We start from the raw sequence: 113,148 nt of genomic DNA, 5'->3' as shown, positions 1-113,148 counted from the left end.
ACGAGATACCTGTTTCGGCCCGGTTCAAGAAGAAGAGGATCCAGCAGTGACACATCTGGTCGTCATAGGGGCGGACAAGTTCGCGTTGGAAGTGGCGCGTTACGCGGAGGATTCCGGTTTCCGCATCGAGCTTTTCCTCGCTGTCGAGGGCGAGGACATCCACGCACCGGACGGGAAGTGGTCGAAGCTCGCCGAGTACGAGCCGGTCGAGCGGACGAAGGTCGTACTCGCCGTGTCCGACATGGAGTTGCGGGACGAGGTGATCGAAAAACACATCCGGCCCCGGGAGTTGGAGGCGGTCAACATCGTCCACCCCTCTTCGCGTGTCGATCCCGGCGCGGTCGAGGGCGAGGGAAACGTCATCGGACCGGACAACTATGTCGGCGTGAACACCGTCCTCGGCAGCTACAACGTCGTCAATTACCGGTGTACGTTCGGGCATCACTCCCGGATCGGGTCGGGCAATTTCTTCGCCCCGAACTTCCACAGCGGAAACAGCGTGGAGATCGGGGACGGGAACTTCTTCGGCCTCGGCTGCACGGTCGCCCCGGAGGTCGCCATCGGCGACGAATGCCGATTCCAGGCGGGGATCACCCTGTTCGAGGACGCCGCGAGCGGCTTCTCCTACCTCTCCCCGAGCCGCATCAAATCCATTAAATCCACCAACTCCGTCAACTCCGCCCAGTCGTAAAGGAAATGCCCATGGACCGATCGACCGTCGCCATCATCGGGGCAGGCCCCGCCGGCTGCACCGCGGCGCTCACACTCAACAAGCTCGGCCATGAACCGGTCGTCTTCGAGCGCGACAGCTTTCCCCGCTACCGGGTCGGGGAGTCCTTCCTCCCCGGTTCGCTGTCCATCTTCAACCGGCTCGGTCTGCAGGACAGGATCGATGCCGCCGGTTTCGTCAAGAAGCCCTCGGCGACTTTCCTGTGGGGCCAGGACGAGGCTCCCTGGACCTTCTCCTTCGCCACCCCGCAGACCTCGCCGTGGGTCTTCGACCACGCCATCCAGGTCAAGCGCGAGGAGTTCGACAAGCTCCTCCTCGACGAGGTCAAGGAACGCGGAATCGAGGTGCACGAGAGCACACCGGTCTCCCAAGTCGACATAGCGGATCCCGCCAGGGTGTTGCTCACCGCGGGCCAGGGCGATGACGCGGGGCACTTCGAGTTCGACTTCGTGATCGACGCCGGCGGTGCCAACGGGCCCCTGGCCCGGAAGCTCAAAGTGCGGCGCTACGACGAGTTCTACAAGAGCTTCGCCATCTGGTCGTACTTCCGCTGCCCCGATCCCTTCGAGGGCGATCTCAAGGGGACGACCTATTCCATCACCTTCGAAGACGGCTGGGTGTGGATGATTCCGCTCAAGGACGATCTCTACAGTGTCGGACTGGTCGTCGACCGCTCGAAGTCGAGCGAGGTGAAGAAGCTGGGCCCCGACCGCTTCTACCGGGAGACCCTCGCCAAGGCCGTCCGCGCCAGGGAGATTCTCGGCGACGCCGAGATGGTCGACGAGGTCCGGGTGGTGCACGACTGGTCGTACGACTCCGAGGTGTACTCCGGCGGACGTTACTTCCTCTCCGGCGACTCGGCCTGCTTCACCGACCCGCTGTTCTCGCAGGGCGTGCACCTGGCCACGCAGTCGGCCGTCTCCGCTGCCGCAGCGATCGACCGCATCAGCAGGCAGGAAGGGGAGTCGGAGGAGGTCCACGCCTGGTACAACCGCGCCTATCGCGAGACCTACGAGCAGTACCACGAGTTCCTCGCCTCCTTCTACACCCTGGCCTCGTTCACCGAACCGGAGTCCGAGTTCTGGGTCAGGCGGCGTATCAGCGAGTCCGACGACGGACGGCTGAACCGCAAGCGCTGGTTCGAGCGGCTGGCCGCGGCCGGCAAGGACGGCACCTGGTCGCCGGCCGACTTCCGCGACCGCGCGACGACCATGATGAGCATCGGACGCCACCAACGCACGGAGCTGAGCGACGAGTTCACCGACCAGGAACTCAACCCCGCGCGCGTGCGCTGGATCAGCCAGTTGACCAAACGGCTCAACCGCATCAAGCGCCTTCAGTGGAACGGCACAGAGGTGGCCCTCAAGCCGTACTACAAGGTCGATCCCGAGACGTTCGGCCTGGAGTTCAAGCAGGTGCTCGCCAACGAGGAGGGCCGCGACATGATCAAGTGGCCCCTGGAGGAGAGGCACCGGCAGATCTTCAGCCGCCTCCTCAAGGAAGAGGTCGGCTACAAGGAGCTGATCCGCGAACTGAGCGACGCCGACCAGCCGGAACTCAGCTCCCAGATCGTCATTCGCCTCATGGAGGCCGGTCTCCTGACCGGCTACGACAAGAACGGCGAAGAGGTCTTCATCCAGGACCGCCTCCGCTTCGACGGAGTGGGAACCGAGTACGAGGTCTGATCCCGCTGTCTGCCGTCGACGCCCTGCCCGCCGCCGGAGAATGCCACCTCTGGTCGGTGCCCGTCCGTGCGCGACCCGACTGGGAGGTACTCCTGGCGCCCGACGAGGCGGCCCGTGCCGAGGCGATTCCCGGGGGCGGGCGGCGGAATCTGTTCGTCACCTCGCGCGCGGCGCAGCGTCTGATCGCCTGCCAGTACACCGGCCGGCCGGCCCGCCGGGTGCGCGTCGAACGTACCTGTGACCGCTGCGGAGCCGACCATGGCCGGCCGCGCATCGTCGGAGCCGGGTACGACTACTCGGTCGCGCACACCCGCCGCCGGGTGCTGATCGGGGTGGTGGCGCGGGGGCTCGTGGGCGTCGACCTGGACACGGTTCCGGAGCCCGGTGTCCCGGAGAGACTCGTCGCACGCACCGCGACACCGGACGAACGTACGGCCCTGTCCCAACTGCCTCCGCATGAACTGCCGGAGGCCTTCACCAGGCTCTGGTCGAGGAAGGAGGCCGCCGTCAAGCTCACGGGACACGGCCTGGCGGCCCGGCTGGACCGGATCGGCGTACGGGGTGAACTGGCCCTGCCCCAGGGGGATCCCGCCGAGGACTGGCCCTTGTCCCAGGTCCATCTGATGGACGTACGCGTGGAGGGGCATGTCGCCGCGATCGCCAGCACGCAGCGGATCACCGAGCTGACCGCGCGGTCGCTGCCCGCCCCGGCCACCGCTGCCACCACCACCGACTGACGCTCTGATGCGCCTGACGCGAAGGGAACAACGATGACCGCCTCACTGTCGGAGAAGACCGGCACCGCCGTCCGCTACCGCACGCCCACCCCGCAGGACGCCGTCACCATCTGGCGGATGGTCGTCGACGAGCCGATGCTGGACGACAACAGCTCCTACCACTACACGCTCTGGTTCCGGGACTTCGCCGAGACCTCCATGGTGGCCACCGTGGGCGAGGAGATCGTGGGATTCCTGACCGGCTACCGTCGGCCCGACGAACCGGACACGTTCTTCATCTGGCAGGCGGCGGTCAAGCCCGGCAACGGCATCTCGGGCCTCGGGATCGACCTCCTCGTGAACGCGATCGACCTCCAACTGGCCGCAGGGGCAAAGTACGTGGAGACGAGCGTCTCCGAGCAGAACAAGGCGATAACCATGCTGCTGCACATGGTCGCCAGGAAGTACGACGCCCACACCCACACCGAGTTGCTGTTCCACGGGGAGGAACTCCCGGGCAGCGATCACGACGAAGTCCTGTACCGCATCGGCCCGTTGAGCCCTCGTAGCTGAATCTGTGTGACGGGCCGGCTCAGGCGCCCACCGTCCCGTCGACGCCCTCACGCAGGAAGTCCGCGTGCCCGTTGTGGCGGCCGTACTCCAGGAGCACATGGACCATCACCATGCGCAGCGACACCTCCTCCTCCCATCTCGGCTGGTATCCGGCCAGGTCCAGGGAGTCGGCCTCCCGCTCGATGCGGCGGGAGTTCGCCACCTCGGCCTCCCAGGCCGTGAACGCCTCGTGCCTGGTCGAGGCGCTCGCGTCGTACGCCGCCTGGAAGTCGATCCGGTCGGACCAGACCATGGGCGCGTCGTTGTCCTCGAACACCCGGCGGAACCACGCACGTTCCACCTCCGCCATGTGCCGCACCAGACCGAGCAGCGACAGGGTGGACGGGGGCATCGAGCGCTGCTTCAACTCCTCGTCGGTGAGCCCTTCGCACTTCATGGCGAGGGTCGCGCGGTGGTAGTCGAGGAAGGCCCGCAGCATGTCGCGTTCGCTGCCGAAACTGGGCGGTCCTGTGCGGGTGTCGCTGGTCACCGGTTCTGCTCCTCGTCCGTGCCTGTAGGAAGATTTTGCGAGTGTACGGGGATCACATGAACCACGTCCCACCTGCGTGAAGTCCACTTTGTCCGCCGATTCGGACGGCAGGTGACTCCGCGTTCACCCAGTTCCTCTTCCTCGGCGTTCTACGCGCGTGGTGTCATGCACGCGCCCACCATCCCCCCAGGTGGGCGTCAACCTGACCAGGAGTCACGCATGTTGTGGAAGACCTTCGGCCGTGCGGGCGTCGCACTGGCCGCCGGCGCCGCCGTGTTCGCCACCGCCGTCCCCGCGAACGCCGCGAGCTACTCGGCGTTCGCCTTCTCGCGGAGCGACAGCCAGCCCACCATCTACGACTTCATCGACTCGGCCACCACGTCCCTCGACATGACCATGTACGAGCTGGAGGACACCACGGCCGTCGACGACCTCATCGCCCTGGAGAACAAGGGCGTAGCCGTACGGGTGGTCCTGGACAACGCGCACCAGTCCGCCAACCAGTCGGCGTACGACGCCCTGACGGGTGCGGGCGTGGGCGTGGTCTGGTCCTCGTCCACCTTCGTCTACACCCACCAGAAGACCATCACGGTGGACGGCGCCAAGTCGCTGATCCTCACCGGCAACCTCACCTCGCAGTACTACGCGACCGGCCGCGACTACGGCGTGTTCGACGACGACAGCCGTGATGTCGCCGCGATCGAGAAGGTCTTCGCCGCGGACTACGCCCACACCGCGATCACCCCGACCGACGGAGACCATCTGCTCTGGTCCCCCACCGACTCCCGCAACCGCCTGCTGTCCCTGATCAACGGCGCCACCACGACGCTCGACATCGAGGAACTGGAGTTCAGCGACAGCACGGTGGTCAACGCGGTCGTGGCCAGAGCGAAGGCGGGCGTCGCCGTACGGGTGGTCCTGGAAAGCCCGGGCAGCTACTCCAGCCAGGTGTCCGCCGTCGAGGCGGCCGGCGGCACCGTCGTCGGCTACTCCGACCCCGACGGCTTCTACATCCACGCCAAGGCGATGGTCGCCGACTACGGCCTGTCCACCCAGTCGGTGGAGGCGGGCTCCATGAACATCAGCAGCAACTCGCTCGCCAACAACCGGGAGTTGGGCATCATCCTCACGGGCACCGGGGTGGCCCAGGCCGTGGCCGCCACCGTCGAGAACACCTTCGACAGCGACTATGCGGGTGGCACTGCCGCCTGACCCGTTGCCAAGGAGGCCGCAGAGTCCGGTTTCACGGGCGAAGTCCCAGGTCGCGCCGCTGGTGATCCTGGTCCGCTGAGCGGAACAGGGCGCGACAGGGGACTTCCCGCGTGCCACGCTGTCGACCGGAAATTCGACATCGTCGAACATTCTTCCTTCTCCCTTCCCGAACCACATATGTCAATCGCGGGGGCGAACGTGACATCGGAGACAGGTGTACTGGAATTACGTGTGCTCGGACCGTTGGAGACCGTCGTCGACAGCAGGTCCGTGGACCTCGGAGGTCCCCAACTACGGTGCGTTCTCGCCCGGTTGGCGGTCGTACCCGGTCGGACCGTGAGCGTGGGGGCGCTGGCGGCGGAGTTGTGGGGTGCGTTTCCGCCCGCGGACGCGCACCGGACCGTACGCACCTACGTGTCGAGGCTGCGCACCGCTCTGCGCTGCGCAGCCGGTGCGGAGGGGCTGCTGGTCACCCGGCCGCCGGGCTATCAGCTGCGCATCGATCCGACGGCGGTCGACGCCGTGCGGTTCGAACGGCTGGCGGCGTCGGGCCGGCAGGCGCTGGCGGCGCAGCAGCCGCAGCTCGCCGTTCAGCGTCTGACGAGCGCGCTGGGTCTGTGGCGTGGCGACGCCTTCGCCGAGTTCGACCACCATCCGGCGATCGCGGCGGAGGCGACCCGGCTGGAGCGGTCACGGATGTCGGCGATCGAGGCACGGACCGAGGCCGCGCTGGTCATGGGGCTCGACGCCCAGGTCGCCGTCGAGCTGGAAGGGCTGGTCCGGGCCCATCCCACGCGGGAGGTGCTGTGGGGGCAGTTGATGACCGCGCTGTACCGCTCGGGCAGGCAGGCCGAGGCGTTGTCCGCGTTCCAGCTCGCGCGTGCCGTGCTGATCGAGGATCACGGGGTCGAGCCGTCACCGGGACTTGTCGAGATCCATCGGCAGATCCTTCAGCACGACACCGCGCTGGGTCATGCCGGGCGCCCGTCGTCCGGTGGGAGACCACCCTCCGTCGCCGTCGTCCGGAGTGGTGACCAAGGGGTCGGTGCGGGCGCGCCGGACCACGGTTCGCCCTTCGTGCCGTCGGGTGCGACTGTCTGACGTCACGTCAGGGTCGCGCGGAGGGACCCCGGTCGGTGGTTCCTGGCCTCGCCGCCAGGAACCGCCGGCCGGTTTCTCATTTGCCGGTCGCCGCCTTGCGGGCGGCTTCGATCGCGCCGTACAGGGGATCCGACCGCCCGGCGACCCGCAGCGGTATGTGGGCGGGCGTCGAATCGTGCGGCACGGCGATGCCCTGGTCGTCGTAGTGGACCTTGTCGGGACCGATCCGGGCGACATGGGGTCGGCTGCCGCTCGCGAACGCCCGTGTGCCGGGGCCCGGGACGTCGATGCGGATGATGCTGCCGTCCTTGAACGCCCAGGTGAGCGTCACGGCGCCGGTGACGTCCGTACGAGGGGCGTGCGGCTGCCTGGCACCTTGCGGCAGCTCGATCCTGGGCGGCTTCCCGATGCCTGCGACGATCTCGCTGTACGTCCGGTTGGCCAGGGCGCCAGGCAGGACGGTGGCGGCAGTCGGCAGGTCGGCCCTGCTGCCTGCCACCGTGGCGTGGAGGTTGTTCTCGCCGAGCAGGCGGCGCCGTGCTCGCGCGAGCGACTCGATGTCGAAGAGCAGGGTTTCCTCGCCCGGTGCGTGGCGTGCCGCGCGCTGCTCCAGCCCGATCAGTCCGTCGCGGACCGCGTCGCGTTGTGCGAGGGCGGTCGCGTCGCCCTTCACGACACGTGCCTGGAGGTCGCGCAGCTCGGCGAGTTCCCGGACGTAACGGTCGATCACCTTCTGCTGGGCGGCGGTCGGGAACGGCACCGGCGTCATCTGCAGTTCCAGCCTCCGTACCTGGTTCGTGGCGCCGTACAGCTTCCGGTCGACCCAGGCGATGGCCTCGCGCACCTCCGCGTCCATCGCGGGCTCCGTCCACTGCTTCCGGTAGCCGGACAGACCGACCGTGAGGCGTTCGTCGTACGAGTGGAGGCGCTCGGCCAGGGCGTCGGCCCGCCTGAGCAGTACCTCCTTGCGCCCGCCGTCGGCGAATCGTTCAAAGCCAGCGCCGGCCTTCTTAGTGCGCTCGACCAGCTGCTGGATGACCGCCCGCAGTCGTGCCTCGGCGGCGGCGGTCGCCGGTGACAGCCGGGACATGGCTCCGAGCGAGCCGAATCCCGGCCGGGCGGTTCCAGGTCGCGGTGTTGCGGCGGTCGGGACGGCCGGGCCCGCCGGTGCGGGGAGCGCCCGTGGGTCAGGCCGGACGACGGCGCTCCTGGCCGTGGGCGCCGCAGCGGAACCGGCGGCGTCCGCGGTGGACAGCGGCCAGTGCCCGGTCTGTTCGACGACCCCGTTGGCCCTGCGGTACCGGGTGAGGCCGGTGGCGTCGAGGTGGAGGACCTCGTCGGGGAAGTCCGGGTGCCAGATGGCCACCCGGCCGGGACCGGCCTCGGCGAACCGGGTCCCTGGCAGGAATCCCCAGGGGCGCCCCTGACGCGCGGCGCCCGCCGACAACAGCTCGCCGGCCTTCGCCGACAGCAGCCGGGTTTCACGCGGGACGAGGGCCCGGGGAGCGCCGGGGAGCACTCCGCCGATCGAGGTGAACAGCGCGAACAGCTCCCACCTGTGTCCCCTGGGGGCGGGAGTGTCGGCGAGGGGCGTGCCCGCGTGGGACTGCGCCCGCTGCCGGTGCTCCTCCCCGTCCAGTTTCCCCGCGTCGTAGATCTGCACCCCGAGGATGACCGCGCGCGCCGCGTAGCCCACCGCCGCCAGCGGTCCCCCGGCGAAGCTGAGGACGAGCAGCAACAGGTCGACCGCCGCCCGTACGGGGCTTCGCGGCACGGCCCGCTGATCCCGGATGACCAGTGCCTGTACGGAGTTCGCGGGCAGCCCCAGCTGGTCCAGTGCCTCGTCGATGATGTGGTCGAGGCCGAAGACCTCTTCGCGGTCCTCCCCCAGCGTGGCCCGCACACCGTCGATGTTGCCGAGCTGTGCCTGGGCGTTCTGCCTCAGCAGGTCGCCGAGGAGGTCCGGCACCCGGACCCCCAACGCACCCCGCAGCGCCACCGGGTCGCGCAGGATCGGATAGTCGCCGAGCAGCCTCAGCACGGCGTCCGCGGACGGCGCGGGCAGGCGGCGCATCGCCGCGAGTTCGTCGGCCAGTGTCGCGAGCACCCGGGGCTCCCGGTAGCGGTGGAGTTCCGCCCGGAGCACCCGCTCGCTCTCCTTCATGGTGGCGAGCGCGATGCTGACCGCGCGTTCCCGCACGACCTCGCGCAGCGCGCGGACGGCGTCGTCGAAGTCGCTGAGGGTGGCGAAGTTGGCCGCGCGCAGGGCTCGCAGCATGTCGTCCTTCGCGTCCTGCTTCCTTGTCGTGTCGAAACCTTCCCTGGAAGGGCGGTCGTTCGGGAGGCCTTCGTAGAACTTGATGGTCGCGTAGAGCTTCTCCAGGCCGCTGAGCCGTCCGATGGCCCGCGCCTCCCGGGCCGGACTGACCCGCTTGTGCGACGCGTCGATCGCCGCGTCCCGCGCTGCGGCGTCGCGTACGGCCCGGGCTCGCTCGTCGCTCTTAAGGAATTCGTCGAGCCGGGCGCCGGCCCGCTCCCAGTCCCCGGGCGGGGCTTCGGGGCCGCTCTGCTGTTCCAACAGGGTCCAGTCAAGCTCGGAGAGCTGCTGGAGCTGGCCGTACACGCGCATCAGCACGGCGAGTTGGTGCAACCGCAGCGGGGCGAAGTCCGGCAGCCGATGACGCGGATGGAGCCGCAGGTAGTGGTCCCGCAGGCCGAAGTACCGGCGCATCTCGGGTGAGTGCCGGATCTCCTCGACGTCCGGGTTCCCGCGCAGCTCGTCGTCGGTCTCGAAGGCCCCCGGGCCGGGGTCGTCGGCCGCGCTCGGGGAGCTCGCCACCTGCGGGTGCAGTGTGACGGCCACGTCGCGGCCGTTGTCTTCGTAGCTGGGTACGGCGTATCGCGCGCCGGGCCTGCCGAACGGCTCCCGGGCCGGCCCCCTAGCGGGGCCGACGACCCCGGCCGCCTCCTCGGGGACCGCCGTGCGCACACCTCGCGCGACACCCGCCAGCACCGTCGCGACGAGCTGCCGTCCTGTCTGCCGGGACATGCTGTCGGACAGGGCATGGGCCCCGTCGACGACGTCGGGGAGGTGGTACTGCCGCTTCATCACGCTCTCCATCTCCGTTGCTCCGCTGCTCCGTTCCGTCCGCCGGTCCGGTCATTCGACCGGGTTGTGGGACAGATCGCTCAGGCCGGGCGTACGGATGTTCCGCACCGGGACGACGACCCGTCCGGACGCGGTCGTCGCCCAGACCTCGATCTCGTACGGCGCCACCTCACGCCCACGGAACTTGGGGCGCACCCCGAAGCGGACGTTGTGCCCCGCACGGAGCGCCTTGATGACCGGGTTCTCGAAGGCGGTCTTGTACGAGGAGTTGTTGACCAGTACGTGCATCCAGGCGAGGTTCCCGAGGTCGCGCCCCGAGCCGCCCATCACGTTGGCGAGGAGATGCCCCTTGCGGGCGCCGTACCTGGCCACGGCTTCGGGCTGCTGGCCCACGGGGTTGACGTCGTGCGCCGACGAGGTGCCGGTGTTCAGGTCGGCCGGGGTGAGTTCGCCCATCGTGCCGGTGGGCAGACCGTTCTCCAGGTCACCGACGTGGACCCGGTCCGAGAACGCCACGGCTGCCTGTCGCGACGAGGACGAGGAAGCAGAAGAGGAGGAGGAGTCGGAGGCCTCTCGTCGGCCGGCGTCGGACCGGCTCGGCATGCTCTCCACGTGCATCCCGCGCTCCCCCATCACCTGCGCCTCCATGGAGGTTCCACGGCCCGTCACGACCCGGGCCGCCTCCTCGCGGGCCTTGAATCCCGGCGCGGTGCCGGGGGTGGCGGGAGTGGCGGCGCCTCCGGTGGTCCGGCGTACGCCTGTCCGGTCGACCGTGGTCACGGCGACGACGCGGGCCACGGCGCGGCCGGTCTGGGCGTCGGTCCCGGCGCGTGTGCCGGCCGCCCCCGGAGTGGTCGCGCCGGGCGAAGCGGTACGGGGAGAGGCAGCGGCCGGCGCCCGAGGCGTGGCGGCCGGCGCCGGGCTGCTGCCCTGCCGGGACACGGACGTGGTCGCGTCACCTCCGGACGCGGCGGTCCGGGGCGGCGCCGACGACGGGGCCCGCGGAACGGCAGCGGCCGGAGATCCCCGAGGCGGAACCGGGACGCTCGCGGACGACGTCCCGCGCGCGGTGAGCGCCACCACGGGCCGCCCTGCACCGATTCCCGGCACTCCCATCCCGGCCTCGGTGCCCTCCATAACGGCGCCCAGCGGCCGGCCGAGTCGGCGCGTGGTCAGGCGCAGCGCGAGCAGTGCGTTCCGGACGTACGCGCTGCTCACGCCGGATGCCAGGAGCCGTGCGCCGCCCCGCAACGCCAGGCTCCCGAGCTTGACGGCGGCCCTGCCCATGAGGAGGTACTCGATCGGTCCGAGCCCCTCGTTGATCAGCGCCGCCTCGCTGATCCAGAAGTCGGCCACGTCCCCGTTCGCATCGTGGATCCGGTGCTCACGGCGGCCACTGCCGCCGGACACGGTGTAGTAGCCGACGATGTGCGGGCCGTCGAACTGCGGGACCGGCTTCACCTCGTTCCAGTTCGCCACCAGGTACTCCTCGAACGGCGTCAGCTGCCCGCCGACCATCCCGACGAGAAAGGCGTGCAGCGCCTGAGGGGTCATCTCCCAGCTGTGCTCGTGGACGACGAAACGGGTGCTGGCCTGATCTCCCCGGCCCTCGATCACCTCGGTCCGGTCACGCACCGTCAAGTGCGTCCGGTCGCCGACGGTGATGGGGGCTCGCCGCTCCTCGAAGGTGAGCGACCTCCAGTGGTCGGGGTCCTCCGGGGTGGGGCCGTAGAGCAGCCGGATGGTGTCGGCGCTCAGGGTGGTCGACGGGGCCGGCCTGGGCGTCCCGGTCGGCCGTGCCTGCATGCCGAGGAAGAAGGATTCGAGTCCGTCACGCCGCAAGGCCTCGGTGAACGCCTGGTAGTTGACGGTGTCGGCGTACCAGTCCACGACTCGCCGGAGCCGGGCCAGGTCACGGCGGCTGCCGATCTTGAGGAACACGCTCACTTCCAGCAGGAGCCGGTCCTCGAATCGCGGTCCGGCAGTCGCGCGCTGCGTGCCCGCCGGTGCTGCCTGCGCCCGCCCCACGGGCACGGTGACGGGGCGACCGCCGTCGTCGTAGCTGGGCACCTGCGTGCCGCCCCGGTCGTTCGCCGCGTCCCGGCCCGGCTCGTACCGCTCCCGGACCGGTGCGGGAGCGCCTGTCTCGAAGCGGTGCCGCTCGGCCAGTACCCGCTCCACCTGTGCCACTCGCGCCGCCACGGTACGGGCCAGGGCCCGGCCGAGCTGCTCCAGCTGCGCCGGTGTCGGCTCCCCCACCATCCGCACGGCGACCGGGACGTGGCATTCGATCTGCATGTCACCACCTCAGGAACTGACGGACGGGTGCGGGCTACAGGTGCAGGTTCACGGATCCGGACGCCGTGCCGGTGTGTCCCAGGGAGTCGGTTGCGGTGATGGTGATGGCGAACGTACCGGTGGTGGGTAACGGGATCTGCGCCCGCCAGGTCGACCAGTCACCACCGGGTCCGGTGTTGACCGCAGGACCGGACGGCCCGTTCGTGACGGCGTATCGCACGCTGGTGATCCCCGACATAGCCCCGAATGTCGTTCCGGTCAGGGCGAGTTGGACGGGCAGTGAGGTCACGGCCACGTCCTCGTCGAAGGGATCGAGCGTAACGGTGACCGGCGTCAGCACGTTGACGCTCACTGTGGCGGAGGCGGTGCGCCCGAGGAAGTCGGTGGCGGTGACGGTAACGGCGAACGTACCGGTGGTGGGTAACGGGATCTGCGCCCGCCAGGTCGTCCAGTCACCGCCAGGCCCGGTGTTGACCACGGATTCGGGCACACCGCCCATGACCGTGTAGTACACGTTTCTGACCCCCACCTGTGTCCCGTTCGTCCCGCCGGTCAGGACGAATTCAACAGGCAACGGGGCCCCGGCCACGTTCGCGTCGAAGGGATCGATGATCAACGAGGGCGGCGCCACCGCCATGGGGCTCACCGTGACACTGTCGGCATCGTCGGCCGTGTCCGGGGCGGTCACGGCCGGCTCGTCCACCCTGACCCGCAGGGTGGCGTCCACCGAGAAGTCATGGCCCTCGCCCGAGCCGTCGTCGAAGCTCACGACGCCCTCACAGGTGGCGGTCACGGTCACCAGATCGCCGGCCCGGGTACCGGCGGGCAGCGAACCGGCGACCGTCCACCCGGTACCGGAACGGGTGGCCTGCTTCTTGGCGCCGGCACCGATCGTGACCGTCACGACTGCAATGGCGATCTGGCCGTTCGGCGGATCCCCGCCCATGGGCAGTCCGTCGTCGAAGGCAAAACCGGTCACGGTGAAGTTCTGGCCGACCCGTGCTCCGGCTGCCGGGCTGTTGAATCCCAGCTGAACGGTCATGAGAAACACGCTCCTGAGCGATGACTGGACGGGGACCGGTCAGTCACTCGGTCCCCGTCCGGCTACAGATGCAGGGTGATCGACGCCGGCGCCGACGCGGATTCACCGCGGGAGTCCGTGGCAGTGATCATGATGTCGAAGGTTCCGGTGGTGGGCAGCGAGACCGGCGCCTGCCAGGTCGACCAGTCGCCGGCGGCCGCGGTGTTCTCCGCGTCCCCTTCCGGCCCGTCGACGATCGCGTACCGCACCCCCGTGACCCCCGACGACACCCCGGGGGTCGTCCCGGTCAGGGTCAGCACGCAGGGCAGCGAAGTGACGGCCACGTCGGTGTCGTACGCGTCGAGCGTGACCGTCGGCGGTGCACCGTCGTGTCCCACGACCGAGCGGGTCTGGCTCGACTCGCCGCCGTCCGGGTCGGTGCACTTCACGGTGATCGACCGGGTTCCCAGCGGGGTCGGAGCGAGACTGATCGTCTTGCGGTACTCGGTCCCGCTGTGCTGCTGAGTCGTGGTCAGACCGTCCTGGGTGATGTCGACCGACAGGGGATAGAACTGGTCGTCCGAGGTGGTCAGCACCACCTCCACCGAGGCACCGTCGACGGCCAGGTCGACCACGGCCCCGTCGGCGGGCGCCACCCAGGTGAAGACGGGCGGACCCGCCGCGGACACGTGGATGTTCACCGGTGCCGCCTCGACCCGCGTCCCGCCGGAGGTGAGTCCCGCCGCCGAGACCGTGTAGCCGCCCGGCCTCGGGAAGACGACGGAGTACGTCCCGCCGCCTCCCGTCTGGTCCCTGATCGTCTCGACGTCCGGGATGTCCACCAGGGTCTCCGTGTAGGTGACGGCGTCCTCGTCCTCCCAGCTCTTGTCGGCGGGGTTCCACTTCCAGCGGACGCCCGGATCGGCTTTCAGCTTGATCGGGACGGGAGTTCGGGCGGTCACCGTCCCGGTCGGCGGCTCGATGGTCACCGAGGGCGGCCTGTTCTTCGGGGCGACGGCGGCCTTGGGAGTCTTGGTCGGCATGGGGGATCCCTCAGGGGTTGGTGTAGGTGATCTGGAACGCCACCAAGGTGACCGGGTCAGGGGCAGTGCCCACTCCGCTGTTCGCCGAGATCACATAGCGGTAGTTCGCCAGATCGACGACGTTGACCTCGGCCGGGGTCAAGGGCACCTCGGTGTCGAGCGGAACCGTGCCGGTGTCGAAGGACACGACCTTCTGGACGGCCCCGTCGGTCACCGACACCCGGTTGAGGAAGAAGACCGTGTTCTGTCCACTGGGCGCCGCGCCCCGGCCACGGACCCGCACCGAGGTCATGGTCACCCGGTCGGGCAGCGCCAGGACCAGCGCCCCGGCGGGCGGGCCGGACGTCGGTGCCACGGCGTTCCCCGAGCTCTGCAGTGCCCACGGCCCCGAGCCCTGCACGGGTTGCAGTGTCGGGGCGAACGAGGCGATGGCCGTACGCGGCACGGTCGGCACCCGGGCGTTGAGCCGGTCGAGTTCGGTGCCGATCTGCGCGACGACCGTGGACACGCCCTGGAGGTCGTTCTCGATGGTCTCGAACCGGATGTTGAAGCCGTTCGTGCCGCCGGCCTCGCACCGGTCGATGTTGTCGACCCAGGCGAAGTGGTGGAATTTCGGCGTGTAACTGAAGTCAGCCACGAGTGTTGTCCCTTCGTAGCGGTGGCAGCACGTTGCGGATGCGGAACTTGGGAAAGGTGAAGTCGGGGTTGACCTCGGCGAGATTGCCGCGGACCTCGACGGTGTGGTCACGGATCAGCTGGGTGTTGACCTCGATGCCCACCGGGTGCAGGGCGTTGAGGATGTTGAGGATCAGGTCGTACTGGTCCTTGGAGATCACCGTGTCCGGGTTGTCCAGCTCGGGTCGCAGCCCGACCCGGAAGGTGTACGGGGCGGGCAGGTCGCCGAGCAGATAGCCGGCCTGCACCCAGGCCTCCCCCGCCGAGTCTCCGCGCAGGACCGTGGCCGTCTGCTTGGGGTTGCCCAGGGTGGCGTGGGCGGTGTCGAAGGTGCCCGTCGCCCAGCCGAGCCGGACCTGACCGGCGCCGGTCGGGCCGGGTGATTCGTCGCTCACCAGCGCCGGTCGCACCGACACCCCGACCGACTCGCCCTCGTCCACCTCGATGACCGGCTCGATGACCGGGCCGCCGTCCGTGCCGTCCGGGCCGTGCACGACGACAAGCTCCCCGGGAGCCTGCCGTACGACCACGGTGGCACCGGTGTGCTCGACATGGCCGAACCCGACGGCATGCGCGAGTGCGGCGAGTGCGCCCGGCGGGACGGTGGTGTGCCGCAGGACCAGCGTCCGGCCATGGGCGCCGAACTCGTCACCGGCGGGCTGGTACGCCGACTCCACGATGAGCCGGCCCTCGGCTGACCGCCGGTCCAGTTCGGCGAGGAGCGCGTCGAGCGTCCGCCCCACGGCCGGTTGCATGAGGCGGTTGTTGTCACTGTCGCCGTAGTCCACCCGTGGGTCGTCGTGGCGTATCAGGAACTCCCGGTCGAAGAACTCGTCGGGGTCGCCGACCACTTCGGGCGGCGCTCCGAGAGTGCCGTCGGACGCGATCGTCCCGCCGTCCGGGAGGTCGGGCACGCCGAGGCGCAGTGCCCGGCTGGCGGAGACGGTGTGCCTGCCCCGGGTCACCTCCGCCTTCACGATCAACGCGCCGGGCGCGGTAGCCCGTACTTCCGTGGTCGATGTCGGGCGGCCCAGCGGGCCGGTCGTGGTCAGCGTGGCGCGTCCGGGACCGGCCGGTACGGTCAGCCAGCGCAGCACCGAGTCGGCGGGCGGTGCCGGCCGCAGCGACAACGTCGCCGACTGCCCGACGTCCAGGTCGGTCGGGCCGGCCGGGTCCGGGGCGAGACCGACAGTGAAGTAGTCGCCCGGGGCACTCGCCGCGTAGACCGACGCCCCGTCGCCCTTGTCGTCGGTGCGGAAGTGCACGAAGTCGAAACCGGCGCGGTGTGCCAGCGCGGCCAGTCGGCCCGGCGCGATCGTGCCGTGTCCGAGCAGCACCGCCCGTCCGGTGGCCCGCAGGTCGGCCGCGCGGGGATCGAACGCGACGCTGATCCGCAGTCGGCCCGGGACACCGGGCTCGTCGGTCACCAGGGTGACCAGCCTGTCCAGGGCGCCCGTCAGGCCGACCTGCACGAGGTGGGGATCGGGCGGGAGTTCGCCGGGGTCGAGGTCACGCGGCGGCGGCACGGTGAAGTCGACCGCCGGATTGTCGTAGCGCAGCAGGAAGACCGGGTCGAACCGCTCCTCCTGCTGGGCGGTGCCCACGGTCTCCGCTTCGCCGACCTCGCGCCGGCCCGCCGCGTCGATGTGTTCGCCCTCCCGCAACGCGACCGGCCGGATGCGTACCGGACGGGTGCCACGGACCAGGGTGGCGTTGGCATCCTCCACGACCAGCGGGTCGGGCAACCCGCCGATGGTGCCGACCAGTTCGTTGAGCATCGACGCCAGGTTGGCCGGGGTCGGCAGGGCCCAGCGCCGGAACAGCCTGAGCCGTCTGCGGTAGTGCTCGTCCGCCTCGCCGAGCACGGGCGCGAAGTCGGTCCGGGCCACGGCGGAGATCCGTACCTCGTCGATCACCCCTCGGAACGCGCTGCCGTCCGGGCCGATCCGCAGCGGCGCGGTGTTCGCCACGGCGCCGAGCGGGCCGAGCGGACCCCTGGCCCTCAGTACGCCGTCGACGTGGAGCCGGAGTTCTCCGGCGGGCCGGTCCAGCACTCCGGCCAGGTGGGTGAAGGTGTCCGTCGGCAGGCTCAGATCGGCGAAGAGTGTGACGGGCGGCCTGGTCCCGTCGCTGACGAGCAACCGTGGGTTACGGGCAACGCCACGGCCGAACTCGCCGACGGAGAGCAGCCAGCCGGCCCCCGCGCCGCCCGGAGCCGGGTGCCGGGACAGCACCTGTCCGTCGCCGCTGTCGGCGTCGGGCCTGACGAAGCACTCCACGGTGGCGCTGCCGTTCGCAACGATGTCGAACGCGGTGTCGGCCGTCACGTCGACCACCGCGTCCGGCGAGCGGAAGCCGAACGCGGCGCCGTACCGGCCGGCCGCGCCGCGCTGCACCGGGGCCGCGGGGGAACCGGGATGGCCGGCGCGGCCCGGGTACTGGCCGGTGACGTCCTGGGCCACCGTGCTCCCGGGGACGTCGTCGAGGTGGTAGAGCGCGACGGTGCCGGCGTCGAACCCGTAGGGCAGCGGCGGGAATCTCGGCACGCCGAGGTCGGCGCCGATCAGGTCGAGGCTGCGGCCGGTCGCCGTGGGCAGATGGCGTTGGGCGACCGTACGGGCCAACTGGCCGCGCAGTTGGTCGCGTTCAGCGCCGAGCACCCACAGCACCTTGGCCGTGTTGCCCAGCAGCGCGGTCAACCGCCATGCCCGGTCCGGGCGTTCGTCCGCCGGGGCCGGTGTCGTCCGCAGGCCGGTGATCCGGATCTGCGCGGAGACGGGTATCGCGAGCGCGACGGAGGCGCCGGCCACGGTCCCGGCCGGGAAGGCCGCCCGTACCGTCTCCGGCGGACCGCCCGGCCGGGCGTAGGACACCGTCACAGTGGTGTCGGCCGCCAGGTCCCGTGCCGTGGCCAGCACATGGCTGGGCTCCGGCGGCCGGTCGAACCGGCTCTGGTGCTCGGTGAAGTCGTACGGCGCCACCTCGGCGGCCGACGGATCGGCGCCCGGCAGCAGCCGCAGGTCCAGGGAGTCCGCGCCGCGTGCGAACGGTGTCGTCAGCCGCCCGCTCATCCGGACCGCGGCGAGCCCCGGCGCCGTCATGACGTCACCAACGCGATGTCCAGGGCGTCCCCGCCGGGCGAGAAGATCGCCAGCTCCGTCGGGCCCATGACCAGGTTCTCCCCCACCTCGGCCTCCACCGTCACGCTCTGCCGGGTCACCGCGCCGAAGGCGGTCGGACCGGACGTCACCGGGCTGCGACGCAGGTGCAGTTGCTGTACGTCGGCCACCCCGGGCTGTTCCACGAACGCCCGCACGACCTGCGAGTACAGGACGTCGCCGCCGAGCCGCAGGCTGCCGATGTCGGTGGCGAGCCGCTGCCGGATCGAGGCCAGCAGGGCGGCCCCGTCCGATCCCGGCTGGACGACCACCTTCGCCCGTACCCCGACCTCGACATGGATGGCCTCCACGATGTTCGGATGGACGCCGACCGGCCGTACCGTGTCGACGGCGGCGGTGACCCGCTCGAAGATCCCCTGCACGGGGCCTACAGTCCGCCAGGGCGCCCGGAAGTCGTGCGCCACCAGGACGTTGAAGAAGTACGGTTCGCCGATCCGCCTGGCCTCCGAGCTGAAGGCGCGCTGGTCGAAGGCGAACGTGCCGAAGTAGCTCTGCGAGACGTCCACCCCGCCGAGCGGATCGGACAGCACCACGTCCAGGACGCCGCTCACGCCGAGCGCCGCCTGGGCCACGGACTCCACGGTCCACAGGTTGCGGGCCAGTCCGGCCAGCCGGGCGCGGTAGGTGTCGTCGGGGACGGTCCTGTCGCCACCGCCGGTCGCCTTCGGGTTCGTCACGGTCAGCGTGGCGGTGCCCAGGTCGGCCAGGAAGATCGAGCGGTACGTGGGGTCGATGGCGGTGATCGCACCGGCGGCGACGTTCCCGTCGGGCCCCGGTTCGAAGGCGACCACGTCCACCGTGGCGTTCTGCTGTGCCGCGTCCAGGGTCACCGGGGCGGTCGTGCCGAAGGCCCGCACCGGAGCCGCGGTGACCAGGATGGTGCCCTCGGGCACGACATAGCGCCGGCCGGGTGCACCGCCGCCCAGGGTGATCCGTACCGTGCCCGTGCCGGGCAGGTGCGGCCTGGCCAGTCCCATGTCCTCGCCGAGCAGGTCCAGGTTGTCGCCGAAGGCGGTGGAGATGAAGTTGCCGTAGTACAGGTCCTCCATCCGCTTCCACAGCTCGCCGTCCTCGGCGGCGGTCACCTCGAGGATCTTCCGCAGCGGGCTGGTGCCGGTCAGGTCGATGTCGTCGAAGACGGCTCGGGCCCGCTCGAACGCCTCGCTGAGGATCCGATCGACCGGTTTGAGTACGAAGCCGTCCTCGGTCACTCCGAAATCGGTCATCCCCCGCTCACACCCCCACGTCCACGAGCAGCGTCAGCGGATCGCCCGCCACCGTGTCCAGTTCGACCCGTACGGTCCATGCGCGCCGGTCGTGATCCGGGGCCTCGTCGAAGACGACCTGGCGGACGTCACGGACCCGTGGATCGGTGCCCAGGGTGCGGACCAGGTTCAGCTGCACCAACTGCTTCGCCACGGACAGCGGGTTGGGCCCGGTGAAGATCCGGCCGATGTCCAGCCCGTAGCCGGTGTTGAACGGATCGGACCCGAACGGGGTGAGCACGCGCAGCGTCAGCGCCTGGCTGAGGTTGGCCATCGACTCGACTTCCCGCAACTGCCCGTCCGCCACTACCAGGTCGCCGTCGTCGAGCAGCAGACTGCGACCGAACGAGGTGGTCATGCTGCCTCCAGTTTCGTCTGGACCGGTTCGAACACCTGCCACCGCGAGCCGGTGTTGGTCGTCCCCTGTGCGGTGGCCAGCAGCACGGGCCGGCCACCGGCCTTCAGCCTCGTACTGACTCCCTCGGAGACTTCCGCGATCTGAAGGCACGGAGGCGTTTCGGGACAGCCGGCGATCGGGGCGAGCGGCAGATCCTCGTCCACCAGTACCGGCGAGTCGTCCACCATGAGCCCACGCCGGACGACTCGCGGCTTCACGGTCCCCTGGTGCTGGCACCGGAGGGTGGATGCCTCGGTCAGGACGGCGGGCATCACGTCACCGCCACGGAGGAGCCGTCGAGTTGCATGCTGACCGAGCCGTTGGTCAGGGTGATCGGCCGGTCCGCCGTACTGATCGTGACCGCGCCCTCGGAGTCCACCGTGATCATCGTTCCGCTCTGGTGTTCGATAGTGATCGAGTTGTCGGTGGGTGGGTCGGGCCGGGTACCGACCTTGGGCAGGCTGTCGGCGCCGACGAGTACGTGCAGGGCCGCCACCTGGATGACCCGCTGCCCGGCGGCGTCGGTGAGGTCGTTGGCGCCCTTGCCGCGCGGCAGGTCGTCCGCGCCCAGCTCGGTGGGCAGGGCCAGCCAGTGGTCGCCCGGCCGGTTGGGCGGACGCTCGTGGGCCGGGTTGTCCGGCCAGACGAAGCCGGTGATCACCGCGTCGTTGACGTCGCCGCGGTTGTGCGCCAGGACCGCGCGCATCTTCGGGTACACGGGAGTGATCAGCCCGGTCTTGTGGAACGCGAACGGCGACACGATCGGCTTGTCGTGCAGTTCGACGGCGGTGTCGATCGGGCTGGCCACGCTGGGCGCCGCGACTCCGGGTTCAGGCCGCTGCCCGTAGTGCAGCGAGGCCACGTGCCTGCCGTCGGCGCCCGGGGCGTACTCGGTCACCTCCCCGAGATCGACCGCCGGGTGATCCTCACGGCTGCGGTCCAGGACATCGCGCCAGCGGTCCACCACGCCCTGCACTCCGGTGTGGACCTGGGCCCGCTCGCCGGGGCGGGCCGCGATCAGTCGAAGCTCCGCGGTGTAGCCGGAGCCGACGCGGAAGGAGTGCACCACGTGGGACAGCCGCAGCGGTCCCGTCGGTACGCCGGACAGGCCGGTCGTGGCGGCCACTTGGCCGACCCGCAGCCCGGGATGGCCGAGCACCGTCAGCTCCAGCGTGGTGCGCACCGGCGGCAGCACGGCCGGCTCGGACAGCGGCACGTCGTCCACGGCGGCCGGAGGCGGAAAGGCCGGGCGCGCCCCGGTGTCCTCGGCGGTCGAGCTGCTGAGGGAGACCAGGTTGGTGTCCGGGTCGAAGACGACCGGCGCCGGATCGGTGAACGCACCGACCGCCGCGCCGAGATGGACCGCGCGGTCACGCACCACCAGCGGCACGTCCGCCCGCGCCGCGAGCGCGCCGAGGGCGTCCAGGGCGGATCCGGCCCGGACGGTGAAGTCCCGCAGTCCACCGCCGACCGTGGAGCCGTCCGCCAGCGGTACCCCGGCGGCCTTGGCCAGTGACGCGGCCAGGTCGACCAACTCGGTGCCCACCCGGCGGTCCTGCTCCACCGGCGTGCTGCGCAGCAGGTACCCGCCTTCCTCCTGGCCGCAGAGCACGGTGCGGGAGAGGCCGTCGCTGCCGACACTGCCGGTCACGGAGACGATCCGGCCGACCAGCACCTGTCCCGCGGTCGTCGTCCTGGTCGTCGGCTCGTCGAAGTATCCGAGGTGGACGGTGGCGTTGACCGGCTTGGCGGCGTGCGTGTTCTTGATCAGCTCCGTGACCTGGCCTGGCAGGTTGATCAGGCTGATCTCGAACGTGTCCACGCCCGCGCCGTCGGTCATCGTCACGGTGATGTCCGCGTCGATGACCAGGGAGCCGCTCAGGACGTCGTTGGACACCGTGAGCGGCAGCCCCAGCCCGGACTGCGCGGCCAGCGCACCCACCGTCGAGGCCAACACACCGCCGGACACATCGGCCTCGGCGATCTCGATCCGGTACCACAGCACGAAGCTCATACGAGTGCCACCCCGCCGACCACTTCGGAGCCGAACGAGCCGGCCGCGTTGAGATTGCGGAGGTCCAGCCTCATCGTCCGGAAGGTCAGGGCGAGTTCGGCCGCCGGGTACTCCACGTCGGGCACCAGCTTGCGGCGCAGGATCGTGACCGGCCCGCCGGGTTCCTCCCGGTCCACCGACAGCACCAGGAACGCCTTCGCGGACGGCAGGTCGAGCGGCCCGGACGGCGCGCTGTCGACGATGTCCTCCGCGACATTGGCGTACAGCCGGAACTGGTAGTTGCGGCCGGACACGGCCAGCCGGAACGCCTGCGGGAAACCCTCGTCGGCGTCGATCGGCAACCTGAGAAAACTGCGCGTCACCACGGATGCCTCCTTCCTGGTCCTGGATTTGGACTCGGTCCTGGACTTCGACTTGGTCCTGGACTTGGACTTGGACTCGATCCTGATTCGCTGAACGGCGGCTACAACAGGCCCTGCGCCGCGCGGGCGATCGGGTTGGGCGCGACGGAGCCCGGCAGCAGCGCGGTCCCGGCGCCCACGGCGAGATCCGCCACTTCGCCGACGACCGCGATCAGGCTGGACCGTGGGACCTCCAACAGCGAGATCGACACGTCCAGGGCATCCCGTCTGGCCACGCTCTGCGTGAAGTGCAGTTCGGTGATCTGCATGTCCAGGCTGATCGTGAGGCCGGACACCACGGGGATGCCGTTGGGCAGCAGGGCCGCGGAGGTCGCCACCAGCGCCCTGGACGTCAGCGCCAGGGCCTCCAGCGCCTTCTTCAGCCCGAACCGGTTCGAGCCGATCAGCAACGCCTCGATACTGATCTGCTTCTTGGTGGGCCGGGTGGCCTGGAGGAACCGGCTGCCCATGATCCGTTCGATCTCGTAGCCCTCGACGACCGTCATCTTCTGTACGTAGAGCAGTGGTACCGGCCCCACCAGCACCGGGACGTTCGTCCCCGTCGCCATGTCTCCCCCCACGCTTGTCGATCCGGCCGCGCCCGGGCTCAGAGCCGACTGCTTCAGAGCCGGTCGGCTCAGAGCCGACTGGCCAGTTCCCGCCCGAGCTGGTCGAAGACCTGTCCGACCAGTTGTGCGCTCTCGCTCTCGGGCAGTGACTCCACCGCCTGTATCTCGACCGGAAAGTGGTAGTTGATCACCGGGCCGGCACCGGCGGCGTGCGGCGAGACGGCCGCCTCGCTGCCGGGCGCGGGCACTATGTACTCGCCCTCGTGGACCAGCGCGATACCGGTGCGGTCCACCCGTCCACCGGCGGCGAAACCGGGCAGTTCGAACGAGCCGCCTGTCTCCTCCCCGGCGTCCTCGGCGTCCACGGCGGCTACGCCTCCAAGCCGACGTCCAGCGCGAGGCAGCTGAAGCTGGCCTGCGGTACGCCGTCGATCACCACGTTGCTGGGATTGGCCGAGGTGACGACGCAGCGGGCGAACTTCATGGAGTCGAACGCCCAGTCGGTGCCCTTCTTCTCGGCGACCACCACGGAGAACTCCTGGCCGTTCGCGGCCAGTTCGGTCAGATCGGCGACGGCCGCGGCCACCGCGGGCACCGCCATCATGAAGGTGAAGGTGAACGGCTGTCGGACGAAACCGACGTTGTCCGCCTCGATGCTGTGCAGCACGGTGTGCGGCACGTTGAACGTCGGGGTGAAGCTCGATATCGGGGTGATGGTGCTGTCCCCGAGTTTCACCTCGAGCCTGGTGTTCCAGTCCGGCATCGGTGCTCCCCTAGTCGAACTTCATCGTGAGGGAAAGCCGGTGCATGGCACCGGCGTAGTGGATCGCCACCATGACCTGCACCGTCCGCCGCACCTCGGCGTCGTGGATCTGCTCGGCCTCGGCGGCGGTGAGCGTCGCCGGGTCCCTGTCCAGCAGCGTCAGCAGGGGAACGAAGACCTCGAAGCCGTTCAGCACGTCGTTCCGCACTTCGGGGGCGAGGATCGCCTCAAGCCGGGCGATCAGCGCGCGCAGCCCCGAGCGGCTGATCCGCACGTTGCCGATCGTCCTGATGAGCTGTGCGTTGAGCCGGAAGTTGAGGTCGTCGATCGTGCGCATGGCGTCGATGTACTTCGTCGTGCCCGGGTTCCCGGTGTAGCCCTCTCCCATGTAGACGCCACCGCCGGGGATGATCGACGGGCTGGTCAGCCAGTTCACCCCGAGCCCGGCCGGTCCGGATTCGAACGTCTCCGGGCCGTTCAGGTCCCCGATCCGGGCCTGGGTGAACGGCGGGCTGGTGATGTTGACCGGCTTCAGCAGCAGGGAGATGTGCGGTTGGTGGCCCGCGATCGTGCCGGCCACGGCCGCCGCGGCGTCCTGGTCGCTGCGATGGGCGATGTAGACCATGCGCTCGTGGGCCAGGGTGCCCGTGACCGGCGTCGGGTCGGACGAGTCCTTGGGCAGCATGGCCACGCCCATCCGCTGCTTGCCCTCGGCGCCGGTCTCCGACACCGAGGCGACATGCTTGGCCAGGGTCACCAACGCGCCTTCCGGGGCCTCGACATGACCGGTGGTGGCGTCCAGCGGAGTGTTGGCCAGCACCACCAGTTGCACGTCGAGTCCGGCGACCACGTCCAGCGCGGCCTGCCAGTCAGGGTCCTGCTCGTCCACCCGCACGGCCGTCACCAGGGTCGGGCCGGGCGACTGCTCGAAAGCGAGGGCCACGGCCTTCCCGAGGTCACCCGGAGCGCGCCGACGTGCTTCGTGCGGGTCGGTGAAGTCGAGCGGGATGTTCACCTGGGCGGGATCGGTCGGCGGTGACTCCTCGGGCAGTTCGATCGTGCCGACCACGGCGATGTTGCCGTATGCGCGAACGGCTGGTGCGAACAGATTGACTACCGGTTTCACCCGGACATAGCGGACGGTCATCGGCCCCTCCTCTGTCTCTCTCGGGCCTGATGTGCGATGGCGTTCAGTGGTATGCCGATCAGTGGTATGTCGATTTCCCGGCTCACGATCATCGGCTCTCGATCGTCGGCTCGCGACCGCTAATTCGCGTTCCTCAATTCGTGTTCAGGAACAGCGCCGCGACACCCGTCCCGGCGAACAGTCGCCCGACCGCGGCGGCGGTGATCCCGCTCCCGCCGGGCCCCTCCTCCGCGAACACGACGGCGACCGCGTAAGCCGCTGTGCATTCCGCCGGAATCGCACGCTGCGGTGCGCCGGTCAGTTCTCTGCTCGTTTCCCGGACCATTCGGGCGGCCCGCAGCCCTTCGGCGATATCGAAGGGGTCGACCGCCAGCGCGGCGAGCGCGACATTCAGTGTGTACGTGTTTCCCGGGTCGTCCGGATCGAATGGTGCGGCGGCCCGTAGACGTACGGTTGTCAGCAAGTACTGGAAGGCGTCGCGCAGTTGTTCCACGGTGCTGATGCCGTGCTCGGCCATGAACGCGTCCAGGTCGACGAACGGGAACTGCCGGCGGAACTCGTCCAGCGTGGAAAAACCGTCGGCCGCCTCGGAGACGACCGATTCGGCACCGGCCGGATCGATCTCCGCCACCACCGTGACCCGCAGCCGGGCCAGAATGTCGATCCACACCGGATTCCGTGACGTCGTCTCGTCCAGGGCGAGTTCCGTCCGGGCGTAGCTGGGCACCGTCTGTGTCCAGGTGCCCGTCTTCCGGTCCGTGACGAAGAGCGGGTGCTGCAGTTCCAGTTCGCCCACCGTCACGTCCCGGATCCGGTCGATCCGGACCGCCGACAGGTCGTACGTCGCGGCCAGCATGGTGCGGATCAGCTGCCGGTCGGAATCCCCGGCGGGCCGCAGCAGCGCGCCGAACGCCGCCGGATCGCCCAGCTCCAGCATCACCCGGTCCCTGAATGACGTCACGTGCGTGATCCCATCGGCTACAGGTGCAGGTTGATGGTTCCGGGGGCGGAGACGGTGCTCCCACGGGAGTTGGTGGCGATGACCCTGAACTGATAGGTCCCGGTCGTGGGCAGGGCGTCCTGCACCCGCCAGGTCGACCAGTCACCGCCCGGCGAAGTGTCCTGCGCGACCCCCGATGGACCGTTGTCGAATTCGTAGGCGACCTCGGTGACCCCGGACTGCGCGCCGTTCGTCGTCCCGGTGAGAGTGACAGGATGCGGCAGCGAAGTGGCTGTCTGGCTCCCCTCGTAGGGGTCGAGCGCCACCGTGGGCGGCACGCTGTCACGCCCCACCAGCGAACGGGTCTGCGTCGAGGAGAGACCGTTCGGATCGGCACACGTCACCGTGATCGACCGGGATCCGAGCGGCATGGGCCCGAACGTCACCGTCTTCGTGAACTCCGTACCCGTGTACTGCTGCGTCGTGGCGGGCAGACCGTCGTGCGCGATGCTCACGGTGAACGGGTAGAACTGATCGCTCCCCGACGTCAGCCTCACCTCGGCCTGACCACCGGCCGGCCCCAGATCGACCACCCCGCCATCGGCCGGAGTCACCCACGTGAACACCGGAGGGCCCTGAGCGACCAGCGTGATGGTTCCGGAGGCGGAGACCGTGCTCCCACGGGAGTTGGTGACGGTGACCCTGAACGGATAGGTCCCGATGGCGGCCAGGGGAGCCTGCACCCGCCACGCCGACCAGTCCCGGCCGGACGACGTGTCCTGCGCCGACCCCGACGGGCCGTTGGTGAACGCGAAGACGACCCCGGTGATCCCGGACGCCGCCCCGTTCGTCCTCCCGGTGAGGGTGACGGTGTGGGGAAACGACCTGGCCGTCTGCCTGTCGCTGAAGGGGTCGAGTGCCACGGTCGGCGGCACGCTGTCACGCCCCACCAGCGACCGGGTCTGCGTCGACGAAAGCCCGTTCGGATCGGCGCACTTCACGGAGATCGACCGGGCGCCCGCCGTCGCCGGCCCGAACGTGACCGTCTTCGCGTACGAGGTGCCCGAGAACTGCTCGGCAAGAGCGGGCAGACCGTCGCGCGTGATGCTCACCGTGAACGGCTGGAACTGATCGCTCCCCGCCGTCAGCCGCACCTCGGTCTGTCCACCGGCCGGCCCCAGATCGACCGCCGCGCCATCGGTCGGCGCCGTCCACGTGAACGCCGGAGGGGGCGCCTCGGCCACCGAGATGATCCGTGCGGGGGCCTGCAGCCAGGCTCCGTCGGTTTTCTCAGCGTCCGCCGAGAGGCCCTGGTTTCCCGCGCTCGGGAAGGTCGCGGTATAGGTGAATCCGCCTCCTCCGGGGGAATTGATTTTCCTACCCAGAATGTAGAGATTTGACTGGGTGAAGGTGACCAGAGGGTTCTTTTCCCATCGCCTTCGCTCCTTATCCCAAGTCCAACCGGTGCCGCGGTTGACACTCACCGTGATCTGTACCTGCCTCCCCGCCCGCACCGTTCCGGTCGGCCAGGAGATACTCACACTCGCCGGTATATCGTCCGGCTTGGGCGTGATCTTGGGCGTCGTCGCGTCAACAGACTCCGACGATTCATCGACGGTCACAGAATCCCCCTTCTGCTCATGGCCGCTCGTTCCAGGCAACCGTCGCAGAGGTCGTCGATAATCCGTCGACAGTTCGTCGACAGTCCTTCAAAAGCCTCAGTAGCGCCCCTCTTTCCGCGGCAGAAGGGGACCGAGCGGGCCGAGGTCGAGATTCAGGTCCTCGGGGCTCAGGCCGTAGCGCTCGCGCAGTTCGGTCATGCGGTCGTCGAGGATCATCGGCGTCATGCCGATGCGTTCTTCCTGTTCCTCGGTCAGTTTGTTCCTCTCGACCCGTCGGATGGCCTGCCGTTCCATGAGCTGGCGCAGCAACTCCACGACGGTGAGCACCAGTCGGACGAGGTCGCGTTCGACCGTGTCCTTGTCCAGGTCGAGGCGTCGGGCCGAGGACTGTCCGGAGTCCGGTGCGGGCTCGTCTTGTGATGTCACGTCAGGATTCCTTCCGTGACTCCTTCGACAGCGCCTTCGACCGAGGTGAGCAGGGCGCGCAGCGAGATGCGGACCAGTTCCACGTCGGCGTTTCACGGTGGATGGGGGCGGGGTCGGCGTACTGCCGATTCGCTTCCCGCACCACCTGTTCGAGCACCCAGCCGACCCCGCGCAGCGGAGCCAGTGGCAGACCGCTCAGCAGACCCATACGGCGCTCTCCTTCCCACGCGGTCGAACACAGCGGTCGGACACAGCGTTCAGACAACTCGGTCAGACAAAGCTGTAGGGCGGAAGAGGTCCGGTCACCCGGAGTTCCAGCCCGTGACCGAGGCTCTCGGCGACCCGGCCCACGGACGCGTCGAACGCGTCGGCCTGCCGGCGTTCGATCAGCAGGCTCAGGTTCAGGAAGACCTCGCCCGTCGGATCACCCGCGGCGGTGCGGTGAGCCAGCGGCTCCAGTCGGCGGGCGATGTCCTGGGCGTGCCGCGCCTGTAGGGCTTCAACTCCGGCGGCGACGACCGTGCCGAGGGCCACCTGGTCGTCGTGCGCGCCTGTGCCGTCCCGGGTGAGGGCGCTCAGGCGTCGGGCTTCGGCACTGTCCCGCAGGACATCGCGCAGGGCGGTGTCCTCGTCCTGCAAGGCCTTGACATTGAACTCGACACGGTCCTCGACGTCTCGGAGCCGATCGGTGAACAACGACTCCTGGTCCGCCAGCGCGCGGCGCACCGCGCCGACGTCGGGGGCGAGTGTGCCGAAGCGCAGCGGTAGCACGGCACCCGCGGCACCGAGCATCAACAGCACCTTCTGATGGACCATCAAGTCTCTTCGTTTGGCGCGCAGTTGTGCCGGCGCCTCGCTGACGACGGCGGCCACCCGGGCCGCGCGCACCGCCCTCAGGGGTGCGGGCGAGGCCCCGATTCCGGTGGCACCGTCGACGGGCAGCGGATGGTCCGCGTCCGTGACCGCGTAGAGGTAGAGCGGCATCCGTCAGGCCTCCCCGTCCGGCCGGCCCTTGTTGCCCCGGGGCTTGTCACGAGCGGCGGGGTGAGCCTGCTGGGGGCGGGCCGCGGTCGAACCCGAGGTGTCGGCCACTTCCTGCGTGGTGGGGACCGCCGTCTGCTCCACGGCACCGGCCTCACCGGCGCTGGGCACCACGGGATCCGTCACCGGGACCGCGGTAGCGGCCACCGGGGCGACAGCGCTCACCACGGTCGCCGCGGTCGGGACGACGGATCCCACCACGGTGTCGGCCGTCCGGCCCACGATGCCGACCACTCCACCCACGGTGGGCGCCACACTGCCGACCGCTCCCCCGACGATCGGGGTGACGCCACCGACCGTCTGTCCGACCGTCCCGAGTGCCCGCCCCACCGTCTGTCCCAGGTTCCCGACGACGGGGCCCGCGGCCCCGATACCGGGCGGCCAGACGGTGACGGGCTGCCCCTGCGTGACGACACTGCCGGGAGCGGGAGCCGACACGACGCTCGGCAGTACGGCCGTCCGGCCTCCGGACGCCACGGCGGTGGGCAGGTCCGGTGTGAACAACACGGGCGCCGGAGTCACCACGGGAGTACCGCGGTTCTCCAGGTCGAGGCGATTGGTCGCCGCCGCGAAGCGCAGGTAGGTGTCGACGCTGGCGATGACGATGCGGATGTCGATACGCAGCACCTCGATGCCGATCACCGACACCCGGATGAAGACGTCGATCACGAGTCCGCGGTCAAGGATCAGGTCGAGGATGTCGTAGAGGCCTCCGTCGGTCTTCTGAGCACGGGGGGGGCGGCGGTCTGGGCAAGTATGGTCATCGGTGAGGTTCCCTCTCAGAGGTGGGGCGAGGGTGTGCGGGGCGGGCGTCGACGGTGGGATGCCGTACGGCGACCGGACTGGGATCCCGGACCGACTCAACCGGGTCACGGGGCGAGTGCGTCGCGGACACGGACGCTGCGACAGCGGGCGGAACAGTCGTACACAGAGGGCCCCGTCACGCGGAGGGAGCCGATGGACCGGCACCCCGGTCGCCGCGCGGACCACCCCGCACACCCTGATTGCCGGTCGACCTGGCCTCGGGTGTGGCGGCGGCTGCGGGCGTAGCCGAGAAGAAGACCGTCGGCATCCAGCGTCACCCGGTAGACGGCGAGGACGCTGGTGGAATCGGGGATGCGCTCCAGTTCCACGACCTCGACGTCGACCGGCCAGCCCGTCCCGTCCCGTCACGGCTGATCACCGAGACCGACTCCGGTGTACGGCCCAGGAGTTCGGCGAGTTGGGCGCGCACGTTGCGCATCGCGCCCCCGGCATCCCCGACGACCGGGGCCCCAGCGTCGGGCGGGCCCGGCGCCGAGCGCGGCGCGGGGTCGGGTAAGTCGCTCGTGCTCATAGTTCGTCCGGTCCGTCCCCCGAGCACGACGTCCGACATGTTCCGACTCACCAAGTGGAGTGCACATGATCTCAGCACTTCTTGACCACGCAGTACCCACAACTTGAACACATTAAGCACACAAGTTTTCGCGGCCCCACCCGCCACCCGCGACAACCTCACTCCCAGGAGCGCCGGTTCACCTCCCGCCCAGTCGCGCGCTGATCGTCCTCCCCGCCTGCTGAACCACATCCACGAGCCGGTCCAGGCTGTGCGCGGGGTCGGTCACGACACTCAAGGACGCCAGCGGCACGCCACTCGGCCCGTACAACGGCACCGCCACACAGCACGCCCCCGCCGCCACCTCCTCCCGGTCGAATGCGACACCCCGGTCACGGATCGCCGCGGATTCGCGTCGCCAGGACGCGGGCAGCGGTCCGAGCGGGAGCCGTGGGGGAGCTCCGGCCACCAGCACCTTGCCCGCCGCAGTGAACCAGGGCCAGACCACGCCGTCCGGCAGGAGGTCGGGCGCCTCGTCGGTCTCGCGGGACGTCCAGTCCAGGACCAGTGTCCGCCCCTCCCGCAGGACATTCACCCCCACCACCGCGCCCGTGACCCGCGCCAGCCGGCGGGCCGGCCCCCGTGCGGCGGACCGCAGCCCGGGATACGGCTGCCACGCCTGCCCGAGCCGGAAGATCCGCGAGCCCATGCGATAGCCCCCGCGGTCCCGCTCCACGGCACCCAGCTCGACCAGTTGCTCCAGCAGCCGGTACGCGGTCGTCTTGGGCAGCCCGCACTCCGACGCGAGCCGGGTCAACCCGGCCTGGCCGGACCGCTCCACCGCCTCCAGCAGCACGAAGGCACCCTCCAGCACACTCCGCCCGCCACCGTCCGGCGTGGCAGGCGCATGCCCCGCGACGCCCTCGGGCCCGGGCAGCCGGTCAAGCTGCCGAACCGGTGGAGCCGCCATCTCCGTCGCTGTCGCTCCCCGTGCTTCCTTCACGTCCGTCTCCCCCAGCCCCCGCCCGTTTCGCACGGCTCCCCCGACTCCACGCGCCACCGTTCCCTTCACGCGGGGCGCCGCCGTGCGTGGACACCTCTCCGACCCTCAGACTGAGGGCCGACTGTGGCTCAGAACGTTGTCGATAGGTTGTCGCCCGGTGTGGGAGTGTGCGCGACACGTGGAGAAGTTCTGCACTAGGAGTGTGGAGATCGTGGTGGATGTGCGACTTCTCGGTCCGGTGGAACTCTCGGTGCACGGCAGGACGGCGGAGGTCGGCCCACCCCAGCGCCGGGCCGTTCTCGCGGCGCTTGCCGTGGACACCGGACGGCCCGTCACGGCCGACACACTGATCCAGCGGGTCTGGAGCGCCGATCCACCCGACGGCGCACGACGCGCGCTGCACGCCCACATCGCCCGGATCCGGCGACTGTGCGAGCAGACCGGAGACGCGGAGGACGCCCGGTTACGCCTGGTGCGCCGTTCGGGCGGATACCTTCTGGAGGCTCGCCCGGACCAGGTGGACCTACACCGGTTCCGGCAACTGGTCGGGCACGCCCGGGAGTCGGGGCGGACGGACGAAGCACGGGCCTCGCTGCTGCGCGAGGCGCTCGGCCTCTGGCGCGGGGAGCCGCTGGCCGGGCTCGGCGGGCCCTGGGCGGGGCGGGTGCGTGAGGCGTGGCGGCAGCAGCGTGTGGACGCCGTCGTCGGATGGGCCCACCTGGAGACACGCGTCGGCGATCCGGTCACCGTGATCGGCCCGCTCACCGAACTGCTCGGCGAGCACCCGCTGGTGGAGCCGCTGACCGGGGCCCTGATGCGGGCCCTGCACTCCGCCGGGCGCGGCGCGGAGGCGCTGGACCGCTACGCCACCGTCCGGCAGCGGCTGGCCGACGAACTGGGCGCCGACCCCGGGCCGGAGTTGCGGAAGGTGCACCAGTCGATCCTGCGCGGAGGCCCCTCCGAACCCTCCGCCTGGCCGGCGCCCCGCACCCCTGCCCCAGCCGCTCCCCGCGCACTCCCCCCGGCCCGGCCGACGGTGGCGGCAGTGCCACGGCCGGGCGAGATCCCCGTACAACTGCCCATGGGTGTAAGGGGGTTCACCGGGCGCGGCAAGGAACTCGCCCGGCTCGAGGAGATCCTCGCCTCCGCGACGGACCAGCCGTCGGCGGTGGTGATCTCGGCGGTGTCGGGCACCGCGGGGGTGGGCAAGACCGCGCTGGCCGTGCACTGGGCGCGACGGGCCCAACGGGCCTTTCCCGACGGGCAGTTGTACGTGAATCTGCACGGGTTCGCCCCCGGCGGGCCGGCAGTGAGCCCCGCCGAGGTGGTACGGGGGTTCCTGGACGCCTTCGGGGTGTCGCCGGACCGTGTCCCGGTCGGCCTGGAGGCGCAGACCGGGTTGTACCGCAGCCTTCTGGCCGGGCGGCGGGTGCTGGTGGTGCTGGACAACGCCCGCGACGCCGAGCAGGTCCGGCCACTGCTGCCGGGGTCGCCCGGATGCTTGGCTCTGGTCACGAGCCGGAAGACGCTGACCGGGCTGGCCGCGTCCGAGGGAGCCCATCTGCTGACGCTCGGTCTGCTCGCTCCCGCCGAGGCCCGGGAGCTGCTGATCGGCCGACTCGGCGCGGACCGGGTGACGGCCGAACCGGCCGCCGTACGGGAGATCGTCGGCCAGTGCGCCGGGTTGCCGCTCGCCCTGGCGATCGTCGCCGCCCGTGCCGCCGCCCAGCCCGGTCTCCCCCTCTCCGCGCTCGCCGGGGAGCTGCGCCGGGCCGACGAACGCCTCGACGCCCTCGACGGCGGGGAGCCGGTCAGCCAGGTGCGGGCGGTGTTCTCCTGGTCCTACCGCACGCTCAGCACCGGGGCCGCCCGCCTCTTCCGGCTGCTGGGCGTGCACTCCGGCCCGGACGCCGCCCTGCCGGCCATCGCCGCCCTGGCCGACGTACCGATGCCACGCGCCCGTGTTCTGCTGACCGAGTTGGTGCGCGGACACCTGCTCACCGAACCTGTCCCCGGCCGATACGCCTTCCACGACCTGCTGCGCGCCTACGCCGCCGAACTCGCCGCCACCCACGACAGCGACGCCGTCCGGCGCCCGGCCGTGCACCGGATGCTCGACCACTATCTGCACACCGCTCACACGGCCGACGCCCTGCTGACGCCCCGGCCCCACCCGACTCCGCTGCCGCCCGCCCAGCCGGGCTCGGCTCCCGCCGAACTGTCGGACCACTCGCAGGCGCAGGCCTGGTTCACCGCTGAGCAAGCGGTTCTCCTCGCGGCCGTGCAGCAGGCCCCCGCATCGGGCTTCGACGCCCATACCTGGCAGCTCGCCTCGGCGCTCACCACGTATCTCGACCGGCACGGGTACTGGCGGGCACTGACCGCCGTCCACACCGCGGCCCTCGACGCCGCGCTGCGCCGGGGCGACAGGACCGGGCAGGCCGACGCCCACCGCGGTCTCGGACTCGCCCAGGACCGGCTGGACCGTCCCGACGACGCCCGCGCCCACTACCTGTACGCGCTGGAGCTGTTCGACGAGGTCGGCAGCCACACCGGGCAGGCCCGTATCCACCAGCACCTGTCCCGGATGTCGGAGGCACAGGGCCGTCGCCGGCAGGCTCTCGGCCACGCCCACAGCAGCCTCGCGCACCATCGGGCCGCCGGTGACCGGGCCGGGCAGTCCGCCGCCCTGAACCACATCGGCTGGATCCTCGCCCAGCTCGGCGACCACCAACAGGCCCTCGCGCACTGCCGCGAGGCCCTCGGCCTGGCCCAGGAGACCGCGGACCTCAACGGACAGGCCCACATCTGGGACAGCCTCGGCTACATCCACCACCGCCTCGAAGCACACGAGAAGGCCGCCGACTGCTACCGCCGGGCCGTCGACCTGTTCCACCGGACCGGCGACCGCCACAGCGAGGCCGCCGGGCTGCTCTGCCTCGGCGACATCCAGCACGCCACGGCTCGCCCGCACGCCGCCGACAGCGCCTGGACACAGGCCCTGGCGATCACGGCCGATCTCGGTCTCCCGGACACGGACCCGCTGCGCGTCGGCCTCCTGGGGCGCCTCGGTCCCGTACCCCCTGGCGTTCAGCGATCTGAACCAGCAGGCCTGCCTTCCTTGTAGAGGTCCACTAAAGGTCCACCAACGGTCCACGGGAAATAACCCTGCGCGACCTCTTTCCCACTCACAGGTGCCATGGCATGCTCACCGGTCGACGCAATTATGAACGTCGTTCATATCCATGACCAGCACCATGGGAAGGGCGAACGGACATGAGAAACGCGCACACGGACACATCCGACACCTCGAATGTCATGGGCATGACCAGACGGGCCCTACTGGGAAGCGCTGCCGCCGTCGCGGCCGGCGCTGGTACCTCAGCGGCAGCCGACCCGGGTTCGGCCGAAATCCCGGCCCTGTGGCGGGAGTTGAGCCGCACTCCCTTCACCCACCCCCAGATCCCCTACATCGGCCGAGCCGGTTTCCGCGGCGGGGCGGTGCGCTTCCCCCGCCGCCCCGCCGTCGCCGACATACGGGACTTCGGCGCCGTGGCGGGCGGGACGACCGACTCCGCTCCCGCGATCAACCGCGCCATCGCCGCGGTCGGCAGGGCGGGCGGCGGCACGGTGACGGTCCCGCCGGGCATGTTCCGGATCGACGACATCATCCGCGTGAACCGCTCGAACGTGACCCTCAAGGGTGCGGGCAGCGACCGTACGACGCTGTACGCGACGAAGAACCTCACCGAACTCATGGGCGTGTACGGCTCCCGCTACGGCGGCGACAAGTCGGGCTGGTCATGGGCGGGCGGTCTGATCTGGCTGGCCCCCGAGGCCCGTTGGAACTCCCTCGTCACCGCGATCAGGGCGAAGACGTGGCCCTTCGAGGGCTGGACGGGCAACCGGCGCGACGAGTGGCGGACGCTGACCACGGTCGCCCCGGCGCGACAGGGCTCCTGGACGGTGACGGTCTCGGACCCGTCCCGGCTGCACCCCGGCTCACTGGTGCTGCTCCGCCTCGCCGACGACCCGGACCACACGCTCCTGGAGCACATGTGCGGCGGCGGCCCCGGACCGGAGACCTACGTCTGGGACGACAAGACCAAACTGACGTCGTACGTCCCCTACGAATGGCCGGTCCGCATCACCCGGGTCCGTGGCCGGCACGTCACCCTGGAGCGTCCTCTCCCCCTCGACGTACGCCCGGAGTGGGACCCCCGACTGACCACCCATGTACCGGAGTTGACCGGTTCGGGTGTCGAGGGGCTGACCCTGGAGGCCGCGGAGGCTCCGCAGCAGCCGCATCTACTGGACAAGGGGCACAACGGTGTCGTCCTGCAGTGCGCGTACGACTGCTGGGTGGACGACGTGACGGTCCGCCACGTCGACAACGGCTTCGGTCTGGTGTCCGCCTCCGCGTGCACCCTGCGGCGGACGCGTGTCACCGGCCGCGGTTCCCATCACCCCTACTTCTGCCGCGAGGGCTCGCACGACAACCTCGTCGAGGACTTCACGATCGAGGAGCGCACCAGCCCGGCGCCGTCCGGAACCCAGCTGCACGGCATCAACGTCGAGGGGCTGTCCTCGTACAACGTCTGGTCGCGCGGCGACATGCGGACGGGCACTTTCGACAGCCATCGCGGCCTGCCCTTCGCCAACGTCCGCACCGACATCACCCTGAACAACAACGGCCGCCACGGCGGCGACGCGAGCGCGGGTCCCCTGTTCGGCGCCCGCTTCACCCACTGGAACATCCGCGTCACCAACGCCCGGGCGGGCCTGGTCAGGATCGACGGCCTGGCGCCGTACTCCGCGACCGTCGGCATCGACGAGGTCAGGGAGTTCGACCAGATCGACGTACCCGATTTCACGGGTGACCTGCATACGCGACTGGAGCTGTACGGCAGCCCGCACGCGGTCCGGCCGCGCAATCTGCACGCGGCGCAGCGCGCGCTGTAGCGCACGGAGCACCTCACCGCACGTTCACCTACCTGAACGGAGTGGATCCATGAGCGCACTCTCGACAGTGTCACGCCTGGGCGTCCTTCTGGTGGCTCTCGCCGCGTTCGCCGCCGGCACCACCGTCCCCGCCGCCTCGGCGCAGGCCACGCCCAAGGTCCCGCACACCGCCGTACTGGACGGCACCCGGCTCCAGCAGAACAGGCTCCGCCTCGATCGCGGTGACCGGCAACTGCGGAAAGCTGTACGGGCGTTGACGATCCGCGCCGACAAGTGGCTGGACCAGGGCCCCTGGACGGTCGTCGACAAGCCACGGCCCGCGCCCGGCGGGGACGTTCACGACTACCTCAGCCAGGCACCGTACTGGTGGCCCACCACGCCCCCGACCGCCGACAACCCCTGGGGCTGCCCGTACGTGCAGCGCGACGGCGAGCGCAACCCGAGGTCGACTCCGGCACCGACCGCCAGGACGTCGAGAAGACCTTCGACTCCGTCTACGACCTCTCCCTCGCCTGGTACTACACCGGCAAGAAGCGGTACGCCGAGAAGGCCGGGCAGGTCCTGCGCACCTGGTTCCTCGACCCGGCCACAAGGATGAACCCGAACCTGAACCACGCGCAGTTCATCCCCTGCAGGTTCGACGGCCGCGCCATCGGCATCATCGACTTCTCGCAGTCCTTCACCAGCGTCCTCGACGCACTCGCCCTGCTGGACACCGGCGCCCCGGGCTGGACCAGGTCGGACCGCGCCGGCATGGCGCGGTGGAACACCGACTTCCTCGGCTGGCTCAGGAACAGCGACTTCGGCAAGGAGGAGGCCGCCGCGACCAACAACCACGGCACCTTCTACGACATGCAGCTCGCCGCACTCGCCTACGCGACCGGCGACAGGGACCTGGCCCGTCGCACGGTCCTGAGCGTCCGGAGCACGCGCATCACGCAGCAGATCGCGTCCGACGGCAGTCAGCCGCAGGAGCTGACGCGGACCAGGAGCTGGCACTACTCGACGTTCTCGCTGGTCGCCCACACCCGGCTCGCGGCCGTCGGCCGGCATGTCGGCGTGAACCTGTGGACGTACCGGGGCCCGGACGGGCAGAGCCTGTTCGGGGCGGTGGACTACCTGCTGCCCACCGCGACGGGGGCCGCTTCCTGGCCGCATCCGGAACTCGGGTTCCTGCAGTACGCGGCGACCGATGTCGTCCACGCTGTCGCCGACGCCGGTGACGCGCGGGCACGGCGGGCGGTTCCGTCGCTGGAGGCGCCGCCGGGCGGGGACCTGTGGGCACTGCGTCCGGCGGCGGAACAGCTGGACTCCATCGCGGGCTGATCGGCGACCCGCGTCCCGTGGCGGCTGTCAGACCGTGGAGAGGTCGATCGCCCGGTCGACCTCGTGCGGTCGCAGCACGCGCAGGATGCCTTCGAGCAGGTAGTAGTCGGCGTACGGAAGGGAGATCTCGATCCCGTCCTCATTGGGGCGGTGGCGGGTGCAGCGGGCCACGACCGCCTCCGCGCGGGCGGAGTTCCTCGTCAGACAGGTCTCCGCCAGTGCGGTGAGCAGCCGTAACGCCACCTCACGGTAGGAGCGCCTGCCGGTGGCGTCGGCCAGGTCGAGCAGTCCGCAGGCCGTGATCGCGCCGGCCGACGCGTCCTTGATGTCGTGGGGCTGCTGGGGCGCGCGGTAGTCCCACACGGGGACGTGGTCCGGGGTGAGGGACCGCACCGCGAAGTCCGCGAGCCTGCGGGCGGTGGCCAGGAACTCGGCGTTCCCGGTGCGCCGGTACATGGTGGTGAACCCGTACAGTCCCCACGCCTGTCCGCGCGACCAGCACGACGTGGGGCTGTAGCCCTGCACGGTGTTGGGGCCGATCGGCGCGCCGGTGTCCGGGTCGAAGTCGTACACGTGCGGGGTCGATCCGTCCGCGCGCGGGAACACACGCTGGGTCGTCCTCGCGTGCTCCACGGCGATGTCCAGGTACTTCGGGTCGCCGGTCTGGCGGCTCGCGAACGCGAGGAGGTCGAGGTTCATCATCGTGTCGATGATGACCCGGCCCGCGTTCGTGGGATCGGTCAACGCTCCCCAGGCGCGGATGAAGCGTCCGCGCGGGTTGTACCGCTGGATCAGGGATTCGGCGGCCTGTACGGCACCTGTTCGCCAGGCGTCGTCGCCGGTGAGCCGCCAGGCGGTGGCCCACGACGGGTAGAAGAGAAAGCCGAGGTCGTGCGTGCTGGTGTCGTACTGACGCGGGGCCAGCTTCTCCGCCGACGCCAGCGCCCATGTGCGAAAGGTGTCGTCCCTGGTGTGCAGCCACGCCATCCACAGCGTTCCCGGCCAGAACCCGCCGACCCAGCCGCCGTTCTGCGAGTAGACCCACTTCTCGAAATGCGTTCCGACCGGGAAGGCGGTCACGTTCGGAGCGACAGTACGGATCCGCTCGGCGGCGAAGTCGGCGGCTTCGCGGAGCGCATGGGGGGTGGCCGCGCCCACCGCCGGTGTCGAGGCGACACCCACGACCGCGGCACCGGCAGCCGTCGTCAGCACACTGCGTCGGGAAACACTCATGTCCACGCCTCCAACTGAGCCGTAGGAGATAGGAGTTGACCGAGCGTTACACAGAGACTCCGCCATGTACACCCACGTGAGCACTGTTCATGAATATGAACATCGACTTGCTGTCACACACTGCCGGGTCACCCGGTCATAAGTGTGTATCCGCAACTCAGTGAGGGAGATCAACGTGGAATCGCGTCTCAACTACTTCAGCCACCCGCTCGCGGGGAAGGTGCTCAAACACATCAACTCGGCCGCCAAGGTGGTGTCGGACTCGACACTGCCGGGCGCGGTCCAGGAGCTGGTGAAGATCCGCGCGAGCCAGATCAACGGCTGCGGCTTCTGCACGGACATGCACACCAAGGACGCCATCGCGGCCGGAGAGGCCCCGCAGCGCCTCCACCTGGTCGCGGCCTGGCGTGAGGCCAAGGTCTTCACCGAAGCCGAGCGCGCCGCGCTGGAACTGGCGGAGCAGGGCACCCGTATCGCCGACGCGGCCGGGGGTGTCACCGACGAGGCCTGGGCGAACGCCACCAAGCACTTCGACGAGGACCAGCTCGTCGCCCTGATCTCCCTCATCGCCGTCATCAACGCCTACAACCGCATCAACGTCATCAACCAACAGCCCGCCGGGGACTACCAGCCTGGCCAGTTCGGCTAGCCGACACCTCCCCGGCCAGGCGCACACGGTCCGTCTCCACGCCGCCCCGACCCACGGCGTGGAGACGGACTCAGTCATGCACGGGTCAGGCCACAGGACGCGGGGCACGCAGGTGAGCCCGCTGGACCAGTTCCTCCTCGTCGACGAACGTGAGCATCGGCTGGCCCGGCGCGCACAGCATGGCCACGACGAACCGGCAGGGCTGGTCCGTCAGGGCGTTGCCGTCCTGGTAGTGGATGACGTCGCCGCCCGGCTCCCAGAAGGTCTCCCCGGCCTTGACCACCCGCTCCGGCTCCCCCTCCAGCTCGAAGCGCACGGCGCCCTCGATCACGTACCCGAAGGCCGGTCCCGAGTGGTGCGGCTGCGGGACCACGGCGTGGAGGTCGTGCCCGTCTCCCGCCGCCACGGTGTCGATGTGCTCACCGTGGACGGTCTCGACGAGGCGCTGCGGGGCACGGAAGTGCTGGTGGACGTCACGGACGCGCCCGAGCGCACCGAGGGGGCGGGGCTCCAGTGTTCGGGAGTTCTTCGGGATGCGCGTCCGGGGGCCGGGCCGCGCCCCCATGACGACCAGGGGTGCGAGGACAACCCGATAGTTGCACACTGGTGAGCAATAAACTAACCTGCACGTCAATGGGCAATTAACTGCTCGCCCTCGATCCCCGCACCCCCGAAGCCTCCGCTTCGCCCCCCCGCCGAGGAGTTTTCGATGCCGCTCTTTGTGAGCACACCCGCCGAGAGGATGACGGAGCCCTATGCCCGGCGCTGGTGGGCCCTGCTGGTGCTCTGTCTGAGCCTGCTGATCGTCGTCATGGCGAACACGTCGCTGATCGTGGCGGCGCCGGACATGACCCGGGACCTGGGTCTGTCCAGCAGCGACCTGCAGTGGGTCATCGACGGCTACACCGTCCCGTACGCCGCGCTGATGCTCGTCCTGGGGTCGATCGGCGACAAGTACAGCCGCCGCGGCGCCCTGGTCCTGGGGCTGCTGATCTTCGCGGTCGGCTCGGTGATGGGTGGTCTGGTCGACGGGACCGGGCTGGTGATCGTCTCCCGCGCGGTCATGGGTGTCGGTGCGGCGGTCGTCATGCCGGCCACGCTGTCCCTGCTGGTCGCGATCTTCCCGAGGTCGGAGCGGGCCAAGGCCATCACGGCCTGGAGCGCCACCTCCGGCCTCGCCATCGCCGCCGGGCCGCTGGCCGCCGGCTGGCTGCTGGAGGACCACGCCTGGGGTTCCACCTTCCTGATGAACGTCCCCCTCGCCGTCCTCGGTGTCGTCGGCGCCCTGCTCCTGGTGCCGCCGTCGAAGGCCGCGCAGATGGGCCGCATCGACTACGTCGGCGGACTGCTCTCGATCGTCTCCGTCGGTTCCCTGGTGTACGCGACCATCGAGGGCCCGCACTTCGGCTGGGGCGCCGGCCCGGTCACCGCTGCCGTGGTCGCCGGTGTCGGTCTGCTGTCCTTCGTCGCCTGGGAGCTGCGTCATCCGCACCCCATGCTGGATGTGCGCAGGTTCGCGGAGCGTCCCTTCAGCGGCTCGATGCTCGCAGTGCTGTTCTTCTTCTTCGGCACCTTCGGCGCGATCTACTACTCCACCCAGTTCCTGCAGTTCGTCCTCGGCTACAACGCGCTGGAGACCGGCGTACGGCTGCTGCCGCTGGCCGGTGCCGTCTTCGCCGGCGCCGCGGTGACCGGTCGGCTGGCTCCGAAGCTGGGCGTGAAGCTGGTGGTGGGCACCGGCATGGTGATCGGTACGGCGGGCGTGCTCCTGCTCACGCGGATCGAGTCCGGCTCGACGTACACCGACTTCGTGGCGCCGCTGCTGATGCTCGGCTTCGCGATCGGCCTGAGCGTGGCCCCGGCCACCGACACCATCATGGGTTCGTTCCCCGAGTCGGAGCTGGGCGTCGGCGGCGGTGCCAACGACACCGCACTGGAACTCGGTGCGTCACTGGGCATCGCCATCCTCGGCTCGCTCCTCGCCACGTCGTACAAGGACAAGCTGACCGGCCTGGTCGGCGGTCGCCTCCCGGCAGAGACGATGGACACGGCCAAGGACTCGGTGGGCGGCGGTGTCGCGGTCGCCGAGCAGGTCGCCAAGAACCCCGACGGCGGCCCCCAGCAGGCGCAGACCCTCATCGACGCGGTCCATGAGTCCTTCGCCCATGCCATCGCGCACACCAGCCTCATCGGCGCCGTCATCATGGCCGTCGGAACGCTGATCGTGATCGCCGTACTGCCCGGCCGGGGGCGCCCGGCGAAGCAGCGTCCGCAGGAACCCGTCGAGGCACCGGAGGCGAGCGCGACCGTGGACGCCGTCTGAGTCGCACACGGGCCGCGCGACAGAGGAGGCCTGGGACTGCTTCCGGCCTCCTCCGCCCCAGAACGGGCCGTGCCTGAGCGGCGCACGGCCCCTGACGGTGCCGGGAGGGGACGCCCGGCACCGTCCGTCCCCTTTTCTGTTCGCCCGCACCTGAGGCCCGATGCGATGGGGGGGCCGACGGTCGGTTGAGGTTCGGTGTTGTCCCGCGTCGGTGGGCCTCGCTGCCCGTCACCGGGCACGCGACGCGACATCACGTCGGTCGGGTCGCCCCGCTCGGATCGGCTCCGGTCGGCGGCTTCCGGACCCCACCCGCAGACGCGGCCCTTCGACCGGTCGCTGTCCCGCGCGCCGCCGACGCCCTCTCCAGAGCACGGTCCACGCTCAACGGCGGCCCCCAGTACGGGGGTTCGCCGCGCCCTAGGCTCAGTCCTCGGCGGCAGCCTCGGCCTCGGACGCAGACGCCACCTCGGACGCCGCTTCGTCGACCACGGCACTCGCCCGCTTCTCCGGCACCCCGGCCGCGATGAGCATGGCGACGGCCACCCGGGTCCCGTCGTCCTCCAGCGCCCCGGTGTTGACCTCTTCCAGCAGGGCGATCGTCATCGCCTCCAGACCGGCGCTCATCACCCCCGGCGGCAGATGGGGGTGGAAGACGCCGTCCCGCTGGCCCCGCTCCACGATGGCCGTGACCGTGACACGGGCGGGTTCGAGCAGTTCGGCGACCCGTGCCCTGCCCAGGTCCCGCTGGGCGAGCGCCAGAAGCATCCGGTAGCGGTCGCCCACCGGCCACATCGACAGTGAGAAGCTCGCGAGCGCCCGCTCGGCCGGCTCCGCCTCCCGCGTTCCGACCGCCACGGCGTCCCGGAGGGCCTCGGCGGCCTCCTCGGCCAGCGCCTCCAGGAGTGCCGCCCGTCCGGGAAAGTGCCCGAAGAGCGTGCGCCTGACGACACCGGAGGCGCGGGCCAGCTCCTCCAGGGTGATGTCGGGGTTCCGGCCGAGTTCCTGGCGCGCGGTGGCCAGGATGCGCGCCCGGTTGGACCGTGCGTTGCGTCGCTGCGGCACACGACCGGCGGGCTGGGACACGGAAGAACCTCGATGGGGAATGGGGAACGGACGACGAGCGGGGCGCCCCATTCTGACACGCGGGCCCCGGCACGAGCAGTGGAGAGAGTGCTCGGCGTCGCGGGGTCAGCGCGCCGGCCGATCAGCTCAGGGAGCGGTAGAAGTCCAGGTGGAGCCGGGCGGCGGTGGCCCAGGTGTGGTGGACGGCCAGTCGGCGGCCGGCGGCCCGCCCGGCCGGGTCGGGGCGGGTGAGGGCTCGGGCGAGTTCGTCGGCCAGGTCCTGCGGGGTGGTGCCGAAGCGGGCGGCGGGGCCGAAGACCTCTCGCAGGACGGGGAGGTCGCGGACGACCAGCGGGACTCCGGCGGCCAGCGCCTCCATCGCGGCTAGGCCGAAGCCCTCCTTCAGGGACGGGAAGGCGAAGGCCCCGGCGGCTGCGACCAGGGCCGGGAGTCCGTCGTCGGGGACCGGGCCGAGGACGACGGGCTGGACGCCGAGTTCCGCCGCCCGGGTCTCCCAGCGGGCCCGGTAGTCGCGGTAGTCGAACAGGGTCTCCCCGCCCGCGACGACCAGCCGCACGTCGGGGTGTGCGGTGCGCAGCAGGGCGTACGCCTCCAGGAGGTCGAGGGAGCCCTTGCGGGGTTCGATGCCTCCGACGGTCAGGACGTACCGGCCCAGACGCGCGCGCCAGGCCGCCCGCGCCGCCGGGTCCGTGGTCGCGAACCGTTCGTACGCCACCCCGTTGGGGATGACCTCGGCCTTGAGCCCCCAGCCCCGGGCGAGTTCGTCGGCGACCGACCGGGAGACGCACACGTGCGCGTACGGTTCGACGATCGCCCGTTCGTGGCAGGCGGCCAGTTCGGGGGTGGTGAAGTGGTCGATGTGGTGGACCGTACGGACACAGCGGCCCGCCGCGTTGGCGCTGATGCAGTCCTGGGCGTGGACGATGTCGTACGGGGACGGGTCGAAGGCCGCGCGCAGGGTCGCGATCGAGCGCAGGACGCGTTCCCCGACCGTCTCGTCCTCGGGTCCGTCGGGGAAGGGCACGATCCGTACGCGTACGGCCGGGTCCACGGGCCGGAAGAAGGCGGCGTCGCCGCCCCGGCCCAGTGACCACACCGTGACGTCCTGTCCGGCGGCGGCCAGCGCCTCGGCGAGGGCGAGGGTGTGCACGACGCCGCCGCGCGGTCTGGTCGAGTAGCTGAGCAGGGCGATCCTCATCGTCGTCATGAAGGGGTCTCCCGGTAGGCGGCGGGCCTGCGTTCGTCGAGGTGGCGCAGGACGCGGCGGGCGCGGTCGATCTCGGCGGCGACGTCCACCTCGGCGACCGCCAGGCCCGCCTTGGCCCAGGTGCGGGCGAGGATGTCGCCGCCCGGCCCGACGACCTTGGACTGGCCGAGGAAACGCATCCCTCCCATGGCGCCGGTCTGGTTGGAGGAGGCGAGGACGACCTGGTTCTCGGCGGCGCGGGACTGGTCGTACAGGTCGAAGAGCTTGGCCTGGCGGTCCTGGGCCATGCGCGGGGCGCGGTTGGTGATGCTGGTGGGCCACGCGGAGAGGCAGGCGAGGATCTCGGCGCCGTCCAACGCCAGCGAGCGGGCCGACTCGGGGAACGTCTTGTCGTAGTCGATGAGCATCCCGATCCGCCCGACCGGGGTGTCGAAGGCGTCGAAACGGTCGCCGGGCGCGTAGGCGGCGACCTCCCCCGCCGGGAGGTGGACCTTGCGGTGGCGACCGAGGACCCCGTCGCCGCTGACGCACACAGCGGCGTTGTAGCGCTCGGTGCCGCCGTCCTCGCAGTAGCCGACGCAGACCACCATCTCGGCGGCCAGGCGGGCTACTTGGAGGATCGCGGGGTCGTCGGGCTTGAGGGCCGGGGGCAGTGCCTCGGGGTCGGGGTGGCGCAGGTCGGCGAGGTAGCCGCCGAGCGCGGCGTCGGGCAGGACGAGCAGTCCGGCGCCGGATCCCCGCGCGTCGTCGATGAGTTTCGCGATACGGGCGAGGTCGAACTCCAGGTCGCGGCCGAAGTGGGCGGCGGCGGCCGCGATCCGGATGCTGCTCATGCGGTGACTGCTCCTGCGTACGTATAGGTTTCCGGGCGCCGGTCCCGCAGGTGCCCCATGGAGCGGCGGGCGGTCTCCAGGGCCTGGGCGACGTCGAGTTCGGCGACCGCCAGGCCGGCTTCGACTCCGGTCTCGGCGAGGATCTCGCCGCCGGGGTCGACGACCTTGGCGCTGCCGACGAAGCGTAGCGACCCGAAGGTACCCGCCTGGTTGGCGGAGATCCACACGATCTGGTTCTCCAGGGCGCGGGCCCGGTCGAACAGGTCGAAGCGGCGCTTCCAGCGGTCGTTGACGAGATCGGTGACGGCGTTGGTCCGTGCGCCCGGCCAGGCCGAGACGACCACGCCGATCTCGGCGCCGTCGAGGGCCAGTGCGCGGGCCGACTCCGGGAAGGCCTTGTCGTAGCAGATCATCATGCCGATCCGGCCGACCGGTGTGTCGAAGGCGTGGAACCGGTCCCCGGAGGCGTAGCTGGCGTCCTCGCTGAGCGGCTGGTGGACCTTGCGGTGGTTGCCGAGGACGCCGTCGCCGTTGACGCAGACCACGCTGTTGTAGCGGGTGTCGCCCGCGGCTTCGCAGTAGCCCGCGACGACGGTCATCTGCCCGGCCAGCGAGGCGAGTCGGGCGATCTCGGGGCCGTCGAGGGCGAGCGCGGGCGGGCCCTCGTCCAGGGCACTGTCGTCGTCGAGGCTGAGCAGATAGCCGCCGAGGCAGGCCTCGGGGAGCGCGAGCAGCCGTACGCCCTCCTCCCGGGCCTCCTTGATCAGCCGCTCGGCGGTCGCGAAGTCCTCTTCGAGGTCGCGGCCGAACTCGGCGGCCACGGCCGCCATACGCAGGGTGGTCATGCGGTCCCCATCCCGGTCACCGTGGAGGTGACCGCTTCGGTGATCTCTCCGTCGGGCCAGCGCAACCCGACGCCTTGTCCGTCCGTCAGCTCCCCGCACACGGCGCCCGTCGCGGGCCCGGCAGGGAGCGGTGGGGCGCCGGGCTCGTCGGTGGTGAGCATCGCGAAGCCGGGGAAGCAGGTCAGCCAGTCGCCCGCCGTCGCGGTCCCCGGCCAGGGCACGGCCGCCACGTCGAGGACGGCCCCACAGCCGCTCGCCTCGGCGAGCATGCCGAGCGTCCCGGCGATCCCGGCCATCGACACGTCCTTGGCGGCGGCGGGTCGTGCGGCGGCCACCGCGCCGGTCATGGCGCGCAGTTCGTCCGTACGACGGTGACTGGACGAGTCCCACTGGCGGCCCCGGTAGCCCGTACGCCAGGTGCCGCCGAGGTCGGCGGTGAGCCGTACGGAGTGTCCTGGGCGTCCGCCGCCGCCCGGGACGGGGTGGGCGGTGCGGCCGAGTGCCGTCACCGACAGGGCGGCCGGCACGCCGAGTTGGGTGTGTCCGCCGAGCACCGGGACGCCGTACGCCTGCGCGGCGCGGGCGAGTCCGGCGAGGATGCGGCGGGCGTGGGACGCGTCCTTCGCGGCCACGGCGTCGAGGAGTCCGACCGGTGAAGCGCCCATCGCGGCAAGGTCGTTGAGGTTGACGAGGACGGAGCACCAGCCCGCCCACTCTGGGTCGCGCTCGACCATGGAGGGCACGATGGCGTCGCAGGCGGCGATGAGGTCCGTGCCGGGGACCGGCGCCCCGTCGTCGCCGACGAATCCCGGGCCGCCGAGGGCGGATGGGATGCCTGAGGCGTGTGCGTCGCCGGGTCCACCCGGTGGTTCGTTCACTGCGGTTCGGTGGGGGCTTGTCGCGCAGTTCCCCGCGCCCCTTTCGGGGCGCGTGTCCGAACTCGGCGACCGGCCGACCGGGTCCTGGCCGAAAATGCGGTCCGCCGACTCTGGCAGAACCGCTAGGAGTTGTCCGAGGGGTGACTTGGTGGTCGTCACGAGGTTCGCTATTCGGTCGATCGGCCAGCGCATCAGTACGTGCGGTGTGTCCGCGACCCTCGTCGTTCGCACCCGGCGCCAGCCGAGTCGTCTGAAGAGGACCTCGTTGCGGGGCTGGACGGTCGCGTCGAAGCGCAGTGCGCCCTCGGTCTCCGCCCGTGCGCAGGCCGCCCGGACGAGTGCCGCGCCGATGCCGTGCGGGCCTCGGGCGCGGCGGGCGACGACGAGCCGGCCGCCGGCCCACCAGCCGATGTCGGGGCCGTCGGCGACCGGGCCGAGACGCACCCCGCCGACCACCGTGCCCTCCGGGTCCCGCGCGACCAGGACGACGGTCCGGGGGTCGCTGTCACGGTCGTCCAGGTCGTGGTGGGCGAAGAGTCCCTGCTCGTGGACGAAGGCGTCGCGGCGGAGCCGTCTGTAGGCGGCCAGATCCGCCGTACCGTCCGCCTCCTCGACGCGGAAGGCGGGCAGCATCCGGGCGAGTGTGCTGCGGTCGCCCAGCAGGGCGAGGATGTCCTGCGGCCCGTCCCCGGCCGGCACGACGACGGAACCGTCGAGGTACACGGCGCTCACCCGCCCGCGGTCCGCAGGACGCTGCACGCCCCGCAGGCCGCACAGCCCGCCCGCTGGTCGGCGCCGCTCATCCCGGCGGCGCGCAGTTTCGCCGCGACGCCCTCGGTGACGTACCGCAGCAACTCGGCGCTCGGGGCGGCGATCCCGTCGCGGGCGGCGAGTGTGCCGCCCATCGGGCGGTAGGGGACGACGAAGGGGTACACGCCCCGGTCGATCAACTCGCCCGCTCCCGAGACGAGTTCGTCGGGGTCCTCGCCGAGGCCGACGAGAAGGTAGGTGGAGACCCGGTTGGGCCCGAAGACCCGTACAGCCTCGTCCCACGCGGCCTCGTACTCGGCCATCGGGACGGTGGACTTGCCGGGCAGCCAGCGCCCGCGCACCTCGTCGTCGAGCGACTCCACGTGGATGCCGATGGCGGTGGCCCCGGCGTCGTACAGCTCCCGTATCCACACCAGGTCTCCGGGCGGCTCGCACTGCACCTGGATCGGCAGTCCGGGCACGGCTTCGAGGACGGCTCGGACGGAGCGTACGAGATTCCGGGCGCCGCGGTCCGGGCCGGCCGTCGTGCCGGTGGTCATCACCATCTGCTTGACACCGTCCAACCGCACGGCCGCCTCGGCGACTTCGGCGAGCTGGGCGGGCGTCTTGGCGGCGACCGTCGCACCGGAGCGCAGGGACTCCTCGATGGTGCAGAAGCGGCAGCGGTCGGACTCGGCGTAGCGGATGCAGGTCTGGACGACGGTGGTGGCGAGGACGTCGGCGCCGTGCAGACGGGCGATCTGCTCGTAGCGGATGCCGTCGGCGGTCGTCAGGTCGTAGAACTTGGGGCGGCGTACGGGGGTCAGGCTCAGGCCTGTGTCCGTGAGATGTCCGGTCTCGTCGCCGAGCCAGACCTTGCCGTCGCGTACGGAGTAGGGGCTGTCGGGGTTGGTGGGCAGCGCGGCGTTGGCACCGTCGACAAGGACGTGTCCGTCGTCGCTGGGCCCCGCGCCGTCCGGCCGCCGCACGGGCGCGTCCAACGCCACGCCGTGCAGGGCGAGTTCGGCCCGGGTCATGATCCGCACGTCCACCGCCGTACTGGTCGTACCGGTGCCAACGCTCACGGTGTCCCCCCTTACAGCTGGTAGGTGGAGTTGATGATGGCGCCCTTGCGCGCGTAGTGGATCAGCGCGTCCTGGACGTCCAGGGGGTGGGTGGGGATGACGCCCTCGATGAGGTCCTCCTCGCGGGCGCCGTGCAGGGACAGTCCGAAGCGGCAGCAGAAGACCTTGCCGCCCTCGGCGATGAACGTCTTGAGCTGGTTGTTGATGTTGTGCTCGCCGGGGAAGGCGGAGTTGCCGACGGTCGGGAAGCCGCGGGTGGCAAGGCAGTTGAGCGAACCCGGGCCGTAGAAGTAGATGGCGGTCTCGAAGCCCTTGCGCAGGGCGCGGGTGGCCTGGAGGACGGCGACGAAGGAGACCGAGGACTCGTGGGCGATGCCGTGGACGAGGGTGAAGTAGGTCTCGCCGTCCTCGGCCTTGTAGTCGGGGAAGACCTTGGTGTCGCCGTAGATACTGGTGCCCTCGGGCAGGGACGGGTGGGGGATCTCGTTGAGGGACTTCTGCTCGATCTCGCTGAGTTCGGCGGTGACAGTGGATTCGGACATGGCTGTCTCCCTGTGCGCGGTGTGGTTGGGATCGGTGGTCAGTCGTAGAGCGCGGCGAACGTGTCCCTGAAGACGAGTTCGCCGAGTTCGCCGCCTCCGGTCGCTTCGGCGAGCCGGGCGTACTCGCCCGTGAAGTCGCCCCACGGCTGGTCGCTGGCGAAGAGCACCCGGTCGTGGCCGATGCCGCGGCGCTCGATCTCCTGGGCCAGCCAGCGCGGGGTGAAGCCGATGGCCCAGGAGAGGTCGGTGTAGACGCGCTTGCCGGCGGTGATCCAGTCGAAGAACCGGGAGCCGACGAGCTTGATGTGGCCGCTCATCCCGCCGCCGAAGTGCACCAGATGGACGGGCACCTGGTCCGCGTACCAGTCGACGAGGTGGCCGACCTCGTCGATGTCGGAGGCGGCGCCGGGCGAGGTGTGGACGTGGACGACGAGGTGGTGGCGCTCGGCCTCCTGGAAGATCCGGTCCAGCATCGGGCGGCAGGCCGGGTCGGTGGGGCGCCCGCCGAGCAGGAAGCTCAACTTCAGTGCCTTCACGCCCCGTTCGCCTGCCAGGGCGAGGGCCCGTGCGGTGCGGTGTTCGTCCTCGGGGCGCGGGGAGACCCACAGGCCGGCCCGGATCCGGTCGTCGGTCTGGGCGGCCTCGATCGCCAACTCGTTGAAGGAGAAGGCGAGATCGGGGTCGGGCACGCCGTAGTTGGGGATGACCAGGGCGCGTTCGGTGCCCTCGGCGTCCAGGTCGGCGATGAGTTGCTTGACGGTGGCGCGGGCGGTGGTGTCGGGGTTGACGGGCGGTCCGCCGTAGAAGGGGTAGGCGGGCAGGACGCCGATGTGGCGGTGTGCGTCGAAGACCATGGCCGGGATACCTCCTTCAGCCGATCGGGAGCGCGGCGGCGAGTTCGCTGGGGGCGCCGGTGAGGGTGCCGCAGACGTCGGCCATACGGCGGGAGACGTCGATGTGGTTCGCGAGGAACTCGGCGTCCCTGCCCACCGCTTCGAAGCGTCCGGAGCCCCACGAGTGCTGCCAGGGCAGGCCCAGGAAGTACAGGCCGGGGGTGCTGGTGGCGCCCCGCCAGTGCATGGGGTAGCCCCGGCCGTCGAAGGCGGGGATCTCGACCCAGCGGTGGTCGCGGGTGAACCCGGTGGACCAGACGACGGAGGTGATGCCGGCCGCCGCCAGGTCCAGGGATACCGCCTGTTCGGACGGCTCCCACACCGGAACGTACCGGGGTTCGTCGGGGGCCGTGATCCCCTGCGCGGTGATGTGGGCGTCGATGCTGTCCTTGATGCCCTCGGCCACGGCGTCCGCCCGGTCGAGATTGACCTTGAGATCGTCGGCGAACTCCAGGCGCGTACGGTCGGTACCGTCGGTACCGCCGATGCCCGTCAGCCGACCGTGCAGCCGCATTCCGTCGAGGGCGAAGGCACGCAGGTCGATGTCACGGCCGCCGTCGCGCCCGGTCACGTAGTGGTTGACCCGCATCCGGACGGCGCCCGCGTCGTCGAACTCGTCGATGCTCTTGCCGTAGTAGCCCATGTCGTCCAGCCAGGCCACGCAGTCCCGGCCCCGGTAGAAGCGGGCGACGCGGGGTGCGCTGCCGACGGCCAGATGGACCTGGCGGCCGGCCAGATGGAGATCCTCGGCTATCTGGCAGCCGGACTGTCCGGTGCCGACCACCAGGACGGCGCCCTCGGGGAGTTGGTCCGCGTTGCGGTAGCGGGAGGAGTGGATCTGCTCGACGCCTGCGGGCAGCCGCTCGGCCATCCTCGGGACGGACGGCGTGTGGTACGGACCGGCGGCCACGACCACCTGGTCGGCCGTGAACTCGCCTTCCCCGGTGGACAGTTCGAAGACCCCGCCGGCGCCCCGGCGCAGTCCGGTGACGTCGACGCCCTCCCGCAGCGGGGGCTGGAAGAAGGCGACGTACCCCTCCAGATAGCGGATGATCTCGTCGCGGACCATGAAGCCGTCGGGGTCGTCCCCCTGGTAGGGGTAACCGGGCAGTCTGCACTGCCAGTTGGGTGTCACCAGACAGAAGGAGTCCCAGCGGCGCTCGCGCCACTCGTGGCCGACCCGGTTCCGCTCGACGACCACATGCTCGATGCCCCGCTCGCGCAGGCAGTAGCTGACCGACAGACCGGCCTGGCCGCCGCCGACGACCGCCACCGGGAAGTGGGCCCCGGCCAGCCGTGGCGCGCTCACCGTGCGCTCCCGTCGGCGTTGCTCAGTGCCTCGACGGCGACCTCGGCCCCGCCGAGAGAGGCGTACGCGGCTGCGGTCCGTTCGAGCTGCGCCAGCTGGTCGGAGGCGCCGGTGCAGGCGAATCCGTACTTCTCGCGCACCCGGTCGCTCGCGATTCCGAGCGCCGTACGGCTCCGCTCCAGGAAGTCGCCGAGTTCGTAGACGCCGCCGGGGGTGAGGTAGTCCTCGATTACCGTGGAAGGCGAATAGCAGCGCTGGGTCTCTCCGTCGGGCCAGCGCACATGGAAATACAGCTCAGGCATGAAATCCTCCATGCGAGGCGCCGAGGTTGGTCACCTCGCCGCTGCTTCTGACGACCACTTCAGCCAGCGCGAATTACCGAACGGCGTCATCCGGAATAAAGCGGAGTTACGTACTCCTCACACCAAGTACCGTTCCCCGCACCCGGAGTTGTCTCTGAGGCAAATCGAATCCGCCGAGTGCCGTGCTGCCACGGAGAAAGGAACTTGCCGCGCCGCTCAGGGCTTTTCGACCTGTCGGGCCAATTCATGGAGATGGACCGCGAGCTGAAGCCTCAGGGCGTTGTCCGGCCGCTGCCAGTCGGGCCCGAGCAGACTCCCGATGCGCTCGATCCGCTTGAGGAGCGTGTTGGTGTGGATGTGCAGGGCGCGGGCCGTTGCGGCGAGATTGCGGGAGCCGGCGAAGTACGCGGTGAGGGTGCCGAGGAGGTCGGTACCGCGTTCGGCGTCGTGGGCGACGAGGCGGCCGAGGGAGTCGTCGAGGAAGGCTCCGAGGTCCTGCTCCCGGTCGGGATCGAACAGGATGGTGTACATCGCGAGCCGCTCCGTGCTGGTCCCGCCGTCCCGCACCCCGAGCCCGCGCAGCAACCGGCAGCAGCGGCCGGCCAGGGTGACCCCGGCGCCGAGCGGTTCCGGGCCGCGCGGGACGGGTGCGGCGCAGACGAGCAGGGGGGCGTCGAGCACGCGCCGCAGTCCCTGGTGGACGCTGCCCGCGACCGCTGCCGCGTCCTGGGCGCGGATCAGCGCGACGGGGACGCCCAGGTGCTCGCCCGCCAGACCGTCGTGCTCCTCCGCGAGGCCGTGCAGCAGACGGGTCGTGTCGCCGAGCCGGTCCTTCGCCGTGTCGACCACCAGGACGGTGTCGAGGTGCCCGGGCTCGATGTGCCGGGCGCGGGCGCGCAGCGCGAGTTCGGTGGAGAACGGGCGTGGGGCGGCGAGGAGTTGGGTGAGGAGTTCGCCCCTGACGCGTTCCTCGGCCCGGACGACGGCGTCCTGGGTCAGGGTCAGCAGGGCCGCGGTCTGCGCCGCGCGTTCGAGGGTGCGTGCCTCGACCGGGTTCGGGTCGCCGTGGCGGGACAGGACCAGAGCGCCCATGTGGGTCGCGCCGACGACGACCGCCGCCACGGTGTGCCGCAGGATGCCGCCGCGCTCGACGGTGACGCAGCGGCCGGACCTGCGGCTCTCCTCGATAGCGTGGACGACCGCCTCGGCCATGGGCGGGGAGGCGGTGAGGGCGGCGTGCTCGCGGACCTTCGCCTCGTCCTCGTCGGCGGGCTGCCCGCGCGCGACGAGGACACGCCGGGCGCGGTCGAGGACGAGGACTCCGCCGCCCAGGGTGTCCACGACGAGGTCGGCGACGGCGCCCACGTCACCGCCGGCCAGCACCACGCGGGTGAGTGCCTCGTGGACGGCCTCGGCCGCCTCGATCGTGGCGTACGCCGTCTCCAGGGCGTGCAGCGCGCGGCGGCTCTCGTCGTACAGCCGGGCGTTCTCCAGCGCCACCGCCGCGTGGTCGCCGAAGGCGGTCAGCAGGGCGACGTCGTCCCGGACGAACGGCCGTTCCTGGCGGTTCGCCGCGATCAGCGTGCCGAGGAACCGGCCGCCCGCGACCAGCGGGACCCCGAGCATCGACACGATGCCCTCCGCCTCGATGGCGCTGTCGACACCCGGGTCGTGGACGATCTCGGTCGACGCCAGATAGTCGCTCGCCCAGTACGGGGCCCGAGTGGTGGCCACCCGCCCGGCGATGCCGACATGGGCCGGGCCGTGCGTCCGCTCGCCGAAGCCGGGGGTCACCGTGCCGGCCGTGGCGCGCACCCGCAGATACGTCCCGTCCTCCTCCAGCACCGCCAGATACGCGAGGTCGGTGCCGATCAGGTCGTGGGCGTGCTCGACAACGCTGGCCAGCACCTCTTCGACTCCGCGCAGCACGGTCAGCGAACGTGCCGTGGCGTACAGGCTGGACAGTTCCCGCTCCCGACGGCGCTGCCGCTGGAGCTGCTCGTCCTCGGTGCGGTCCATGAGATGTCCTAGCTCACCACGGTCAAGAGGTGTGTGAATCATACGCCGGACTCGGATCAGTAGTGGAGGATTCGCACCTCTCCGGGGCCGGGGAGCGGCCGTAACCTTCCCGGAAACGAGCAGACCGAGCGAACGCCGTCGCGGCCGAGATGGAGTACGAGACATGGCTTCCGTAGTGCGTGCAGCGGCCGTACAGGCCGAACCCAAGTGGCTGGACCTCGACGCCGGAGTCGCCCACGCCGTGGACCTCATCGCCGAGGCCGCCTCGGGCGGGGCCGAGCTGGTCGCGTTCCCCGAGGTGTTCCTGCCCGGCTACCCGTGGTGGATCTGGCTGGACTCCCCTCTCTCGGGCATGCAGTACGTGCCCCGGTACGCGGAGAACTCCATGACCCGCGACGGAGAACACCTGGCCCGTATCGCGGCGGCAGCCGCCGAGCACCGGATCTTCGTCGTCCTCGGCTTCGCCGAACGCACCGTCACTGGCAGCCTCTACATGGCCCAGGCGACCATCGACGACACCGGCCGCGTGCTCGCCGTACGCCGCAAACTCAAGCCGACCCACGCCGAGCGCACCGTCTTCGGCGAGGGCGACGGCAGCGACATCCAGGTGCACGAGACCAGACTCGGCAGGCTGGGCGCGCTGAACTGCGCCGAGCACATCCAGCCGCTGACCAAGTACACGATGTACAGCAAGGGCGAGCAGATCCACGTCGCCTCCTGGCCGAGCTTCTCCGTGTACCGGGGCAGGGCGACGGCGCTCGGGCCCGAGGTGAACACGGCCGTCAGCCTCGTGTACGCCGTCGAGGGCCAGACCTTCGTCCTCGCACCCTGCGCCACGGTCGGCCAGGCGGGACAGGACCTGTTCTGCGACACCGACGCCAAGCGGGAACTCCTGCTCCAGGGCGGCGGATTCACCCGGATCTACGGCCCCGAGGGCAGCGAACTCGCCAAGCCCCTCCCCGAGACCGAGGAGGGCATCCTCTACGCCGACCTCGACTCCTCCCTCCTCGCCATCGCCAAGAGCGCCTACGACCCGGCCGGCCACTACTCCCGCCCGGACGTCTTCCGCCTCACCTTCGACCCCCGTCCGAGGGAGCGCGTCGAGTACGTCGACCCGGCCGCCGACGCGGCCGGCACCGAGCCGAAGGAGTCCGGCACGGACGTCGTCGTGCCCGACTGAACCCGCCCCGCGGACAACCCCCTGGACACCCGCACGTCCTTTGAAAGGAACGACGCGATGAGCGCCAACGACCCCTTCGCCCGCCTCCCCGAGGCAGCGGCCTTCACCCTCACCAGCACCACACTGACCGACGGCGCCCCCCTGCCCGTCGAGCAGATGTCCGGCCTCTTCGGCGTCCCGGGCGGCAAGGACGTCTCCCCGCAGCTGGCGTGGAGCGGCGCCCCCGAGGGCACCCAGAGCTACGCCGTGACGATGTACGACCCGGACGCCCCGACCGGCTCCGGGTTCTGGCACTGGGCCGTGGCCGACATCCCCGCGACGGTCGGCGAACTGCCCGAGGGCGTCGGCGACGACACCGGATCGGGCCTGCCCGAGGGTGCCTTCCAGGTACCCAACGACGCCCGCACCGGGCGGTTCATCGGCGCGGCCCCGCCGGCCGGGCACGGCGCCCACCGGTACGTCTTCGTGGTGCACGCCCTCGATGTCGAGGCCGTCGGCATCCCGGCCGACTCCACCCCCGCCTTCCTCGGCTTCACCATGGCCCGCCACATCCTCGGCCGCGCGATCCTGACCGCCACCGCCGAGATCCCCGCCTGACCATCGGGCCGGGACGGGCCGGGACGGAGGCGGCGGCGCGGATCATCGATGACGCAGCGGAGGAGTGGGGTCCGGTGAGAGGCTGATCGGGTCCGGAATCCATGTTCGACAAAGCGTCTCGTCGTTCGACAAGGCGTCGCGCCGAAGAGTCTCGCCGAAGGATTGGGGAATGTCCGTGCCCGAGCCGCAACCCGTCCCGCAATCGGTACTGAGCCCGCTCACCAACTCCGCCGTGTTCCTGGTCGTGACCGTCGATCCCGGCGGGGAGCCGGTCGTACGGGAGTTGCTGTCCGACCTCTCCGGTCTGGTGCGGGCCGTCGGCTTCCGGGTTCCGGAAGGGGAGCTGACCTGCGTCGCCGGCATCGGCTCCGAGGCCTGGGACCGGCTGTTCACCGGTCCCCGGCCGGCCGAGCTGCATCCCTTCCGGGAAGTCGCCGGCGCGAAGCACACCGCGCCCGCCACCTCGGGCGACCTGCTCTTCCACATCAAGGCCCGGCAGACGGACCTCTGCTTCGAGCTCGCCACCCAGCTGATGGACCGGCTGCGCGGTGCGGTCACCGTCCGCGACGAGGTGTCCGGCTTCAAGTACTTCGACGAACGCGACCTGCTCGGCTTCGTCGACGGCACCGAGAACCCCACCGGGCCCGCCGCGAACACAGCCGTCGTCATCGGCGAAGCCGATCCGGACCAGGACCCGGACTTCACCGGCGGCAGCTACGTCATCGTGCAGAAGTACCTGCACGACCTGCCCGCGTGGAACGCCCTGCCGGTCGAGGCGCAGGAACGGGCGGTCGGCCGCCACAAGCTCTCCGACATCGAGCTGCCCGACGACCTCAAGCCGGCCGACTCGCATGTCGCGCTCACCTCGATCACCGACCCCGACGGCACCGAACGGGAGATCCTGCGCAGCAACATGCCCTTCGGGGCGCCCGGGCGCGGGGAGTTCGGCACGTACTTCATCGGCTACTCCAGCACCCCGTCGGTCATCGAGCGCATGCTGGAGAACATGTTCATCGGCGATCCGCCGGGTGGCCACGACCGGCTGCTCGACTTCTCCACGGCGGTCACCGGCACGCTGTTCCACGTACCCACCGCCGACTTCCTCGACGACCCGCCCGCCGCCCCGGAACCGGCGGTCCGTGACCGGGCGGCCGACGGTTTCCTGTCTGCGGGACAATAGGGACTCGGGATCAGACGTCGGACCGGGCCGTACCGAGCCGTACCGAAAGGGGTGGTGATGCGGGTAGCCGTGGTCACCTTCGACGGGTTCAACGAACTCGACAGTTTCATCGCCTCCGCGCTGATCAACCGCTGCCGCAAGGACGGCCTGGAGGCCTTCATCACGACGCCGACGCCGATGGTCAGGTCGATGAACGGCGTCGAGGTGACCGGGCAGCGTCCGATGGAGTTCGTGACCGAGGCCGATGTCGTGCTGATCGGCAGCGGGGTGAAGGCACGCGAGGTGGTCGCCGACGACCGGCTGATCGCCAGGCTGCCGCTCGACCCCGCACGTCAGCTGATCGGTGCCCAGTGCTCCGGCGCGCTGGTGCTCGCCCGGCTCGGTCTGCTGGTTGACATGCCCGCCTGTACGGACCGGACGAGCCGCCCCTTCGTCGAGGCCCGTGGCGTCACCGTGCTGGACGCGCCGTTCCACGCCGAGGGGAACATCGCCACGGCGGGCGGCTGCATGGCGTCGCAGTACCTCGCGACCTGGGTGATCACCCGCACGCTCGGGGAGGCCGCCGCGCGAGGCGTCCTCGACTACGTGGCTCCGGTGGGCGAGAACCAGCAGAGCGTGGAGCGCGCCCTGGGTGCCGTCCGGGCGGGCGAGATCGCACTGCGCTGACGCCGCGTACCGGGGCCCTACGAGTGCTCCGCTGCCGCTGCCGAGTGCTCCGCGAGCGCGCCCCGCGCCGGAAGGCTGGTGGGCCGGGTGCGGAGCACCTCCTCGACGGAGGAGAGGGCGAACCGTACCGCGCCGGTGATCACGGCCTCGTCGCCCAGCGCGGACAGCCGCCACTGCGGCAGGTCCACAAGGAGACTGCCTGCCTCCTCCTCGGCGGCCCCGAGGAGGAGTTCCGCCGCCGGGAGCAGGCCGGGTACGGGGAAGAGGCTGGTGCCGAGCACGACCAGCGCCGGGTCGAGCGCGAGCAGCACGGGGGCGACCCCGGCGGCCAGTCTCCGGCCGTACGAGGTGATGGCCGCGACCGCTTCCGGGTCCCCCGAGGCGGCGCCACCGACACTGTCCGGGACCAGGGGTTCGAGGCCCGGCTGGGACGACGTACTGCCGGGGAAGCGGATGAACCCGATCTCACCGGCCGCGCCTCGGTGTCCGCGCAGCAGGCGCCCTCCGGTGATGACACCGGCGCCGAGGCGTTCGCCGAGCAGGACGAACACCATCTCGTCGGCCGCGCCGCCGACCCCGCGCCACTGCTCGCCCAGTGCGGCGAGGTTGGCGTCGTTCTCCACGGCCACCGGGCAGCCCAGGGTGTCGCTCAGGACGGCGACGATGTCCGCCTCGGCCCAGCCCCTGAGGTTGTCGGCCTGCCGGATACGGGTGTTGCCGCGGTTCACCAGACCGGGGGTGCCCACCGTCGCGGCCCACACCCGAGGGGCGTCGGCCGCCGAGCGGTCAATTGCGCGCTGCACTACGGCAGTTACGGCACGGGCGCGGGCCTGTCCGCCCAAGTCGGCGCGCACAGCAGTCCGTTCGACGGCCACCGGCCGGCCGTCGAGGTCGGCCAGACAGGCGCTCACCGACCGGGCCCGTACGTCCACGCCGACGACGAAGCCCGCGTGCGGGCGGAAGCGGAACCGGCGGGCCGGGCGGCCGGGCGAGCGCTGGCCTCGGGCGGAGACGGCCGGGGCGACCTCGATGAGGCCGCAGTCGGTGAGTTCCTCGACGATCGCCTCGACCGTGGGCCGGGAGAGTCTGGTCGCCTCGGCCAGTGCGGCGAGCCGGGGATGCGGGTCCGTCGAGCGGACGGCGGCGAGAACGGCCGCCGCGTTCGTGGCACGCAGGTCCGCGACGCCCACCACCGCCGGGAGTTCACGCCCCGGCGGGGACGGCTCCGGCAGTCCGCCGAGCGGCCACCACGTCTGCGGCACCAATGATCAACCTCCTGAGCAGCGGGCACATCGGGGACCGGTACCGATCGTCCCGACGATAACAATCCAGCCGTGAGTGCTTGACGCGGACCGGACCCACTCCGATTATAAAACGCAACTGCGTTATCGAACTAGGGCGCATGTCTCCCCCTCGCGCCCCTCTCCCTCTGCTTCTCCCTCTGCTTCTCCCTCGGCTCCCCTGTCCCGTCATGCCCAGGAGACCCACATGAGACCCAGTCCGTCGTCCCCGTCCAGACGTACGTTCCTCACGGCCACCGGCGCGATCGGCGCCATGGCGCTCACGGCGTGCAGTGAGCTGACCCCGGGCGCCTCGTCGTCCGACAAGAGCAGTACCGGCCCGGTCTCCACGGCCGTACCGGCCGACGAGAAGATCACGCTGGTGGTCGCCGACGCCGACGACACCAGCATGACCCCGGGGCTGATCGCGGCCTTCCGCGCGAAGCACCCCAACATCACCGTCAAGCGCCAATACACGGGCTGGGACGACTACCTCAAGAGCATCAACACCACGATGTCCGCCGACAGCGCCCCCGACATCGCCCAGTTCACGTCGGGCATGCAGAACCTCGTCCCCGGACGGCTGCTGCTCAAGGTCGGCGAGTACGGCAAGGCGTACGGCTGGGCGGAGAAGTTCCCCGGCCTGGACCAGATCACCCTCACCCCGGACGGCAAGACCGTCGGCACCGGCGACCTCTACGGGGTGGGCGCGGGCCTGTCGTTCGAGGGCGTCTACTACAACAAGGCCAAGGCGACGGAACTGGGCCTGACCACTCCCCCGGCCACGCTCGCGGAGTTGGAGGCGCTCTTCGCCAAGGCCAAGGCCGCCGGTGAGACCGCGCTCGTCGCCGGAAATCTCGACGGCGGCCTCAACCACCCCTTCAACGTGCTGCTGTCGGCCTATCTGACGCCGAAGGACCGCGAGGCGTGGGCCTACGGCCACCAGAGCGCCACCATCGTGCTGCCGGAGGCGAAGACGGCGGCCGAGACGCTGCTGCGGTGGGTGGACAAGGGGTACGTCACCCCGAAGGTCAACGGGGTCAGCGACAACGACGCCACCGCCGCGTTCGCCAAGGGCGAGGGTGTCTTCCGGATCAGCGGCAACTGGGCGGCGGCAGCGGTGGCCAAGGGTCTCGGCGAGCGGGCCGGTTACTTCAACATGCCGCCCGTCACGGCCGGCGGAAAGGTTCGCACCACCGGCGCGGGCGTGTACTACTGCGTCTCCAGCAAGTCCAAGAACGCGGCGGCGGCAACTGCGTTCCTCGACTTCGCGGCGAGCGCGCAGGCCGCCGCCGTCACCGCCAAGGCGGGCTTCATGGCTCCCGACGCGGGCGCCATGCCGAGCCAGACGGGTCTGCTGGGCGATGTCCAGGCGGGCTGGCAGACGATCGTCAAGGACGCCGGACTGCAGCCGTTCATCCAGAACTCCTCCAGCCCGACCATGGGCGACACCCTCACCACCCAGCTACAGCTGCTCGTCGGCGGCAAGGTCACCCCCGAAAAGTTCCTCGCCGGGCTCCAGACGGACTACGAGAACTATCACAAATGACCACTGCCGACCCGCGACTGACGGAGCCCGCCCGCGCTCCCGCCGCCCCGCGTCCGACGAAGCGCGGACCGGACCGCGGCGGGCGCGGGGGCCACCGAACGGCACGGTCCAACCACCGTCGAAGGCGGGCCGTGGCGCTGCTGTACCTGCTGCCCGCCCTGCTCCCCTACACGCTCTTCGCCGTACTGCCGACGCTGCACACGGCCTACCTGTCGTTCTTCGACTGGGACGGGGTGACCCTCCCGTCCTTCGTCGGCCTCGACAACTACCGCCGTATCACCACCGATCCGCAACTACGTGCCGCCGCCTGGCACGCCGGTGCGCTGATCCTCTTCTTCTCCGTACTACCGATCTGCGTCGGACTGGTCGCGGCAGCGATCGTGTCCCGGCGGGCCGGGCGCCGAGGCACGGGACTGGTCCGTACGGTGCTGTTCCTGCCCCAGGTCATCCCGCTGGTCGCGGTCGGCATCCTCTGGCGCTGGGTGTACGCCGAGGACGGCATCCTCAACCAGGGGCTGCGGGCGGTCGGTCTGGGCGGGTTCGCCGACGCCTGGCTGGGCAGCTTCACCTGGGCCCTGCCGGCCGTCGGGCTGATCGGGACCTGGGTCGTCTCGGGCCTGTGCATGGTGCTGTTCCTGTCCGGGACCCAGCGCATCGACCAGGAGATCTACGAGGCGGCGCGGATGGACGGGGCGGGCCCGGTACGGGAGTTCTGGTCGATCACCGTCCCGCTGCTGCGCCCGGAGTTCGCGGTGGCGCTGTCCATCACCGTGATCGCGGCCCTGTCCAGCTTCGACCTCATCTACATCACCACCGGAGGCGGCCCGGGCAACAGCACGGTCGTCCCCGGCATCCTCATCTACCGGCTGGCGTTCGGGGGCGGCGCGGTCGGGGTGGCCAGCGCGCTGGCGATCGTCCTGACAGCGGTCATCTCGGTCGCCGTCCTGGTGATCAACCGGCTGTCCAGGGAGGCACCGTGACGTCACTGACCTCATCAGCCGCCCCTGCGCGAGCGGTCGCGGGACGGCTGGCGGCGCCCGTCGTCCTCGTACTCTTCATGGCCGCCGTACTCGTGCCGTTCGCCTCCCTGCTGCTGGCGGCGCTCCAGCCGGCGGGCGCCCCACTCACCGGCTTCGCGCTGCCGGACGGGCTGCACTTCGAGAACTTCTCCCGGGCCTGGTCGGCGGCGGGGTTCGGCACGCTGCTGCGGTCGAGCGTGCTGATCGCGGTGTGCGTGGTGCCGGCCGCAGTGGTGTGCGCGACGCTGGCCGGGTACGCGCTGGCGACCCTGGACGTGCCCGGCCGGGGGCGGTTCTACGCGTATCTGCTGCTCGGCCTGTCCATCCCCACCGAGGGCACGGTCATCCCGCTCTACTACGACCTGCGTGCCGTGGGGCTGACGAACACCGTGCCGGGGCTGGCGCTCGCGGAGATCGGGGCGTTCATGCCGTTCGGGGTGTTCTGGATGCGCGCCCACTTCGCGACCATGCCCCGCAGTCTCATCGAGGCGGCACGCCTTGACGGTGCCTCGTCGTGGGCGACGCTCTGGCGGATCCTGCTGCCCAGCTCCCGTCCGGCGGTGACCACGCTGGGCGTTCTGTACTTCGTGTGGAGCTGGAACCAGTTCCTGCTCCCGCTGATCCTGATCCAGGACCCGGCCCGTCGTACGGCCCCCGCCGGACTGGGCTTCTTCACCGGGCAGTTCGGCGTCGACGTACCGCTGCTCGCCGCCGCCACCCTGATCGTGATCGCCCCGGTGGTGCTCGTCTACCTGTTCTTCCAGCGGCACTTCATCAGTGGCGTGCTCAGCGGTGCCCTCAAGGGCTGACCCGCTGACCGCACCCGGAAACGAACGCACAGGAGGTCGGAGATTTCCATGGCAGAACTCGAAGTCGCGCTGATCGGCGCGGGCGGCATCGCCCGCACGCATCTGCCCGCGTGGACGGCCCTCGGCGCGCGGGTACGCGTCTACGCGCCCGACGGCCAAGCCCCGGCCCTGGCCCGCGAGTTCGGCGCGACGTCCGTCGGCTCCCTGGACGAGGCGCTCGACGGCGCCGGCGTGGTGGACGTGTGCACCCCGACCGACACCCACCGGGAGATCACGCTGGCCGCCGTAGCCTCCGGGGCCCATGTCCTGTGCGAGAAGCCGCTTGCGCTCGGCGCGGCCGAGGCGGAGGAGATGGCCGACGCGGCGGAGGCGGCCGGGGTGCGGCTGTACCCGGGGCATGTCGTGCGCTTCTTCCCCGCGTACGCCCGGCTGCGCGACCTCGTCGCCCGCGGCGGCCTGGGGCGCGTGGCCGTCGCCCGGTTCACCCGGACCGGGCGCTATCCCACCTGGAGCGGCTGGTTCGCCGACCCGGCGCGTTCCGGCGGGATTCTGACGGACCAGATGATCCACGACATGGACATCGCCCGCTGGCTCTTCGGCGACGTCGTCCGGGTCCACGCCCGGCAGCAGGGGCATCTCACCGCCCCGGCGCCGGAGGGGGCGGTCGCCACCGGTACGGCTGTGCTCACCCACGCGAGCGGCACGATCTCCCAGGTCGTGGGCATCTGGGGGCCGCCGGCTACCCCGTTCCGTACGACGTTCCATGTGTCGGGCACCGGCGGCACCGTCGAGCACGACTCCCTGGCCCACCTGGATCTGCGGATCACCGGCGCCTTGTCCAGTGGCCCGGCGGCGGGCATACCGGCCGGGGATTTCGGGGAGTCGCCCTACGTCACCCAGATCCGTGAGTTCGCCGAGGCCTTCACGGGCGGTCCGGAACCCCGGGTGAGCGGCCGGGACGGGGTGGCGGCCGTCCGTATCGCCGAAGCGGCGGCCGAGTCGGCGCGTACCGGACGGGCCGTGGAACTCGCCCGGCGCACAACCACCGCGACCACTTCAACCGCCGTCGCCACGAAGGGAATCGAGCAGTGAGAGTCGCCGTACTGTCCTTCGCCCATCTGCACGCCGCGACCTACATCAGGCTGCTGCGCGACCGCGAGGGCGTCGAACTGGTCACTGCGGACCCAGAGGCCCCGCCCGGCGATCCCACTCGTGGCCGGGCCCTCGCCGAGGGGCTCGGCGCCGACTACGCCGACACCTGGGACGAGGTGTTCGCGCTGCGCCCCGACGCCGTCATCGTCACCAGCGAGAACGCCCGGCACCGGCACCTGGTCGAACGGGCCGCCGCGAGCGGGGCACACGTCCTGTGCGAGAAGCCCCTCGCGACGACGGAGGCGGACGCCCAGGCCATGATCGACGCCTGTGCCCGGGCCGGGGTGCGGTTGATGACCGCCTATCCCGTACGGTTCAGCCCCGCGTTCACCGCCCTGCGCAGCGCCCTGGCCGACGGCTCCCTCGGCGGGCTGATCAGCGTCCACGGCGCCAACAACGGGTCGAATCCGGCCCGTTCGCACCCCTGGTTCGCCGACCCGGAGCTGTCGGGCGGCGGAGCGGTGGCCGACCACACCGTCCATATCGCCGACCTCGTGGACGCGCTGCTGGACGGCGAGCAGGCGGCGGAGGTGTACGCCCAGGCGAACAGCGTCCTCGACGACGGCGGCCCCGCGCCGGACGTGGAGACGGCCGGCCTGGTCACCATCCGGTACCCAGGCGGACTGGTCGCCGCCGTGGACGCCAGCTGGAGCCATCCGCCGGACCACCCGACCTGGGGCGGGCTCGCCATGACCTGCGTCGCCGAGAAGGCGATCGTGGAGTTCGACGCCTTCCCCCCGCTGCTCGGCGGGTTCAACTCCGTTACTGCGCGCGGCCGTTGGGAGGCGGGCGGGGCGGATCTGGACGCCGCGATGCTCGACGAGTTCCTCGACGCCGTACGCACGGGGCGGCGCCCCTCCCCCGACGGTGAGGCGGGCCTGCGCACCCTGCGGATCGTGCTGGCGGCCTACGAGTCACTGCGCACCGGCCAGCCGGTCGCGCTGCCGGTGGGATAGGCCCGCCAGGGCTGCACCGCGCGCTACGCCGCGCCGAGCAGGATGTCCCGCATGGACCCCATCCCGTACTTGTCCTCGCGGCTGGACAGTTCCGCCACCTCGGCCAGGATCGGCCGGATGTCGATCCCGGCCGTCCGCGCGTCCGCGCACAGGTCGCGCAGCGAGAGCAGTTCGTCGCGGGTGTCGTTGCCGTGGTCGACGGCGGACATGTGCAGCAGCTTCTGCCGGAAGCCGTCCGGGGTGGGTTCGACAGGCAGGTGGGTGGCCCAACGGAAGGCGGTGTAGCGGGAGAAGAGCCCGCGCACGGACACCCGAGCCGTCTCGTCGCCCTGCGCGTAGACGGCGATCAGGGCCAGCAGCGCGGACTCGGCCTCCACCCGGACGCCCGCCTCGTCCAGCGGGTCGGGACCCTCCCTCATCTTCGTCACCCAGTCGGGATCCATGATGTCCACCGGCCGCTCGGCGATGGGCCGGACGGCCGCGTCGACCAGGGCGACCTGTGCCTCGATGCTGTCGATGTCCTCGATCGTGGTCATCAACTCCGTGTCTCTGCGGGCTCGGGGGCCCGGTCCACCACCTCCGTGTCCGTGTCCCCGCTCCGGTACTTGGCCCGCTGGATCTGTTCGTAGACATGGGCGCGCAGTTCGGCGAAGCGGGGGCTGGAGCGGGTGTGCAACTGGTCGCGCTCGTCGGGGAGATCGATGGTGAGATCCTCCTGTACGACGGTCGGCGACTTGGACAGGATGACAGTGCGCTGGCCGAGATAGACAGCCTCGTCGATGTCGTGGGTGACGAACAGGACGGTGACGCCGAGTTCGCGCCACAACTCGCGGATCAGATCCTCCAGTTCGGCGCGGGTCTGTGCGTCGACGGCCGCGAAGGGCTCGTCCATGAGCAGCACCTTCGGTTCGTACGCGACGGCGCGGGCGATGGCGACGCGCTGCTGCATACCTCCGGACAGCTGCCAGGGGTAGGCCTCGTGGGCGTCGGCGAGCCCGACCACCTCCAGTGCGTGGTCCACCAACTCCCGCTCACGGGCCTTGCCGAGCTTCTTGCGGCGCAGCGGCAGGGCGACGTTGTCGCGGACGTTCATCCAGGCGAAGAGGGAGCGGCCGTACTCCTGGAAGACCACGGCCATGCCCTCCGGTGGCCCGGCGACCGGGCGTCCTTCCAGGAGCACTTCACCGGCGGTGGGGTCGAGCAGTCCCGCCATGCACTTCAGCAGCGTGGTCTTGCCGCAGCCCGAGGGACCGACCAGACACACGAGTTCACCCGCGCCGATGTGAAAGGTCAGGTTCCGCAGGGCTTCGACATTGCGGTTGCGGCCGGTGTAGATCTTCTGCAGGTTGCGTACGTCGAGCATCGACGGCTCCGTTTCAGGGGGTGCGCCGGGCGTTGCGCAGGCCGTGGTACCAGGCCAGGGCGCGGTTCTCGGCGAACCGGAAGAGCAGGGACAGCAGGAAGCCGAGGATGCCGAGCAGCAGGACGCCGCTCCACATCTCGGGGATGGCGAACGAGCGCTGGAACTGCACGATGGTGAAGCCGAGGCCGTTGCTGGCGGCGAACATCTCGCTGATGACCATGAGGATGATGCCGATCGACAGGGCCTGGCGCATGCCGGTGACGATCTGCGGGCTCGCCCCGCGCAGCACCAGGTGTCGCAGACGTGCGACGCCGGTGATGCCGTAGGACCGGCAGGTGTCGCTGAGCACCTCGTCCACGGCGCGGACGCCCTCGACGGTGTTGAGCAGGATCGGCCATACGCAGCCGCTCACGATGACGAGCACCTTCATGGTGTCGCCGATGCCCGCGAACAGCATGATCACCGGTACCAGCACGGGCGGCGGGATGGCCCGGAAGAGTTCGAGGACGGGTTCCAGGACATCGCGTACGGCCCGCCGCATACCGACCAGCAAGCCGAGCCCCACGCCGATCACCACGGCGAGGAGATAGCCGGCCGTGAGGCGCAGGAGGCTCGGTACGACGTCGGACAGCAGCCGCTCGCCCGTCCAGACCTTGCCGAAGGCTTCCAGGATGGCGGAGAGGGGCGGGACGTAGAAGTCGGTGCTGTCGGCGGTGGCGTACCACCACACGGCGAAGAGGACGGCGGGCAGGCCCAGCAGGAGCAGGGCCCGCCGTAGGACGGTGAGGGCGGTCATCCGGCCACCTCCGTGCGGACGGACTGGTGCCAGTGCAGTGCCCGTCGCTCGACCGCTCGCGCCGCCAGGTTGACGGCGACGCCGAGCAGCCCGGTGACCAGGACCAGGGCGTAGACCCGCGGTACGGCGCCGGATGTCTGGGCGACGGCGATCTCCTGGCCGAGGCCGGGTGCGCCGATGACAAGTTCGGCGGTGACGGCGAGGATGAGGGCCACGGTCGCGGCCAGCCGTACGCCGGTCATGACGTACGGCAGCGCGGTGGGCCACATGACGTGGCGCAGTCGCCCCCAGGTGCCGAGCCGATAGCTGCGGGCGGTGTCGTCGGCGACCGGGTCGACGTCCTGGATGCCGGCCAGGACCTGGACGATGACCTGCCAGAAGGCGGCGTACACCACGAGCAGCAGCTTCGATCGGAGGTCGGCGCCGTAGAGGAGGACGGCGACGGGGATCAGGGCGACGGACGGGATGGGGCGCAGGAACTCGATGGTGGAGGCGGTGACCGCGCGCAGAACGGGGATCGAGCCGATGACCAGCCCGGCCGCCACGCCCGCGACGACAGAGATGGCCAGGCCCAGGCCCCAGCCGGTGAGGGTGTCGCCGAGCGCGGTCCAGAAGGTCTGCTCGGCGAGCAGGTGCCACAGCGCGCGGAGGGTTTCCGAGGCCGGTGGAAGGTAGTCGGCCGACACCAGGCTGGTGTGCGGCAGCACTTCGAGTACGGCGACCAGCCCGGCGAGTCCGGCGAGTCCCCGCAGCGGGGTGACGGCCCGCTCAGGGAGTCGTCGCCGGGCGGGGAGCCCGCCGGGACCTGTGCCGGTCCCGGCGGAGCCCGCCACGTCGGTGGTGAGAGCCACGCGGGTCATGAGAACAGGGCGGTCAGGTCGGGCTTCTTGCCGTCGAAGAGGCCGTCCTCCGCACCGAGGGAAGCGAGCTTCTCCAGCGAGGCCATGTCGATCTCCGCCGGCCAGGCGGGCAGTGTGAGCTCGTTCAGGACATCGCCGCTGATCTTCGTGTAGGTGGTGAGGATCTGGCGTGCCTCGTCCGGGTGGTCGGTGGCGTACTTCAGCGACTCACTCATGGCCGCGGCGAAGTTCTTCACCAGATCGGGGTTCTCCTTCGAGAGCTTGGTGGAGGTGAAGTACGTCGCCACGGTGAGCTTCGGGTCCGTCTCGGCGAACGGCGAGGCCACGACGCGGGCACCCTGCGCCTTGGCGGCGTTCATCGCGGGATCGCCCATCCAGGCGGCGTCCACCCGCCCGGCGTCCAGTGCGGCCGGCATCTGGTCGAACGGTATTTCGACGAACTTGACCTTCGACGGGTCACCGCCTGCCAGCCGGACCGACTCGCGCACCGTGGTGGACCCGATGTTCTGCAGGGTGTTGACGGCGACCGTCCGCCCGGCAAGGTCCTTGGCCGACTTGATCGAGCTGTCCTTCTTGACGGCCACCCCGGTGACGTCGCCCCCGACCTTGCCGTTGGAGGCCGCGCCGTTGACCACGGACTTGATCGGGACGCCCTTGACCTGGGCGATCATCAGCGACGTGGTGTTGCTGAACCCGAACTGGAACTGGTCGCTCACCACACCGGGGATGATCGCCGCGCCGCCCTGGGCGCTCACCATCTCCAGTTCGATGCCGCGACTGCTGAAGAACCCCTTCTTCTGGCCCAGATAGAGCGGGGCGACATCGATGATGGGGATGATGCCGACCTTGACCTGTGTGGTCTTGCTGTCGTCCGAGGACGACGAACCACTGTCCGCCGGGTCCGACGACCCACATCCGGCCGCGCCGACGACCGTGATCACTACTGCGGCAAGCCCGAGAATGCGCCTTTGCATGGGCCCCTCCTGAGGAAGCAACACCGAATGTTGTGCACTTTCTTGACGGCCGCAATGTACACACCTATGTTCGCGCTGTCAGCACTCCGGACAAGAGAGGCCCCAACGACTTCGACGAGCACGGCCACCGCCCAACGAAGCCCAGTCACCAGGGAGTTCAGTGCGCCCTCAGTCGCTCCTGTTCGCCTTCTTCGGCAGCTACGTCCTGGAGGAGGGGCTCGGCCACGTGTACTCGGGCAGCATCATCGATGTCCTGGCCCGCACCGGGGTCGGGGAACCGGCCGTCCGGTCCACGCTCACCCGTATGGTCAACCGGGGGCTGTTGCAGCGTCAGCGTCAGGGCCGCAGGATGCACTTCGGTCTGACCGCGCAGGCCGAGCAGGTCCTCTGGGACGGAAAGCGGCGCCTCTGGCAGACCGGCGCGGTCAACGACGACTGGGACGGCACCTGGACGCTGCTCGGCTTCTCGCTGCCCGAGTCCTGGCAGCGCCAGCGGCACGATCTGCGCTCACGGCTCACCTGGTCGGGGTTCGGCGCCCTGTACAGCGGACTGTGGATCGCGCCCGGCGACGTCGACGCCTCCTCGCTCGTCTCCGAGCTGGGCCTCGCCGCCCACGTGAAGATCTTCCACGCCACGGCCGACGACGCCACCGACATCGGCCTGATGATCCGTGACACCTGGGACCTGGGCGGCATCGGCGCCCGGTACGCCGACTTCGACGAGCGCTGGTCCACCTGGCCCGCCGCCGGTCCCGGGGACCCGCTCGGCATCCGGCTGCGGGTGATCAGCGAGTGGCTGGACATCATCCGCACGGACCCACGACTGCCCGCCCGCCACTTACCCTCCGACTGGCCGGCCCGCGCGGCCCAGGAGACCTTCCACCGCATCGCGCAGCAGACCGAGGCCCCCGCCCGCCGGACGGCCACCGAGTTCCTGGAGACCATGCCGGTGCGGGTGTCCCGAAACGAACACCGGTGACGGCGGCCACGAGACCACCGCCCGGCGCCGCGGTCACCGCTTGAGGCTCGCCATCAGGTCACGCATGTCAGTGATCATGGCCGACCGGTACAAGGACAGGTCAGGGAGTTCCGGCCCGTCACCGACCGCGTTCTCGTCCTCGTCCTGGCTCTCGTTCTCACTCTCACTGTCGCGCTCGCTCTGGTAGTACGTGAATACGGAGAGATCCAGCGAGAGGACCGCTCCGCCCTCCAGCACCCGCAACTCCGCATTGCCGTTGTCCCGGGTCAGGAGATACGCCTTGTCGCCGAGGTCCGGAACTGTCTTGACCTGTTCTTCGGGAAGAACGCCGTCATCGGTCACCCGTCGTCGTGCCTCGAATTCCCGCGCCGGGGTCGGTCTTCTTGTGCAGTGCAACCGTTATTCCGACGGTGTAGCCGGTGAACCAGCCCTTCCCGGACTGCCCCGCGCCGGCCAGGAACCGGAGAGGAATGGAGCACTGGATCTGGTCGAGGGCGGCATGGCGCAGCAGCCCGGAATCGACCTTGGTGGTGGGCTCTCGCGGCGCGATCACCTCGCCGATCGCCTTCAACTGCAGCGACGGGCAAGGGTCCTGCTTCAGCTGGTACCCGCTCAGGTCCGGCTTTCGATCGCCCCCTCCGCCATACAGGAACAGCGCCGCTGCCCAGAGGACCGACGCCATCACCGCCCCGCCCAGCACCCACTGCCACGGCCTTCGCGGCCGGGGTTCCCCACCGGGCTCCTCGTCGAAGCCGCCCACCACCTCGCGGGTGTCAACTCCACCGAACTCCCCCGCCATCTCCGGCTCAGAAATCATCCTGCTCCCTCGGCCGCGCCTTCCGCCTTCGTCAGGATGATCGCAGCACTGCTCCCGGTCATGTCTGCCGCAGCGGCTCGTACACCTCCGCTTCTATCCCGAACGTCCAGGCCACTCCCTCGCGGGCCGTGCGAGTCGTCGGCGGCACCCTCAGCCAGTACGTACGGCTCGACCCGTCCGGTTCAGGTGTGGAGTTGACGACTTCGACCATCACCACGTCCTCGTCGCCGACGAGTTGGACCCGCCACAGCACCCCCGTCTCGTCGCGGTGGACGGGGACCGCGCCGGACTCCTCCAGGTACCGGTCGTAGCCGTAGAACTCCAGCATCACGCGCCGGAGTTCGGCGTTCTCCTCGCCGCGGATGCGTTCCGGGGTCAGTGCGGTCAGCTCGTCCAGGAAGTCCTTCGGGACCGGCATCCCGCGCCAGGCGAACAGCTCGAACCCGTCCGCGTAGCCGAGGGCCGGGCCGTCGCCCCGGTCCAGGCGGCCCGCCTCGTCGCGGTGCAGGGTCAGCGGGCGTTCGCTGAGGATCGCCGTCCTCTCGTAGGGCCACCACCAGCCCGCGTCGCGCGCCACGTCGGCGAGACCGGCCAGCGGGCTGCCGTCACCGGGCTCGAACGCGCACAGCCAGGCCGCGTCGTGCTGTCCCAGCGCGGCGTCCAGAAGCAGCAGACGGACCCGCGCCTCCTCCTGACGGCCGGTGGCGAGTTCCTCGACGATTCCCGCCCGCACCCGGTCGACCAGCGTGCGGGTCGACTCCCACAGTCCGGCTCCCGTGGCGCGCCAGTGCCCGCTCCACCGCTCCGGGCCCAACCGCGCGTGCAGCCGCGCCCGTTCGGCGGCCCAGGGCGCGCTCCACACGGCGTTGCGGACACCGGCGCCGAGAGTGCCCAGCGGCGAACCGTCCGGGTGCGTCGCCGTCATGAGCATCCGTACGGCTTCGAGGGGCGAGCGCGCCCACACGATGCGCTCGGGCTCCGCCAGTCCGGCACGCCGGTAGGCGAGCCGGACGCCTTCCTCGGCCGCCGCCCGGTCGCCCGGTCCCGTCGCTGTCGCCGCCGCCCGCCAACTGCCCTGGTCCATCAGTGCCGTTCCTCTCCAAGTGCCGTTTCGGGCCGCATCAGGTCGCGTGCCGCCCGGTCCTTCGCCCCGCCCGTGTGCCCCGGTGCCGTCAGTCGGCGACGACGCGCACCGAACCCGGCACGTACTCCCGCTGCCGTATCACCCGGTACCAGCCCTTCGGGAGCGTGATCGCCGCGTGCTCCTCGTGGACGACGCGCGCTCCCTCGGGCACGTGCAGCAGCATCGGGCCGAACACTCCGGCCTCGCGGATCAGCCGCCCCGGACCGGCCACCGCATGGGCGTGGCCGGTGACCTCGCCGAGCGCCAGGACGAGTCTGCCGCGGCCGTCACGCGGTTCGGAGGCCGCGTCGACCGCGTACTCCGGCACCGCGCCTTCCGCCAGCGCCACGATCAGTACGTCTCCCTGCCGGTACATGGGTCTCCCTCCCGATGCGGCACGCCGTGTGCCATGGGAACGACCGTAGAGGCGGGCACTGACAATCGGTCCTCGGTCCGGTCGCCCACGGGTCACCGAAGGGCTGTACTGCCGTGTGGGAGGCCCCTGTTGGCGGCGTTGTCAGTGGGGCTTGGTAGAACTCCTCTACCTGGACGCGATCGGCGCGCGCCAGGACGGGAACCACGACCGCCGATCCAACAGCCCCAGCATCAGGGAGCAGGCACGCATGACCCTCGGTAGCCACCTCCAGAAATTCCACGGCCTGCCGGCCTACGCCTTTCCCGACGCCGGTGACACACCGGCGGACGCGTCCGCCTTCCCGTCGCCGGAGTCCGTCGCCTGGCGCGTCGCCGTGGACTCCTACGACTCCAAGGAGGAGTGGGAGGACGCCTTCGCCCGCTTCCTGGAGGCCGTGGACACCCACCAGGTCCGCGCCCTGATCGTCGGCGCGTGGAGCAATGTGCACGACAGCGGACCGGACGAGGTGATCAAGGCGCTGGTCGCGGCCCGCGACCGACTGCCCGCCCTGCGCGGCCTGTTCCTGGGCGACATCGAGATGGAGGAGGCCGAGATCTCCTGGATCACCCAGGGCGAGGTCACTCCCCTCCTGGAGGCCTTTCCCGACCTGGAGGAGTTCGGCGTCCGCGGGAGCGGCGAGCTGGTCTTCCCCGCCGTCCGTCACGAGCGGCTGCGCAAGCTGACTGTCGAATCCGGCGGCCTGCCCGTCGAGGTGGTGCGCGGCATCGCGGGCAGCGATCTGCCCGCCCTCGTCGAACTCGACCTGTGGCTGGGCACGTCCGCGTACGGGGGCGACGCCGACGTGGCCGACCTGGAGCCCTTCTTCGCGGGCACGAGGCTGCCGAGCCTGACGCATCTCGCCCTGCGCAACAGCGAGATCCAGGACGCCGTCTGTACGGCGCTCGCGTCCGCGCCGGTGGTGGCCCGCCTGGAGGTGCTCGACGTCTCGCTGGGCGTGCTCACCGACGACGGCGCCACGGCACTGCTCACCGGTCAGCCGCTGACGCATCTGAAGAAGCTCGACCTGCACCACAACTACCTCAGTGACGCCCTGCGCAACCGGCTGCTGGAGACGCTGGAGCCCGCCGGTGTGGAGGTCGACGCCGATCCCGACGACGCCGACTCCGACGAGGAGGAGGACGGCACGGTCTGGCGGTTCGTCGCGGTGGGCGAGTAGCGCGCTCCGGGCTCCGGAGGCGGGAACGAAGGGGGGAAGGTGAGCACCATGGGGCGCAGGGGTCCGGGGGATGCCCCGCCGAGGTGGGCGGTGGTCGCCAATGGGGACAACCGTCGGGTGAGCCTGTTCGCCGCGGCCACCGAGGCCGCCGGTCATGGCACGCCTCGCGTGGTCGAGTGGCACGACGTGCTGCGTGCGGGCGGACACGACTTCGCGGACGACGAGTTGGTCCGCCTCGACTCTCCGGGGGAGAGTGCCGAGGTGGACGCCCTGCTGCGCGGCGTGGACGATCCGACGCGCGTGGAGGGGTCCGCGCGCTGGTACGGGCGGTTCCTGGAGGGCGTGGCCTCGTTGCGCGGCGGGCGACGGCTCGACGACCCGGCTGAGCTGGCCGTGATGTTCGACAAACGGCTGTGTCACGACCGGCTCGCCCGGGCGGACGTACCGGTGCCGCCGTCCCCCACCTCCGGGGACATACCGCCGGTGCGGGACTGGGCGGACGTACGCCGTCTCATGGCGGAGGCGGATCTACGGCGCGTCTTCGTCAAGCTCGCGCACGGTTCCTCGGCCTCCGGTGTGCTGGCGGTCGAGACGACCGCGTCGGGGCGGATCCGCGCGACCACGTCCGTGGAGCGCACCGAGGAGGGCCCGCTCCACAACTCCCTGCGGGTGCGCCGGTACACCGAGGAGCGGGAGATCGCCGCGATCGTCGACACGCTAGCCCCGGACGGGCTGCACATCGAGCGGTGGCTGCCGAAGGCCTCGCTCGGCGGCCGGTCGGCGGATCTACGCATCGTGGTCGTGGGCGGCCGGGCCACCCACGCCGTGGTCCGCACCAGCCGTTCCCCGCTGACCAATCTGCATCTCGGCGGGACGCGCGGCGACCTGGCGGCCGTGCGGGCGCTGGCCGGTGACCGGTGGGCCACGGCCCTCGAAGCCGGCGAGCGGGCCGCGGCCTGCTTCCCCGGCACCCTGTGCGTCGGCGTCGACCTGCTGCCGGCCGTCGGCTGGCGCCGCTTCGCCGTCGGCGAGGTCAACGCCTTCGGCGACCTGCTCCCCCGTCTGACCGGTCTGCCGGGCAGCGGGGCGGAGGGCCTGGACACGTACGCCGCGCAGGTCGCTGCGGCTCCTTCCTTCTCACTGCCGAGGACCGCCCATGCCACCGTCTGAGCCCTCTCCCACCCCGGCCGCCGGGCCGGACATGAACGAGGTGGTGGGCCGTGACGACCTGCTCCTCCTCACCCTGGACACCCTCCGTCACGACGTGGCCGTCGAACTCGCCGCCGCCGGACGGCTGCCCCACCTGACCGCGCGTCTGCCGGGCGGCGTCTGGGAGAAGCGGCACGCGCCCGGGAGTTTCACGTACGCCTCCCACCAGGCGATGTTCGCGGGCTTCCTGCCCACCCCGGCCGGACCCGGGCCGCATCCGCGTCTGTTCGCGGCCAGGTTCGCGGGCAGCGAGACGACGGCGGACGGTACGTATGTCTTCGACACCCCGGATCTCGTGTCCGGCCTGGCCGCGCACGGGTACCGCACGGTGTGCATCGGCGGCGTCGGCTTCTTCAACAAGCAGGGCGCCCTGGGCGACGTACTGCCCGGGTTCTTCCAGGAGAGTCACTGGGAGCCGGAGTTCTCCGTGGCCTCCCCGACCTCCTTCGAGGCGCAGGTGGCACGCGCCGAGAAGACGGTGTCCGAACTGCCGCCCGAACAGCGGCTGTTCCTCTTCCTGAACGCCTCCGCGCTGCACCAGCCGAACTGGTTCCACCTCCCCGGCGCGACCCGTGAGGCGGGCGACAACCGACTCACCCATGCCGCCGCGCTGGAGTACATCGACCGTCACGTCGGGCGGCTGTTCGCGGCGATGAGTTCGCGCCGCCGCTGCTTCGCCATCGTCTGCTCCGACCACGGCACCGCCTACGGGGACGACGGCTACACCGGCCACCGCCTCGGCCACGAATCCGTGTGGACCGTGCCCTACGGCCACTTCTTCCTGGAGCCGTCCGTATGACCGTCACCGCACCGGACACCTCAGTCCGCTCACCTCGCCCCTACCAGAGCTATACGTACGCGTACCCGCACAAGACCGCCTACCGGGAGCTCGCCCCCGAGCCCCAACTGGCGCCCCGGCTCGCGGACCTGTGGGCAGGCGAGTCCCGGCAGGCGCTGTCGCTCTATCTGCACATCCCGTTCTGCGAGATCCGCTGCGGCTTCTGCAACCTGTTCACGCGCATCGGCGCGCCCGACGGGCTCACGGGCCGTTATCTGGACGCCGTACAGCGCCAGGCAGCCGCCGTCCGCGAGGCGTTGGGCGACGCGGAGCCCCCGCGGTTCGCCAACGCGGCCTTCGGCGGCGGCACTCCGACCTTCCTGGAGGCCACGGAGCTGGAGCGGCTGTGCGACATCGCCGAGCGGGAGATGGGGGTGGATCTGCGGGCCGTCCCGTTGTCCGTGGAGGCGTCGCCGTCGACGGCCACGGCCGACCGGCTGGCGGTGCTGGCGGAGCGGGGCACCACCCGCCTCAGCCTCGGTGTGCAGAGCTTCGTCGAGGAGGAGGCGCGGGCCGCCGTACGCCCGCAGCACAGGTCCGACGTCGAGGCGGCGCTCGCCCGCATCCGCGAGGCCGCCGTGCCCGTCCTCAACATCGACCTGATCTACGGCATCGACGGCCAGACCGCGGCCAGTTGGCGCTACTCCCTCGACGCGGCCCTGGCCTGGCGCCCCGAGGAGATCTATCTGTACCCCCTCTACATCCGCCCGCTCACCGGTCTCGGCCGCCGAGTCGACCCGGCGGCGGCCGACCGGGAGTGGGACGAACAGCGCCTGCGCCGCTACCGGGAGGGGCGGGACCATCTTCTCTCCCAGGGCTACGAGCAGGTGTCGATGCGGATGTTCCGGCGCTCGGACGCGCCGCCGCAGGGCCCGGACGACTACGCCTGCCAGACCGACGGCATGATCGGCCTGGGCTGCGGCGCCCGTTCGTACACCTCCCGGCTGCACTACTCCTTCGACTACGCCGTGTCGATGGGCGAGATACGCGGCATCATCGACGACTACACCGCCACCGTCGACTTCTCGCATGCGCTGCACGGGCGTTGGGTCGACGAGGACGAGGCGCGGCGCCGGCATCTGCTGCAGTCGCTGCTCCAGGCCCAGGGCATGCCCGTCGCGGAGTACCGGCTCCGGTTCGGCTCCGACCCGTACGACGACTTCCCCGCCGAGCTGGACACCCTCGCGGCCCGTGGCTGGCTCGACGACGGTCGGGAAGGACAACTACGGCTGTCCGCCGAAGGGTTGGCCCACTCCGACGCCATCGGGCCCGACTTCTTCTCACCGGACGTGCGCGCCGCCATGGCCGCCTACGAGACGAAGTGAGCGGGGTTCCGTGGATCTGACGCTGCTGTACCGCGGGCCGCTCTCCTCCTGCGACTACGACTGTCCCTACTGCCCGTTCGCCAAGCGACGCGACAGCACGGCCCAACTGCGCGCCGACCGTGCGGCACTCGAAGGGTTCACCGGGTGGGCGCGCGAGCAGCGGGAGGACCGGCTGTCGGTGCTCTTCACCCCGTGGGGCGAGGGGCTGGTCCGCTCCTGGTACCGGCGCGCGCTCGTCGACCTCTCGCACCAGCCGCACATACGGCGGGTCGCCATCCAGACCAACCTGAGCTGCCGCACCGACTGGCTGGCGGACGCGGACCGCGACACCGTCGCCCTGTGGTGCACCTACCATCCCGGGCAGACGCCGTACGAACGGTTCCTGGCCAAGACGTACGAGCTGTCCGCCCTCGGGGTCCGTTTCAGCGTCGGCATCGTCGGCGTACCGGACCATCTGGAGCACGCGCGACGGCTGCGCGCGGAGCTGCCGGAGCATGTCTATCTGTGGGTGAACGCCGCCGAAGGGCACACCTACACGGACGAGGAGGCCGGCCCGTGGACGGCGCTGGACCCGCTCTTCCCGTTCAGCCGCCACCCGCACCGCTCGGCGGGCCTGCCGTGCCGCACCGGCGAGTCGGTGCTCTCGGTGGACGGCGAGGGCACGGTGCGCCGCTGCCATTTCGTCCGTACGGAGCTGGGAAATCTGTACGACGGCTCGTACCGTGCCGCTCTCGGCCCACGGGCCTGTCCGCTGGAGGTGTGCGACTGCCACATCGGTTACGTGCATCTGGAGACGCTGCCGCTGTACGACGTGTTCGCGGGCGGCATCCTGGAGCGCGTGCCACGGACCCTCCCGGACCGGCCGCTCCTGCCGCTGGTCCCGTCCGAGTTGGCGTCGACGGCGGCTGCCGTGACAGGGTCGCCCGAGTCGTGAACGTGCTGTGGGTGAGAGGAAGTTCGTGGACACGCAGACCTGGGACACACTGGCCGCATCGATGAGGAACGCGTACACCGCGGGTCTGGCCGAGGGGGCGGTGCCCCGTCCGGTCATCATGCCGCTGGTCCGTGGTGAACTGGTCGGCCTGATCTGGCTGCGTCCCGTCGAGCCCGGCAAGGACGCGCTCACCGGCATCGCCCAGCTGTCGAACATCGCCGCGGCGGCCGGCGCCGACGAGGTCGTCCTCGCCTGGGAGACCCAGGACGTCGCCGCCCTGTGCGAGTCGCCGGTCACCGGCCCGGCGCCGTGCCTGAACCTGGTGCACGCCACGAAGGACGGCCACACCCTGCACCGGTTCCCGTACGCCGAGCAGGCCCTCGCCCACTCCCCCGAGGACCCGGCCGCGGTCGAGCCGCAGTGGCTGCTCGCACCCGCGCCCGAGCCGGACGGCGAACTGATCCCGCCGGTCCGGGCCGCGGTCGACTACTCCTTCGTCCCGCTCGAGATCGACCATCCCTCCCCCTTCGGGGTGACCGTCGTCCTGATGGAGGAGGACGGCTACAACGTGCGTCTGACGGAGGCGTTCGCCCTCTGACGGCCGCTCGGCAGACTGTCGGCGGAGGACGGCAACGCGCCCAGCGGTGGCGGCCTGCTCGTCCCGCGGATCCGCGCCGGATTCAATACACCCGGCGCGATCTCCCGCCCGAGCCGCTCACCCCGACCCAACCGGAAGTGATGCCACCCATGACCGAACTACCCACCGAACTCTCCGCATCGGCGCTGGTGGTCACCGGGGCCACGGGACGCCTCGGCGGACGTGTCGCCCGCCGCCTGGCCCAGCGGGGCGTCGCGCAGCGGCTGTTGGTGCGCAACCCCGAGCGCGCACCGGATCTCCCACGTGCCACGGCGATCCGCGGCGGTTTCGGCGATCACGACGCCGTCGTGCGTGGACTGCGCGGTGCGAAGACGGTGTTCATGGTGTCCGCCTCCGAGAGCGCCGACCGGCTCGACCAGCACAAGGCCTTTGTGGACAGCGTGGCGCAGGCCGGTGTCGAGCACCTGGTGTACGTGTCGTTCTTCGGCGCCGCGCCGGATGCGACGTTCACGCTGGCCCGCGACCACTTCCACACCGAGGAGCACATCCGCGCCAGCGGGATGGCGTACACCTTCCTGCGCGACAACATGTACGCGGAGTTCGTCCCCGAACTGGCGGGTGAGGACGGTGTCATCCGTGGTCCGGCCGGGCAGGGGCGGGCCGCCTTCGTCTCGCAGGACGACATCGCCGACGCCGCGACCGCGGTCCTGACGCGTCCTGGCGACCACGCCGGTGCCGTCTACGACCTGACGGGGCCGGAGTCCCTGACCTTGGACGACGCCGCCCGCATCGTGTCCGAGGTGCTCGGCCGCAGCATCACCTACCAGCCCGAGACGGTCGAGGAGGCGTACGCCTCCCGTGCCTCCTACGGGGCGCCGCCGTGGCAGCTCGACGCCTGGGTGTCCACGTACACGGCCATCGCGGCCGGACAGCTCGACGGCGTCAGCGACACGGTGCCTCTCCTCACCGGCCGACCCGCCACACCCCTGGCGGACGTCGTTCGCGCCGCCAAGGGCTGACCCGCCGCCTCCCTGCCTCGCCGTACCGCCTGCGAAGGACACGCCAGTGGTACCGGGGTACCACCCGGCAACCGAAGTGTCCCCTGTGGTCCCACGGCCGGGACCTGCCGTTCTCGTAGCTTCGATGTCAGAGGCCGCGCTGTTATCCGCGGCCGTGTTCGCGGCAGGAAAGGCCACTTCCATGATCGAAGCGCGTGAGCTGACGAAGCGGTACGGCGACAAGACGGTCGTCGACCACTTGAGCTTCAGCGTCAAACCGGGCGAGGTGACCGGCTTCCTGGGTCCCAACGGGGCGGGCAAGTCCACGACCATGCGCATGATCATCGGGCTGGACTCCCCCACCGGCGGCTCGGTCACGGTCAACGGACGCTCGTACGCGAAGCACGCGGCGCCCCTGCACGAGATCGGTTCCCTCCTTGAGGCCAAGTCCGTCCACCCGGGGCGTACGGCGTTCAACCATCTGATGGCGCTGGCCCACACCCATGGCATCGCCCGCCGTCGGGTGGACGAGGTCATCGAGCTGGCGGGGCTGACCAGCGTGGCCGGCAAGCGGGTGGGCGCCTTCTCGCTCGGTATGGGCCAGCGGCTCGGCATCGCCTCGGCGCTGCTCGCCGACCCGGCGATCGTCATGCTCGACGAACCGGTCAACGGCCTCGACCCGGAGGGCGTGCTGTGGGTGCGCAACCTGCTGCGCGGCCTCGCCGACGAGGGCCGGGCGGTGATGCTCTCCTCGCACCTGATGAGCGAGACGGCGCTGATCGCCGACCACCTGGTGATCATCGGCCGTGGCCGGCTCCTCGCGGACACCACGGTCGACGACTTCACCCGGGAGGCGGGCGGCGGAGGCGTGAAGGTCGCCACCACCGAGGCGACGAAGCTGCGTTCGCTGCTGGCGGGCCCCGATGTCACCATCAGTTCCTCCTCCGCCGAGGAGTTGCTGGTGTCCGGCCGGGACGCCCGGGAGATCGGGGCGATCGCCGCCCGGCACGGGGTGCCGCTGTACGAACTCACCGCGCAGTCAGTCTCCTTGGAGGAGGCCTTCATGGCCCTCACCCAGGACTCGGTCGAGTACCAGAGCGCCCCCGCCGACACCGTCCGAAAGGCCGCCTGATGACTGCCGACACCCTTTCCGACGCTCTTTCCGCGGTTCCGGCCCGCACGACTGTGCACAAGGTGACCGGGCGCCGGGTGCTGCGTTCGGAGTGGGCCAAGTTCTGGTCGCTGCGCTCCAGTTGGATCACCCTGGGCGTCGCCCTGGTCCTGCTGGTCGCCTTCGGGGCGATCGCCTCCGCCACCTACAGTCCGGACGCCGTGGGGACCGACGGGCCGCCCGGCCCGGGCTCCGGCGGCACGAGCGACGCGGTCAGCCTGGCGCTGACCGGCGTCACCTTCGCGTCGCTGGCCGTGGGCGTGCTCGGGGTGCTGCTGGCGGCGGGCGAGTACAGCACCGGCATGATCCGCTCCACGCTCGCCGCGGTGCCGCGCCGCCTGCCCGTCCTGTGGGCGAAGAGCGCCGTGATCGGCCCCGTCGCCCTGGTCCTCACCGGCGTCGCCGCCCTGGCCGCCTTCCAGCTGGGCACCCTCGGACTCGACGGCGAGAAGATCGCCCTGTCCATCGGCGACGACGGGGTGCTGCGCAGCCTGGCCGGAGCCGGTGTCTATCTCGGCCTGGTCGCGGTGTTCGGCGTGGCCCTGGGCATGCTGCTGCGCTCCTCCGCCGGAGCCATCGCGGCCCTGGTCGGCATCCTGCTCATCCTGCCCGGTCTGGCCTCGCTGCTGCCCGACTCCCTGTACGACAGCATCAACCCCTACTTCCCCGGCAACGCGGGCTCGGCCGTCTACGCCCTGCACCAGTCCTCCGACGCCCTCTCCCCCGGCGCGGGACTCGCCGTCTTCGCCGGCTGGGTGGCGCTGACCCTCGCCGGGGCGGCCTACCGGCTGGTCCGCAGCGACGCGTGAACCACGGGCCGAGGACAATGAGGGTCATGAGCCCCGAGCGGAAGGCAGCCGCCGCGCACCCGGACCAGGGGGCGGCGGCTGCGCCGTCCTCCGGGTTCGACGCCGCCTGGACGCATCCGCTGCTGGGCCGCCTGTTGCGCGACCAGAGCCGTCGGCAGCGGTTGGACCGGCGGCATCCGTGGCTGCTGGACACCGCGGTGGTGCTGTTCGTCGCCCTCACCAGCGTGCCCGACGTGTTCTCCGACGAGAGAAACGGTCCCTTCGAGGAGACGGCCCGGAACGGCGACCACCCGACCGTCGTCCTGCTCGCCTTCGCCGTCGCGCTCGTCGTGCCCCTGTGGTGGCGGCGCAGAGCCCCGGCCGTCACGTACTTCGTGATCGCGCTGGTGTCCCTCGTCCAGTGGTCCCTGGGCATCTGGCAACAGGCCGGACTCAGCACCCTCGTCGCCCTGTACACGCTGGCCCTGCACGGCTCGTTGCGGAAACTGGGCTGGGCCGCCGCGGTGACCGGCGTCGAGGTCGCTCTGGCGGTGTTCGTCCTGGTGCCCGTCGAGCCTCCGCTGCTCGCCATGTTCTTCCTGCTGGGGACCGCGACGGCGGCCATCGCCGTCGGTCTGACCCTCCGGATCCGCCGGATGTACCTGGCGGCCCTGGAGGACCGCGCCGCACGCCTGGAGATCGAGCGCGACCAACGCGTCCGGCTGACCGCCGCCGCCGAGCGTTCCCGGGTCGCGCGCGAGATGCACGACATCGTCGGCCACAACCTCTCCGTCATGGTCAGCGTCGCCGACGGCGCCGCCACCCTCGCCACCAACCGGGGCGAACAGTCGGCCGAGGCGCTGCGCATCCTCGGCGACACCGGCCGCCAGGCCATGGGCGAACTCCGCAGGGTGCTGGGCGTCCTGCGCGAGGAGGAGGACGACGTACGGCCGCTCAACCCCCAGCCCGGCATCCGGGACCTGGACCTCCTGCTGACCCGGGTCCGCGCGGCGGGGCTGACGGTGACCTACCGGACGGTGGGCGAACTCGACTCACTGACCAGCGGCGTCCAGCTCACCGTCTACCGCATCGTGCAGGAGGCGCTGACCAACACGCTCAAGCACGCGGGTACGGGCTCCAGCGCCGAGGTCACCGTGGCCGTCGTGGACACCGGCCGGGTGCGGGTACGTGTCGAGGACACAGGCCTGCCTCCGGGGGCGTCCCCGGAGCCGGCGCCGCGCACCGGCGACGCCGGTCACGGGGTGGTCGGCATCCACCAGCGGGCCGCCATGTACAGCGGGGCCGTCACCATCGGACCGCGCGACACCGGCCACGGCTGGCTCGTGGACGTCGTCCTCGACGCACCCTCCGCGCCCGCCGCGCCGGCACCGGGAGAGCAGCTGCCATGACCACCGTGCTGATCGCCGACGACCAGCCCCTGCAGCGCATGGGCTTCCGCATGCTCATCGAGGGCACCCCCGGCCTGACGCCGGTCGGCGAGGCCGCGCACGGCGCCGAGGCCGTCCGGCTGGCCTCGGAACTGCGCCCCGACGTCGTCCTGATGGACATCCGGATGCCCGGCATGGACGGTCTGGAGGCCACCCGCCGCATCATCGCCTCCGGCGGCCGTACCCGCGTCCTCATCGTGACCACCTTCGACCTCGACGAGTACGCGTACGAAGGGCTGCGGGCCGGCGCCAGCGGCTTCCTGCTCAAGGACGCCCGCCCCGAGGAACTCGTCGCCGGCATCCACGCGGTCGCGACCGGCGACGCCGTCGTGGCACCCCGCCTCACCCGGCGGCTCCTGGACGCCTACGCCCATCAGGTCCTCGCCCCGCCCGGTGCCCCGGCGGCCGTCGACCCCCGGCTGCGGACGCTCAGCGACCGCGAACGCGAGGTGCTCGTCGCCATCGGCCAGGGCTGGACGAACAGCGAGATCGCCGAGCGGCTCGTCCTCACCGAGTCCACCGTCAAGAAACACGTGGGCCGCGTGCTCGCCAAGATCGGTGCGCGCGACCGCATCCAGGCCGTGATCACGGCGTACGACGCCGGACTCGTCAGGGCCAAGCCGTGACCGACCTGCGCGGCCCGTCCGGGGTCAGCGACCCTTGCGTACCCGGGCCGCCGCGCGAGCTTCCGCCGTCTTGCGGGCCTCGGCGGCCTTGCGGGACTCCTTCGCGGGGCGGCCGGGGCGGGTGCCGATGCCCCGGAAAGGAGCGTTGCCTGTGGCGGCCTTCGTCTCGGTCGGCGGGCGCTTCGCGCCGGTGATGGCGGTCAGCTTCTCCTCACCGGAGCGCACCTGTGCGACCGTCGGCCGGATCCCGGCGTCGGACATCATCCGGTTCACGTCGCGCCGCTGGTTGGGGGTGACCAGGGTGACCACCTTCCCGGACTCCCCGGCGCGCGCCGTACGTCCGCCGCGGTGCAGGTAGTCCTTGGCGTCGGCGGGCGGGTCGACGTTGACGACGAGGTCGAGCGCCTCGATGTGGATGCCCCGCGCGGCGACGTTGGTGGCCACCAGCACCGTGATCTCGCCGTCCTTGAACTGACCGAGCGTGTGCGTGCGTTGGGGCTGCGACTTCCCGCTGTGCAGGGCGCCGGCGCGTACGCCGCTGGCCCGCAGGTGCCGGGTGAACTGGTCGACGCCGGCCTTGGTGTCCAGGAACATCAGGACGCGGCCGTCCCGGGCGGCGATCTCGGTCGCGGTCGCGTACTTGTCGGCGGCGTGGATGTTCAGTACGTGGTGCTCCATCGTGGTGACCGAGCCCGCCAGCTTGTCGACCGAGGCGAGCACCGGGTCGTTGAGGTGCTCGCGTACCAACTGGTCGACGTTGTGGTCGAGCGTGGCCGAGAACAGCAGCCGCTGTCCGTCGGGGCGGACCTGTGCGACGAGCTCCGAGACCTGCGGCAGAAAGCCCAGGTCGCACATCTGGTCGGCCTCGTCCAGCACGGTGATCCGTACGTGGTTCAGAAGGCAGTCCCGGCGCGACACCAGGTCGGTCAGCCGCCCCGGCGTCGCGATGAGCACCTCGACGCCGGCCCGCAACTGCGCCTGCTGCTTGTTGATCGACAGTCCGCCGACCACCGTCGCCAGCCGTACGTTCAGTGTCCGCGCGTACGGTGCCAGCGCGTCGTCCACCTGCTGGGCGAGTTCCCGGGTCGGCACCAGGACCAGCGCGAGGGGCCGCTTCGCCTCGGCTCGCAGGCCCGCCGTACGGACGAGCAGGGCGAGCCCGAAGGCGAGCGTCTTGCCGGAGCCGGTGCGGGCGCGGCCCAGGACATCGCGGCCGGCCAGTGCGTTGGGCAGGGTCGCCGCCTGGATCGGGAAGGGCTCCGTCACCCCGAGGTCCGTCATCGTCCTCATCAGCTCCGGCGGCAGCCCGAGCGCCCCGAAGGACTCGGCCGGCGGCAGGCCTGTCGCCCCCTCGGGCGTGCCGGCACCGGAGTGTCGGGGAGCTGACGGTTCGGAGTTCATGAGGAGCCTTCCTGGTCTGACGCCTGGAACGCCCCGGGGCCCGTACCCATGCGGTACGGGCCCCGGCAATGTCGAAGCGTGTCCTCATTTTACCAGCGGTGGCCTGCCCGACCGATCGCGCAGGCCATGCACCGAGGGAGCTACAGGAGCTTGCCCAGCAGCACCGTGAGCTGCTCGCGTTCGGCCGAGGTGAGGGCCTTGAAGGTCTCGTCGAGGAAACCGGGGACGGCCTCCTCGGCGCGGGCGAGCAGTCGTCGACCGGAGTCGGTGAGGGTGACGGCGTAGGCGCGGCGATCGCCTGCGTCCCGCTCTCGTCGTACGTGCCCCGCCCCTTCCAGGCCGTCGCAGATGCCCACCATGACGCTGCGGTCGATGCGCAGTTCATCGCTCAGCACGCGCTGCGAGCAGGGGCCGACCTCGGCGAGCATCTTGAGCACCAGATGCTGTCCGACGCCGATCCCCGACTCGTTCGCCCGGGTTTCCGCGGCGCGGGCGACGGCGGTCGAGGCCCGGCACAGGGCGATGTCAGGACGCTCCACGGCGAGCCGCGGAAAGTAGACGGTTCCCCGGTCGGTCCTGGGCGACATACGGCCCACCTCCTTCGCGCTCGCTGCGGCCACGCGGCAACCGTATCAAGAATCGTCTGCGGTCAGATTGTTTGCACACCACCCATTGGATTTGTATGCTCACAAATCATCTTCACACAGATGATTGAAGCCCAGATGAAGGCCCTCGACGTGCCGCCCCCGCCCCAGATGTCCGATACAGAGGAAGCAGCCATGACCCTGGACCTGACCCCGGACCAACTCCTGTCGACGACCCGCGCGGTGCGCAAGCGTCTCGACCTGGACCGCCCGGTGCCGCACTCCCTGATCGAGGAGTGCGTCGACCTGGCCACCCAGGCACCGACCGGCCGCAACCGGCAGCGCTGGCACTTCGTCGTCGTCACCGAACCCGCCCAGCGGCGGGCCGTGGCCGACATCTTCCTGCGCGCCCTCCCCCTGGCCACAGGTCAGCCCCTGACCGAGCGCGACGTGTCGCGCATGAACCACCACTCCGGCTCCACCGAGCGAGTCTTCGAGGGCCTGCGCCACCTGGCCGCGAACATCCACCGCGTACCCGCGTTCGTCATCCCCGGTGTGGAAGGGCGCACCGACCACGCACCGGCGGCCGTGCAGGCAGGGGCGTGGGGCTCGATCCTGCCGGCCGTGTGGAGTTTCATGCTGGCCGCCCGGGCCCGCGGCCTGGGAACGGTGTGGACGACTGCGCAGGGACCGCTGGAGCGGGAGCTGGCCGAGGTGCTCGGCGTTCCGTACGACGACATCATGCTCGCCGCGTTCATCCCGCTGGCCTACACCATCGGCACCGACTTCAAGCCGGCCCGCCGGATTCCCCGCGAGCAGGTCCTGCACTGGGACCAGTGGAAGCAGAGCACTGCCGAGCCCTCCCAGTAGGGCACCGCCCAACTGCCGTCCGTCGGCAGCACATCGGATCCGCACGCTCAGCCGCCCTGCCCCGCTCAACGGCCGCCGGGATTCAGCTGCCCGGCTGCTGAATGCGTTCGTATTCCTCTATTGGACCTCGGGGTGCCGGCGAGCGAGGCTGGAGCGCGAACCCCTGCTTCTGCTTCGCGAGACCCGGAAGAGGTCACGAGCACATGGACACTCGACGCATCGGTGACGTGGAGATCAGTGCGATCGGTCTGGGCGGGATGCCCATGTCGATCGAGGGCCGGCCGGACGAGGCCCGTTCCCTCGCCACCATCCACGCCGCGCTCGACACGGGCCTGACGCTGATCGACACGGCGGACGCCTACCACCGGGACGCCGACGAGGTCGGTCACAACGAGACCCTCATCGCCAAGGCGCTCGCCACCCATGAGCGCGGCGCGGACGTGCTGGTCGCCACCAAGGGCGGGCATCTGCGTCCCGGTGACGGCAGTTGGACCCTGGACGGCTCCCCCGAGCACATCAAGGAGGCGTGCGAGGCCTCTCTGCGCCGCCTGGGCGTGGAGGCCATCGGGCTGTACCAGTTCCACCGGCCCGATCCCAAGGTCCCGTACGCGGAGTCGGTCGGCGCGATCCGGGACCTGCTGGACGAGGGCAAGATTCGCCTGGCCGGTATCTCCAACGCGAACCCGGACCAGATCCGGCAGGCGAACGAGATCCTCGGCGGACGTCTGGTCTCCGTGCAGAACCAGTTCTCCCCGGCCTTCCGCTCCAGCGAGCCGGAACTGCGGCTCTGCGACGAGCTGGGCATCGCGTTCCTGCCCTGGAGCCCGCTCGGCGGTATCTCCCGGGCCGGCGGGCTCGGTTCGACGTACGCCGCCTTCGCCCGGGTCGCCGCGGCCCACGGTGTCAGCCCGCAGCGCGTGTGCCTGGCCTGGATGCTCGCCAAGTCCCCGGTGGTCGTCCCGATCCCGGGTTCCTCCCGCCCGGAGACCATCCGTGACTCGGCGGCGGCCACGGAACTGACGCTCTCCGCCGAGGAGTTGGCCGAGCTGGACGCCGTCTGAGCCGCTGGGCGCCCGGCCCGGTTGGACCGGGCGCCCTTTCTCCGTCCGGGTCGGACGCCTTGACGCGGCCTTGAACATCCGCACGTCCGTTCATGGTCGACAGCGACCTAGAGTCTCCCCCGGCCTCCGTGTGAGCGCCCTGTACTCGGCTCGACACAACATGGGGGATCGGCGTGAGACGTCGATGGGTGAAGGTTCTGCTGATCACGGTCGTGGTGCTCGCCGCGCTGTTCACGGCGGCCGACCGCATAGCGGTGCACTACGCCGACCAGGAGGCCACGCGGCTCGCCAAGGAGAAGTACGGCTACGCCAACACCACCGACGGCGACCTGGACGTGTCGATCGAGGGCTTTCCCTTCCTGACGCAGGCGGCCGGTGAAGAGTTCGGTCACGTGGCCCTGACCGCGCACCGGTTCTACATCGACACCACGAACAACGCCCAGGGCGGCTATCTGCACATCGACCGTCTCCACCTGGACCTGCGTGATGTGCGGGTGACGTCGTTGACGGCGCGCAGCGCCGAGGCGAACCTCGCCACCGGCACGCTGACCATCTCGTACAAGGAACTGTCCGGAGTGGTCACCCGGCTCGCGGGCAACGGCGGCCCGTTGGAGGTCTCCCGGGCGTCGGGCTCGAACGGCCAGGCGGCACGCGTGAAGGTCGCAGGCACGGTCGGCGGTACGGCGTTGAACGCCACGGGGACGCTCCTGGCGCAGGGTACGGAGCTTTCCCTGACGGTCCCCGGTGTCGAACAGGCCGGACTGGTCTGGCGGATCGGCCTCCCGGAGGGCGTCGGCTTCGCATCGGCGCGGGCCACCGCGGACGGCGTCGAGATCGGCCTCGTCGGTCACCAGGTGACGCTCGGCTCGTCGCGCTTCGGAGGCTGAGGCGATCCGGAGTCGAGGCAGTCCGTCAGTCGTCGGGGATGCCGGAGCCGCTGAGCGCCGGGACGGTTTTCTCCGGGCGGGCGAGGGAGCGGGCGCCCAGGCGGAACTGGGCGAGCTTGTCGACGATGGTCCGGCCGACCGGCAGATGGCCCCAGACGCTGATGCCCTGGTGGGTGGAGGGCTCCCAGGTGGACTCGTCGACCACGATCGGGTTCCAGCCGACCTCCCACTCGAAGCCCGAGGGGGTGCGGGCGTAGTAGGAGAGTTCCCTGTCGTTGGTGTGCCGGCCGACCGACAGGGCCATGTCGAAGCCGAGTTCGTGCACGCGCTCGTAGCTGCGGGCGAGGTCGTCGAGAGACGCGGCCTGGATGTTGAGGTGCTGCACGCGGGTGCGGACCGGGTCGATGGGCAGGCCCCGGACGGCGGCGATGGCTATGGAGTGGTGGCGCTCGTTGAGGCGCAGGAAGCGGATCCTGAGTTTGACACCGCTGATCGTCTCGTCGATGTAGTCCGTGAGGCGGGCGTCGAAGACGGTGGTGAAGTAGCCGCGCATCAGGGTGGGTCTGGCCGAGGTGATCGCGACATGGCCCATACCGGAGTCACCGGTGACCCAGCCGGAGGCGAGCATCCGCAGGGGTTCGGATGTGGTGACGGGCCTGGTGGAGATCTCCTGGGTGATGCCCTTGGGGCCGGGGAAGCGGAGCAAGCGTTCGACACCGCGCTGCTTCGCCTCCTCGGCGGTGCCCTCGACGCAGGGGACGCCATGGGCGCGGACTCGGGCCTCGATCTGTTCGAACGTGGTGTGGTCGTCGAGGTGCCAGCCGGTGGCGACGACGTCCTCGGCCGGACCGCGCCGCAGCAGGAACCGGCACTCCTGGTCGTCCAGGCGGAAGCGCGTCAGGCCGGTGTCGAGGTCGTCGTGGTGCATGCCGATGGCGTCGGTGCCGAAGCGGCGCCAGTCCGTGAAGCGGTTCGTCTCGATGACGATGTGACCCAGACGCACGGAGCCGAAGACGGAGGCGTTGCCGAAAGGCTTGTCGAAGGCGTTCATCGACGGCCCGCCAGGAAGTCGGCGCAGATACGGTTGAACAGCTCCGCGCGTTCGAACTGGACCCAGTGCCCGGTGTTGGCGACCTCGTAGAGGTCGCAGTCGGGCATACGGTCGGCCAGCATCCGGCCGCCGGAAGGGCGGTTCACCTTGTCCGCCGCTCCCCACAGCACCAGCGTCGGGACGGGCAGCCGGGACAGGCGCTCGTCGCGGGTGAAGTCCATCTTCCACAGGGTGCGCAGGGCGTTCGGGCCCGACGGACGGCGCAGCGGTGGAGCCGCCACGACCTCAGGATCGATGCTGGCCTCGTAGCGGGCGTCGATGACGCTGTCGGGCACGTCGGCGGCGTTGAAGACCAGGAAGTCGCGGATGAACTTCTCCAGCTTGGGCCGCGAAGGACCGTCCCCGGAGTAGTAGTTGAGCAGGCTGTTGAGGCCCGGTGTGGGCAGGGCTCGGGTGGTGCCGATGCCTCCGGGGCCCATCAGCACCATGCGCTCGACCCGGTCGGGGGTGTCCAGGGCGAGGCGCAGGGCGCAGGCGCCGCCATAGGAGTTGCCGACCAAGTGGGCCTTGTCCAGGCCGAGTTCGTCGAGGAGGCCGCGGATGCCGGTGGCGAGGTGTCCGAACGGGTCGGTACCGTCGACGCCCTTGGTGCTGCGGCCGTAGCCGGGCAGGTCGGGCACGATGACCCGGTGCTCTTTCGCCAACTCGGCGATGTTCCTTGAGTAGTTGGAGACGCCGGAGGCGCCGGGGCCACCGCCGTGCAGCAGCAGGACGGGCGGGCCGTCACCGGTCTCGGCGACGAAGATCCGCCGGCCACCGATGTCGACCAGGGACTCCTGCATGGGCGGGAGTGCAGTGTGTGTGGTCATGACGCTCCTTGGCTGATGTGGGTGGGGGCCTGTGCGAAACCTGCCGGGGGCGGCGGGAGTCGGGCGCCCCGGGGAGCGGCGGCGTAGACGAAGGCGTCCGGGCGCAGGGCGAGGGTGGCCGTGCCGTGTCGCCCCATCCAGGCGAGCAGCACACCGTCGCTGTCGACGACCGCCCCCTCGGCCGGGCGCGACCCCGCCGCCAGGACGGCCAGCGAGGGGACACCGCAGCGGTCCCACGCGGGCTGCGGGGTGGACAGGCCGCCGTACAGGAGGAGCCAGCGTCCGCCGAGTACGTCGTCGAGGCGGACCCGTCGCCCGTCGGGGCCCGTCACCCAGGGCTGCGGTATCTGATGCCCGGCGGCCTTGGTGCGCGGGTGGGCCAGAAACCCCTTGGCGTAGTGGGCGGCCGGTATCCAGTGGGCGTCCACCAGACGGCCGCTGAGGCGCGACAGTCCCAGCCGACCGCTGAGACCCGACGACCCGAATCGACCGGTTGTGCCCGACAGCCCGCGGACCGCGTGCAGTGCCGTGTCCCGCAGCCTGGCGACGGGCAGCCGCCGTTCGGTGATGATCTTCCCGGTGAACACGGCCCGCCGGGTGATCTCCTTGACGTGCGGCTTGCGTTCGGTCTCGTAGGAGTCGAGGACCGTCTCGGGCAGCTCGCCGCGCAGAACGGCGGCGAGTTTCCAGCACAGGTTGGCCACGTCCCGTACCCCGGCGGCCATGCCCTGGCCGATCCACGGCGGCATGGCGTGCGCGGCGTCACCGGCGAGGAAGACCCGGCCCACCCGGAAGCGGGCGGCGAAGCGGACGTGGTGGCTGTAGACGGTGGCCCGCAGGATCTTGATCTGGTCCCGGCCGATCCCGTACCGGGACACCATCGCGTGGATGGCGTCGTCGGTGGTCAGCTGCTTCTCGTCGTCGCCGGGCAGGATCGGGAACTCCCAGCGGTGGTGCCCGAGCGGGGTCGGGCAGTCCACCGCCGGGCGCGCCGGGTCGCAGCGGAAGCGCAGCCGGTCGTGGTCCGGCCAGGGCTTGAGCATCTTGGTGTCGACGACGACCCAGCGGTCCTCGTACGTCCGCCCCTCGTAGCCCACGTTGAGCTGGGCGCGGGTGAGGCTGGAGCCGCCGTCGGCCGCGATCACGTACCGCGCGCGCAGCCGTCGTACCGAGTCGTCCGCGGCGGCGAGCGCGGTCAGCTCGACCCCTGCCCCGTCCACGGGCTGGACCAGGCGCAGGCACTCGTGGCGCAGCAGGATCTCCACGTTCGGGTAGCGGTCGACGCCGTCGCGCAGGACCCGTTCCAGCGCCGGCTGGTAGATGAACATCTGCGGCGGATGGCCGTGCCCGCGCGGCGCGGGGCAGGCGCTGAGGAAAGTGCGGCCCCGTGCGTCGACGAAGTCCAGGGGCCGCTCGGCCAGCATGTCCTCCTTCAGCCGGTCCGCCAGTCCGGTCCGCTGCCAGATCCGGATGACCTCCTCGTCCGTGGAGATCGCCCGCGCCCGGGAGTAGATCTCGGCGTCGCGCTCCAGTACGACCACCCTGAGGCCCAGCGCGCCCAGCAGGTTCGCGGCGGTCACCCCCGTGGGCCCGTAGCCGATCACCGCTATGTCGTACGTCTCCCGCATCGGGCCACCTCACTGTCGCCACTCTTGCTGTAGTAGTCATTCCAATTGGAATGGCCGCTACGGTAAGCTGGGTACCCTGAGGGGTCAAGGGCTGGGAACGACGGAAAGGGCACATGCGATGACCAGGGCAGAGCCGGCACGCAGAAAGCGTGCGAACGGGGTGGAGTCGCGGCAGCGCATCCTCGATGCCACCGTCGAGATCGCGGGTGAGCGCGGGTACGAGGGCACGTCCATCGCGGCGGTGAGCGCCAAGTGCGGGCTGCCCGCCAGCTCGATCTACTGGCACTTCGAGGACAAGGACGACCTGATCGCCGCGGTCATCGAGCGCAGCTTCGAGACCTGGCTGGCGGCCCTGGACCTGCCCGGCGGGGAGACCGGGACACCGCTGGAGCGGGTGACGGCGATGGCGGCGAACGTGGCGAGGTCGCTGGTCGACGCGCCCGACTTCCTGCGCCTCGGCCTGATGCTCGCCCTGGAGCGGCGGCCCAGCGAGCCCCGTGGCCGCACCGTCTTCCTCCAAGTCCGCGAGATCGCCCGGCAGCGGGTCGCCGAAGTGGTCGAGGCGCTGTTCCCGGAGCTGGACGAAGCCGCCGTGCACACCCTGACCACCTACGCGGTGGCCGGTGCCGACGGCCTGTTCATCCGCCGGGAGGTCCATGGCGACGCCGTCGACCTGGTGGCGATGTTCGAGCTGCACGCCCGCCTGGTGTACGAGGCGGCGGTCCGCCTCACCGCAGAAGGCAACAAGTAGAAGGCACCAAGCAAGCCGTACGAGAGCCATGAGGCACACCATGACCACAGCACCCCGCAGGATCGATGTCCACCAGCACCTCGTCCCACCCCTCTACCGCGACGCACTCTCCCGGGCCGGGATCGCCGAGGCGGGCGGCCGGGCGCTGCCCGACTGGAGCCCCGAGGCGACCCTGGATCTGATGGACCTGCTGGGGACCGACACGGCGATCCTGTCCGTCTCCACCCCCGGCACCGGCTTCCTCACCGACCCGCCGGAGGCCGCCTGCCTCGCCCGGCGCCTCAACGACTTCTCCGCCGCCCTGGCCGCCCAACACCCCGACCGCTTCGGCTGGTTCGCCACGCTGCCCATGCCCGACGCCGGGACGTCCGCCAAGGAGGCCGAGCGCGCCCTGACCGGGCTGGGCGCCGACGGAGTCACCCTGCTCGCCAACAACAACGGCTCCTACCTCGGCGCCGACGGCCAGGACGCCCTGTGGCAGGTCCTCGACGAGCACGGCGCCGTGGTCTTCGTCCATCCGGCGGATCTCCCGGCACCCCCGGTCGACGGCATCCCGCCCTTCGCCGCCGACTTCCTCCTCGACACCACCCGTGCCGCCTACCTCCTCGTACGCAACGGGGTTCCACGCCGCTACCCGCACATCCGGTTCGTCCTCAGCCATGCGGGCGGCTTCCTGCCGTACGCCTCCCACCGCATCGCCGTCGCCATCGCCGGCACGACAGGGCGCAGTCCCCTCGACGTCCTGGACGACTTCCGCGGCTTCTACTTCGACACCGCTCTCTCCGCCAGCCCGGCCGCGCTGCCCACCCTGCTCGCCTTCGCCCGCCCCAGGCATGTTCTGTTCGGCAGCGACTGGCCCTTCGCGCCCACGGCCGCCGGTCAGTACTTCGCCAACGGTCTGGACAGTGGCGTCGATGCGGCCACTCTCGCGGCCGTCAATCGCGCCAATGCCGAGGCGCTCTTCCCGCGTCTGGCCGGCGCTCCCGCCGTCGCCCCGGCCCGGCCGACCGCCGTCCGGCTGCGCCACTCCGCCCAGCGGGCCGGTGCCCGACTCTTCTTCAAGATCGCCCAGCCCGGGACCAACTGACCAACCGAAGGCCCCGTGGCTGCCGTCAGCCGCCCCTGCGCAGCACCCGGGACAGCCCGAGGGCCGCCGTCCGTACGGCGGGTGCCAGTTGGGCCGGGCTGAAGCGGGTACGCGGGACCGCGACCGACAGGGCGGCGACCGTGGTGCCGCCCGCGAACACGGGGGCCGCGATGCAGCTCATGCCCAGCGCGGCCTCCTGCTCCTCGTAGGCGAGGCCGGAGACGCGGATCTTCTCCAGGGCCGTCCGCATCCGGGCCGGATCGGTGATCGAGTGAGGGGTCAGGCCCGGCAGCGGCCGGGACAGCACCTCCTCCATCAGCTCCGCACCCGAGAAGGCCAGCAGGGCCTTGCCGACGCCGGTGCAGGTCAGCGGCAGGCTGCCGCCGATTCGGGAGGGCAGCCACGAGGCCTCGTGGCCGTGGATACGCTCCAGGTAGACCACCTCAAGGCCCTCACGGACTCCGAGGTGGACGGTCTCGTGGGTCGCCTCGAACAGATCCTGGAGGAAGGGCAGGGCCGTCTCCCGCAGATCGAGCCGGTGCGGCACCAGCGAACCCAGCTCGAACAGCTTGGCGCCGAGCCGGTACTCGGCGCCCGAGCGCTCCAGCCAGCCCAGCCCGACGAGATCCGCCGCCAGCCGGTGCACCGTCGGCTTGGGCAGACCCGTCCGCTCCGAAAGTTCCGACAGGCGGAAAGAACCGCCGTCCGGACGGAAGCTCTCGATGATGAGCGCGGCCTTTTCCAGCATGCTGCCGCCCGCACTGTTCCGTGTCACGGAACAAAGTTTGTCCCTTCGACCGGACGCTGTCTATATCGATATCGACCCGCCGCTTCCCCTTCCCCCTGGAGGCAATCCATGTCGACCGTGCCCGACGGCGTCCACCCGGACCCCGTGTCACCGGCCGTGCTCAAGGCCGCCGACCTGCTGGCGGAGGCCACCCGCACCGGCATCCCCTGTCCGCCCGTACGTGATCTGTTCGAGGACGGCGCCGATCTGCGGACCGCCTACGCCGTGCAGCAGCTGAACGTCCGGCGCGGCTCGGACGCCGGACGCCGGATCGTCGGCCGGAAGATCGGCCTGACCTCGGTCGCCGTACAGCGGCAACTCGGCGTGGACCAGCCCGACTTCGGGGCGCTGTTCGCCGACATGTACGTGCCCGACGGCGGCACGGTGCCCGCCGGCGGCTGCTGCAGCCCAAGGTGGAGGCGGAGGTCGCGCTGGTGCTCGGGCGCGATCTGCCGCACCCGGAGTGCACGGTCGTCGACGTGCTGCGGGCGGTCGACTTCGCGCTGCCCGCGCTGGAGATCGTGGACAGCCGGGTGCGGGACTGGGACATCTCCCTCCTCGACACGGTCGCCGACAACGCCTCCTGCGGGCTGTACGTCCTCGGCGCCACCCCCGTCCCCCTCACCGCCGTGGACCTGCGCGCCGTGACGATGACCATGACCCGCAACGGCGGGACCGTCTCCGAGGGCACCGGCGCCGACTGCCTCGGCAGCCCGCTGAACGCGGCGGTCTGGCTGGCCTCGGCGCTCGCCGAGCGCGGCGACCCACTGCGCGCCGGCGACCTGGTGCTGACCGGGGCACTGGGCCCGATGACCCCCGCGGTCGCCGGAGACGTGTTCGAGGCTCGCATCTCGGGCCTGGGCTCGGTACGGGCCGCCTTCGCCGATACCGAGAAGACCGAAAAGGGGGACGGCCAGTGAGCGACAGGACCAAAGTGGCCGTCATCGGCTCCGGCAACATCGGCACCGACCTCATGATCAAGGTGCTGCGGCTGTCGGAGACCCTGGAGATCGCCGCCATGGCCGGCATCGACCCCGACTCCGACGGACTGGCCCGCGCCCGCCGCCTGAAGGTGGCCACCACCCACAAGGGCGTCGAGGGGCTCGTCGCCCTGGACGAGTTCACCGACGTGGAGATCGTCTTCGACGCCACCTCCGCCGGTGCCCACCGTCACCACGACGCGGTGCTGCGCCCGCTGGGCCGCACCCTCGTCGACCTCACCCCGGCCGCCCTCGGCCCGTATGTCGTCCCGCCGGTCAACGGCGACGCCCACCTCGACGCGCCGAACGTCAACATGGTCACCTGCGGCGGCCAGGCCACCATCCCGATCGTCGCCGCCGTGGGCGCGGTCGCCCCGGTCCACTACGGCGAGATCGTCGCGTCCATCGCCTCCCGCTCCGCCGGTCCCGGCACCCGCGCCAACATCGACGAGTTCACCGAGACCACGTCCGCCGCGATCGAGCAGGTCGGCGGGGCCGCCCGGGGCAAGGCGATCATCGTCCTCAACCCGGCCGAACCCCCGTTGATCATGCGGGACACCGTGCACTGCCTGGTCTCCGACTGCGCCACCGAGGCCGTGACCGCGTCCGTGGAGGAAATGGTCGGCCGCGTCCAGGCGTACGTGCCCGGCTACCGGCTCAAGCAGAAGGTGCAGTACGAGCGGGTCGCCGCCGACGACCCCCTGCGCACCCTCGCCCCGGGCGCCGCCGACCCGCTGAAGGTGTCGGTCTTCCTGGAGGTCGAGGGCGCCGCCCACTACCTCCCGGCCTACGCCGGAAACCTCGACATCATGACCTCGGCCGCGCTGCGCACCGCCCAACGCATCACCGCCCACCGCATGACCGCACAAGGCGCCACCGAAGGGGCCGCACGATGAGCACGACGAGCGCCACGACCACGACGGCCACCCGCCTGTACGTCCAGGACGTCACCCTGCGGGACGGCATGCACGCCATACGGCACCGCTACACCGTCGGCCAGGCCCGCGCCATCGCCGCCGCCCTGGACTCCGCCGGGGTGGCCGCGATCGAGATCGCCCACGGCGACGGTCTGGCCGGGTCCAGCATCAACTACGGCGTCGGCGCCCACACCGACTGGGAGTGGATCGAGGCCGTGGTGGACGCCACCACGCACGCGGTGCCCACCACCCTGCTGCTGCCCGGCATCGGCACGCTCCACGACCTCAGGCGGGCCCACGCCCTCGGCATCCGCAGTGTCCGCGTCGCCACCCACTGCACCGAGGCCGACATCTCCGCCCAGCACATCGCCGCCGCACGCGAGTTGGGCATGGACGTCGCCGGGTTCCTGATGATGTCCCACATGGCCGAGCCGGCCGAACTCGCCCGCCAGGCCAAGCTGATGGAGTCGTACGGCGCCCACTGCGTGTACGTCACCGACTCCGGCGGGCGCCTCACCATGGACGACGTCCGTGACCGCTTCCGCGCCTACCGCGAAGTCCTCGACCCGGCAACGGCGTTGGGCATCCACGCCCACCACAACCTCGCCCTGGGCGTGGCCAACACGGTCGTCGCCGTGGAGAGCGGCGCCGTACGCGTCGACGCCTCTCTCGCCGGGCAGGGCGCGGGGGCGGGCAACTGTCCCCTGGAGGCGTTCGTCGCGGTCGCCGACCTGATGGGCTGGGACCACGCCTGCGACCTGTTCCCGCTCATGGACGCCGCCGACGACCTCGTACGCCCCCTCCAGGACCGCGAGGTACGGGTCGACCGTGAGACCCTCACCCTCGGCTACGCGGGCGTGTACTCCAGCTTCCTGCGCCACGCCGAAGTCGCCGCCACCCGCCACGGTCTCGACACCCGCGCCATCCTCGTCGAGGCGGGCCGACGCGGCATGGTGGGCGGCCAGGAGGACATGATCACCGACATCGCTCTCGACCTCACGGCCCCCACCGGGAGCTGACGGAAAGGTACCGTCGCCCTACCAGGGACGTACATCGACGGGACTGAGAACATGATCATCTTTGGCACCAAGGGATACCTGTACCAGCTCGCGATACTCACGCTGGTCTGCGGGCACTGTGGCAATCCCTCCGCACACACGCTCAAGAAACGCGTCACGAAGTTCACTCTCTTCTTCGTGCCCCTGTTCCCGTTCTCCACGAAGTACCAGACCCAGTGCACCTTCTGCGGTGCCGAGCAGAAGGTGACCAAGGAGCAGGCGGAGCAGCTGCAGGGCGGCGCCGCCGGTGGCCCGACGAACACGCCGCCCCAGCAGCAGTCCTACCGCCCCTGAGCGGAGGCGCCCACGGCCGTCATCGTGATGCCTTCCTTGTGCGGCGCAGCATCAGGAAGCCGGCGATCAGGAGAACCGCTCCGACCGCGGCCGGCCACAACTGGGTTCCCGTGTCGGCGAGATCACCGGTGACCGCCTGGGGTGCGGGCTGCGCGACGGAGTCGTCGCCGCTGCTCTCGTCGGCGGTCGCCGCGCTGCCGACCTCGCTGTCGGCGTCGTTGCCGTCGTCCGTCGGCGACACAGCCGACTCGGCCCGCTGGGTGGCCGGCGGTGACGTGTAGGCCTTGGGCTCCGCTTCGACGGGCTCCTTCGTGGGAGTGGGCGTGGGCGTGGCGCTCGCCGGGTCCGGGGCCTGTGTGCTCACCGAGGGAGTCGGCGAAGGCTCTGCCGTCTCGTCGTCGCCCGGGGTGTCCGTGGGGTCCGGGGTCGGCTCGTCGGTCTCCTCGGACGGCGGGTCGGGAGTCGGTGACGGGCTGTTCTCCGGGTCCTCGCCGTTCGGGGAACCGGCCTCGCACCGCCGTCCGGCGTTGATGCAGTCGACCATCTCCCGCATCAGGTTCTCGTCGAAGACGTTGATGAAGTCGCCGTGGTCCGTGACCGGCTTGTGCAGTTGCTCGGGGAAGGCGTCGACCGCGAACAGCGGGGTCGTACGGCCGCCGTCCCGCAGGCTCGGGGCGTCGACGTCGTACACGATGCGCTGCACCAGCTGCGGAATCGCCCGGAAGCCGGTCGGGCAGTTGCCGTTGGCGTCGGCGAACGCCACGTGGGTGCGGTGGTTGGCGCTGTCGATGTTCGTGCCGTCCCAGCAGCTCTGGAACCTGAAGGTGCGCACCACGTCGCTGCCCGACGGGCAGAGCGGGTACTTGTCCTTCAGCTGCCGGTCCTCGAAGCCGGTGCAGCTCCAGGAGGCGTTGGCGTTGGCCGTGCCGTTGACGAACGCCTTGGCGTCACCGGTGATGATGCGCAGCAGCCGGGGCATCGCCACGACCTCGCCGCGCGGGCTGCCCACGAACGTCATCGTGACCTGCTTGGGCGTGACGATCTCACCGGCGTTGCCTTCGATGCCGCCGCCGGGAGAGTTGGCGTCCTGCTCCTGCGTTCCGTTCTGGAGGCGCAGCACGGGCCAGAAGTAGGAGGACTTGTCGCCCTGGTCCACACAGGTGGTCTGTGCGGCGGCCAGGTCCTCGTCGCTCGCGAAGGCGTTGTTGGACTGGTTGCCGACGTAGTCGTGGAAGTGGTGGGCGCCGTTGGAGACACCGGGGGCCACGATGACGTTGTCCGAGTTGAACAGCCCGTTCGCGTTCACACCGCAGCTGGTGGTGAAGGTGCCACGGGAGGCGTCGCTCTGCCGGGACGGGGTCTGCGCGGCGGGCTGGACGGTGGTGATGTCCGCGAAGTCGTCGGCGACCGGGCCGTTTCCGGCCTGACCGCCGTTGCCGCCGCCGTCCTGCTGGCCTTCCTCGCCGCCCTGGTCGTCTCCTTGGCCGTCGCCTTGGCCATCGCCTTGGCCGTCGCCCTGGTCCTGGCCGTCCTGACCGTCCTGGCTGTCGCCGTTCTGGTCCTGGCCTTCGCCGCCCTGCCATTCCTCCCCGGGCTGGTTGCCGGAGTCCCGGAGTGTGCAGGCCGCCAGGGTCTCGAGTCCCTCGGGGCGGTCTCCCACGCGGTCGATGGCGATCGCGATCCGTTCGAGGGTCGCGGTTCGCTTCTCCTTCAGCGGGTTCATGATCGCGGAGTCGGCGAAGCCACTGTCCTGCCGCATCTCCTGCGTCGAGTTCTGGAGCCGCTGATACGCCTCGGCTGTCTGCTGGTCCAGGGCGGCGAGTTCCCTGTCGACCTCCGGCCGCGCCTCGTCCGGTACGGCCGCCAACTGGTCGCCGACATCGGGGCAGTCGATCGTTGCGGCTCCCGAATACTGCGTTTGCTGGGCCGCGTCACCGCCCGTGCCGCCTTCGGTGGCCGAGGCGTAGACGTTGCCCACGACCAGTCCACCTCCGCCCAGCATGAGAGCGACCGCCGCAAAGGTGGCGCGGCGTGGACCTGTTGGGCGTCTGCGCGTGTTACGTCCCACGGAGTACTCCTGCACTGCATGGCCGGATCGACATGGAAATGCCCCCAGTGCCATACGCAGCCGGACTCCCGGGCGTTCAAGTGCCCCGCAGATTCATAGGAACCTCTAAGGAGACCGGGGTGAGCAGGGGTCCCGCAGACCCCATAGGTCCGCCTTATGAGCCCATAACCCGGACCCCCGTACTAGCTTAGGCTTGCCTTAGTTTAGGCTTCCTTCGAAGATCTCTTGTCATCGTTCGAAGGGAACCTGATCATGCCTCGCCCTCTGCGGGTGGCCATTGTCGGAGCCGGCCCGGCCGGGATCTACGCCGCCGACGCGTTGCTCAAGTCCGCAGTGGCCGTGGAGCCCGGCGTGTCCATCGACCTCTTCGAGCGGATGCCCGCCCCCTTCGGTCTGATCCGGTACGGCGTCGCCCCCGACCACCCGCGCATCAAGGGCATCGTCACCGCCCTGCACCAGGTGCTCGACAAGCCGCAGATCCGCCTCTTCGGCAACGTCGACTACCCGGGCGACATCAACCTGGACGACTTGCGCGCCTTCTACGACGCGGTGATCTTCTCCACCGGGGCCACGGCCGACCGGGCGCTCGACATACCGGGCGTCGAGCTGGACGGCTCGTACGGCGCCGCGGACTTCGTCTCCTGGTACGACGGACACCCGGACGTGCCGCGTACGTGGCCGCTCGACGCGGAGAAGGTCGCGGTCCTCGGGGTCGGCAACGTCGCGCTCGACGTGGCGCGCGTGCTGGCGAAGACGGCGGACGAGCTGCTGCCGACCGAGATCCCGGCCAACGTCCACGAGGGTCTCAAGGCCAACAAGGCGCTCGAGGTCCATGTCTTCGGCCGCCGTGGCCCGGCGCAGGCCAAGTTCAGCCCGCTGGAGCTGCGCGAGCTGGACCACTCCCCCAACATCGAGGTCATCGTCGATCCCGAGGACATCGACTACGACGAGGGCTCGATCGCGACCCGGCGGGGCAACAAGCAGGCCGACATGGTCGCCAAGACGCTGGAGAACTGGGCGATCCGCGACATCGGCGACCGGCCGCACAAACTGTTCCTGCACTTCTTCGAGTCGCCCACCGAGATCCTCGGTGAGGACGGCAAGGTCGTCGGTCTGCGGACGGAGCGGACCGCTCTCGACGGCACCGGCAACGTCAAGGGCACCGGCGAGTTCAAGGACTGGGACCTCGGCGCGGTCTACCGCGCGGTGGGCTATCTCTCCGACAAGCTGCCCAAGCTGCCCTGGGACGTCGAGTCGGGCACCGTCCCCGACGAGGGCGGCCGGGTCATCGAGGAGACCGGCGAGCACCTCGCGTCGACGTACGTCACGGGCTGGATCCGGCGCGGCCCCGTGGGCCTGATCGGGCACACGAAGGGCGACGCCAACGAGACCGTCGCCAATCTGCTGGACGACCACGCGAACGGCCGCCTCCGCACGCCCGTCTCACCCGACCCGGAGGCCGTGGACGCGTTCCTCGGCGAGCGGAACGTCCGCTTCACCACCTGGGAGGGCTGGTACAAGCTGGACGCCGCGGAGAAGGCCCTGGGCGAGCCCGAGGGCCGCGAGCGCGTCAAGATCGTCGAGCGCGAGGACATGCTCCGGGCCAGCGAGGCGTAAGCGACACCTCAGGGACGACGACCAGGAGCAACCGAGAAGGACCACGGTAGAAGGGCCCGGCTCGCGGGGTAACCGCGAGCCGGGCCCTTCTCGTCCCTCACCTCATTTGCCCGAGCGGCCGGCCGGAGCGGACTCCGACGCCGGGCCGCCGTCGAGTTCCCGTGCCTGCGTACGCAGGGAGCGCAGGGCCAGCAGGAGTACGCCAATGTCGTCCAGGTAGACGGGGTCGGGCACGAGGTCGGTCGGGAGCACCAGGTAGGCGACCGCGCCCCAGAAGACCCAGCGCGAGCCCGTCGGCAGACCCGCGCGGCGCAGATCCCGGCGGGTGCGGACCAGCCGTACCAGCACGGTGGCCGCCACGGCCAGCGCGGCCACCGCCAGGACCGCGACGACCAGGATCAGTGTCGTGGTGGAATCCATCATTCCTCCGCCGTTCCGCGCTCGCCTCTACCTGTCCCTCTTACACTTCCCCACACTTCGACTTCCCCCTCACAGGGCCTCCACACCGCGGCCCCACGCCTCTCCCGTACGGCGCATTTGAGCCACCTCAATGGGCGGGAATAGTCCGGACCTTATCCGTCGCGGCGGATTTCCGCAGGTTGCACCGGGCCGCGAAGTGATCAAGAAGTGCGCGAATGAGTCATTACTCAGGAGTAATTCAAAGCGAGTTGATTGTTCCGGAGCGCCGCTGCCATAATCCGCTTCCTGACCCGTAGTCACCCCCGACGGGCTCCGCATCGGAATTCACTCGGCGAAACGTCCGGATTCACGATTCCCCCACCAAGTCCGCACAAGAACGTGACTCCGGCATTTTCCGTCACCCCGGTGAGCTGGATGATCAACGCTCGGAAGAGTTGGATGCGCGACATAATGCAGCAAAGAAGGTGCGTTTATGTCCAATTATTTCACGCGGCCCGACGAGCCGCCCGCATACAGCCCGACATACACCGAACCCACACCTGAGCAGACGATACACGCCCATCCCGAATTTCAGACGTTGCGGAACGACTACCGCCGCTTCGCGGCCGTTTCGACCGCGCTCGCCGTCGGCGGATTCTTGCTCTATGTCCTGTTGTCGAACTTCGCGCCAGGAATCATGAATCAGCCACTCGCCGGTCATCTGACGCTCGGGCTGGCACTCGGACTGGGGCAGTTCGTGGTGATGGGGGTGACCGCCTGGCGCTATGTACGGCGGATGCGCACCCGCTTCGACCCGGTCGCCCGGGGACTGCGCTCCCAGTTGGAGCAGCGCCGACCCGCCCAGCACCGTACGGCCGAGCAGGCCGGCCCCCGTCCGCAGAGCAAGAGGGAGTTCCGTACGTGGTGACGACGACCATCGGTGCCGGTGTTGTCGATCCGTTCAGCCGGCAGTTGACCTTCGTGCTGTTCCTGTCGGTCGTCGTGGTCACGTTGTTCGCCGCGCTGCTGATCGCGCCGCAGCGCGACGAGGTCGGCGAGTTCTATCTCGGCAACCGGGAGATGTCGCCGCTGCGCAACGGGCTTGCGATGTGCGGGGACTACCTCTCGGCCGCGACCCTGCTGGGCAGTACCGGACTGGTCGCCCTCACCGGCTACGACGGGCTGCTGTATCTGTGCGGCACCACGGTCGCCTGGATGATGGTGCTCCTGGTGATCGCCGAACCGCTGCGCAACTCGGGCAGGTTCACCCTCGGGGACACGCTGGCGCTGCGGCTGCCGCAGGGCGGACGGTCGGTCCGGCTCGCGCTCTCCCTCTGCACCCTGGCCATCTGCTGCCTCTATCTGGTGGCCCAACTCGTGGGCAGCGTCGCCCTGTTGACCCAGTTCACGGGCGTCCCCAGCTCCACCACCCGCACGTTGTGCGTCGTCGTGATCGGCACCATCGTCATTGTGTACGCCTCGCTCGGCGGTATGCCCGGAGCGACGTTCATCCAGATCGTCAAGGCCGTGATGCTCATCTCCGGTGTCGCCGTCACGGCCGTCATGGTGCTGCACCGCTTCGACTGGAACGTCAACGCGCTGCTGGAGGCCGCCACCGAGAACAGCGGCATCGGCCAGCGGTTCCTCGAACCCGGGCTGCGCTACGGCGGGAGCACCACCAGCAAACTCGACTTCCTCAGCCTCCAGTTGGCCATCGTGCTCGGCCTCGCCGCGCTCCCCCACGTGATGATGCGGCTGCTCGCCCCGCGCTCCACCAACGTCCTGCGCTCCTCGGTCGTGTGGGCCGCGGGTCTGGTCGGTTTCGTCTGTCTGGCGGCCGGCATTCTGGGTCTGGGCGCCACCGCCCTGGTGGGCCGCGACTCCATCGTCGACACCGACCCGAAGGGCGACGCGGCCGTTCTCCTGCTCGCGCAGTCCATCGGCGGCGGGGTGCTCACCGCGCTGCTGTCCTGCCTCGCCTTCGTCACGCTGCTCGCGGTCGCGGCGGGTCTCACCCTCGCCGCGGCCTCGTCCCTCGCCCACGACCTGTACGGCGAGGTCATCCGCAAGGGGCGCGCCACCCAGGCCGAGGAACTGGGCGCGGCCCGGCTGGCCGCGGTCCTCATCGGCGCGCTGGGGATGGGACTGGCCCTGCTGTCGTGGGAGACCAACGTCTCGACGCTCGCCTTCCTCGCCTTCGCCATCGCCGCGTCCGCCCTCCTGCCCACGCTCCTCTACAGCCTGTTCTGGCGGCGCTTCAACTCCCGGGGCGCGCTGCTCAGCCTGTGCGGCGGGCTGGTCTGCTCGGTACTGCTGGTGGTGTTCTCGCCGGTGGTCTCCTCAACCCCGTCCTCCATCTATCCGTCGTCGGACTTCGCCTGGTTCCCGCTGCAGAACCCCGGCATCGTCTCGATCCCGGCGGGCTTCTTCCTGGGCTGGCTGGGTACGATCCTGGCGCCCCGCCAGGAGACGTCCGCGTTCGAGGAGTTCGAGGTCCGCGCACTCGTCGGCGCCGAGTAGCACGGACACCTGCGGTGGCGGAGGGGGGATTCTCGCCCCCGCCGCCCCTACCCGTTCCCATCCCTGGGGGCTACGCCCCCAGACCCCTGCTATCGGCCTGAACGGCCTCGTCCTCAAACGCCGGACGGGCTGAAATACCCCGGCCGGCCTTCGAGGACAACTGCCCTCAGCCCACCCCTTTTCTCCGCCCACCCACCCCCACCGCACCTCAGCGCCGGCCGCGGCACCACCCAGCCCGTCCGGCGTTTGAGGACGAGCGCGTTCAGCGCGATGCGGGGGTTCGGGGGCGGAGCCCCCGAGGATGGGACGGGTAAGGGCGGCGGGGGCGAGAAAACTCACCCACGTCAGTGCACCGGCAGCGGGCGGCGTCCCCGGGCCCAGCCCAGCAGGACCAGGGAGCAGAGCGCGGCGAGGGCGCACCATGTGGACACGAACTCCAGCCGCCACAGCGCCCAGCACAGCGGCGCGCCCACACCGGCCAGGATCCCGAACAGCACCAGCCGGCGGTCACCGGAGAGGAGCAGCGAGCCGACCGTGGCGACCAGGTAACCCGTGACGAGCAGCCCGGAGTGGGACAGGTCGACGGCGTACCCGACGGTGTGGCCGCGGATGTGGGCCGTCACCCGGTGGTCCGACAGGCTGTACGCGAGTGCCACGCTCGTCGCGATGCCCGCGCCCAGCGGCAGGAGGAGGCGGGGCCTCGCGCTCCTGGGGGCCGCGCACAGGACGGCCGCCGGTACCCAGAGGGCCAGGAGCGGGAGGGCGATGACGGCCCAGGCCACGGTCGCCGGGCCGGTTCCGCCGTCCGCCCGCCAGACCAGGGACTCGACGATCTGGTGGGCCCCGAGGAGCAACGGCAGCGCGGCCAGCGGCAGATCACGGCTTCGGCCCGCCCGCGCCAGCGCGGTCACGCCCGCCACACCCACGGCGGCGATACCCACGCCCGCCACCAGGTCCGCCGTAGCACTCCAGCACATCGCGCCGCCCCAGGCTCCGTCGTCGCACACCTCGGCCTCACAGCGGACCACGCCCCGCCTCCGGCCGCACGCCGACGGGTCAGACGGGTCAGACGGGCCGGTGCGCCACCACGGCGGACATCGTCACCGACATGTACAAGGCCCCCATTCCGCGGCCTCGGTCACCTCCGCGCACAGGCGGTCGCGCTGCACCTCGGTCACCAGTCCGCTCTGTACGGTCGACTGGGCCGGCAGGCGCACCAGCGGCCAGGCCACCGTCCGGCTGTCCTGGATCAACGCCTGCGATCCCTGATCGTCGACCACCAGCCCCGCGCCGGTCAGCCTGCGCCCTGAGTACGGGTTGGCCACCGCGGCCAGGGCTCCCGCCACGAGCGCGCCCATGCCGCCCCCGACGTCGATCACGCGTTCGCCCGGACTCGCTCCGAGCGCTGTCCACGCCCAGGCGTCCACGTCCGGGCGCGCAGCCGTCGTACGCGTCCTACCGGCAAGCCCGCCACGAGCGCGCCGATGTCGAGCCGGGCCACGCAGCGGGCGGCGGAAGCGTCACGTCCTGCCCGAGCCGCCGCTGCCGAAGGAGCCGCTGTTGCCGGACGACCAGCGTGGGCGGGTCTGGTCCTCGCCGCGTTTTGTGCTGGAGGAGTGGAGGTTGTGCGGCCTGAGCCGTTCGTCCTCGTCCGAGGTGTGCGGCACCTCGTCGGGCTCGCGTCGCTCCCGCTCCTCGTGCACCGCCCCGGACTCCGGCAGCCTGGGCTGCTCGTCCGGCGTGGGCCGGGGCGCTTCCGCGTCCTTCACCCGCACTCCGAACCGGACGGCCCAGATCAGCAGGCCCGCCACGATCAGGCCACCGGCGAAGGCGGCGATCACATTGAGTACGTCGCTCGATGCGGCGAGTACCTGTCCCGTGTCTGCTGCTGCTCGTGCCGTGTCCATGGCCGCCGAGTGCCCACGAAACCGCCGGCTACTCACGCGGCCCACCCGAATCCGGCGTAAACCGGCGTACAGGGGTGAAAGCCGCGGGTGCGGGACGGCCGGACCCCCGTACCGGCCGCACCCCCGCACCCGCGGGTCCTGGGGGCCGTTTCCGGCCGGGCACCCGTCATGGGCATCGGCGCCCGGGCACACCTCCCGGAGAGGCGCGCGTACCGGAGCACCGGCGTCCAGATGAACCTACGCGCGTTGAGTCGCGGTGTGTATCTCGCCGGTGCCCTCTCTTGTGCGCCGAGGACTCACTCGTGCACGGTCACGTCCGGATGGTCCCGCTTCGCCCGGCCGACGGCGGGTTCGTCGAGGTCGCCGAGGGCCAGATGGGCGAGGACGACCTCGTACAGGTCGCTGCCGCCGGCGAGGAGCTGGCGTTCGAGGACGGGTTCCGCGCTGCGTACGTGGTCGCGCACGGTCTGCGCGTGGATGCCGAGCACCTGTGCGGTGCGTTCCGCGTTGCCGCCGGCGGCGATCCAGGTGCGGACGGTCCGCCGCAGGTCCCGGGTGTCCCCGGTGAGGCGGCCGAGAAGACCGTCCGCCCAGGCCAGCAGCGGGTCCGTGCGCAGCAGTTCGGTCACTCCGGCGGGCGCAGTCGCGGGCGGGCGCGGTTCGTCCGGGACGGCGGCCTGGGTGTTGAGGGCCAGTTGGACTGCTGCCCGGGTGGTGAGGTCCGAGAAGTCGGCGTCGAGCATGCCTTCCACGCGTTCCATCCGGGCGCGCACGGTGTTGCGGCTGACGCCGAGGATGATCGCCGCCTTGACGGCGGTGAACGAGAAGCCGAGGCGGGTGGTGGCGAGGAGTTCGGCGCGGGTGTGGTGGGGCAGGTCGTCGAGCGGCTTCAGCAGCCGGTCCGCCCAGCCGCGCAGGGCGAGGGGGTTCATCAGCCGCTCGGGGTGGGTGCGTTCGGCGTACACGGCGGCCCGGTCCGGGCGGAAGCGGGCCACGGCGAGGGCGCTGATGGCCTGCCCGTAGGCCGTGGCGGTCTGGGCGAGGTTCTGCCGGACGCTGCCGCCGATGAAGGTGTCGGGACGTCCGCCGACGAGGGTGCGCAGCTCCGGCCCCGCCCTGTCCTGGCCACGTTCGATGGGCGCCACGACGATCAGATGCTCGTCCACGGCCGGGCAGCGGACGATGAGCGCGTGGCCCTCCGCCGCCTCCTGGCAGTCCTCGGCGAGGTCGTCGCGTTTCCCGGCGTGGCCCTCCAGGACGTAGACGCAGGCGGTGTCGGTGTCGAACAGGCCGGGCCAGAAGCCGGCGGCGACCCGGCGGGCGGCGATGATGTCGCCCACCATCAGCAGCTGGAGGATGGCGAGTCGCAGGTCGGACCTCGCCCGGTCGAGCCGGCGTTCGGCGCTGATCGTCTCGCGTTCCCGCAGGAGCAGTTCGAGCACCCAGACCGTGCGGGCGACGATGTCGGTGGCCCGCTGGTCGAAGGGCCGGCTGCGGGCCACCGCGAGCACGCCCTTGGTGACGGGGTGGCCGAGTCCGGCCAGCCGGACGTGGCGGCCCTGGGTGTGCACCGCTGCAGAAGCGATTCTGCCGGTGGCCACGTCCCTCACCAGCTCGTCGGCGGCGGGCAGCCGGTCACCGGCGAGGAGGGTGCCGGTCACGTCCCGGAGAGAGACTTCCGCCTCGATGGTCGCGGCGAGCCAGGCGGCCACCCTGCCGATGTCCCGGGCGGCCGGCCGCAGCTGGTCGAGGAGTTCGTCCGCCCAGCTGCCCCAGGCGCCTACGCCGTCGTGCCCGTAGTCGGCCCTGCTGCCTGCCACGACGCTTCTCCCCTGGTCAATCACGTTCACACCGCATCACGGTCCGGAATTTACCTCACGGAGGGCATAGGCTCGGTGGATGGCAAGGTACTTCGACGTCCATCCCGACAACCCGCAGCCCCGCACGATCAGTCAGGTGGCCGACAGCATCCGCTCCGGCGCACTGATCGCGTATCCGACGGACTCCTGCTTCGCGCTGGGCTGTCAGCTCGGCAGCCGCGACGGCATCGACCGTATCCGGTCGATCCGGCAGCTCGACGACCGTCACCACTTCACCCTCGTGTGCCGGGACTTCGCCCAGCTCGGCCAGTTCGTGCAGGTCGACAACGACGTCTTCCGGGCCGTGAAGGCGTCCACGCCGGGCAGCTACACGTTCATTCTCCCGGCGACCCGTGAGGTGCCGCGCAAGCTGCTGCACCCGAAGAAGAAGACCGTGGGCGTGCGCATCCCCGACCACACGGTCGCGCAGGCCCTGCTGGCCGAACTGGGCGAACCACTCCTGTCCAGCACCCTCCTTCTCCCCGACGAGAAGGATCCGCTGACGCAGGGCTGGGAGATCAAGGAGCGGCTCGACCATGTCCTGGACGCGGTCGTCGACTCCGGCGACTGCGGCACGGAGCCGACGACGGTCATCGACTTCTCCAGCGGCGAGGCCGAGATCGTCCGCCGGGGCGCGGGCGACACGTCACGATTCGAGTGACGGCTCCCCGACCTCGTACGCCCGTGTGTCCGGGGCGAGTTCGTCCCGCGCGCGGGAGGCCGCTCCGACGGCCACGGCGTCGCTGCCGAGCCGGGCCCGTACGACGCTGACGGGCCGTCCGCTGACGGGCGGCTCGGCGGCGAGGGCCTTACGGACGGCCGGTTCGAGCAGGTGCCAGGCTCGGCTGACACCGCCGCCGACGACGTAGGCGGTGACGTCCACCAGCCCGGCGGTGATGAGGATCGCCCGGGCGAGGGCGGCTCCCGCCTCCTCGTAGACGACGGCCGCGTCGGGGTCGCCCGTGTCCGCCGCCGCCGCGACGGCCCCGGCCGTGAGCCCGGCGCGTCCGGTGCGTTCCCCGTACCGTCGCCCGATCGCCCGCCCGGAGGCGAGCGTCTCCAGATGCCCACGGCCACCGCACGTACAGGGCAGGTCGCCGAAGCCGGGTACGTGCCCGATCTCCCCGGCGGCCCCGTGCGGACCCTCGTACAGCGCCCCGTCCAGCCACAGCGCCCCACCGACCCCGGTGCCCAGCGTCATACCGAGCACATGGGGTACGCCCGCCACGGCGCCCTTCGCCGCCTCGCCCCGCAGGAACGCGTTGACGTCGTTGTCGAGGTACGCCGGAACCCCGAGCGCGCCCCGGATCGTCGCCGTCACCTCGAACCCGGCCCAGCCGTGGAAGGAGTCGCTGGCGACGAGCACGCGCCCGGCATCCGTGTCGACGATGCCCGCCGCACCGACCCCGACCCCGAGGAGACGGCCCGGCGTCCGCGCGAGGAGGCCGGCGAGCGCACCCAGCGCCGCATCGGTCATCGCCTGCCCGCCCTCCGCCGCCGGGGTGGGCACCTCGGCCCGGTCCAGCACCGTGAGGTCGGGCGCGCACAGCACGACCTGGGTGGTCGTCCCGCCGATGTCGACACCGGCGTACACCTGGGTGATGGGGAGGGTCACGCGGTGGCCCCCGTTCCACCGACGGCGAGCGCGGCCCTGCGCTCCGCACGACGCCGACGTTGCAGGACCGGGTCCGGCACCGGCACGGCGGCGATCAGGCGTCGGGTGTAATCCGTGCCCGGGTGCAGGAGGGTCGTCGCTGTCGGGCCCTGTTCCTCGATCCGGCCGGCGCGCATCACGACCACGCGCTGTGCGAACTGCTGGACGACGGCGAGGTCGTGGGAGACGAAGAGGCAGGCGAAGCCCAGTTCGTCCTGGAGTTCGGTGATGACTTCGAGGACCGTCTGCTGGACGCTCACGTCGAGGGCGCTGGTCGGTTCGTCGGCCACCAGGAGCCGTGGTTCGAGGACGAGTGCGCGAGCGAGGCTGACCCGTTGGCGCTGCCCGCCTGACAGCTCGCGGGGCCCGCGCCCCGCCAACTCCCTTGGCAGCCGCACCCGTTCGAGCACCTCGGCGACCCGCGCCCGGCGCTCCGCCGCCGACATGCCCCCGCGATGGACGCGCAACGGCTCCGCGACGCACTCGCCGACGCTCATCCGTGCGTCAAGGGAGGCCACCGGGTCCTGGAGGACCACGCCGACTCCCGCGAGCAGGGCGCGCCTTGCGCGTCCCCGGGACCGGCCGAGATCGGTGCCGAACAGGGCGACCGAGCCGGACGTCGGCGGGACAAGGCCCAGGGCGACCCGGGCGGCCGTCGACTTGCCGGAGCCGGACTCGCCGACCAGGCCCACGGTTTCGCCGGGGGCGACGGTGAGGGAGACGTCCTGGAGGGCCCGTACGGTACGGCGACCTCGGCCGAAGTGGACGGAGATGTCCCGGAGTTCGACCACGGCAGCGTCGGTGGGGGCCTCGGGTGCCGCCGCAGGCACGTCTCCCGGCTCGGCGACCGTCAGTCTCGGTACCGCCGACAACAGGCGTCGCGTGTACTCGTGCGAGGGGCGCAGGAGCACCTCCTCCACCGGGCCCGTCTCGACGATCTCCCCCTGGAGCATCACGGCGACCCGGTCGGCGAAGTCCGCGACCACGCCCATGTTGTGCGTGACGAGCAGAACGCCGGTGCCGGAGTCGGCGGCCAGGGCGCGCAGGAGGTCGAGGATCTCGGCCTGGACGGTGACGTCGAGGGCGGTGGTCGGCTCGTCGGCGATCAGCAGGCCGGGCGAGTTGGCGATGGCCATGGCGATGACGACGCGTTGGCGCTGCCCGCCGGACAGCTGGAAGGGGAAGGCGGAGGCCCGCTGTTCGGGGTCGGGGATGCCGACGCGGCGCAGGAGGGTCACTGCCTCCGACGCGGCCTCCTTGGCGGAGAGGGGGCGGTGGTTGCGTATCACTTCGGCGATCTGGGCGCCGATCCGGGTGAGCGGGTCGAGGGCGGTGGCGGGTTCCTGGAACACCATCGACGCCGTACGGCCGCGCAGGCGGGCGAGGTCCCCCTCGCTCGCGCCTACGACGTCCGTTCCACCGATCTCGACCCGGCCCGTCGCCCGTGCGTTGCCCGACAACAGACCCAGTGCCGCGAGCGCGACCGTCGACTTGCCGGAGCCCGACTCGCCCACGAGGGCGAGGGTTTCGCCGGGGCGGACGTGCAGTGACACCTCGCGGACGGCGGGTACGTCGCCGGTCTCCGTGGTGAAGGTGACGTCCAGGTTCTCGATCTCCAGGATGTTCATCCACGCCCCTTGATGTCGAAGGCGTCGCGCAGCCCGTCGCCGATGGCGTTGAACGCGCAGACGACGAGGATGATGGCGAGGCCCGGCGGAACGATGAGCCACCAGCGGCCCGAGTACGCGGCGGTGAGGCCGGCCGACAGCATGCCGCCCCAGTCGGTCGACGGCGGCTGGACACCGAGGCCGAGGTAGGAGACGTACGCGACGAGCAGGATCGCGTCGGCGACCTGGAAGGTGGCCGCGACGACGATCGTCGAGACCGAGTTGGGCAGGATGTGCCGGACGATGGCGCGGCCGTGGGTGCCGCCGATGGCGCGCAGGGTGAGGACGTAGTCCCGGTTCTTCAGGGTCAGCGTTTCCGCTCTGATCAGACGGGACGGCACCAGCCAGGACACCAGGCCCAGGATGACGATCAAGCCCAGGGTGTCCGGAGTCGTGATCGCGGAGACGACGAGCAGGATGAACAGGGCCGGGATGGCGATGCCCGCGTCGACGACCCGCATCATCACCGCGTCGATCCAGCCGCCCGCGTAGCCCGCGATCGCTCCCCACAGCGTGCCGATGACGGTGGCGAGGATCCCGGCCGCGAGCCCGACGAGGAGGGACACCTTCCCGCCGTACATCAGGCGGCCGAGTTCGTCGTGGCCGACGGCGTCCGTGCCGAGCCAATGGGAGCCGTTCGGGGCGAGGTTGACCTGGGTGAGGTCGGTGTGGGTCTGGTCGGTGGAGTAGAGGAGCGGGCCCACGAAGCAGAAGAGGAGGAACAGGACGACCACCACCAGCCCGGCGACCGCTAGTCGATTGCGTGCGAACCGGCGTAGAGGCAGGCGGTATCCGGCGACCGCCTCCGTCGGTGGGGTCGTCGTCCGGAGTACGGCGCTCATGCTCGGCCTGCCTTCACTCGGGGGTCGACAAGCCGCTGTGCGATGTCGGCGAGGAGTGTGCCGACGACCGTCGCGACGGAGATGACGAGGACGCAGCCGAGCAGCACCGGGTAGTCGGAGGACTGGGCCGCGCTCCAGAACAGCAGCCCCATCCCTGGGTAGTTGAAGAGCTGCTCGACGACGAGGGCACCGCCGAAGAGCACGGGCACGTAGTAGCCGAGCATCGCGACGACGGGTGTGAGGGAGTTGCGGAAGACGTGCCGGCGCAGGATGGCACCCTGCCGTGAGCCACCGGCCCGCGCCGTGCGGACGTAGTCCTCGGAGAGGTTCTCCAGAGTCGCGGCGCGCATGTAGCGGCTGAAGACGGCGACCATCGAGGCGGCGCCCGCGACGACCGGCAGGACCAACGCGTTGGGCTGGGAGAGGACTTGGCCGAGGGTCTCGCCCTGGGGGGCCTGGGACGGGAACCAGGGCAGGAGTTGGGTGAAGACCAGCACCAGGATCAGGCCGAGGAAGTACACGGGCGTGGCGTACGCGACGAAGCCGAGCGTGGTGATGACGTAGTCGACGGGCTTGTTGCGCCGGACCGCCTGCCACATGCCCAGCGGGATCGCGAGCAGCAGTCCGACGAACGCGGACAGGACGGTGAGGACCAGCGTCTTGGGCAGGCGCTGTTCGATGAGGGTGGAGACGGATTCGTTGAGGGTGTACGAGGTGCCGAGGTCGCCGTGGAGCAGGGTGCCCAGGTAGTGGACGTACTGGACGGGCAGTGCCTGGTCGAGGCGCTGTTCGTGGTTGAAGGCGGCGATCTGCTGGGCGGTGGCCTGCGGGCCGAGGATCCCGCGTGCGGGACCCCCGGGCAGCGCGTGCAGGAGGCAGAAGACCACCACGGTCACGATGAGGATCACCGCGAGCGCCTGGAGGATCCGCCGGGTCAGGTAGAGGAAGGTGTCCATGCGAGGGGCCTCAGCTGGTCCACTTCCACTGGGCGGGGTGGAAGTTGGCGAGCGAGTCCTGGGAGAAGCCGCCGAGACCGTTCTTGACGACGGAGATCTGGTAGACGGGCTCGGGCAGCCAGATCACCGGCAGGTCCTGGGCGACCGCCGCGCTGTAGTCCTGGACGGGCTGCGTCGAAGTGGACGTCGTGGACGCGGTGATGAGCTTGTCGACGTCCGGGTTGGAGTAGTTGCCGAAGTTCGAGCCGCCCCCGGTCTGGAAGAGGGAGTCGCCGGTCGGGAAGGCATTGAAGTACCAGCTGCCCGCCGTACCGAAGAAGGACAGCTGCCACTTGCAGATGGCCTGGCTCGCGGTGCACTGCGGGGTCTGCGCCAGCACGGAGTTGACGGGCGCGGTCTTGATGGAGAACTTGATGCCGGTCTTCGCGAACGACGACTGGATCGCGCTCATCATGTTGTCGGTCACGGTCGAGCCGGACTGCGACAGAACCTGCATCTCGAACTTCGTTCCCTTGGCGACGCCTTCACCGCACTGAGTCGCTCCTGTGCCCGCATCCGTGCAGACCATGACTCCGCCCTGCTCGCTCCAACCATGTCCGGTGAGAAGAGACTTGGCCTCTTCCGTCGAGAAGGGGTACGGGTTGTTCTTCTGCGTGGCGGAGAGGAAGTCGGAGGACTGGGCCTGCGGGATCGGGCCGTAGCCGGGCACCGCGGTGCCGTTGAAGATGGCCTTCGTCAGGCCGGCCTGGTCGATGGACTTCTGGACTGCCTGGCGGGCGTAGAGCTGCTTGAACACCGCGCCCATGGCCGGGTTGTTGAAGTTGTACGGCATGTAGGTGATCGCCCAGCCGGACCACGGCTTCACCGAGTAGCCCTGCGCGGTGAAGCTGTCCTTCTGGTCGAGGTCGGTGGCCTCGATGTAGCCGTAGTCGACGCTTCCGGAGCGCAGGGCGTTCTTCTCGGCGTCCGCCGTGGTGAAGGGCAGCAGGTTGACGGTCGCGATGGCCGGCTTCTCACCGCCGTCGTACTTCTTGTTGGCGGCGAGCACGACCTTCCCGGACGTGGCGAACGACTTGATCGAGTAGGGGCCGCTGATGGTCTTCCACAGGGCGTCGCTGTCGTAGCCGGAGATGTTCTTCGCGGCCGTGTTGAGGTACGTCCACACCTGCTTGGCGCCCGCGGGCGTACGGTCGGCGTCCGAGACCGCGGCGGAGGCACCGGTCTTGTCCCAGACGTGCTGCGGCAGCGGAGTGATGGTGGAGTTCAGTTCATTGGCCAGCATCCACTCGGAGTTGTAGGCCTTGTCGAACGTGATCGTGAAGTGCCGGGCGTCGACGGTCTTGAACGCGGTCCAGTTGTCCGGCGCCTTGCCGGGGTTGTAACCGGCCCACTCCGCCTTGTTGGCCTTGATGAGGTTGAACCAGAACTCGACATCCCGCGAGGTGATCGGCTTGCCGTCGCTCCAACTGCGGTCGCCGAGCGTGATGGTGACGCTCTTTCCGTCCGCCGCGAAGTCGGCGGCGGTGGCGACGGACCCCTTCTTGTTCCAGGCGAGCTTGCCGGTGGAGCCGTCGTAGGCCACCAGGGGCTCCCA

106 protein-coding genes and 4 pseudogenes (2 of these 110 running past the window's edge) are annotated in these 113,148 nt (G+C 70.7%); 46 read left to right on the top strand and 64 right to left on the bottom strand.

Translation table 11 applies throughout. The features are described from left to right. The 5 genes and pseudogenes from ACWDR4_RS14245 to ectA all read left to right on the top strand — a co-directional run. Positions 1-50: the 3' portion of an ANL family adenylate-forming protein gene (locus ACWDR4_RS14245; protein WP_450408127.1), read on the top strand. The gene continues 1,336 nt to the left of window position 1, outside the view; only the last 50 of its 1,386 coding nucleotides appear in the window; the start codon falls outside the window, past its left edge; it ends in the stop codon at positions 48-50. Beyond that, complete coding sequence (locus ACWDR4_RS14240; RefSeq protein ID WP_450408126.1) at positions 47-691, top strand: hypothetical protein; 645 nt, start codon at positions 47-49, stop codon at positions 689-691. Before ACWDR4_RS14245 ends, ACWDR4_RS14240 begins: the two co-directional genes overlap by 4 nt. 26 nt (positions 692-717) lie before the next feature. Next, a pseudogene (gene cmlS / locus ACWDR4_RS14235) lies at positions 718-2,415 on the top strand (chloramphenicol-biosynthetic FADH2-dependent halogenase CmlS); the annotation flags it as partial. A 56-nt stretch (positions 2,416-2,471) separates the two neighbouring features. Next, positions 2,472-3,152 (top strand): 4'-phosphopantetheinyl transferase family protein, encoded by a 681-nt coding sequence (locus ACWDR4_RS14230; protein ID WP_450408124.1) that lies wholly within the window; start codon positions 2,472-2,474, stop codon positions 3,150-3,152. A gap of 33 nt (positions 3,153-3,185) precedes the next feature. Continuing rightward, on the top strand, positions 3,186-3,704 hold the full coding sequence (ectA, locus tag ACWDR4_RS14225; RefSeq protein ID WP_450408122.1) for a diaminobutyrate acetyltransferase: 519 nt from the start codon (positions 3,186-3,188) through the stop codon (positions 3,702-3,704). 19 nt (positions 3,705-3,723) lie between these two features. Here ectA and ACWDR4_RS14220 read toward each other — a convergent pair whose 3' ends face one another. Beyond that, positions 3,724-4,233 (bottom strand): DinB family protein, encoded by a 510-nt coding sequence (locus ACWDR4_RS14220; RefSeq protein ID WP_450408119.1) that lies wholly within the window; start codon positions 4,231-4,233, stop codon positions 3,724-3,726. Between the two features lie 219 nt (positions 4,234-4,452). Here ACWDR4_RS14220 and ACWDR4_RS14215 point away from each other — a divergent pair, with 219 nt between their 5' ends. Together ACWDR4_RS14215 and ACWDR4_RS14210 are read left to right on the top strand one after the other, a co-directional pair. After that, positions 4,453-5,445, top strand: a complete 993-nt coding sequence (locus tag ACWDR4_RS14215; protein ID WP_450408116.1) for a phospholipase D-like domain-containing protein — start codon at positions 4,453-4,455, stop codon at positions 5,443-5,445. Positions 5,446-5,676: 231 nt separating this feature from the next. Beyond that, positions 5,677-6,546: an AfsR/SARP family transcriptional regulator gene (locus tag ACWDR4_RS14210; protein ID WP_450408113.1), complete on the top strand. Its 870-nt coding sequence runs from the start codon at positions 5,677-5,679 to the stop codon at positions 6,544-6,546. A gap of 76 nt (positions 6,547-6,622) precedes the next feature. On the opposite strand, the gene ACWDR4_RS14205 is transcribed toward ACWDR4_RS14210, so the two are convergent. The 23 genes and pseudogenes from ACWDR4_RS14205 to ACWDR4_RS14095 form a co-directional block, all read right to left on the bottom strand. Then, positions 6,623-9,655, bottom strand: a complete 3,033-nt coding sequence (locus ACWDR4_RS14205; protein WP_450408110.1) for a hypothetical protein — start codon at positions 9,653-9,655, stop codon at positions 6,623-6,625. Positions 9,656-9,706: 51 nt separating this feature from the next. Further along, a complete protein-coding gene (locus ACWDR4_RS14200; RefSeq protein WP_450408108.1) occupies positions 9,707-11,953 on the bottom strand; it encodes a DNA/RNA non-specific endonuclease in 2,247 nt (748 codons plus the stop codon). A gap of 34 nt (positions 11,954-11,987) precedes the next feature. Beyond that, positions 11,988-12,995, bottom strand: coding sequence for a hypothetical protein (locus ACWDR4_RS14195; protein ID WP_450408105.1), 1,008 nt, complete (start codon positions 12,993-12,995; stop codon positions 11,988-11,990). A 62-nt stretch (positions 12,996-13,057) separates the two neighbouring features. Next, positions 13,058-14,017: a hypothetical protein gene (locus ACWDR4_RS14190; protein WP_450408102.1), complete on the bottom strand. Its 960-nt coding sequence runs from the start codon at positions 14,015-14,017 to the stop codon at positions 13,058-13,060. A gap of 10 nt (positions 14,018-14,027) precedes the next feature. Further along, positions 14,028-14,654 (bottom strand): hypothetical protein, encoded by a 627-nt coding sequence (locus ACWDR4_RS14185; RefSeq protein WP_450408099.1) that lies wholly within the window; start codon positions 14,652-14,654, stop codon positions 14,028-14,030. Beyond that, positions 14,647-17,793: a LamG domain-containing protein gene (locus ACWDR4_RS14180; protein ID WP_450408096.1), complete on the bottom strand. Its 3,147-nt coding sequence runs from the start codon at positions 17,791-17,793 to the stop codon at positions 14,647-14,649. Before ACWDR4_RS14180 ends, ACWDR4_RS14185 begins: the two co-directional genes overlap by 8 nt. Further along, a complete protein-coding gene (locus ACWDR4_RS14175; protein ID WP_450408093.1) occupies positions 17,790-19,097 on the bottom strand; it encodes a baseplate J/gp47 family protein in 1,308 nt (435 codons plus the stop codon). Before ACWDR4_RS14175 ends, ACWDR4_RS14180 begins: the two co-directional genes overlap by 4 nt. 7 nt (positions 19,098-19,104) lie before the next feature. Then, positions 19,105-19,494, bottom strand: coding sequence for a hypothetical protein (locus ACWDR4_RS14170; protein ID WP_450408090.1), 390 nt, complete (start codon positions 19,492-19,494; stop codon positions 19,105-19,107). Continuing rightward, positions 19,491-19,751, bottom strand: coding sequence for a hypothetical protein (locus ACWDR4_RS14165; protein ID WP_450408087.1), 261 nt, complete (start codon positions 19,749-19,751; stop codon positions 19,491-19,493). The genes ACWDR4_RS14170 and ACWDR4_RS14165 overlap by 4 nt, the downstream gene beginning before the upstream one ends. A 53-nt stretch (positions 19,752-19,804) precedes the next feature. Then, the gene (locus tag ACWDR4_RS14160) at positions 19,805-21,547 is read right to left on the bottom strand and encodes a hypothetical protein (protein WP_450408084.1); all 1,743 of its coding nucleotides are present in this window, start codon (positions 21,545-21,547) and stop codon (positions 19,805-19,807) included. Then, the gene (locus ACWDR4_RS14155; RefSeq protein ID WP_450408081.1) at positions 21,544-21,912 is read right to left on the bottom strand and encodes a hypothetical protein; all 369 of its coding nucleotides are present in this window, start codon (positions 21,910-21,912) and stop codon (positions 21,544-21,546) included. Before ACWDR4_RS14155 ends, ACWDR4_RS14160 begins: the two co-directional genes overlap by 4 nt. A gap of 98 nt (positions 21,913-22,010) precedes the next feature. Beyond that, on the bottom strand, positions 22,011-22,517 hold the full coding sequence (locus tag ACWDR4_RS14150; protein ID WP_450408079.1) for a hypothetical protein: 507 nt from the start codon (positions 22,515-22,517) through the stop codon (positions 22,011-22,013). 68 nt (positions 22,518-22,585) lie between these two features. Continuing rightward, a complete protein-coding gene (locus ACWDR4_RS14145; protein ID WP_450408076.1) occupies positions 22,586-22,882 on the bottom strand; it encodes a hypothetical protein in 297 nt (98 codons plus the stop codon). A gap of 5 nt (positions 22,883-22,887) precedes the next feature. Next, positions 22,888-23,280, bottom strand: a complete 393-nt coding sequence (locus ACWDR4_RS14140; RefSeq protein WP_319094399.1) for a hypothetical protein — start codon at positions 23,278-23,280, stop codon at positions 22,888-22,890. A 10-nt stretch (positions 23,281-23,290) separates the two neighbouring features. Next, positions 23,291-24,427 carry a hypothetical protein gene (locus tag ACWDR4_RS14135; RefSeq protein WP_450408071.1) on the bottom strand — a complete coding sequence of 379 codons (1,137 nt, stop codon included), beginning with the start codon at positions 24,425-24,427 and terminating at the stop codon, positions 23,291-23,293. Between the two features lie 133 nt (positions 24,428-24,560). Next, a complete protein-coding gene (locus ACWDR4_RS14130) occupies positions 24,561-25,388 on the bottom strand; it encodes a hypothetical protein (protein ID WP_450408069.1) in 828 nt (275 codons plus the stop codon). A 17-nt stretch (positions 25,389-25,405) separates the two neighbouring features. Then, positions 25,406-26,611: a hypothetical protein gene (locus ACWDR4_RS14125; RefSeq protein ID WP_450408066.1), complete on the bottom strand. Its 1,206-nt coding sequence runs from the start codon at positions 26,609-26,611 to the stop codon at positions 25,406-25,408. 474 nt (positions 26,612-27,085) lie between these two features. After that, positions 27,086-27,415, bottom strand: a complete 330-nt coding sequence (locus ACWDR4_RS14120) for a gas vesicle protein K (protein ID WP_450408063.1) — start codon at positions 27,413-27,415, stop codon at positions 27,086-27,088. Between the two features lies 1 nt (position 27,416). After that, positions 27,417-27,623 (bottom strand): gas vesicle protein GvpG, encoded by a 207-nt coding sequence (locus tag ACWDR4_RS14115; protein WP_450408061.1) that lies wholly within the window; start codon positions 27,621-27,623, stop codon positions 27,417-27,419. Positions 27,624-27,685: 62 nt separating this feature from the next. Continuing rightward, positions 27,686-28,399, bottom strand: a complete 714-nt coding sequence (locus ACWDR4_RS14110; protein ID WP_450408058.1) for a GvpL/GvpF family gas vesicle protein — start codon at positions 28,397-28,399, stop codon at positions 27,686-27,688. A gap of 597 nt (positions 28,400-28,996) precedes the next feature. Continuing rightward, a pseudogene (gvpJ, locus tag ACWDR4_RS14105) lies at positions 28,997-29,155 on the bottom strand (gas vesicle protein GvpJ); the annotation flags it as partial. 170 nt (positions 29,156-29,325) lie between these two features. Continuing rightward, positions 29,326-29,589 carry a gas vesicle protein GvpO gene (gene gvpO / locus ACWDR4_RS14100; protein ID WP_450408055.1) on the bottom strand — a complete coding sequence of 88 codons (264 nt, stop codon included), beginning with the start codon at positions 29,587-29,589 and terminating at the stop codon, positions 29,326-29,328. A 381-nt stretch (positions 29,590-29,970) separates the two neighbouring features. Continuing rightward, positions 29,971-30,774 (bottom strand): IclR family transcriptional regulator, encoded by an 804-nt coding sequence (locus tag ACWDR4_RS14095; RefSeq protein ID WP_450408052.1) that lies wholly within the window; start codon positions 30,772-30,774, stop codon positions 29,971-29,973. Between the two features lie 211 nt (positions 30,775-30,985). Between ACWDR4_RS14095 and ACWDR4_RS14090 the strand changes: the two genes are divergently transcribed. From ACWDR4_RS14090 to ACWDR4_RS14080, 3 genes and pseudogenes are all read left to right on the top strand, one after another. Continuing rightward, positions 30,986-33,901 carry a BTAD domain-containing putative transcriptional regulator gene (locus ACWDR4_RS14090; protein WP_450408048.1) on the top strand — a complete coding sequence of 972 codons (2,916 nt, stop codon included), beginning with the start codon at positions 30,986-30,988 and terminating at the stop codon, positions 33,899-33,901. A 191-nt stretch (positions 33,902-34,092) separates the two neighbouring features. After that, complete coding sequence (locus ACWDR4_RS14085; protein ID WP_450408192.1) at positions 34,093-35,736, top strand: glycosyl hydrolase family 28-related protein; 1,644 nt, start codon at positions 34,093-34,095, stop codon at positions 35,734-35,736. Between the two features lie 49 nt (positions 35,737-35,785). Then, positions 35,786-37,062: pseudogene (locus tag ACWDR4_RS14080) on the top strand (alginate lyase family protein). A gap of 27 nt (positions 37,063-37,089) precedes the next feature. Here ACWDR4_RS14080 and ACWDR4_RS14075 read toward each other — a convergent pair. Next, positions 37,090-38,295, bottom strand: a complete 1,206-nt coding sequence (locus tag ACWDR4_RS14075; protein WP_450408045.1) for a glycoside hydrolase family 88 protein — start codon at positions 38,293-38,295, stop codon at positions 37,090-37,092. A gap of 175 nt (positions 38,296-38,470) precedes the next feature. Between ACWDR4_RS14075 and ACWDR4_RS14070 the strand changes: the two genes are divergently transcribed. Beyond that, a complete protein-coding gene (locus tag ACWDR4_RS14070) occupies positions 38,471-38,944 on the top strand; it encodes a carboxymuconolactone decarboxylase family protein (RefSeq protein WP_450408042.1) in 474 nt (157 codons plus the stop codon). Positions 38,945-39,029: 85 nt separating this feature from the next. On the opposite strand, the gene ACWDR4_RS14065 is transcribed toward ACWDR4_RS14070, so the two are convergent. Next, entirely contained in the window at positions 39,030-39,548 is a 519-nt protein-coding gene (locus ACWDR4_RS14065) for a cupin domain-containing protein (protein ID WP_450408039.1), read from the bottom strand. 105 nt (positions 39,549-39,653) lie between these two features. On the opposite strand from ACWDR4_RS14065, the gene ACWDR4_RS14060 reads away from it, so the two are divergent. After that, positions 39,654-41,267, top strand: a complete 1,614-nt coding sequence (locus ACWDR4_RS14060) for an MFS transporter (protein WP_450408036.1) — start codon at positions 39,654-39,656, stop codon at positions 41,265-41,267. Positions 41,268-41,690: 423 nt separating this feature from the next. On the opposite strand, the gene ACWDR4_RS14055 is transcribed toward ACWDR4_RS14060, so the two are convergent. From ACWDR4_RS14055 to ACWDR4_RS14005, 11 genes are all read right to left on the bottom strand, one after another. Then, positions 41,691-42,350 carry a TetR family transcriptional regulator gene (locus ACWDR4_RS14055; protein ID WP_450408033.1) on the bottom strand — a complete coding sequence of 220 codons (660 nt, stop codon included), beginning with the start codon at positions 42,348-42,350 and terminating at the stop codon, positions 41,691-41,693. A gap of 121 nt (positions 42,351-42,471) precedes the next feature. Further along, a complete protein-coding gene (locus ACWDR4_RS14050; RefSeq protein ID WP_450408030.1) occupies positions 42,472-43,557 on the bottom strand; it encodes an MSMEG_0565 family glycosyltransferase in 1,086 nt (361 codons plus the stop codon). Then, positions 43,554-44,390 carry a carbon-nitrogen hydrolase family protein gene (locus ACWDR4_RS14045; RefSeq protein WP_389349870.1) on the bottom strand — a complete coding sequence of 279 codons (837 nt, stop codon included), beginning with the start codon at positions 44,388-44,390 and terminating at the stop codon, positions 43,554-43,556. Before ACWDR4_RS14045 ends, ACWDR4_RS14050 begins: the two co-directional genes overlap by 4 nt. Continuing rightward, positions 44,387-45,235, bottom strand: a complete 849-nt coding sequence (locus ACWDR4_RS14040; protein ID WP_450408027.1) for a carbon-nitrogen hydrolase family protein — start codon at positions 45,233-45,235, stop codon at positions 44,387-44,389. Before ACWDR4_RS14040 ends, ACWDR4_RS14045 begins: the two co-directional genes overlap by 4 nt. Continuing rightward, positions 45,232-46,836, bottom strand: a complete 1,605-nt coding sequence (locus ACWDR4_RS14035) for an MSMEG_0567/sll0787 family protein (protein ID WP_450408189.1) — start codon at positions 46,834-46,836, stop codon at positions 45,232-45,234. Before ACWDR4_RS14035 ends, ACWDR4_RS14040 begins: the two co-directional genes overlap by 4 nt. A 5-nt stretch (positions 46,837-46,841) precedes the next feature. Further along, the gene (locus tag ACWDR4_RS14030) at positions 46,842-47,948 is read right to left on the bottom strand and encodes an MSMEG_0568 family radical SAM protein (protein WP_450408024.1); all 1,107 of its coding nucleotides are present in this window, start codon (positions 47,946-47,948) and stop codon (positions 46,842-46,844) included. Positions 47,949-47,959: 11 nt separating this feature from the next. Then, on the bottom strand, positions 47,960-48,490 hold the full coding sequence (locus ACWDR4_RS14025) for an MSMEG_0572/Sll0783 family nitrogen starvation response protein (protein WP_352343013.1): 531 nt from the start codon (positions 48,488-48,490) through the stop codon (positions 47,960-47,962). Between the two features lie 38 nt (positions 48,491-48,528). Beyond that, entirely contained in the window at positions 48,529-49,344 is an 816-nt protein-coding gene (locus ACWDR4_RS14020) for an amidohydrolase family protein (RefSeq protein WP_450408021.1), read from the bottom strand. Positions 49,345-49,360: 16 nt separating this feature from the next. Beyond that, positions 49,361-50,692, bottom strand: a complete 1,332-nt coding sequence (locus ACWDR4_RS14015) for an MSMEG_0569 family flavin-dependent oxidoreductase (protein ID WP_450408019.1) — start codon at positions 50,690-50,692, stop codon at positions 49,361-49,363. Then, positions 50,689-50,994 carry an MSMEG_0570 family nitrogen starvation response protein gene (locus tag ACWDR4_RS14010; protein WP_450408016.1) on the bottom strand — a complete coding sequence of 102 codons (306 nt, stop codon included), beginning with the start codon at positions 50,992-50,994 and terminating at the stop codon, positions 50,689-50,691. The genes ACWDR4_RS14015 and ACWDR4_RS14010 overlap by 4 nt, the downstream gene beginning before the upstream one ends. A 216-nt stretch (positions 50,995-51,210) precedes the next feature. After that, entirely contained in the window at positions 51,211-53,013 is a 1,803-nt protein-coding gene (locus tag ACWDR4_RS14005) for a helix-turn-helix domain-containing protein (protein WP_450408014.1), read from the bottom strand. A gap of 163 nt (positions 53,014-53,176) precedes the next feature. On the opposite strand from ACWDR4_RS14005, the gene ACWDR4_RS14000 reads away from it, so the two are divergent. The 4 genes from ACWDR4_RS14000 to ACWDR4_RS13985 all read left to right on the top strand — a co-directional run bounded on the left by ACWDR4_RS14000 (position 53,177) and on the right by ACWDR4_RS13985 (position 56,636). Next, positions 53,177-54,193 (top strand): carbon-nitrogen hydrolase family protein, encoded by a 1,017-nt coding sequence (locus ACWDR4_RS14000; RefSeq protein ID WP_450408012.1) that lies wholly within the window; start codon positions 53,177-53,179, stop codon positions 54,191-54,193. A gap of 57 nt (positions 54,194-54,250) precedes the next feature. Further along, complete coding sequence (locus tag ACWDR4_RS13995) at positions 54,251-54,790, top strand: YbhB/YbcL family Raf kinase inhibitor-like protein (protein ID WP_450408010.1); 540 nt, start codon at positions 54,251-54,253, stop codon at positions 54,788-54,790. 169 nt (positions 54,791-54,959) lie between these two features. Further along, the gene (locus ACWDR4_RS13990; RefSeq protein WP_450408008.1) at positions 54,960-55,970 is read left to right on the top strand and encodes a Dyp-type peroxidase; all 1,011 of its coding nucleotides are present in this window, start codon (positions 54,960-54,962) and stop codon (positions 55,968-55,970) included. 57 nt (positions 55,971-56,027) lie between these two features. Further along, a complete protein-coding gene (locus ACWDR4_RS13985) occupies positions 56,028-56,636 on the top strand; it encodes a DJ-1/PfpI family protein (protein WP_450408006.1) in 609 nt (202 codons plus the stop codon). Positions 56,637-56,653: 17 nt separating this feature from the next. On the opposite strand, the gene ACWDR4_RS13980 is transcribed toward ACWDR4_RS13985, so the two are convergent. Beyond that, positions 56,654-57,898, bottom strand: a complete 1,245-nt coding sequence (locus ACWDR4_RS13980) for an ROK family protein (protein ID WP_450408003.1) — start codon at positions 57,896-57,898, stop codon at positions 56,654-56,656. Between the two features lie 226 nt (positions 57,899-58,124). Here ACWDR4_RS13980 and ACWDR4_RS13975 point away from each other — a divergent pair, with 226 nt between their 5' ends. From ACWDR4_RS13975 to ACWDR4_RS13955, 5 genes are read left to right on the top strand one after another with little or no spacing between them, the layout of a single operon-like run. Continuing rightward, entirely contained in the window at positions 58,125-59,465 is a 1,341-nt protein-coding gene (locus ACWDR4_RS13975; RefSeq protein WP_450408002.1) for an ABC transporter substrate-binding protein, read from the top strand. Then, a complete protein-coding gene (locus ACWDR4_RS13970) occupies positions 59,462-60,445 on the top strand; it encodes a carbohydrate ABC transporter permease (RefSeq protein ID WP_450408000.1) in 984 nt (327 codons plus the stop codon). The genes ACWDR4_RS13975 and ACWDR4_RS13970 overlap by 4 nt, the downstream gene beginning before the upstream one ends. Then, positions 60,442-61,293 (top strand): carbohydrate ABC transporter permease, encoded by an 852-nt coding sequence (locus tag ACWDR4_RS13965; RefSeq protein WP_450407997.1) that lies wholly within the window; start codon positions 60,442-60,444, stop codon positions 61,291-61,293. Before ACWDR4_RS13970 ends, ACWDR4_RS13965 begins: the two co-directional genes overlap by 4 nt. 48 nt (positions 61,294-61,341) lie before the next feature. Further along, on the top strand, positions 61,342-62,385 hold the full coding sequence (locus tag ACWDR4_RS13960) for a Gfo/Idh/MocA family protein (RefSeq protein WP_450407995.1): 1,044 nt from the start codon (positions 61,342-61,344) through the stop codon (positions 62,383-62,385). Then, positions 62,382-63,401 carry a Gfo/Idh/MocA family protein gene (locus ACWDR4_RS13955; protein WP_450407993.1) on the top strand — a complete coding sequence of 340 codons (1,020 nt, stop codon included), beginning with the start codon at positions 62,382-62,384 and terminating at the stop codon, positions 63,399-63,401. The genes ACWDR4_RS13960 and ACWDR4_RS13955 overlap by 4 nt, the downstream gene beginning before the upstream one ends. 23 nt (positions 63,402-63,424) lie before the next feature. Here ACWDR4_RS13955 and ACWDR4_RS13950 read toward each other — a convergent pair whose 3' ends face one another. The 5 genes from ACWDR4_RS13950 to ACWDR4_RS13930 are packed head-to-tail and all read right to left on the bottom strand — an operon-like array spanning position 63,425 to position 67,394. Further along, entirely contained in the window at positions 63,425-63,937 is a 513-nt protein-coding gene (locus tag ACWDR4_RS13950; protein WP_450407990.1) for a hypothetical protein, read from the bottom strand. Continuing rightward, entirely contained in the window at positions 63,937-64,764 is an 828-nt protein-coding gene (locus ACWDR4_RS13945; protein ID WP_450407987.1) for an ABC transporter ATP-binding protein, read from the bottom strand. The genes ACWDR4_RS13950 and ACWDR4_RS13945 overlap by 1 nt, the downstream gene beginning before the upstream one ends. Before the next feature lie 13 nt (positions 64,765-64,777). Beyond that, positions 64,778-65,560, bottom strand: coding sequence for an ABC transporter permease (locus ACWDR4_RS13940; RefSeq protein ID WP_450407986.1), 783 nt, complete (start codon positions 65,558-65,560; stop codon positions 64,778-64,780). Further along, positions 65,557-66,420 (bottom strand): ABC transporter permease, encoded by an 864-nt coding sequence (locus tag ACWDR4_RS13935; RefSeq protein WP_450407984.1) that lies wholly within the window; start codon positions 66,418-66,420, stop codon positions 65,557-65,559. The genes ACWDR4_RS13940 and ACWDR4_RS13935 overlap by 4 nt, the downstream gene beginning before the upstream one ends. Continuing rightward, on the bottom strand, positions 66,417-67,394 hold the full coding sequence (locus ACWDR4_RS13930; RefSeq protein WP_450407981.1) for an ABC transporter substrate-binding protein: 978 nt from the start codon (positions 67,392-67,394) through the stop codon (positions 66,417-66,419). Before ACWDR4_RS13930 ends, ACWDR4_RS13935 begins: the two co-directional genes overlap by 4 nt. 160 nt (positions 67,395-67,554) lie before the next feature. Here ACWDR4_RS13930 and ACWDR4_RS13925 point away from each other — a divergent pair, with 160 nt between their 5' ends. Then, positions 67,555-68,373: a PaaX family transcriptional regulator gene (locus ACWDR4_RS13925; RefSeq protein ID WP_450407979.1), complete on the top strand. Its 819-nt coding sequence runs from the start codon at positions 67,555-67,557 to the stop codon at positions 68,371-68,373. Between the two features lie 33 nt (positions 68,374-68,406). On the opposite strand, the gene ACWDR4_RS13920 is transcribed toward ACWDR4_RS13925, so the two are convergent. The 4 genes from ACWDR4_RS13920 to ACWDR4_RS13905 all read right to left on the bottom strand — a co-directional run bounded on the left by ACWDR4_RS13920 (position 68,407) and on the right by ACWDR4_RS13905 (position 70,689). Further along, a complete protein-coding gene (locus tag ACWDR4_RS13920; RefSeq protein WP_450407977.1) occupies positions 68,407-68,715 on the bottom strand; it encodes a hypothetical protein in 309 nt (102 codons plus the stop codon). Continuing rightward, a complete protein-coding gene (locus tag ACWDR4_RS13915; protein WP_450407975.1) occupies positions 68,705-69,190 on the bottom strand; it encodes a hypothetical protein in 486 nt (161 codons plus the stop codon). The genes ACWDR4_RS13920 and ACWDR4_RS13915 overlap by 11 nt, the downstream gene beginning before the upstream one ends. A 58-nt stretch (positions 69,191-69,248) precedes the next feature. Then, positions 69,249-70,274: a DUF6745 domain-containing protein gene (locus ACWDR4_RS13910; protein WP_450407972.1), complete on the bottom strand. Its 1,026-nt coding sequence runs from the start codon at positions 70,272-70,274 to the stop codon at positions 69,249-69,251. An 88-nt stretch (positions 70,275-70,362) separates the two neighbouring features. After that, a complete protein-coding gene (locus tag ACWDR4_RS13905) occupies positions 70,363-70,689 on the bottom strand; it encodes a hypothetical protein (RefSeq protein WP_369036366.1) in 327 nt (108 codons plus the stop codon). 247 nt (positions 70,690-70,936) lie between these two features. On the opposite strand from ACWDR4_RS13905, the gene ACWDR4_RS13900 reads away from it, so the two are divergent. The 11 genes from ACWDR4_RS13900 (at position 70,937) to ACWDR4_RS13850 (ending at position 81,840) form a co-directional block, all read left to right on the top strand. Next, on the top strand, positions 70,937-71,905 hold the full coding sequence (locus tag ACWDR4_RS13900; RefSeq protein WP_450407970.1) for an STM4015 family protein: 969 nt from the start codon (positions 70,937-70,939) through the stop codon (positions 71,903-71,905). A gap of 48 nt (positions 71,906-71,953) precedes the next feature. Further along, complete coding sequence (locus ACWDR4_RS13895) at positions 71,954-73,075, top strand: STM4014 family protein (RefSeq protein ID WP_450407967.1); 1,122 nt, start codon at positions 71,954-71,956, stop codon at positions 73,073-73,075. Positions 73,076-73,106: 31 nt separating this feature from the next. After that, positions 73,107-73,913 (top strand): STM4013/SEN3800 family hydrolase, encoded by an 807-nt coding sequence (locus ACWDR4_RS13890; protein WP_450408188.1) that lies wholly within the window; start codon positions 73,107-73,109, stop codon positions 73,911-73,913. Beyond that, on the top strand, positions 73,910-75,277 hold the full coding sequence (locus ACWDR4_RS13885; RefSeq protein WP_450407965.1) for an STM4012 family radical SAM protein: 1,368 nt from the start codon (positions 73,910-73,912) through the stop codon (positions 75,275-75,277). The genes ACWDR4_RS13890 and ACWDR4_RS13885 overlap by 4 nt, the downstream gene beginning before the upstream one ends. Before the next feature lie 10 nt (positions 75,278-75,287). Next, entirely contained in the window at positions 75,288-76,211 is a 924-nt protein-coding gene (locus ACWDR4_RS13880; RefSeq protein ID WP_450407962.1) for an STM4011 family radical SAM protein, read from the top strand. Positions 76,212-76,236: 25 nt separating this feature from the next. Beyond that, positions 76,237-76,809: a hypothetical protein gene (locus ACWDR4_RS13875; protein WP_450407960.1), complete on the top strand. Its 573-nt coding sequence runs from the start codon at positions 76,237-76,239 to the stop codon at positions 76,807-76,809. A gap of 140 nt (positions 76,810-76,949) precedes the next feature. Beyond that, entirely contained in the window at positions 76,950-77,828 is an 879-nt protein-coding gene (locus tag ACWDR4_RS13870; RefSeq protein ID WP_450407957.1) for an SDR family oxidoreductase, read from the top strand. 181 nt (positions 77,829-78,009) lie between these two features. Beyond that, complete coding sequence (locus tag ACWDR4_RS13865) at positions 78,010-78,939, top strand: ABC transporter ATP-binding protein (protein WP_450407955.1); 930 nt, start codon at positions 78,010-78,012, stop codon at positions 78,937-78,939. Then, entirely contained in the window at positions 78,939-79,787 is an 849-nt protein-coding gene (locus tag ACWDR4_RS13860; protein ID WP_450407953.1) for an ABC transporter permease, read from the top strand. The genes ACWDR4_RS13865 and ACWDR4_RS13860 overlap by 1 nt, the downstream gene beginning before the upstream one ends. A 26-nt stretch (positions 79,788-79,813) precedes the next feature. Then, positions 79,814-81,175, top strand: a complete 1,362-nt coding sequence (locus tag ACWDR4_RS13855; RefSeq protein WP_450407950.1) for a sensor histidine kinase — start codon at positions 79,814-79,816, stop codon at positions 81,173-81,175. Continuing rightward, positions 81,172-81,840 carry a response regulator gene (locus ACWDR4_RS13850; protein WP_450407947.1) on the top strand — a complete coding sequence of 223 codons (669 nt, stop codon included), beginning with the start codon at positions 81,172-81,174 and terminating at the stop codon, positions 81,838-81,840. The genes ACWDR4_RS13855 and ACWDR4_RS13850 overlap by 4 nt, the downstream gene beginning before the upstream one ends. A 24-nt stretch (positions 81,841-81,864) precedes the next feature. Here the strand turns inward: ACWDR4_RS13850 and ACWDR4_RS13845 are convergent, their stop codons facing one another. Both ACWDR4_RS13845 and ACWDR4_RS13840 read right to left on the bottom strand, forming a co-directional pair. Beyond that, the gene (locus ACWDR4_RS13845) at positions 81,865-83,241 is read right to left on the bottom strand and encodes a DEAD/DEAH box helicase (RefSeq protein WP_450407945.1); all 1,377 of its coding nucleotides are present in this window, start codon (positions 83,239-83,241) and stop codon (positions 81,865-81,867) included. A 140-nt stretch (positions 83,242-83,381) separates the two neighbouring features. Beyond that, complete coding sequence (locus tag ACWDR4_RS13840; protein WP_450408186.1) at positions 83,382-83,828, bottom strand: MarR family winged helix-turn-helix transcriptional regulator; 447 nt, start codon at positions 83,826-83,828, stop codon at positions 83,382-83,384. A gap of 192 nt (positions 83,829-84,020) precedes the next feature. On the opposite strand from ACWDR4_RS13840, the gene ACWDR4_RS13835 reads away from it, so the two are divergent. The 3 genes from ACWDR4_RS13835 to ACWDR4_RS13825 all read left to right on the top strand — a co-directional run bounded on the left by ACWDR4_RS13835 (position 84,021) and on the right by ACWDR4_RS13825 (position 86,643). Next, positions 84,021-84,695, top strand: coding sequence for a nitroreductase family protein (locus ACWDR4_RS13835; RefSeq protein ID WP_450408184.1), 675 nt, complete (start codon positions 84,021-84,023; stop codon positions 84,693-84,695). A 203-nt stretch (positions 84,696-84,898) separates the two neighbouring features. Further along, a complete protein-coding gene (locus ACWDR4_RS13830; RefSeq protein WP_450407942.1) occupies positions 84,899-85,756 on the top strand; it encodes an aldo/keto reductase in 858 nt (285 codons plus the stop codon). 173 nt (positions 85,757-85,929) lie between these two features. Further along, positions 85,930-86,643 (top strand): LmeA family phospholipid-binding protein, encoded by a 714-nt coding sequence (locus tag ACWDR4_RS13825; protein WP_450407939.1) that lies wholly within the window; start codon positions 85,930-85,932, stop codon positions 86,641-86,643. A gap of 25 nt (positions 86,644-86,668) precedes the next feature. Here the strand turns inward: ACWDR4_RS13825 and ACWDR4_RS13820 are convergent, their stop codons facing one another. The 3 genes from ACWDR4_RS13820 to ACWDR4_RS13810 are packed head-to-tail and all read right to left on the bottom strand — an operon-like array spanning position 86,669 to position 90,191. Then, positions 86,669-87,694 (bottom strand): VOC family protein, encoded by a 1,026-nt coding sequence (locus ACWDR4_RS13820; protein ID WP_450407936.1) that lies wholly within the window; start codon positions 87,692-87,694, stop codon positions 86,669-86,671. Then, positions 87,691-88,563: an alpha/beta fold hydrolase gene (locus ACWDR4_RS13815; RefSeq protein WP_450407933.1), complete on the bottom strand. Its 873-nt coding sequence runs from the start codon at positions 88,561-88,563 to the stop codon at positions 87,691-87,693. Before ACWDR4_RS13815 ends, ACWDR4_RS13820 begins: the two co-directional genes overlap by 4 nt. After that, the gene (locus tag ACWDR4_RS13810) at positions 88,560-90,191 is read right to left on the bottom strand and encodes a bifunctional 3-(3-hydroxy-phenyl)propionate/3-hydroxycinnamic acid hydroxylase (RefSeq protein ID WP_450407930.1); all 1,632 of its coding nucleotides are present in this window, start codon (positions 90,189-90,191) and stop codon (positions 88,560-88,562) included. Before ACWDR4_RS13810 ends, ACWDR4_RS13815 begins: the two co-directional genes overlap by 4 nt. 118 nt (positions 90,192-90,309) lie before the next feature. Here ACWDR4_RS13810 and ACWDR4_RS13805 point away from each other — a divergent pair, with 118 nt between their 5' ends. Together ACWDR4_RS13805 and ACWDR4_RS13800 are read left to right on the top strand one after the other, a co-directional pair. Next, positions 90,310-90,942 (top strand): TetR family transcriptional regulator, encoded by a 633-nt coding sequence (locus tag ACWDR4_RS13805; RefSeq protein ID WP_450407927.1) that lies wholly within the window; start codon positions 90,310-90,312, stop codon positions 90,940-90,942. Between the two features lie 40 nt (positions 90,943-90,982). Continuing rightward, complete coding sequence (locus ACWDR4_RS13800) at positions 90,983-92,029, top strand: amidohydrolase family protein (RefSeq protein WP_450407925.1); 1,047 nt, start codon at positions 90,983-90,985, stop codon at positions 92,027-92,029. Between the two features lie 25 nt (positions 92,030-92,054). Here ACWDR4_RS13800 and ACWDR4_RS13795 read toward each other — a convergent pair whose 3' ends face one another. Beyond that, on the bottom strand, positions 92,055-92,777 hold the full coding sequence (locus ACWDR4_RS13795; protein WP_450408181.1) for an IclR family transcriptional regulator: 723 nt from the start codon (positions 92,775-92,777) through the stop codon (positions 92,055-92,057). Positions 92,778-92,885: 108 nt separating this feature from the next. Between ACWDR4_RS13795 and ACWDR4_RS13790 the strand changes: the two are divergent. The 4 genes and pseudogenes from ACWDR4_RS13790 to ACWDR4_RS13775 all read left to right on the top strand — a co-directional run bounded on the left by ACWDR4_RS13790 (position 92,886) and on the right by ACWDR4_RS13775 (position 96,065). Continuing rightward, a pseudogene (locus ACWDR4_RS13790) lies at positions 92,886-93,736 on the top strand (2-keto-4-pentenoate hydratase). Further along, the gene (locus ACWDR4_RS13785; RefSeq protein WP_450407922.1) at positions 93,733-94,692 is read left to right on the top strand and encodes an acetaldehyde dehydrogenase (acetylating); all 960 of its coding nucleotides are present in this window, start codon (positions 93,733-93,735) and stop codon (positions 94,690-94,692) included. The pseudogene ACWDR4_RS13790 and the gene ACWDR4_RS13785 overlap by 4 nt, the downstream one beginning before the upstream one ends. Next, on the top strand, positions 94,689-95,732 hold the full coding sequence (gene dmpG / locus ACWDR4_RS13780) for a 4-hydroxy-2-oxovalerate aldolase (RefSeq protein ID WP_450407920.1): 1,044 nt from the start codon (positions 94,689-94,691) through the stop codon (positions 95,730-95,732). Before ACWDR4_RS13785 ends, dmpG begins: the two co-directional genes overlap by 4 nt. A 51-nt stretch (positions 95,733-95,783) precedes the next feature. Beyond that, positions 95,784-96,065: a zinc-ribbon domain-containing protein gene (locus ACWDR4_RS13775; protein WP_450407918.1), complete on the top strand. Its 282-nt coding sequence runs from the start codon at positions 95,784-95,786 to the stop codon at positions 96,063-96,065. Positions 96,066-96,084: 19 nt separating this feature from the next. Here the strand turns inward: ACWDR4_RS13775 and ACWDR4_RS13770 are convergent, their stop codons facing one another. After that, positions 96,085-98,133 carry a DUF1996 domain-containing protein gene (locus ACWDR4_RS13770; RefSeq protein WP_450407915.1) on the bottom strand — a complete coding sequence of 683 codons (2,049 nt, stop codon included), beginning with the start codon at positions 98,131-98,133 and terminating at the stop codon, positions 96,085-96,087. Positions 98,134-98,385: 252 nt separating this feature from the next. On the opposite strand from ACWDR4_RS13770, the gene ACWDR4_RS13765 reads away from it, so the two are divergent. Further along, positions 98,386-99,750, top strand: coding sequence for an FAD-dependent oxidoreductase (locus tag ACWDR4_RS13765; protein ID WP_450407914.1), 1,365 nt, complete (start codon positions 98,386-98,388; stop codon positions 99,748-99,750). Between the two features lie 102 nt (positions 99,751-99,852). On the opposite strand, the gene ACWDR4_RS13760 is transcribed toward ACWDR4_RS13765, so the two are convergent. Then, a complete protein-coding gene (locus tag ACWDR4_RS13760) occupies positions 99,853-100,170 on the bottom strand; it encodes a YkvA family protein (protein WP_450408178.1) in 318 nt (105 codons plus the stop codon). Between the two features lie 472 nt (positions 100,171-100,642). On the opposite strand from ACWDR4_RS13760, the gene ACWDR4_RS13755 reads away from it, so the two are divergent. Both ACWDR4_RS13755 and ACWDR4_RS13750 read left to right on the top strand, forming a co-directional pair. Next, positions 100,643-101,077 carry a DUF485 domain-containing protein gene (locus tag ACWDR4_RS13755; RefSeq protein WP_450407912.1) on the top strand — a complete coding sequence of 145 codons (435 nt, stop codon included), beginning with the start codon at positions 100,643-100,645 and terminating at the stop codon, positions 101,075-101,077. Further along, positions 101,071-102,669 carry a solute symporter family protein gene (locus ACWDR4_RS13750; RefSeq protein ID WP_450407910.1) on the top strand — a complete coding sequence of 533 codons (1,599 nt, stop codon included), beginning with the start codon at positions 101,071-101,073 and terminating at the stop codon, positions 102,667-102,669. The genes ACWDR4_RS13755 and ACWDR4_RS13750 overlap by 7 nt, the downstream gene beginning before the upstream one ends. A 344-nt stretch (positions 102,670-103,013) precedes the next feature. Here ACWDR4_RS13750 and ACWDR4_RS13745 read toward each other — a convergent pair whose 3' ends face one another. The 4 genes from ACWDR4_RS13745 to ACWDR4_RS13730 all read right to left on the bottom strand — a co-directional run bounded on the left by ACWDR4_RS13745 (position 103,014) and on the right by ACWDR4_RS13730 (position 106,396). Further along, complete coding sequence (locus ACWDR4_RS13745; protein WP_450408175.1) at positions 103,014-103,646, bottom strand: DUF6629 family protein; 633 nt, start codon at positions 103,644-103,646, stop codon at positions 103,014-103,016. Positions 103,647-103,769: 123 nt separating this feature from the next. Next, positions 103,770-104,048, bottom strand: a complete 279-nt coding sequence (locus tag ACWDR4_RS13740; RefSeq protein WP_450407907.1) for a hypothetical protein — start codon at positions 104,046-104,048, stop codon at positions 103,770-103,772. Between the two features lie 141 nt (positions 104,049-104,189). After that, positions 104,190-104,576 carry a DUF6479 family protein gene (locus ACWDR4_RS13735; protein WP_450407904.1) on the bottom strand — a complete coding sequence of 129 codons (387 nt, stop codon included), beginning with the start codon at positions 104,574-104,576 and terminating at the stop codon, positions 104,190-104,192. 296 nt (positions 104,577-104,872) lie between these two features. Further along, positions 104,873-106,396, bottom strand: coding sequence for a helix-turn-helix domain-containing protein (locus tag ACWDR4_RS13730; RefSeq protein WP_450407902.1), 1,524 nt, complete (start codon positions 106,394-106,396; stop codon positions 104,873-104,875). A gap of 79 nt (positions 106,397-106,475) precedes the next feature. Between ACWDR4_RS13730 and ACWDR4_RS13725 the strand changes: the two genes are divergently transcribed. Continuing rightward, a complete protein-coding gene (locus ACWDR4_RS13725) occupies positions 106,476-107,096 on the top strand; it encodes an L-threonylcarbamoyladenylate synthase (protein WP_235472576.1) in 621 nt (206 codons plus the stop codon). On the opposite strand, the gene ACWDR4_RS13720 is transcribed toward ACWDR4_RS13725, so the two are convergent. The 5 genes in view from ACWDR4_RS13720 to ACWDR4_RS13700 are tightly spaced (at most 17 nt apart) and all read right to left on the bottom strand, a layout consistent with a single transcriptional unit that may run on beyond the window. Next, positions 107,082-108,029, bottom strand: coding sequence for an ROK family protein (locus tag ACWDR4_RS13720; protein ID WP_450408174.1), 948 nt, complete (start codon positions 108,027-108,029; stop codon positions 107,082-107,084). The two genes, ACWDR4_RS13725 and ACWDR4_RS13720, sit on opposite strands and share 15 nt — an antisense overlap. Before the next feature lie 17 nt (positions 108,030-108,046). Further along, positions 108,047-109,717, bottom strand: coding sequence for a dipeptide ABC transporter ATP-binding protein (locus ACWDR4_RS13715; protein ID WP_450407898.1), 1,671 nt, complete (start codon positions 109,715-109,717; stop codon positions 108,047-108,049). Beyond that, positions 109,714-110,598, bottom strand: coding sequence for an ABC transporter permease (locus ACWDR4_RS13710; RefSeq protein ID WP_450407895.1), 885 nt, complete (start codon positions 110,596-110,598; stop codon positions 109,714-109,716). The genes ACWDR4_RS13715 and ACWDR4_RS13710 overlap by 4 nt, the downstream gene beginning before the upstream one ends. After that, the gene (locus ACWDR4_RS13705) at positions 110,595-111,554 is read right to left on the bottom strand and encodes an ABC transporter permease (protein ID WP_235472580.1); all 960 of its coding nucleotides are present in this window, start codon (positions 111,552-111,554) and stop codon (positions 110,595-110,597) included. The genes ACWDR4_RS13710 and ACWDR4_RS13705 overlap by 4 nt, the downstream gene beginning before the upstream one ends. A 10-nt stretch (positions 111,555-111,564) precedes the next feature. Then, a protein-coding gene (locus tag ACWDR4_RS13700; RefSeq protein WP_450407891.1) for a peptide ABC transporter substrate-binding protein crosses the window boundary here: on the bottom strand, positions 111,565-113,148 show its 3' portion. Its footprint extends 216 nt past the window's final position; only the last 1,584 of its 1,800 coding nucleotides appear in the window; the start codon falls outside the window, past its right edge — the gene reads right to left on this strand; it ends in the stop codon at positions 111,565-111,567.

It is taken from the genome of Streptomyces sp. NPDC000878, assembly GCF_053599695.1.
The sequence above is the reverse complement of the archived record's forward strand: the minus strand, read 5'-3'. Positions and strand labels throughout refer to the sequence as shown.

Bases quoted from the DNA above. Each gene is read 5' to 3' on its own strand.
- ACWDR4_RS13725 (WP_235472576.1), top strand. From the start codon at position 106,476: ATGGCAAGGTACTTCGACGTCCATCCCGACAACCCGCAGCCCCGCACG.
- ACWDR4_RS14025 (WP_352343013.1), bottom strand. From the start codon at position 48,490: ATGTCCGAATCCACTGTCACCGCCGAACTCAGCGAGATCGAGCAGAAG.
- ACWDR4_RS14190 (WP_450408102.1), bottom strand. From the start codon at position 14,017: ATGCCGACCAAGACTCCCAAGGCCGCCGTCGCCCCGAAGAACAGGCCG.
- dmpG (WP_450407920.1), top strand. From the start codon at position 94,689: ATGAGCACGACGAGCGCCACGACCACGACGGCCACCCGCCTGTACGTC.
- ACWDR4_RS13945 (WP_450407987.1), bottom strand. From the start codon at position 64,764: ATGCTCGACGTACGCAACCTGCAGAAGATCTACACCGGCCGCAACCGC.
- ACWDR4_RS13935 (WP_450407984.1), bottom strand. From the start codon at position 66,420: ATGACCCGCGTGGCTCTCACCACCGACGTGGCGGGCTCCGCCGGGACC.
- ACWDR4_RS13970 (WP_450408000.1), top strand. From the start codon at position 59,462: ATGACCACTGCCGACCCGCGACTGACGGAGCCCGCCCGCGCTCCCGCC.
- ACWDR4_RS14150 (WP_450408079.1), bottom strand. From the start codon at position 22,517: ATGGCGACGGGGACGAACGTCCCGGTGCTGGTGGGGCCGGTACCACTG.
- ACWDR4_RS13885 (WP_450407965.1), top strand. From the start codon at position 73,910: ATGACCGTCACCGCACCGGACACCTCAGTCCGCTCACCTCGCCCCTAC.
- ACWDR4_RS13940 (WP_450407986.1), bottom strand. From the start codon at position 65,560: ATGACCGCCCTCACCGTCCTACGGCGGGCCCTGCTCCTGCTGGGCCTG.
- ACWDR4_RS13855 (WP_450407950.1), top strand. From the start codon at position 79,814: ATGAGCCCCGAGCGGAAGGCAGCCGCCGCGCACCCGGACCAGGGGGCG.
- ACWDR4_RS14160 (WP_450408084.1), bottom strand. From the start codon at position 21,547: ATGAGCTTCGTGCTGTGGTACCGGATCGAGATCGCCGAGGCCGATGTG.
- ACWDR4_RS14195 (WP_450408105.1), bottom strand. From the start codon at position 12,995: ATGACCGTTCAGCTGGGATTCAACAGCCCGGCAGCCGGAGCACGGGTC.
- ACWDR4_RS13760 (WP_450408178.1), bottom strand. From the start codon at position 100,170: ATGGATTCCACCACGACACTGATCCTGGTCGTCGCGGTCCTGGCGGTG.
- ACWDR4_RS13705 (WP_235472580.1), bottom strand. From the start codon at position 111,554: ATGGACACCTTCCTCTACCTGACCCGGCGGATCCTCCAGGCGCTCGCG.
- ACWDR4_RS14170 (WP_450408090.1), bottom strand. From the start codon at position 19,494: ATGACCACCTCGTTCGGTCGCAGTCTGCTGCTCGACGACGGCGACCTG.
- ACWDR4_RS13975 (WP_450408002.1), top strand. From the start codon at position 58,125: ATGAGACCCAGTCCGTCGTCCCCGTCCAGACGTACGTTCCTCACGGCC.
- ACWDR4_RS14180 (WP_450408096.1), bottom strand. From the start codon at position 17,793: ATGACGGCGCCGGGGCTCGCCGCGGTCCGGATGAGCGGGCGGCTGACG.
- ACWDR4_RS13775 (WP_450407918.1), top strand. From the start codon at position 95,784: ATGATCATCTTTGGCACCAAGGGATACCTGTACCAGCTCGCGATACTC.
- ACWDR4_RS13835 (WP_450408184.1), top strand. From the start codon at position 84,021: ATGACCCTGGACCTGACCCCGGACCAACTCCTGTCGACGACCCGCGCG.
- ACWDR4_RS13820 (WP_450407936.1), bottom strand. From the start codon at position 87,694: ATGAACGCCTTCGACAAGCCTTTCGGCAACGCCTCCGTCTTCGGCTCC.
- ectA (WP_450408122.1), top strand. From the start codon at position 3,186: ATGACCGCCTCACTGTCGGAGAAGACCGGCACCGCCGTCCGCTACCGC.
- ACWDR4_RS13805 (WP_450407927.1), top strand. From the start codon at position 90,310: ATGACCAGGGCAGAGCCGGCACGCAGAAAGCGTGCGAACGGGGTGGAG.
- ACWDR4_RS13765 (WP_450407914.1), top strand. From the start codon at position 98,386: ATGCCTCGCCCTCTGCGGGTGGCCATTGTCGGAGCCGGCCCGGCCGGG.
- ACWDR4_RS14215 (WP_450408116.1), top strand. From the start codon at position 4,453: ATGTTGTGGAAGACCTTCGGCCGTGCGGGCGTCGCACTGGCCGCCGGC.
- ACWDR4_RS13800 (WP_450407925.1), top strand. From the start codon at position 90,983: ATGACCACAGCACCCCGCAGGATCGATGTCCACCAGCACCTCGTCCCA.
- ACWDR4_RS14005 (WP_450408014.1), bottom strand. From the start codon at position 53,013: ATGGACCGCACCGAGGACGAGCAGCTCCAGCGGCAGCGCCGTCGGGAG.
- ACWDR4_RS13735 (WP_450407904.1), bottom strand. From the start codon at position 104,576: ATGGACACGGCACGAGCAGCAGCAGACACGGGACAGGTACTCGCCGCA.
- ACWDR4_RS14085 (WP_450408192.1), top strand. From the start codon at position 34,093: ATGGGCATGACCAGACGGGCCCTACTGGGAAGCGCTGCCGCCGTCGCG.
- ACWDR4_RS13755 (WP_450407912.1), top strand. From the start codon at position 100,643: ATGTCCAATTATTTCACGCGGCCCGACGAGCCGCCCGCATACAGCCCG.
- ACWDR4_RS14045 (WP_389349870.1), bottom strand. From the start codon at position 44,390: ATGAGCAGCATCCGGATCGCGGCCGCCGCCGCCCACTTCGGCCGCGAC.
- ACWDR4_RS14110 (WP_450408058.1), bottom strand. From the start codon at position 28,399: ATGCCGCTCTACCTCTACGCGGTCACGGACGCGGACCATCCGCTGCCC.
- ACWDR4_RS13995 (WP_450408010.1), top strand. From the start codon at position 54,251: ATGAGCGCCAACGACCCCTTCGCCCGCCTCCCCGAGGCAGCGGCCTTC.
- ACWDR4_RS13895 (WP_450407967.1), top strand. From the start codon at position 71,954: ATGGGGCGCAGGGGTCCGGGGGATGCCCCGCCGAGGTGGGCGGTGGTC.
- ACWDR4_RS13845 (WP_450407945.1), bottom strand. From the start codon at position 83,241: ATGAACTCCGAACCGTCAGCTCCCCGACACTCCGGTGCCGGCACGCCC.
- ACWDR4_RS14020 (WP_450408021.1), bottom strand. From the start codon at position 49,344: ATGGTCTTCGACGCACACCGCCACATCGGCGTCCTGCCCGCCTACCCC.
- ACWDR4_RS13990 (WP_450408008.1), top strand. From the start codon at position 54,960: ATGTCCGTGCCCGAGCCGCAACCCGTCCCGCAATCGGTACTGAGCCCG.
- ACWDR4_RS14205 (WP_450408110.1), bottom strand. From the start codon at position 9,655: ATGAAGCGGCAGTACCACCTCCCCGACGTCGTCGACGGGGCCCATGCC.
- ACWDR4_RS13905 (WP_369036366.1), bottom strand. From the start codon at position 70,689: ATGTACCGGCAGGGAGACGTACTGATCGTGGCGCTGGCGGAAGGCGCG.
- ACWDR4_RS13870 (WP_450407957.1), top strand. From the start codon at position 76,950: ATGCCACCCATGACCGAACTACCCACCGAACTCTCCGCATCGGCGCTG.
- ACWDR4_RS13865 (WP_450407955.1), top strand. From the start codon at position 78,010: ATGATCGAAGCGCGTGAGCTGACGAAGCGGTACGGCGACAAGACGGTC.
- ACWDR4_RS13910 (WP_450407972.1), bottom strand. From the start codon at position 70,274: ATGGACCAGGGCAGTTGGCGGGCGGCGGCGACAGCGACGGGACCGGGC.
- ACWDR4_RS13915 (WP_450407975.1), bottom strand. From the start codon at position 69,190: ATGATTTCTGAGCCGGAGATGGCGGGGGAGTTCGGTGGAGTTGACACC.
- ACWDR4_RS14040 (WP_450408027.1), bottom strand. From the start codon at position 45,235: ATGACCACCCTGCGTATGGCGGCCGTGGCCGCCGAGTTCGGCCGCGAC.
- ACWDR4_RS13890 (WP_450408188.1), top strand. From the start codon at position 73,107: ATGAACGAGGTGGTGGGCCGTGACGACCTGCTCCTCCTCACCCTGGAC.
- ACWDR4_RS14010 (WP_450408016.1), bottom strand. From the start codon at position 50,994: ATGCCTGAGCTGTATTTCCATGTGCGCTGGCCCGACGGAGAGACCCAG.
- ACWDR4_RS13815 (WP_450407933.1), bottom strand. From the start codon at position 88,563: ATGACCACACACACTGCACTCCCGCCCATGCAGGAGTCCCTGGTCGAC.
- ACWDR4_RS14075 (WP_450408045.1), bottom strand. From the start codon at position 38,295: ATGAGTGTTTCCCGACGCAGTGTGCTGACGACGGCTGCCGGTGCCGCG.
- ACWDR4_RS14135 (WP_450408071.1), bottom strand. From the start codon at position 24,427: ATGACCGTCCGCTATGTCCGGGTGAAACCGGTAGTCAATCTGTTCGCA.
- ACWDR4_RS13810 (WP_450407930.1), bottom strand. From the start codon at position 90,191: ATGCGGGAGACGTACGACATAGCGGTGATCGGCTACGGGCCCACGGGG.
- ACWDR4_RS14200 (WP_450408108.1), bottom strand. From the start codon at position 11,953: ATGCAGATCGAATGCCACGTCCCGGTCGCCGTGCGGATGGTGGGGGAG.
- ACWDR4_RS14060 (WP_450408036.1), top strand. From the start codon at position 39,654: ATGCCGCTCTTTGTGAGCACACCCGCCGAGAGGATGACGGAGCCCTAT.
- ACWDR4_RS13985 (WP_450408006.1), top strand. From the start codon at position 56,028: ATGCGGGTAGCCGTGGTCACCTTCGACGGGTTCAACGAACTCGACAGT.
- ACWDR4_RS13715 (WP_450407898.1), bottom strand. From the start codon at position 109,717: ATGAACATCCTGGAGATCGAGAACCTGGACGTCACCTTCACCACGGAG.
- ACWDR4_RS13795 (WP_450408181.1), bottom strand. From the start codon at position 92,777: ATGCTGGAAAAGGCCGCGCTCATCATCGAGAGCTTCCGTCCGGACGGC.
- ACWDR4_RS13830 (WP_450407942.1), top strand. From the start codon at position 84,899: ATGGACACTCGACGCATCGGTGACGTGGAGATCAGTGCGATCGGTCTG.
- ACWDR4_RS14000 (WP_450408012.1), top strand. From the start codon at position 53,177: ATGGCTTCCGTAGTGCGTGCAGCGGCCGTACAGGCCGAACCCAAGTGG.
- ACWDR4_RS13950 (WP_450407990.1), bottom strand. From the start codon at position 63,937: ATGACCACGATCGAGGACATCGACAGCATCGAGGCACAGGTCGCCCTG.
- ACWDR4_RS13900 (WP_450407970.1), top strand. From the start codon at position 70,937: ATGACCCTCGGTAGCCACCTCCAGAAATTCCACGGCCTGCCGGCCTAC.
- ACWDR4_RS13960 (WP_450407995.1), top strand. From the start codon at position 61,342: ATGGCAGAACTCGAAGTCGCGCTGATCGGCGCGGGCGGCATCGCCCGC.
- ACWDR4_RS14115 (WP_450408061.1), bottom strand. From the start codon at position 27,623: ATGGGTCTGCTGAGCGGTCTGCCACTGGCTCCGCTGCGCGGGGTCGGC.
- ACWDR4_RS14140 (WP_319094399.1), bottom strand. From the start codon at position 23,280: ATGCCGGACTGGAACACCAGGCTCGAGGTGAAACTCGGGGACAGCACC.
- ACWDR4_RS14175 (WP_450408093.1), bottom strand. From the start codon at position 19,097: ATGACCGATTTCGGAGTGACCGAGGACGGCTTCGTACTCAAACCGGTC.
- ACWDR4_RS13710 (WP_450407895.1), bottom strand. From the start codon at position 110,598: ATGAGCGCCGTACTCCGGACGACGACCCCACCGACGGAGGCGGTCGCC.
- ACWDR4_RS13745 (WP_450408175.1), bottom strand. From the start codon at position 103,646: ATGTGCTGGAGTGCTACGGCGGACCTGGTGGCGGGCGTGGGTATCGCC.
- ACWDR4_RS14050 (WP_450408030.1), bottom strand. From the start codon at position 43,557: ATGACGACGATGAGGATCGCCCTGCTCAGCTACTCGACCAGACCGCGC.
- ACWDR4_RS13930 (WP_450407981.1), bottom strand. From the start codon at position 67,394: ATGCAAAGGCGCATTCTCGGGCTTGCCGCAGTAGTGATCACGGTCGTC.
- ACWDR4_RS13850 (WP_450407947.1), top strand. From the start codon at position 81,172: ATGACCACCGTGCTGATCGCCGACGACCAGCCCCTGCAGCGCATGGGC.
- ACWDR4_RS13840 (WP_450408186.1), bottom strand. From the start codon at position 83,828: ATGTCGCCCAGGACCGACCGGGGAACCGTCTACTTTCCGCGGCTCGCC.
- ACWDR4_RS13860 (WP_450407953.1), top strand. From the start codon at position 78,939: ATGACTGCCGACACCCTTTCCGACGCTCTTTCCGCGGTTCCGGCCCGC.